Source organism: Quatrionicoccus australiensis, from assembly GCF_020510425.1.
Classification (GTDB): domain Bacteria; phylum Pseudomonadota; class Gammaproteobacteria; order Burkholderiales; family Rhodocyclaceae; genus Azonexus; species Azonexus australiensis_A.
This window is the reverse complement of the sequence record NZ_JAHBAH010000001.1, coordinates 2,448,135-2,562,665: the sequence shown is the minus strand read 5'-3', so window position 1 is coordinate 2,562,665 and position 114,531 is coordinate 2,448,135. Positions and strand designations below refer to the sequence as shown.

Annotated in this window: 106 protein-coding genes, 3 tRNA genes and 1 riboswitch (2 of these 110 running past the window's edge); of the genes, 40 read left to right on the top strand and 69 right to left on the bottom strand. The window is 61.7% G+C overall.

Translation table 11 applies throughout. From position 1 onward, the window contains the following. The 15 genes from KIG99_RS12335 to KIG99_RS12265 form a co-directional block, all read right to left on the bottom strand. Nucleotides 1-1,317 carry the 5' portion of a pilus assembly protein TadG-related protein gene (locus KIG99_RS12335; RefSeq protein ID WP_226460421.1) on the bottom strand. The gene continues 324 nt to the left of window position 1, outside the view, so 1,317 of the gene's 1,641 nt are visible here — the first part of the coding sequence; its start codon is at nucleotides 1,315-1,317; the stop codon falls past the left edge of the window. Between the two features lie 12 nt (nucleotides 1,318-1,329). Next, the gene (locus KIG99_RS12330) at nucleotides 1,330-1,623 is read right to left on the bottom strand and encodes a DUF3613 domain-containing protein (RefSeq protein WP_226460420.1); all 294 of its coding nucleotides are present in this window, start codon (nucleotides 1,621-1,623) and stop codon (nucleotides 1,330-1,332) included. Continuing rightward, nucleotides 1,613-2,266, bottom strand: coding sequence for an excisionase family DNA-binding protein (locus tag KIG99_RS12325; RefSeq protein WP_226460419.1), 654 nt, complete (start codon nucleotides 2,264-2,266; stop codon nucleotides 1,613-1,615). Before KIG99_RS12325 ends, KIG99_RS12330 begins: the two co-directional genes overlap by 11 nt. Before the next feature lie 71 nt (nucleotides 2,267-2,337). Further along, entirely contained in the window at nucleotides 2,338-3,117 is a 780-nt protein-coding gene (locus KIG99_RS12320) for a tetratricopeptide repeat protein (RefSeq protein WP_226460418.1), read from the bottom strand. After that, nucleotides 3,114-4,055, bottom strand: a complete 942-nt coding sequence (locus KIG99_RS12315; RefSeq protein WP_226460417.1) for a type II secretion system F family protein — start codon at nucleotides 4,053-4,055, stop codon at nucleotides 3,114-3,116. The genes KIG99_RS12320 and KIG99_RS12315 overlap by 4 nt, the downstream gene beginning before the upstream one ends. 12 nt (nucleotides 4,056-4,067) lie before the next feature. Beyond that, complete coding sequence (locus KIG99_RS12310) at nucleotides 4,068-4,988, bottom strand: type II secretion system F family protein (protein WP_226460416.1); 921 nt, start codon at nucleotides 4,986-4,988, stop codon at nucleotides 4,068-4,070. Further along, a complete protein-coding gene (locus tag KIG99_RS12305) occupies nucleotides 4,985-6,286 on the bottom strand; it encodes a CpaF family protein (protein ID WP_226460415.1) in 1,302 nt (433 codons plus the stop codon). Before KIG99_RS12305 ends, KIG99_RS12310 begins: the two co-directional genes overlap by 4 nt. Nucleotides 6,287-6,297: 11 nt before the next feature. Beyond that, complete coding sequence (locus KIG99_RS12300; RefSeq protein WP_226460414.1) at nucleotides 6,298-7,497, bottom strand: hypothetical protein; 1,200 nt, start codon at nucleotides 7,495-7,497, stop codon at nucleotides 6,298-6,300. Between the two features lie 21 nt (nucleotides 7,498-7,518). Further along, entirely contained in the window at nucleotides 7,519-8,844 is a 1,326-nt protein-coding gene (locus tag KIG99_RS12295; protein ID WP_226460413.1) for a type II and III secretion system protein family protein, read from the bottom strand. Nucleotides 8,845-8,909: 65 nt separating this feature from the next. Beyond that, on the bottom strand, nucleotides 8,910-9,848 hold the full coding sequence (gene cpaB, locus KIG99_RS12290) for a Flp pilus assembly protein CpaB (protein ID WP_226460412.1): 939 nt from the start codon (nucleotides 9,846-9,848) through the stop codon (nucleotides 8,910-8,912). A 36-nt stretch (nucleotides 9,849-9,884) separates the two neighbouring features. Beyond that, entirely contained in the window at nucleotides 9,885-10,322 is a 438-nt protein-coding gene (locus tag KIG99_RS12285) for a TadE/TadG family type IV pilus assembly protein (protein ID WP_226460411.1), read from the bottom strand. After that, nucleotides 10,315-10,854, bottom strand: coding sequence for a prepilin peptidase (locus KIG99_RS12280; RefSeq protein WP_226460410.1), 540 nt, complete (start codon nucleotides 10,852-10,854; stop codon nucleotides 10,315-10,317). Before KIG99_RS12280 ends, KIG99_RS12285 begins: the two co-directional genes overlap by 8 nt. Nucleotides 10,855-10,962: 108 nt before the next feature. Beyond that, complete coding sequence (locus tag KIG99_RS12275) at nucleotides 10,963-11,127, bottom strand: Flp family type IVb pilin (protein WP_226460409.1); 165 nt, start codon at nucleotides 11,125-11,127, stop codon at nucleotides 10,963-10,965. Nucleotides 11,128-11,208: 81 nt separating this feature from the next. Beyond that, on the bottom strand, nucleotides 11,209-11,574 hold the full coding sequence (locus KIG99_RS12270; protein WP_226460408.1) for a response regulator: 366 nt from the start codon (nucleotides 11,572-11,574) through the stop codon (nucleotides 11,209-11,211). Beyond that, nucleotides 11,571-13,619 (bottom strand): sensor histidine kinase, encoded by a 2,049-nt coding sequence (locus tag KIG99_RS12265; protein WP_226460407.1) that lies wholly within the window; start codon nucleotides 13,617-13,619, stop codon nucleotides 11,571-11,573. Before KIG99_RS12265 ends, KIG99_RS12270 begins: the two co-directional genes overlap by 4 nt. A gap of 764 nt (nucleotides 13,620-14,383) precedes the next feature. Between KIG99_RS12265 and KIG99_RS12260 the strand changes: the two genes are divergently transcribed. Next, complete coding sequence (locus tag KIG99_RS12260) at nucleotides 14,384-14,575, top strand: hypothetical protein (RefSeq protein WP_226460406.1); 192 nt, start codon at nucleotides 14,384-14,386, stop codon at nucleotides 14,573-14,575. Here the strand turns inward: KIG99_RS12260 and KIG99_RS12255 are convergent. Continuing rightward, nucleotides 14,568-14,783 carry a hypothetical protein gene (locus KIG99_RS12255; RefSeq protein ID WP_226460405.1) on the bottom strand — a complete coding sequence of 72 codons (216 nt, stop codon included), beginning with the start codon at nucleotides 14,781-14,783 and terminating at the stop codon, nucleotides 14,568-14,570. The two genes, KIG99_RS12260 and KIG99_RS12255, sit on opposite strands and share 8 nt — an antisense overlap. Nucleotides 14,784-14,937: 154 nt before the next feature. Here KIG99_RS12255 and KIG99_RS12250 point away from each other — a divergent pair, with 154 nt between their 5' ends. From KIG99_RS12250 to KIG99_RS12235, 4 genes are all read left to right on the top strand, one after another. Beyond that, nucleotides 14,938-15,156, top strand: a complete 219-nt coding sequence (locus tag KIG99_RS12250; RefSeq protein WP_226460404.1) for a hypothetical protein — start codon at nucleotides 14,938-14,940, stop codon at nucleotides 15,154-15,156. 137 nt (nucleotides 15,157-15,293) lie between these two features. Then, nucleotides 15,294-16,511 carry an HlyD family secretion protein gene (locus KIG99_RS12245; protein WP_226460403.1) on the top strand — a complete coding sequence of 406 codons (1,218 nt, stop codon included), beginning with the start codon at nucleotides 15,294-15,296 and terminating at the stop codon, nucleotides 16,509-16,511. A 24-nt stretch (nucleotides 16,512-16,535) separates the two neighbouring features. Further along, entirely contained in the window at nucleotides 16,536-18,701 is a 2,166-nt protein-coding gene (locus KIG99_RS12240) for a peptidase domain-containing ABC transporter (RefSeq protein WP_226460402.1), read from the top strand. Beyond that, nucleotides 18,698-20,161 carry a TolC family protein gene (locus KIG99_RS12235; RefSeq protein WP_226460401.1) on the top strand — a complete coding sequence of 488 codons (1,464 nt, stop codon included), beginning with the start codon at nucleotides 18,698-18,700 and terminating at the stop codon, nucleotides 20,159-20,161. Before KIG99_RS12240 ends, KIG99_RS12235 begins: the two co-directional genes overlap by 4 nt. On the opposite strand, the gene KIG99_RS12230 is transcribed toward KIG99_RS12235, so the two are convergent. Continuing rightward, the gene (locus KIG99_RS12230; RefSeq protein WP_226460400.1) at nucleotides 20,154-21,848 is read right to left on the bottom strand and encodes a two-component system response regulator; all 1,695 of its coding nucleotides are present in this window, start codon (nucleotides 21,846-21,848) and stop codon (nucleotides 20,154-20,156) included. The two genes, KIG99_RS12235 and KIG99_RS12230, sit on opposite strands and share 8 nt — an antisense overlap. A gap of 666 nt (nucleotides 21,849-22,514) precedes the next feature. Here KIG99_RS12230 and KIG99_RS12225 point away from each other — a divergent pair. Next, the gene (locus KIG99_RS12225) at nucleotides 22,515-31,454 is read left to right on the top strand and encodes a retention module-containing protein (RefSeq protein ID WP_226460399.1); all 8,940 of its coding nucleotides are present in this window, start codon (nucleotides 22,515-22,517) and stop codon (nucleotides 31,452-31,454) included. A gap of 33 nt (nucleotides 31,455-31,487) precedes the next feature. After that, complete coding sequence (locus KIG99_RS12220) at nucleotides 31,488-33,335, top strand: TolC family outer membrane protein (protein WP_226460398.1); 1,848 nt, start codon at nucleotides 31,488-31,490, stop codon at nucleotides 33,333-33,335. A 406-nt stretch (nucleotides 33,336-33,741) separates the two neighbouring features. Here KIG99_RS12220 and KIG99_RS12215 read toward each other — a convergent pair. After that, nucleotides 33,742-33,818, bottom strand: a tRNA-Arg gene (locus tag KIG99_RS12215). Between the two features lie 99 nt (nucleotides 33,819-33,917). Between KIG99_RS12215 and KIG99_RS12210 the strand changes: the two genes are divergently transcribed. Further along, nucleotides 33,918-34,787, top strand: coding sequence for an HDOD domain-containing protein (locus KIG99_RS12210; protein WP_226460397.1), 870 nt, complete (start codon nucleotides 33,918-33,920; stop codon nucleotides 34,785-34,787). Nucleotides 34,788-34,799: 12 nt separating this feature from the next. Here KIG99_RS12210 and KIG99_RS12205 read toward each other — a convergent pair whose 3' ends face one another. Next, a complete protein-coding gene (locus tag KIG99_RS12205; RefSeq protein WP_226460396.1) occupies nucleotides 34,800-35,300 on the bottom strand; it encodes a C40 family peptidase in 501 nt (166 codons plus the stop codon). Nucleotides 35,301-35,363: 63 nt separating this feature from the next. On the opposite strand from KIG99_RS12205, the gene KIG99_RS12200 reads away from it, so the two are divergent. Then, on the top strand, nucleotides 35,364-36,818 hold the full coding sequence (locus KIG99_RS12200; protein WP_226460395.1) for an NAD-dependent succinate-semialdehyde dehydrogenase: 1,455 nt from the start codon (nucleotides 35,364-35,366) through the stop codon (nucleotides 36,816-36,818). Continuing rightward, entirely contained in the window at nucleotides 36,815-37,486 is a 672-nt protein-coding gene (locus KIG99_RS12195; RefSeq protein ID WP_226460394.1) for a glycine-rich domain-containing protein, read from the top strand. Before KIG99_RS12200 ends, KIG99_RS12195 begins: the two co-directional genes overlap by 4 nt. Nucleotides 37,487-37,501: 15 nt before the next feature. On the opposite strand, the gene KIG99_RS12190 is transcribed toward KIG99_RS12195, so the two are convergent. The 11 genes from KIG99_RS12190 to glnL are packed head-to-tail and all read right to left on the bottom strand — an operon-like array spanning nucleotide 37,502 to nucleotide 50,245. Further along, complete coding sequence (locus tag KIG99_RS12190) at nucleotides 37,502-39,559, bottom strand: diguanylate cyclase (RefSeq protein WP_226460393.1); 2,058 nt, start codon at nucleotides 39,557-39,559, stop codon at nucleotides 37,502-37,504. Nucleotides 39,560-39,589: 30 nt separating this feature from the next. Further along, entirely contained in the window at nucleotides 39,590-39,736 is a 147-nt protein-coding gene (locus KIG99_RS12185; RefSeq protein WP_226460392.1) for a hypothetical protein, read from the bottom strand. Beyond that, nucleotides 39,736-41,670 (bottom strand): DUF4178 domain-containing protein, encoded by a 1,935-nt coding sequence (locus tag KIG99_RS12180; protein WP_226460391.1) that lies wholly within the window; start codon nucleotides 41,668-41,670, stop codon nucleotides 39,736-39,738. Before KIG99_RS12180 ends, KIG99_RS12185 begins: the two co-directional genes overlap by 1 nt. A gap of 10 nt (nucleotides 41,671-41,680) precedes the next feature. Continuing rightward, a complete protein-coding gene (locus tag KIG99_RS12175) occupies nucleotides 41,681-42,682 on the bottom strand; it encodes an SPFH domain-containing protein (RefSeq protein WP_226460390.1) in 1,002 nt (333 codons plus the stop codon). A gap of 17 nt (nucleotides 42,683-42,699) precedes the next feature. Next, on the bottom strand, nucleotides 42,700-43,101 hold the full coding sequence (locus KIG99_RS12170) for a DUF350 domain-containing protein (RefSeq protein WP_226460389.1): 402 nt from the start codon (nucleotides 43,099-43,101) through the stop codon (nucleotides 42,700-42,702). Between the two features lie 57 nt (nucleotides 43,102-43,158). Continuing rightward, complete coding sequence (locus KIG99_RS12165) at nucleotides 43,159-44,847, bottom strand: putative bifunctional diguanylate cyclase/phosphodiesterase (RefSeq protein WP_226460388.1); 1,689 nt, start codon at nucleotides 44,845-44,847, stop codon at nucleotides 43,159-43,161. Continuing rightward, nucleotides 44,828-46,141, bottom strand: a complete 1,314-nt coding sequence (locus KIG99_RS12160) for an HD-GYP domain-containing protein (protein WP_226460387.1) — start codon at nucleotides 46,139-46,141, stop codon at nucleotides 44,828-44,830. The genes KIG99_RS12165 and KIG99_RS12160 overlap by 20 nt, the downstream gene beginning before the upstream one ends. Nucleotides 46,142-46,164: 23 nt before the next feature. Next, on the bottom strand, nucleotides 46,165-46,881 hold the full coding sequence (locus tag KIG99_RS12155; RefSeq protein WP_226460386.1) for a type III pantothenate kinase: 717 nt from the start codon (nucleotides 46,879-46,881) through the stop codon (nucleotides 46,165-46,167). Next, complete coding sequence (locus tag KIG99_RS12150) at nucleotides 46,878-47,669, bottom strand: biotin--[acetyl-CoA-carboxylase] ligase (protein ID WP_226460385.1); 792 nt, start codon at nucleotides 47,667-47,669, stop codon at nucleotides 46,878-46,880. Before KIG99_RS12150 ends, KIG99_RS12155 begins: the two co-directional genes overlap by 4 nt. Nucleotides 47,670-47,714: 45 nt before the next feature. Further along, nucleotides 47,715-49,124 (bottom strand): nitrogen regulation protein NR(I), encoded by a 1,410-nt coding sequence (gene ntrC, locus KIG99_RS12145; RefSeq protein WP_226460384.1) that lies wholly within the window; start codon nucleotides 49,122-49,124, stop codon nucleotides 47,715-47,717. 59 nt (nucleotides 49,125-49,183) lie between these two features. Beyond that, nucleotides 49,184-50,245, bottom strand: a complete 1,062-nt coding sequence (gene glnL, locus KIG99_RS12140; RefSeq protein ID WP_404817880.1) for a nitrogen regulation protein NR(II) — start codon at nucleotides 50,243-50,245, stop codon at nucleotides 49,184-49,186. Between the two features lie 97 nt (nucleotides 50,246-50,342). On the opposite strand from glnL, the gene KIG99_RS12135 reads away from it, so the two are divergent. Beyond that, on the top strand, nucleotides 50,343-51,431 hold the full coding sequence (locus tag KIG99_RS12135) for an efflux RND transporter periplasmic adaptor subunit (RefSeq protein ID WP_226460382.1): 1,089 nt from the start codon (nucleotides 50,343-50,345) through the stop codon (nucleotides 51,429-51,431). Between the two features lie 4 nt (nucleotides 51,432-51,435). Then, entirely contained in the window at nucleotides 51,436-54,600 is a 3,165-nt protein-coding gene (locus KIG99_RS12130) for an efflux RND transporter permease subunit (protein ID WP_226460381.1), read from the top strand. A 60-nt stretch (nucleotides 54,601-54,660) separates the two neighbouring features. On the opposite strand, the gene KIG99_RS12125 is transcribed toward KIG99_RS12130, so the two are convergent. The 3 genes from KIG99_RS12125 to KIG99_RS12115 form a co-directional block, all read right to left on the bottom strand. Then, the gene (locus KIG99_RS12125) at nucleotides 54,661-55,122 is read right to left on the bottom strand and encodes a DUF4124 domain-containing protein (RefSeq protein WP_226460380.1); all 462 of its coding nucleotides are present in this window, start codon (nucleotides 55,120-55,122) and stop codon (nucleotides 54,661-54,663) included. Between the two features lie 112 nt (nucleotides 55,123-55,234). After that, a complete protein-coding gene (gene glnA / locus KIG99_RS12120; protein ID WP_226442198.1) occupies nucleotides 55,235-56,650 on the bottom strand; it encodes a type I glutamate--ammonia ligase in 1,416 nt (471 codons plus the stop codon). A 189-nt stretch (nucleotides 56,651-56,839) separates the two neighbouring features. After that, nucleotides 56,840-58,018: a cation diffusion facilitator family transporter gene (locus KIG99_RS12115; RefSeq protein WP_226460379.1), complete on the bottom strand. Its 1,179-nt coding sequence runs from the start codon at nucleotides 58,016-58,018 to the stop codon at nucleotides 56,840-56,842. 47 nt (nucleotides 58,019-58,065) lie between these two features. On the opposite strand from KIG99_RS12115, the gene KIG99_RS12110 reads away from it, so the two are divergent. After that, the gene (locus KIG99_RS12110) at nucleotides 58,066-58,518 is read left to right on the top strand and encodes a rhodanese-like domain-containing protein (protein WP_226460378.1); all 453 of its coding nucleotides are present in this window, start codon (nucleotides 58,066-58,068) and stop codon (nucleotides 58,516-58,518) included. Between the two features lie 4 nt (nucleotides 58,519-58,522). Here KIG99_RS12110 and KIG99_RS12105 read toward each other — a convergent pair whose 3' ends face one another. From KIG99_RS12105 to KIG99_RS12095, 3 genes are read right to left on the bottom strand one after another with little or no spacing between them, the layout of a single operon-like run. Next, the gene (locus KIG99_RS12105; protein WP_226460377.1) at nucleotides 58,523-59,278 is read right to left on the bottom strand and encodes a hypothetical protein; all 756 of its coding nucleotides are present in this window, start codon (nucleotides 59,276-59,278) and stop codon (nucleotides 58,523-58,525) included. After that, nucleotides 59,279-59,716: a hypothetical protein gene (locus KIG99_RS12100; protein WP_226460376.1), complete on the bottom strand. Its 438-nt coding sequence runs from the start codon at nucleotides 59,714-59,716 to the stop codon at nucleotides 59,279-59,281. It abuts the gene before it with no gap. 12 nt (nucleotides 59,717-59,728) lie between these two features. Next, entirely contained in the window at nucleotides 59,729-62,875 is a 3,147-nt protein-coding gene (locus tag KIG99_RS12095; RefSeq protein ID WP_226460375.1) for a CHAT domain-containing protein, read from the bottom strand. Nucleotides 62,876-62,929: 54 nt separating this feature from the next. Between KIG99_RS12095 and nadA the strand changes: the two genes are divergently transcribed. From nadA to clsB, 3 genes are read left to right on the top strand one after another with little or no spacing between them, the layout of a single operon-like run. Continuing rightward, a complete protein-coding gene (gene nadA, locus KIG99_RS12090; protein ID WP_226460374.1) occupies nucleotides 62,930-64,030 on the top strand; it encodes a quinolinate synthase NadA in 1,101 nt (366 codons plus the stop codon). A 4-nt stretch (nucleotides 64,031-64,034) separates the two neighbouring features. Then, nucleotides 64,035-64,793, top strand: coding sequence for an endonuclease/exonuclease/phosphatase family protein (locus KIG99_RS12085; protein ID WP_226460373.1), 759 nt, complete (start codon nucleotides 64,035-64,037; stop codon nucleotides 64,791-64,793). After that, entirely contained in the window at nucleotides 64,783-65,994 is a 1,212-nt protein-coding gene (gene clsB, locus KIG99_RS12080) for a cardiolipin synthase ClsB (protein ID WP_226460372.1), read from the top strand. Before KIG99_RS12085 ends, clsB begins: the two co-directional genes overlap by 11 nt. On the opposite strand, the gene gluQRS is transcribed toward clsB, so the two are convergent. Together gluQRS and KIG99_RS12070 are read right to left on the bottom strand one after the other, a co-directional pair. Beyond that, nucleotides 65,969-66,880: a tRNA glutamyl-Q(34) synthetase GluQRS gene (gluQRS, locus tag KIG99_RS12075; RefSeq protein ID WP_226460371.1), complete on the bottom strand. Its 912-nt coding sequence runs from the start codon at nucleotides 66,878-66,880 to the stop codon at nucleotides 65,969-65,971. The two genes, clsB and gluQRS, sit on opposite strands and share 26 nt — an antisense overlap. Further along, complete coding sequence (locus KIG99_RS12070) at nucleotides 66,873-67,589, bottom strand: 2'-5' RNA ligase family protein (protein WP_226460370.1); 717 nt, start codon at nucleotides 67,587-67,589, stop codon at nucleotides 66,873-66,875. The genes gluQRS and KIG99_RS12070 overlap by 8 nt, the downstream gene beginning before the upstream one ends. Before the next feature lie 142 nt (nucleotides 67,590-67,731). Between KIG99_RS12070 and KIG99_RS12065 the strand changes: the two genes are divergently transcribed. From KIG99_RS12065 to KIG99_RS12040, 6 genes are all read left to right on the top strand, one after another. Further along, nucleotides 67,732-67,807: transfer RNA gene (locus KIG99_RS12065), tRNA-Val, on the top strand. A 2-nt stretch (nucleotides 67,808-67,809) separates the two neighbouring features. Beyond that, a tRNA-Leu gene (locus KIG99_RS12060) sits at nucleotides 67,810-67,894 on the top strand. A 97-nt stretch (nucleotides 67,895-67,991) separates the two neighbouring features. After that, entirely contained in the window at nucleotides 67,992-68,309 is a 318-nt protein-coding gene (locus KIG99_RS12055; RefSeq protein WP_226460369.1) for a YggL 50S ribosome-binding family protein, read from the top strand. 164 nt (nucleotides 68,310-68,473) lie between these two features. Next, the gene (locus tag KIG99_RS12050; RefSeq protein WP_226460368.1) at nucleotides 68,474-68,719 is read left to right on the top strand and encodes a DUF2798 domain-containing protein; all 246 of its coding nucleotides are present in this window, start codon (nucleotides 68,474-68,476) and stop codon (nucleotides 68,717-68,719) included. 23 nt (nucleotides 68,720-68,742) lie between these two features. Then, the gene (locus KIG99_RS12045) at nucleotides 68,743-68,994 is read left to right on the top strand and encodes a hypothetical protein (protein ID WP_226460367.1); all 252 of its coding nucleotides are present in this window, start codon (nucleotides 68,743-68,745) and stop codon (nucleotides 68,992-68,994) included. 40 nt (nucleotides 68,995-69,034) lie between these two features. Further along, nucleotides 69,035-69,403 (top strand): hypothetical protein, encoded by a 369-nt coding sequence (locus KIG99_RS12040; protein WP_226460366.1) that lies wholly within the window; start codon nucleotides 69,035-69,037, stop codon nucleotides 69,401-69,403. Between the two features lie 160 nt (nucleotides 69,404-69,563). On the opposite strand, the gene KIG99_RS12035 is transcribed toward KIG99_RS12040, so the two are convergent. Beyond that, nucleotides 69,564-69,956, bottom strand: a complete 393-nt coding sequence (locus KIG99_RS12035) for a hemerythrin family protein (protein ID WP_226460365.1) — start codon at nucleotides 69,954-69,956, stop codon at nucleotides 69,564-69,566. A gap of 130 nt (nucleotides 69,957-70,086) precedes the next feature. Next, a complete protein-coding gene (locus tag KIG99_RS12030; protein ID WP_226460364.1) occupies nucleotides 70,087-70,845 on the bottom strand; it encodes a response regulator transcription factor in 759 nt (252 codons plus the stop codon). Here KIG99_RS12030 and KIG99_RS12025 point away from each other — a divergent pair. The 9 genes from KIG99_RS12025 to KIG99_RS11985 all read left to right on the top strand — a co-directional run bounded on the left by KIG99_RS12025 (nucleotide 70,816) and on the right by KIG99_RS11985 (nucleotide 79,290). Continuing rightward, nucleotides 70,816-71,214: a hypothetical protein gene (locus KIG99_RS12025; RefSeq protein WP_226460363.1), complete on the top strand. Its 399-nt coding sequence runs from the start codon at nucleotides 70,816-70,818 to the stop codon at nucleotides 71,212-71,214. The genes KIG99_RS12030 and KIG99_RS12025 overlap by 30 nt on opposite strands. Before the next feature lie 334 nt (nucleotides 71,215-71,548). Further along, complete coding sequence (gene mobA / locus KIG99_RS12020) at nucleotides 71,549-72,142, top strand: molybdenum cofactor guanylyltransferase MobA (protein ID WP_226460362.1); 594 nt, start codon at nucleotides 71,549-71,551, stop codon at nucleotides 72,140-72,142. 161 nt (nucleotides 72,143-72,303) lie between these two features. Beyond that, on the top strand, nucleotides 72,304-72,639 hold the full coding sequence (locus KIG99_RS12015; protein WP_226460361.1) for a hypothetical protein: 336 nt from the start codon (nucleotides 72,304-72,306) through the stop codon (nucleotides 72,637-72,639). Between the two features lie 259 nt (nucleotides 72,640-72,898). Continuing rightward, complete coding sequence (locus KIG99_RS12010) at nucleotides 72,899-73,300, top strand: response regulator transcription factor (RefSeq protein ID WP_226460360.1); 402 nt, start codon at nucleotides 72,899-72,901, stop codon at nucleotides 73,298-73,300. A 1-nt stretch (nucleotide 73,301) separates the two neighbouring features. Next, nucleotides 73,302-73,916: a chemotaxis protein CheC gene (locus KIG99_RS12005; protein WP_226460359.1), complete on the top strand. Its 615-nt coding sequence runs from the start codon at nucleotides 73,302-73,304 to the stop codon at nucleotides 73,914-73,916. Further along, a complete protein-coding gene (locus tag KIG99_RS12000) occupies nucleotides 73,916-74,899 on the top strand; it encodes a GGDEF domain-containing protein (RefSeq protein ID WP_226460358.1) in 984 nt (327 codons plus the stop codon). Before KIG99_RS12005 ends, KIG99_RS12000 begins: the two co-directional genes overlap by 1 nt. 168 nt (nucleotides 74,900-75,067) lie before the next feature. Further along, complete coding sequence (locus KIG99_RS11995; RefSeq protein WP_226460357.1) at nucleotides 75,068-77,152, top strand: methyl-accepting chemotaxis protein; 2,085 nt, start codon at nucleotides 75,068-75,070, stop codon at nucleotides 77,150-77,152. Nucleotides 77,153-77,215: 63 nt separating this feature from the next. Further along, nucleotides 77,216-78,682: a D-alanyl-D-alanine carboxypeptidase/D-alanyl-D-alanine endopeptidase gene (gene dacB, locus KIG99_RS11990; RefSeq protein ID WP_226460356.1), complete on the top strand. Its 1,467-nt coding sequence runs from the start codon at nucleotides 77,216-77,218 to the stop codon at nucleotides 78,680-78,682. Beyond that, entirely contained in the window at nucleotides 78,679-79,290 is a 612-nt protein-coding gene (locus tag KIG99_RS11985) for a YitT family protein (RefSeq protein WP_226460355.1), read from the top strand. The genes dacB and KIG99_RS11985 overlap by 4 nt, the downstream gene beginning before the upstream one ends. A 28-nt stretch (nucleotides 79,291-79,318) precedes the next feature. On the opposite strand, the gene KIG99_RS11980 is transcribed toward KIG99_RS11985, so the two are convergent. From KIG99_RS11980 to KIG99_RS11915, 14 genes are all read right to left on the bottom strand, one after another. Continuing rightward, the gene (locus KIG99_RS11980; RefSeq protein ID WP_226460354.1) at nucleotides 79,319-79,807 is read right to left on the bottom strand and encodes a GNAT family N-acetyltransferase; all 489 of its coding nucleotides are present in this window, start codon (nucleotides 79,805-79,807) and stop codon (nucleotides 79,319-79,321) included. After that, the gene (ubiD, locus tag KIG99_RS11975; protein WP_226460353.1) at nucleotides 79,804-81,279 is read right to left on the bottom strand and encodes a 4-hydroxy-3-polyprenylbenzoate decarboxylase; all 1,476 of its coding nucleotides are present in this window, start codon (nucleotides 81,277-81,279) and stop codon (nucleotides 79,804-79,806) included. Before ubiD ends, KIG99_RS11980 begins: the two co-directional genes overlap by 4 nt. Further along, entirely contained in the window at nucleotides 81,276-82,151 is an 876-nt protein-coding gene (ubiA, locus tag KIG99_RS11970) for a 4-hydroxybenzoate octaprenyltransferase (protein WP_226460352.1), read from the bottom strand. The genes ubiD and ubiA overlap by 4 nt, the downstream gene beginning before the upstream one ends. A gap of 36 nt (nucleotides 82,152-82,187) precedes the next feature. Continuing rightward, on the bottom strand, nucleotides 82,188-83,126 hold the full coding sequence (locus KIG99_RS11965) for a diguanylate cyclase (RefSeq protein ID WP_226460351.1): 939 nt from the start codon (nucleotides 83,124-83,126) through the stop codon (nucleotides 82,188-82,190). Between the two features lie 111 nt (nucleotides 83,127-83,237). Then, the gene (locus KIG99_RS11960) at nucleotides 83,238-84,662 is read right to left on the bottom strand and encodes a radical SAM protein (protein ID WP_226460350.1); all 1,425 of its coding nucleotides are present in this window, start codon (nucleotides 84,660-84,662) and stop codon (nucleotides 83,238-83,240) included. Continuing rightward, on the bottom strand, nucleotides 84,659-85,192 hold the full coding sequence (locus tag KIG99_RS11955) for a tetratricopeptide repeat protein (protein ID WP_226460349.1): 534 nt from the start codon (nucleotides 85,190-85,192) through the stop codon (nucleotides 84,659-84,661). The genes KIG99_RS11960 and KIG99_RS11955 overlap by 4 nt, the downstream gene beginning before the upstream one ends. Further along, entirely contained in the window at nucleotides 85,189-85,872 is a 684-nt protein-coding gene (locus KIG99_RS11950) for a tetratricopeptide repeat protein (RefSeq protein WP_226460348.1), read from the bottom strand. The genes KIG99_RS11955 and KIG99_RS11950 overlap by 4 nt, the downstream gene beginning before the upstream one ends. An 11-nt stretch (nucleotides 85,873-85,883) precedes the next feature. Continuing rightward, nucleotides 85,884-86,084, bottom strand: coding sequence for a hypothetical protein (locus KIG99_RS11945; RefSeq protein WP_226460347.1), 201 nt, complete (start codon nucleotides 86,082-86,084; stop codon nucleotides 85,884-85,886). A 14-nt stretch (nucleotides 86,085-86,098) separates the two neighbouring features. Continuing rightward, a complete protein-coding gene (locus KIG99_RS11940) occupies nucleotides 86,099-86,845 on the bottom strand; it encodes a prolipoprotein diacylglyceryl transferase (RefSeq protein WP_226460346.1) in 747 nt (248 codons plus the stop codon). After that, on the bottom strand, nucleotides 86,842-87,066 hold the full coding sequence (locus KIG99_RS11935; RefSeq protein ID WP_226460345.1) for a hypothetical protein: 225 nt from the start codon (nucleotides 87,064-87,066) through the stop codon (nucleotides 86,842-86,844). The genes KIG99_RS11940 and KIG99_RS11935 overlap by 4 nt, the downstream gene beginning before the upstream one ends. A 24-nt stretch (nucleotides 87,067-87,090) precedes the next feature. Next, nucleotides 87,091-88,971 (bottom strand): MFS transporter, encoded by a 1,881-nt coding sequence (locus KIG99_RS11930; protein WP_226460344.1) that lies wholly within the window; start codon nucleotides 88,969-88,971, stop codon nucleotides 87,091-87,093. Continuing rightward, a complete protein-coding gene (locus tag KIG99_RS11925) occupies nucleotides 88,968-90,200 on the bottom strand; it encodes an amidohydrolase family protein (protein WP_226460343.1) in 1,233 nt (410 codons plus the stop codon). Before KIG99_RS11925 ends, KIG99_RS11930 begins: the two co-directional genes overlap by 4 nt. Beyond that, the gene (aas, locus tag KIG99_RS11920) at nucleotides 90,200-92,341 is read right to left on the bottom strand and encodes a bifunctional acyl-ACP--phospholipid O-acyltransferase/long-chain-fatty-acid--ACP ligase (protein ID WP_226460342.1); all 2,142 of its coding nucleotides are present in this window, start codon (nucleotides 92,339-92,341) and stop codon (nucleotides 90,200-90,202) included. Before aas ends, KIG99_RS11925 begins: the two co-directional genes overlap by 1 nt. Further along, nucleotides 92,341-92,607 carry an ArsR/SmtB family transcription factor gene (locus KIG99_RS11915; RefSeq protein ID WP_226460341.1) on the bottom strand — a complete coding sequence of 89 codons (267 nt, stop codon included), beginning with the start codon at nucleotides 92,605-92,607 and terminating at the stop codon, nucleotides 92,341-92,343. Before KIG99_RS11915 ends, aas begins: the two co-directional genes overlap by 1 nt. Nucleotides 92,608-92,904: 297 nt before the next feature. Between KIG99_RS11915 and KIG99_RS11910 the strand changes: the two genes are divergently transcribed. After that, nucleotides 92,905-94,025 (top strand): IS3 family transposase gene (locus KIG99_RS11910; RefSeq protein WP_226458267.1). Its coding sequence is split into 2 segments (ribosomal slippage): nucleotides 92,905-93,157 and nucleotides 93,157-94,025, totalling 1,122 coding nucleotides; the frame shifts between segments, so codons are not numbered across the junction. 357 nt (nucleotides 94,026-94,382) lie between these two features. Here KIG99_RS11910 and KIG99_RS11905 read toward each other — a convergent pair. Both KIG99_RS11905 and KIG99_RS11900 read right to left on the bottom strand, forming a co-directional pair. Then, entirely contained in the window at nucleotides 94,383-95,177 is a 795-nt protein-coding gene (locus tag KIG99_RS11905) for a hypothetical protein (protein WP_226460340.1), read from the bottom strand. 102 nt (nucleotides 95,178-95,279) lie between these two features. After that, complete coding sequence (locus KIG99_RS11900) at nucleotides 95,280-95,951, bottom strand: hypothetical protein (RefSeq protein ID WP_226460339.1); 672 nt, start codon at nucleotides 95,949-95,951, stop codon at nucleotides 95,280-95,282. Between the two features lie 450 nt (nucleotides 95,952-96,401). Here KIG99_RS11900 and KIG99_RS11895 point away from each other — a divergent pair, with 450 nt between their 5' ends. Next, nucleotides 96,402-99,164 (top strand): HD domain-containing protein, encoded by a 2,763-nt coding sequence (locus KIG99_RS11895; protein WP_226460338.1) that lies wholly within the window; start codon nucleotides 96,402-96,404, stop codon nucleotides 99,162-99,164. A gap of 308 nt (nucleotides 99,165-99,472) precedes the next feature. Here KIG99_RS11895 and KIG99_RS11890 read toward each other — a convergent pair whose 3' ends face one another. Genes KIG99_RS11890 through KIG99_RS11870 form a run of 5 tightly spaced genes read right to left on the bottom strand, consistent with a single transcriptional unit; the run spans nucleotide 99,473 to nucleotide 102,869 of the window. Beyond that, nucleotides 99,473-101,014 (bottom strand): ATP-binding protein, encoded by a 1,542-nt coding sequence (locus KIG99_RS11890; protein ID WP_226460337.1) that lies wholly within the window; start codon nucleotides 101,012-101,014, stop codon nucleotides 99,473-99,475. Between the two features lie 35 nt (nucleotides 101,015-101,049). Next, a complete protein-coding gene (locus KIG99_RS11885) occupies nucleotides 101,050-101,562 on the bottom strand; it encodes a low molecular weight protein-tyrosine-phosphatase (RefSeq protein ID WP_226460336.1) in 513 nt (170 codons plus the stop codon). Nucleotides 101,563-101,579: 17 nt separating this feature from the next. Then, nucleotides 101,580-102,137: an HPP family protein gene (locus tag KIG99_RS11880; RefSeq protein ID WP_226460335.1), complete on the bottom strand. Its 558-nt coding sequence runs from the start codon at nucleotides 102,135-102,137 to the stop codon at nucleotides 101,580-101,582. A 3-nt stretch (nucleotides 102,138-102,140) separates the two neighbouring features. Further along, the gene (locus KIG99_RS11875; protein ID WP_226460334.1) at nucleotides 102,141-102,344 is read right to left on the bottom strand and encodes a hypothetical protein; all 204 of its coding nucleotides are present in this window, start codon (nucleotides 102,342-102,344) and stop codon (nucleotides 102,141-102,143) included. 3 nt (nucleotides 102,345-102,347) lie between these two features. Next, complete coding sequence (locus tag KIG99_RS11870) at nucleotides 102,348-102,869, bottom strand: RrF2 family transcriptional regulator (RefSeq protein WP_319002379.1); 522 nt, start codon at nucleotides 102,867-102,869, stop codon at nucleotides 102,348-102,350. Between the two features lie 62 nt (nucleotides 102,870-102,931). Here KIG99_RS11870 and ccoG point away from each other — a divergent pair, with 62 nt between their 5' ends. From ccoG to KIG99_RS11855, 3 genes are all read left to right on the top strand, one after another. Continuing rightward, nucleotides 102,932-104,338 (top strand): cytochrome c oxidase accessory protein CcoG, encoded by a 1,407-nt coding sequence (ccoG, locus tag KIG99_RS11865; RefSeq protein ID WP_226460333.1) that lies wholly within the window; start codon nucleotides 102,932-102,934, stop codon nucleotides 104,336-104,338. A 115-nt stretch (nucleotides 104,339-104,453) separates the two neighbouring features. Next, nucleotides 104,454-104,531: riboswitch (cyclic di-GMP riboswitch) on the top strand. A 96-nt stretch (nucleotides 104,532-104,627) separates the two neighbouring features. Further along, nucleotides 104,628-104,768 carry a hypothetical protein gene (locus tag KIG99_RS11860; protein ID WP_226460332.1) on the top strand — a complete coding sequence of 47 codons (141 nt, stop codon included), beginning with the start codon at nucleotides 104,628-104,630 and terminating at the stop codon, nucleotides 104,766-104,768. Between the two features lie 86 nt (nucleotides 104,769-104,854). Further along, nucleotides 104,855-105,745 (top strand): alpha/beta fold hydrolase, encoded by an 891-nt coding sequence (locus KIG99_RS11855; RefSeq protein ID WP_226460331.1) that lies wholly within the window; start codon nucleotides 104,855-104,857, stop codon nucleotides 105,743-105,745. A 133-nt stretch (nucleotides 105,746-105,878) separates the two neighbouring features. Here the strand turns inward: KIG99_RS11855 and KIG99_RS11850 are convergent, their stop codons facing one another. From KIG99_RS11850 to KIG99_RS11830, 5 genes are all read right to left on the bottom strand, one after another. Beyond that, a complete protein-coding gene (locus KIG99_RS11850) occupies nucleotides 105,879-106,559 on the bottom strand; it encodes a DUF799 domain-containing protein (RefSeq protein ID WP_226460330.1) in 681 nt (226 codons plus the stop codon). Beyond that, a complete protein-coding gene (locus KIG99_RS11845; RefSeq protein WP_226460329.1) occupies nucleotides 106,556-106,933 on the bottom strand; it encodes a DUF4810 domain-containing protein in 378 nt (125 codons plus the stop codon). Before KIG99_RS11845 ends, KIG99_RS11850 begins: the two co-directional genes overlap by 4 nt. Before the next feature lie 13 nt (nucleotides 106,934-106,946). Next, the gene (locus tag KIG99_RS11840; RefSeq protein WP_226460328.1) at nucleotides 106,947-107,624 is read right to left on the bottom strand and encodes a CsgG/HfaB family protein; all 678 of its coding nucleotides are present in this window, start codon (nucleotides 107,622-107,624) and stop codon (nucleotides 106,947-106,949) included. Between the two features lie 267 nt (nucleotides 107,625-107,891). Next, nucleotides 107,892-109,955, bottom strand: coding sequence for an ATP-dependent DNA helicase RecG (gene recG, locus KIG99_RS11835; protein ID WP_226460327.1), 2,064 nt, complete (start codon nucleotides 109,953-109,955; stop codon nucleotides 107,892-107,894). Beyond that, nucleotides 109,955-110,335 (bottom strand): RidA family protein, encoded by a 381-nt coding sequence (locus tag KIG99_RS11830; protein WP_226460326.1) that lies wholly within the window; start codon nucleotides 110,333-110,335, stop codon nucleotides 109,955-109,957. Before KIG99_RS11830 ends, recG begins: the two co-directional genes overlap by 1 nt. Nucleotides 110,336-110,387: 52 nt before the next feature. Between KIG99_RS11830 and KIG99_RS11825 the strand changes: the two genes are divergently transcribed. From KIG99_RS11825 to KIG99_RS11810, 4 genes are all read left to right on the top strand, one after another. Beyond that, on the top strand, nucleotides 110,388-110,714 hold the full coding sequence (locus tag KIG99_RS11825; protein ID WP_226460325.1) for a tetratricopeptide repeat protein: 327 nt from the start codon (nucleotides 110,388-110,390) through the stop codon (nucleotides 110,712-110,714). A gap of 107 nt (nucleotides 110,715-110,821) precedes the next feature. After that, nucleotides 110,822-111,259, top strand: a complete 438-nt coding sequence (locus KIG99_RS11820) for a hypothetical protein (RefSeq protein ID WP_226460324.1) — start codon at nucleotides 110,822-110,824, stop codon at nucleotides 111,257-111,259. Beyond that, on the top strand, nucleotides 111,260-111,799 hold the full coding sequence (locus tag KIG99_RS11815; RefSeq protein WP_226460323.1) for a hypothetical protein: 540 nt from the start codon (nucleotides 111,260-111,262) through the stop codon (nucleotides 111,797-111,799). 88 nt (nucleotides 111,800-111,887) lie between these two features. After that, nucleotides 111,888-112,232: a hypothetical protein gene (locus tag KIG99_RS11810; protein WP_226460322.1), complete on the top strand. Its 345-nt coding sequence runs from the start codon at nucleotides 111,888-111,890 to the stop codon at nucleotides 112,230-112,232. 10 nt (nucleotides 112,233-112,242) lie between these two features. On the opposite strand, the gene KIG99_RS11805 is transcribed toward KIG99_RS11810, so the two are convergent. The 3 genes in view from KIG99_RS11805 to KIG99_RS11795 are tightly spaced (at most 8 nt apart) and all read right to left on the bottom strand, a layout consistent with a single transcriptional unit that may run on beyond the window. Next, nucleotides 112,243-113,082 carry an SPOR domain-containing protein gene (locus tag KIG99_RS11805; protein WP_226460321.1) on the bottom strand — a complete coding sequence of 280 codons (840 nt, stop codon included), beginning with the start codon at nucleotides 113,080-113,082 and terminating at the stop codon, nucleotides 112,243-112,245. Nucleotides 113,083-113,090: 8 nt separating this feature from the next. Next, entirely contained in the window at nucleotides 113,091-113,609 is a 519-nt protein-coding gene (locus KIG99_RS11800) for a DUF2802 domain-containing protein (RefSeq protein WP_226460320.1), read from the bottom strand. A gap of 4 nt (nucleotides 113,610-113,613) precedes the next feature. Continuing rightward, a protein-coding gene (locus KIG99_RS11795) for an OmpP1/FadL family transporter (protein ID WP_226460319.1) crosses the window boundary here: on the bottom strand, nucleotides 113,614-114,531 show its 3' portion. 264 nt of this gene lie beyond the right edge of the window; the window shows 918 of its 1,182 coding nt (coding positions 265-1,182); its start codon lies beyond the right edge, outside the window; its stop codon occupies nucleotides 113,614-113,616.

Here is a 114,531-nt window from a genome sequence, read left to right as displayed (position 1 = left end):
CCGGGCATCAACGGTCACCAGACCCAGCACATTGAGAATGGTCGCCTTGCTCACCGTGGCCGCCGCACTGCGGTTGGTCATCGCATCGGCATTGACGTTACCGACATAGGCGCGCACCGCACTGGAAGCGACCCCGACATTGACGATGCTGTTATCTCTCGGGTAGCGGCAATCGATGCTCTTCAACCAGGCATCACCGGCCGCAACTTCGAGATAGAGAGGCAGATTGACCAAGCCGCCGAGCACCTCGCCAATAACCAGGTGCAGTTTCAAACGCCACTGCGAAGTGTGGGCCTGCGTTCGCCAGTGACCGTCGGCACCAATGCCGGGCGGACCAATCGCGATGCTGGGCGGCTCGATCATGGTCAGGGCAACATCGAGCTTCGCCAAGCCGCCAAGATCCAGACCGAGCGCAGGTATATTGATAAAGTTTTTCCCATTCGCCACCTGCGCGGCCAGGGTCACCAGCTGCAGCAAATTGATATTGGCCTCGGCAGCGCTGTTGCCCGGGGCCAACGAGGCATCGATCAGGTCGCCGAGCTTCAGCGAGAGATCACCACCGGACTTCAGCGCCAGCAAATTCAGCGTATCAATCACCGTCGCATCGACGGTCGCCAGATCGGTCTGCGTCAGCGCAGTGGCCGTTAGCTTGAGCAGATCGGCCAGGGTCAAATCGAGTGCCAGCAGCTTGTCGACCGTCCCGACCGATGCCTGCGCCTTGACCAGATCAAGCAGGCGCACGCTGGTCGTGGCCAGGCCACGAAATGAGGCAACACCGAGATTGAGCGAAGTGTGCAGCAGCTTGCCGAGCAGGCCATTCAGCAACACCGATTTTTGCGTATCAATATTGAGCAGGGCCGTACCGATCGACAGGCCGGCAATGTCGCTGCTCGCAGCGGTGGCCGTCGCACTGATCTCCCGACTGCCGAACATGAAAAAATAAGGCTGAGTGGTGGTCGCCGTGACCTGCACCGCATTCAGATCAGCAGCACCGCCCCCGGCAGTAAAAGCCTTGGCGCGGAAATCATAGGCGCCGACAACGCTGACCAGGCGGTTGTTGCGAGCCCCCGGCACGGCAAAGTTGTTGAGTGCCGCGCTATCAAGCGCCACCGCCGGTGCAGCGGAAATATCGTTGATCGCCGACAGGGCAGCCATGTCGGCCACGTTCTGCAGTTGCCGTTTGGTCTGGAACAAGCTGCCCAGATCAACCGCCAGGAGACCGGCTCCGATAATCAAGGCAAGGCCGCTGGCAGCCATGGTGCTGATCGCACCGCGCTGCCAGGAGCGCCCTACCGAACGCCGGGATTTGAAAAACATGAACGCAGACCGTCAGCGGGAACGCGGAGCGGACGGCTTGTTCGAACTGGAGGCACTATCCTTCGACTCCGGCTGGGGCTGGGAGAAGCCCTCCAGGTAACGCTGATAGGAACGGCTGGCGACATCGCCGCTCACGGGTTGCGCCTTGCCGGCAGCTGCGCCCGAGCGTTGCAACTCAAGCAGGGCGCTGGTTGCAGCCCCGATTTCCTGCACTTTTTCCTTGCCTTCATCAGCCGACAAGGCCCCGGAAAAAGCCACGCCGGCCGCAATGCAGAGGCCAGCCAGAATAGTGCTTTCAGGTTTCATTTTTCTGCCTATCGACAAGCAGCCGGTGCGCCAGACAAGCCTTGACATAGCCCTGCAACTGGTCGAACGAAACCGGCTTGGTAAATACAGTAATTTCCGAGGACAGGCCGCCCCTTTCCTCGATTTCTTCGGCCCCCATACCGGTCACGGCAACGATATTCAGACTGCGTAATACCGGATCGTTGCGCAGCAACTTGATGATTTCGAAACCATCGACGCCTGAAATCCGCAGATCCGTGATCAGCAAATCGGGGGGGCAGCGGCCAATCACCACCAACGCTTCGAAGACGCTACTCACAAAAGTCAGCTGGATAGGCATCTGCCAGGCGGCCATGGTCAAGCGGTAGAGCTTCAGCATGTCTTCGTCGTCCTCGAGGACCAGCACACTGAAATTCTCGCGCGCCGATTCAACGACCGGGGCCGGCGCGATATTGCCTTTGCCCATCCGCTCCTGGATCAGCTCCTTGACCGAACTCAAGGGCAGCCGCCGATGGCCGCCATCGGTCTTCCAGGCACGGAGAACGCCAGCCTCGACCCACAACTGCACGGTACGCAGCGAAACATGCAGCATGTCGGCCGCTTCGCGCGTGGTGCAATAGACCTCGGAGTCGTCAGGCTTGTTCGTGGTTTTTAATTTATTCATTTTCAGTCATCTCATTGGGCCAACCTTGATGAGCCCGGCACGGCTCAGGACGATCCTTTCACCGGCTTCGCTCATTCCCGCAGACTCGCGGCGGCACCCTCAACTCTATCAATTTTTTGCCCACTATCCGGCAACTTGACTGAATCCAGCACTTTTTTCTCGCGCCCATAGGCAAATTCACCAGCTTTGCGGGAAATTTCCTGGCGTTGCGCCTCTGGAAACTGATACCAGTTCATGATGCTCTGCGCCTTTTCGGGCTGCCCGATCACGCCATAGAGCAATGCCAAATTAGCCCCGATCCGAGCACTTTTCGGATCCAGCTCACTCGCCTTGTGGAGGCTAAGGCGCGCATCATCGAGTTGCCCGGCAAGCAACTGCGCATACCCCAGATCATTCAGAATGGCACCATTGGTTGGAGCCAACTGATTCGCTTTTGCCAAAGCAACCAAGGCTGAAGCCGTATCGCCCTGACGGCTGGCAATGATACCCAGCCCGTGATTGGCACCGGCTGACGGTGCCGTTTTCAGCATGTTTTGGTAAATCGCCCGGGCACGATCAAGATAGCCGACCTCGCGCAGGGCATCACCCCGCAACAAGGCAGCCCGAGCATCGCCAGGCCAGCGCAGGTCGAAGGCGTCGAGATGGGCGATGGAGGCAAAATAGAGCTTCTTTTCCTGCATGTTGCCGATCAATTGCAGATAAAACTCGGGATCGTTCTCGTTTTCCCCTTGCCGCGCCCCCCCCTCGGCTGCGATCTGACGGGTCGGGATCTCGGCCAGCAGAGTAGAGCTTGCTGTGCACAGGCCAAGCAGCAGAAAGAAATGCAACAGGAACGGTGTGGCAGTTTTCATGTCAGATTGCCCAAGGCCTTGAACAGCGAAAGAAAGCCGGGACCAGCTGTAATGATGATCAGGGCAGGCAGCAGGAAAATGACCATGACGACCACCATCTTGGTAGCCATCTTGCCGACGAATTCCTGCATCTCGAAACGCTTTTTCTCCGTCAGGCGCTGCGAGAACTGACGCAATGGCTCCTGTACGCCAGCCCCATAGCGATCGGTCTGGCAGATCAGGGCAACCAGTTCGCCGAGTTCATCGACATCGAACTGGCGCGCCATCTGCTGCAGGGCATCACTACGCGAACGGCCGCTGCGGATAGCCAGGTTGACCGCCCGGAACTCGCTGGCCAGCACCGGCAGGCCAAGGCGGCCATCTTCGGCAAAGAGCAGGATGGACTGTTCAAAATTGATCCCCACGCTGTGCATCATGCGCAAAAAATCGACGAATACAGGCAGCTCGTCTGCCAGTTGCTGGCTGCGCCGACGGGCAAGAAAAGCCAACACATACTTGGGTGCCAGATAGAGGATGATGCAGGCCGCCACCAGTTTCAACCAGCCATCCTCATTGCCGGCGAGCAGCACGTAACCGACAGCCAGGATGGCACCGGCCAGCGGCAAAGCCAGTCGCAACGTCTGAAAGAGAAGCAGCATTCGCATGCTGCGGAACCCCGCCCGGATCAGCAGGGTACGCTCCTCCGAGCTCTGCTCGGCCCCGCCGGCCCCCTCTCCACGACCAGAAATGAACAATGCGATCCGTTCGAACAGAGACACCTCTTCCACCTCTCGCTCGAATTCGCCAGGGAGAGCACCAAGCATCTGCTCGAGACGACTCATCTGGCGTTGGCGTCGGATTTCGCGCTGGGCACGCAAGAAATAGCCGTAGGCAATGCCACCGACCCCACACACAGCCAAGGCAACGCTTGCCGCGACCAACCAGGGAATCAGATGCATGTCAGGCGCCTCTCATTTCAGGCGTGCCATACGAAAGAGCAAAAACATGCCACTCACCTGCAAACCGGCAGCAACCAGCAACAACTGTCGCCCGGTATCGTCATGCCACATGCTGATCAGGTACTCCGGATTCGACGACAAGGTCAACAAACCAACGACCACCGGCAAGGCGCTGAGAATCCATGCACTGGCCCGGGTTTCCGCGGTCATTGCCAGCAACTCCTTGCGGCTGCGCAGGCGCTCGCGCATAGTCAGCGTAATACGCTCCAGAATGGCTTGGGCATTACCGCCATAGCGCACACCAAGATAAAAGACCGAGGCCATGAAGTTCAGCTCACGGATGGCGTAACTCTCCGCCACCTGACTCATCGCATCTTCGAGGGCCAGCCCGGCCTGGGTCCGCAACAGCACCTGGGAAACAATGCCCCGCAAGGGCTCCTGGCACTCCTCGCCGGCGTTGCGAAAAGCGAGCTCCAAGCTGCAACCGACACTCAATATCCGGGAAATCGCATCGAGAAAACCGGGCAACTGGGCCACCACCTGCTCACGAAAGCGTTCGCTGCGCCAATTGAAAAAAAGAACAACGAACAGCGGATAAGCGACAACAAAAAACAGCAAACCACGTCCCCAACCAAGCAGTAACAAGCCAAGGACAAGCAGCACCAGACCGGGCAAGGCAAGCAGGATAAAGAAGCGCTGATTTACGTCAAAACCGCTACGCAGCAGATAATTACCAAGCAATGGCGGCAACCAACTGCTATTGACAGGAGGCGGCACAAAGTCGTGTGCCGATTCGAGCCGGGCCAGCGCCGAGTTGAGACGCAACAGACCCCGGACATGACGCTGCTCGCCCTTGCCCCCCTGCAGCAGCAGTACTGCCGCACCGAGCATGCAGAGCACAGCCAGCCCGAGCAGGACGTTCAGTTGAGTCACAGGCCACCCAGCAGGAAAAGGGGATTACCGGTATAGCGTTTGAGCTTTGGCGTTTTGGGATGACAACCAGTATTGACCCAGCCTTCACGACCGTTATTGATGACCGGTTCATAACGGAACAATTCCTGCATGGCTACCACTTCATCCTGAACGCCGGTGAGCTCGCTGATTGAGATCACCCGCCGCGCGCCATTCGGTTGTCGGGCCAACTGGACGATCAGGTTGATGGCGCCGACAATCTGCCGGCGCAGGTTGAATTCGCCGCCCTGCCAGCCGCCGAAATGCAACAACATTTCCAGGCGGTGCAAGCACTCACGCGGTGAATTGGTGTGAATTGTGGACATCGAACCATCGTGGCCAGTATTCATTGCCTGCAGCATCTCAACGGCTTCACCACCGCGTACCTCGCCGACGATAATCCGGTCCGGCCGCATGCGCAGACTGTTGCGCAACAGGTCACGCGCGGTGACTTCAGCGACACCTTCCAGCCCACCCGGCCGCGACTCGAGGCGCACGACATGTTCATGCAGCAACTGCAGTTCGGCAGCATCCTCAATGGTAATGATGCGCTCGCCCTCGGGAATGAACTGGGCCAGCATGTTGAGAAAAGAGGTCTTGCCCGAACCGGTGCCGCCGCTGATCAGGATGTTGCATTTCATCTCGGCGGCGTGCGCAAGGAAATCCAGCATTTCCTGATTCAAGGTGCCGTAGGCCAGCATGTCGGAGGCCTGCAACGGATGGCTGCGGAACTTGCGGATCGAGACCACCGGACCATTCAGCGAGACCGGCGGAATGATCACGTTGAGCCGGCCGCCGTTGGGCAGGCGGGCATCGACCATCGGGCTGCCTTCGTCGACGCGTCGACCGAGCGGCGCAATCATGCGCTGAACGATGCGCATCAGGTGCTTGTTGTCGATGAAGCGGATCTTGCTACGCTGCAGCAGGCCGTTTCTTTCGATGAACACTTCCTTGTAGCCGTTGATCAGGATGTCGGCCACGCTGTCGTCGTTCATCAGTTCCTGCAGCGGGCCGAGGCCGGTCAGTTCGTCGGTCAGATCCTTGACGACGAGCTGGATGTCGGTCGCGTTGAGCGGCACCCGGTGGTTGGCGATAAAATCCTCGACCTCCTGGGCGACGAAACGCTGCACGACATTGAGCGACCAATTAACGAAATCTGCACCCAGTTCCTCGATGCGTTCGACCAACTTCTGGTGCATCACCCCCTTGATGTCCTGGAACTCGTCGGACTGGTGAAACTCGCTGTGCGGATCGGTACCGAGGGCGAAATCGAAATCCATGGCCAGCGTCCTTACTTGAGCAAGGGGGTAAACAGACGGCGCAGGAAGGAATCCGGCCCCGGAGCACTATCGCCCACCCCGGCCCCGGCAAGCCGCCCCTGGCTGCCGGCGATCCCGCGCAGTACCTCGAGATAGGGATCCTTCGGCGCCACTTCGAGCAGGGGCTTGCCGAGGTTGGCACAGGCGATCATCTTGTCGGTACGCTGCGGCAGGTTGTCCACGCAATGCAGTTGCAGGTTCTGGGCAATCTGCTCCGGCGTCATGTCGATGCGGGCGTCGTACTTGCCCGTCAATAGGCCGATGCGTTCGGTCTCAAAGCCGCGCTCGCGCAGGTTCTGCAACAACTGGCGCGCCGAAAACACCGAGGGCAAAGTCTGTTCGGAAACCAGCATGATGCGGTCCGAGATGCCCAAGGCGTACATCAACAGGTCCATGCCGGCAAAGCCGCCGAGATCGACGACGACGACCTTGAAATAGGACTTGAACAGGCTGAGCAGGGTCATCGCATCGACCGGCGAAATGTCGCGCAGGTCGGCCAGGTTGTGCGGCAGCGAAAGAATGGCCAATCCGCTCTTGTGGTGCGCGAAGGCGGTATTAAGCAGGGCATGGTCGAAACGGCGCAGGCTGCGCACGGCATCGCAGAAATTGAAGCCAACCTTGGTGTCGAGGTAAAGCGCCGCGTCGCCGGCCGGATAGCCAAAATCAAGGAGCAGGACGGGTTCGTCCGGCATCACCTCCTGTTTCAGCAGCAGGGCCAGATGCACCGCCGCTGTCGAGGTACCGACACCGGGCCTGGCACCAAGCAGTGTGATCATGTTGCCGGTTGACTGGGCCGGCAGGTTCGGCGACTGTTCCAGCACATGCTGCACCGAACGACGAATTTCGTCGCGCGGCGCCTGTAGTTCGACGAAATCGCGAGCCCCGGCACGCATTGCCTCGATGATCAACCCGTTGTCAGCACGCGAGGCGAAGCCAACGATCCACAGACGTGGATAGACGGATAACAGGTTGCCAGCCAACTCACTGGCCTTCTGAGTGTTATCGCCGGAAAACTCAACGAAAACAATGTTGGAACCCAGCGAACCGACCAACTGGGCCAGTACATCGGTATTCCAGTGCAACCAGACGGCGACCCCCAGGCTTTGCAGGGCTTCGTTAAGTTCTGCAAAACGAGTTTCCTGCTCAGTCACGACAATGAAACGGTGCTCCATGATCAGTCCGCCCCTGCTTTTTTATTTGGAAAAGCCGGTATACCGGGCATTCTCATCGTCATCGGACAACAATAAGGTGCCCCACAAACTCGGGTTGTAGTTCGCCTTCTCTTCGCCCGGCATCGGCCCGAGCACCGTCCCCTCGGCCAGCGGCCGGACCAGGCGCGGCGTAACAATGAACAACAGCTCCTTATCTTCCCGCGACAGGCTGATGCTCTTGAAAAATGCACCAAGTACGGGAATGTCGCCAAGTCCGGGAATCTTGTTCACGTTCTTCATCACGCTCTGGCTGACCAGACCGCCAATCACAAAGCTCTCGCCATTACCCAGTTCGATACTCGTACCCGCCCGACGCGTGGTCAGGCTGGGAAGGGTAACGCCGTTAATGGTGATGGCGTTCTCGAAATCAAGGTCGCTGACTTCCGGAGCGACAGTCAGCGCGATCCGGTTTTCAGCGAGCACGGTCGGCGACACCTCCAGACGAATGCCGTAGGGCTTGTACTGGATCGTCGTCTGGCCCAGCGCCTGCGGCACTGGCACCGGAAACTCGCCACCAGCCAGAAAGTCGGCAGTGCGGCCACTCTGGGCGACCAGGGTCGGCTGGGCCAGTGTGCGGACGAAGCCGTTGCCTTCCAGCATGCTAAGCACACCAAGCAAACTGTTCGAGGAATTGCCGACCACAAGATTCAGAGCCTGATTGATCGGCAGAGAAGCTTCCGACGAGATCACTCCATTGCTCAACTGCACCTTGGTCAGACTACTCGGCGCATAGGTACCAAAGGTGAAACCGGATTTGTTGGACAACAGACTCAGACCGGCCTTCTTCAGTATCTTGCGGCTGAACTCAACGACCCTGACATCGATCTGCACCTCGCCGCTGTACGGCAACGTTGTTTTATCGAGCAACACCCCCTTGGTATCACCCGCCGCATGCAACGCGACCAAGCGGGCGGCCTCAAGCTGGCGCATATCAGCCCCCCGGCCTTCGAGGATACTCAAATCTCCGGCTGCCTTCAGGCGGATCTCGCCCCCCGCATCGCTCGGCAAAGAACCAACCCCCTTGTTGATCTGCAGCCGGTAGCTTTGCGCGATCGGCATGCCCTTGAGCCAGACCAGCAGCGTCGTTTCACCCGGGCGGTTGCCCTGCAGCAGAACTTCCTGGGCGCTCAGCACACGGGCCTCAACAATATCACCACTGCCGACGGCCACACGCCGTACCGGCTTGGCCAGTTTCAGCAAATGCTGCCCTCCGGCGGCTATTTCGATGACCCCGCTGTCTTCGCCTGCACGCGTCATTGCGGGCCACACCAGGCTGACGCTTGCCAGCAGCAGGGCAGCCAAACGCAAGATCGACCGGAATCCGAGCTTGCATGCCAGGCAAGCGTTGCCTTGTTGCTTGCTAGCCGTTGTTTTCATTGCCGGGCCTCGCTTTGTTTCGCATTCAGGTACACCGTTTTTTCCTTCAGGCCGTGTAGCACGCTTACCGCGCTCCCCGAGGCAGCAACGCCCTTGCCGGCAGGGGAATTAGGCCCCACTCCCAGGCCCCGTTGACCAATTTTTCCTGTGCCCACAAGGTCACGCAAGGTCAATACGGGCGGCGCAACCTCCTTCGCCGCAGCGGAAATCTGAGCCGGAGAAGCGCTCGTAACAGCGACACCCTCTGGCGCTTTATCCGGCACGGCTTCCTGCGGCCGCAGGGCAAGCAGCAGCCGGCCACTCTCGGCCGCCAGGGCAAGTTTATCGACATCCCCCAGGCGCACAGCAAGCACAGCCGTTTTGGGGGTTTCCGTGTTGCTGCGCAACTGGCTACCACTGTCCTTGGTGGCAGCAGCATCCTTGCTGCCAAAAGCCAGTACGCGCAACTTCTCAAGAAGCAACCTGGACTGGGTATCAGGAATTTCCTCACTGTTACGCCGCAGGGTAACGAAGACATCAACCCGATCGCCAGGATTCAGGCGATTACCGACAGCGATCACGTCATCGACGCGTACCGCAACAGCCCGCTCACCTTCTTCAAGACGTTGCTGCATCGCACGGACATTCCCCTCAATCCGCTCTTGGAGCAGAGGTTCACCGACAGCAATATCGGAAGCCGTGAGTTTGCCGAGCACGGCCTTGATATCGCCATAACTCCCCGGCGGCCGCGACGGCAGCCCGGTCAGCTGTACCATTTCCGGGAGGATTGTCGTTCCGGCAGCAATGCGTACGGTGGCGACGACGACCGGCTGCAGGCGGGTTTCGGCCTCATGCTGTTCGGCAGTCATACGTTCGCTCAGCACCCAGGCATAGGCGGCAAGCGCCAAAGCCAGCAGGATCAGCACGCCGCCCAGAATTCTTTGAGTCTTGCCCACTTTCGCTTATCCCTCTATCAACGGCGGCAACGCCACTCAGTAAACCGCATCCAGCTGCACAGTCGCCTGGGCCGTCAGGCGGGCCGGCAGCGCAATGCCCAATCCAGGCAAAGCCGGCACGAGCGGATTATTCAAATAGTCATAAACCAGCAGCACCTTGACGCAAACAAACGACGTAGCCACGCATGGTGCCGAAGTGACCTGCGGCACTGGCGCGCGCCCCCCGAGCCAGGCGATCGCCGTTGCCGAGGTCGTTTTTGCCAGTGCCATACGTTCCGGCAAACCGCCGACGTCTCTCACCGCCGCCCGAGCCCCCTCGCTGGCTGCCTGAGTGAGCGAATGCTGAACAGCAAAGACCATCCCGTAGGCAACGATGCCATACATGACCATGAAAAAGAGCACGAACACCAGGGCGAACTCTATGGCTACCGCCCCACGCTGCGCCACCGCCGACGGACATCGCGACTCACGCACGCGCCATCTCCGGCCACCAGCTCAGCACCGCCTCGGCATCAAGCCAGCCCAGCACCAAGCCGATCACCACAACAGCCAAGCCAGCACCAAACGGAATACGAGCGCGCAGTCGGGAATCGATCTGCCGACCAGACATGTAGTCGCGGCAAACCGGCGACAACAGCAGGACGGCCAACATGCCGGCCAGCACTGAGCCATAAACGACCACCATGAACAACACCTTGAATCCGCCCAGCCAGCCAATGACCGAGATCAGCTTGACGTCGCCCGCCCCCATCCAGCCCGTGACATAAAAAGGCAGGAAGAGCACCAAGCCCAGCAGCCCGGCCAGTAGCGCGTCGGTCAGTACACAACCGAAAGGCATCAGACCAAAAGCCAACCAATGCATGGCACCAAGCAAGACACCGCAAAGCAGAAGCACATTGGGTAATCGCCGCCAGCGCCAATCCTCATACGCCAAACCACCAGCCCAAATGCCCAGTACCAGACTCACGATCACCGTTACTGTTCCCTCATTGCCGCCAGGTGCCATGTTGTTCTGGCGGGGCAAAGTCCTCAACAAACTCGCCCCTGCGCCCAAGTATCATTTTCATCACGTTTCTTCAGTCAAGACATGACCAAAAAACACGCATCGGCAGGTTTATGGCAACGCATCCTTGATGGCAATAAATACAGACTTGAGTTTCTCGCCAACGCCGGTTACCGAAAGAATGATCGCGACGGCGATCAACGCGGCGATCAGACCGTACTCAACCGCGGTAGCACCCTCTTCATCGGAAATGAATTTCTTGACTGCTTGCCACATCTTGCAACTCCTCGAAAAAGACTACAAAGGCAGAAAAATCAGCACCGGACACTAACATGCCATTATCAATTTTTCAACGATTCAATATTTATCAACTTCCCTGACCAACTGCATCGGGCTGAATGGTTTGACCAGATAGCAATCAGCCATAACCCGCCCCCCCTCTTCAATATCAGCCTTCTGTCCACGCGCGGTAACCATGATGACCCGTGTCTGCTGCGTTTTTGGATCAGACTTGATCGCCTGGCACACCTGATAGCCATCAATCCCACCCGGCAACATGACATCGAGAATAACCACCGCGGGGTGCAGAGCACGCACTTTGGCCAGGGCATCGAGACCACTTACCGCCTCATGCAGATCACAATCGAGGGGCTCCAGGGTCATCCGAATCAGCTTACGTAATTCACTCTGATCATCGACGATCAAAATCAAACGTCGACTCATGACACTCCCGCCTCGGCTGTCACCGACAGCGGCACCGGCAACCAGAGCACAACCTCGGTACCCTCGCCCAGCTGGCTGCTGACACTGACTTCGCCATTGAATATGTCCATGATTTCCTTGACCAAGGACATGCCCAGACCAGAGCCGGGAATCGCCCCCGATGCATCAGCCCGATAGAAACGGTCAAAAATGTGGCTGATCTGGTCAGGCGTCATCCCTAACCCCTGGTCGCGAATCGCCAGACCGACCTGCTCACCAGGCCCTGCCTGACGCCGGCTAACAGAAACCCGAACCTCGCCACCCCGCGGCGAATACTTGATGGCATTGCTCAGCACATTGGCCAGGCATTGCTGAAACTTTTCGCCATCGACAATGACCCGTGGCAGTTTTTTCGGCAAATCGAGTTCCAGGCGATGCGTCTCCGGCGGCACATACTGGCCGGCCAGCGCATTGAGCAGCAAGGGACTCAACTCCTGCTCCTGCATCTTGAAGGCCTTGCCGCCGCGCGCCTCAATGCGCGCCAGGTCGAGCAGTTCATTGACCAGGTTGATCAAGTTCTGGGTCTGCCGATGAATCGTTTGGATCAGGTCACGCTGCGTCGCCGCATCGAACTCCCGGGCCAGCAGCAATTCCGAGAAGCCGAAAATACTGGCCATTGGGGTCCGCAATTCGTGTGCAGCCGTAGACAGGAACTCACTCTTGATGCGGTCAACCTCGCTTTCCTGGGTGATATCCCGGAAATACATGACCTGACCATGCAAGCCCCCCATGTCATTGGGAATATTGCGAACCAGCGAGCGAATGACCAGTTTGGCCGGTTTTTGCAGGTTAAGCGTATATGCCCGCCCCTCCCGCATGCCGGCAAAAGCCGGCAATGGTTTAGCCGGGTCGCAGAGCTGGGCCATCCGCCGCTCAAGCAAGTGCAGACTCAGGCCAACCACTTCGGCCGGCGCGAACTGCGTCATCGCCAGGAAGGCTGGATTGACATAGGCCACTCGCCCATCCTTGTCGATCAGCACAAAGCCATCCGGACTTAATGAAAGAATGGCATTTCGCTCGCCATTACTACGAGTAAGCGCCATTTCGGTTGCCTTTTGCGCATCGAGATCGCTGAGCACACCGGCAACGATCAACACACCCTCAGCATCGAGCCCCGCACGGGCATGCAACGAAAACCAGCGCGACCGACCATCAATACAGAGCAGACGCAGCTCACATGCCAAGGTCGGCAAGCGCCCTTCTGCGGTATCGCGAAACAGGGTCATGATGCGCAGGCGATCATCGCCGTGAATAAAATCAGCCAGGCCACTGTTGAGCGACTCGCCAACCGGGAAACCGGTCAACTCGGTCCATGCCGGATTCAGGAAGATCAGGCGACCGCGGGCATCGCTACGAAAAATGATCTGCGTAACCCCCTCGATTACCGAGCGATATTCTTCCTTGCTGCGCAACAAGGCGGCTTCAACAGCCTTCCGCCGGGAAATATCGGACAGGGCACCAACCATGCGGACAGCCCCCCCCTCGGCGTTACGAATCGCTACGCCGCGCTCGAGCACCCAGAGATAGCTGCCATTCTTGCAGCGCAGACGGTGTTCACTGACAAAAAACTCGCTCTGCCCGGCCATGTGCTCCTTGAGACGATCCATGACCACCGCGAGATCTTCGGGATGAACGCGCTTCAACCACTCTTCGGCGTGCGCCACCAACTCGTCTTCCGCGTAACCGAGCAGGCTTTTCCAACGTGGCGAGTAGTAGGTGCGCCCGCCCTCCAGATACCAGTCCCAAATACCAATATCGCTTCCACGCAAGGCGAACTTTAGACGCTCCTCGCTCTCAGCCAAATGACCGCGCTCGATAGCCATCGATTCTGCCATTTGGTCAAAACGCATCCCCAGTCGTGCAATCGGGCCCCAGCCCCGCAAACCGGCCCGGCTATCCGGATTGCCCTCGCCAAAGCGCTGCAGCGCCAGCTCGATACGCGACAGGCGACGAACAGCCAGAAAGCAGACCAACAGGAAAAACAACAGGGCAGCAATAGTCGTCATGATCAAAAGATAAACAAGCCCCGGAAAACCCTCCTGACCCAAGTCAAGAAAAGAAGAAAAAACATCTTGCCTGGCGATCAGCAACGCATCCGCTCGAAACCAGCACGCAAGGACAGGCCCCGACCTGGCGCCGTCCAGCCCGACCGTCGATCACTCCCGACCGTCCCAGACACCGCCTAACGCACCAAGCATACCGTCCAACACCAACCGAAACGAGACACCTTGCCCCAGGAATACACCAGCAGCCCGGCATCAAAACCCACGACACAACAGGAAGCCGGCACCACTACCGGCCCGCCACGCCGGATGCAGTCATACAAAGTCCCCAGGCACAAGCACAGGCGACACCAAAAGCAGCCCAAGCGCGGCAGAAAGCTACAGGGAAGACACAAAAAACACAAGCAAAACCGCGCAAAAGTGAAACAAGAACAAAAATACAGTTAATTTGAAACAGTGTTTCGAAACACAAAAACCAAACAAACAAACACAACCAACTGAATAACAAGGAAAATTCTTACAACAACGAGGAACTTCCATTTTTCCACCCACAAAAATTACCGACAAATACATAGCAAAACGTTGCATTTGTGATTTTTTTGATTAATATGATCAACAATTCAGTAAAGACCAAGGGCATTACCTGATCTTGTGAGAAATACGGCTCGGGGAGGCCAGCCTCCCCGAGCCAAAGGAATTGCCCGGCAACGGGCAATAAGAAGCCACCAACCGGTGGCAATCGAATGACCTATCATGGAGTTTTAATCATGGCAATTCAAGAACTTAGCAAGTCTGAAGTCAGCGTTGTTTCCGGTGGCGCACTGGATCTGGGCGGTCTGCTCGGCTCCATCCTGAACCCGGTCCTGGGCTTGCTGACCCCGGTCCTGAACCTGGTTGGCGGCATCCTGACGACCGTGACCGGCCTGCTGGGTGGTCTGCTGGGCGGTCTGTTCAAGTAACAGCAGCCTGACAGCGGTGCGGCCCCTGAAACCCTTTCCGCATCGCTGTCCTTCCGAGCTTGCTGCAAACAAACCAAACAGAAAAACACATACCAAGACATTCATTACCAATAAAAAAACCGGCATCGCCCCCTTCTTCATTACAAACGATTGCACCTGCATGCCCCCCCGCCATCAGGAACTTATCGGCGCCAGCCAACATGCCCATCCAAGTTGCTCCAACAACAACTCCGCAGTCGTCCTTTTCACGTGAGTCGAGCTCCTGTTGCCAGGAAGCCCCCTCCGCGACCCAATGCCCGTCCAAAGGCATCACCCGCCGCTGACCGGCGGCATTTTTTTACCACTATGGAGTTATGTACATCATGGCTATTCAGACACTGAAGAAAACCGAAATTTCCGCTGTCGCCGGCGGCACCAGCCTCTCCCTTGAAGTCCTCGGCATCAGCCTGGGCCTTACCCTCGGCCTCGCCCTGGGCTCGCTCCTGACCCCGGTGGTTGGTTTGGTTGGCAGCCTGGTCAGCGGCGTCACCGGCCTGGCCGGCGACCTGTTAAGCAGTCTCAAACTCAGCATCAAACTCTAAGCAAGAGCCTGCGGCACGACCCGTCAAGACGTTCGTGCCGCTTTCCGGCGTAGCGCCGACTATTCCATCGTTGGCAAAGCATGGCAGAACAACCACTTTTTCGGCACGCTGCAATCAGCGCCCAGCAAACCAAGACCTTGGGCGACATTATTCTGATCCGCCCGCTCAGTTATCGAGTTCTCACGAGCATTGCCACAGGCTGCGCCTTGCTCGTCGTGATCTTTTTCACCTGGGGCAGTTATACCAAGCGCAGCACAGTGATCGGGCAATTGCTGCCGGACTCCGGCCTGGTCAAAGTCTACGTGCCGCAACTTGGCGTCGTCCTCGAAAAGCACGTCAGAGAGGGCCAGAGCGTCAGCGCCGGGCAGATTCTCTATGTCCTCTCCAGTGAACGGCAGAGCAGTACCCAGGGCTCGATCCAGGCCAATATCAGCCATCAGGTTGAGTCACGCCGCCTGTCGCTGCAGGAAGAAATGGAAAAGACACGACGCCTGCAACAGGATGAACGCGAATCCCTGCTCAAGCGCATCGAAGGCCTGGCTGCCGAAATGCAGAAGCTCGACAACCTGATCGACGGCCAGCGCAGCCGCGTGAAGCTCAGCGAAGACACGGTCGCCCGCTACCAGAGCCTGCTCGGCCAGGACTACATTTCGCGCGAACAGGTGCAGCAGAAGCAGGAAGAACTGCTCGACCAGCGCTCCCGGCTGCAAAGCATGGAGCGCGAGCAGATCGCCGTCGGCCGTGAAATGGCGACACGCCAGAAGGAAGTCTCCGGCCTGCAGTTCAAGCACCAGAACCAGTTGGCGCAGATCGACCGCGGCATTTCGACGGTCGACCAGGAGCTTACCGAAAGCGAAGGCAAGCGCCGCCTGGTCATCACTGCGCCAACCGAGGGCACGGCCACCGCCGTGATCGCCGAAGTCGGCCAGGCCGTCGATGGCAGTCGGCCGCTGGTCAGCATCGTACCGACCGGTGCCGTGCTGCAGGCCCAACTCTACGCGCCAAGCCGTGCCGTCGGCTTCATCCGGCCTGGCGATGCCGTGTTGCTGCGCTACCAGGCCTATCCCTACCAGAAATTCGGCCACGCCCGCGGCAAGGTCTTGTCGGTGGCCAAGACGGCGCTGCCGAGCAACGAAATTTCCGCCCTCGGCAATATCGGTGGCAATGGGAACGGCCAGAACAGCGAGCCGTTATACCGCATCAATGTCAGCCTCGACAGCCAGACCATCACGGCCTACGGCCAGCCGCAAGCCCTGCAGGCCGGCATGCTGCTCGACGCAGACGTGCTGCAGGACACCCGGCACCTCTACGAATGGGTGCTCGAACCGCTGCTCAGCCTGACCGGCAAGCTCTGAAACCTTTTCCCCGAAATCTATCCCATGTCTTTTCTTGAGCACCTGTCGTTCGGCCTGCGCCGCAAGCTGCCGCTGATCCTGCAGACCGAGGCCACCGAATGCGGCCTGGCCTGCCTGGCCATGGTTTCCGCCTACCACGGTTTTCGCACCGACCTGGCGACCATGCGCCGGCTGTTCCTGGTCTCGATCAAGGGCACGACGCTCGGCCACCTGATCCAGATGGCCAGCGCCCTGAACCTGGCGCCGCGCCCGGTCAAGCTGCTGCTCGAAGACCTGCCGCAGTTGCGCATGCCGTGCATCCTGCACTGGAACTTCAACCACTTCGTCGTACTCAAGGAGGTCAAGGGCAATATCGTGACCATCCACGACCCGGCCTACGGTCTGCGCAAGCTCTCGCTGGACGACGTGTCGAAGCAATTCACCGGCGTCGCCCTCGAACTGTGGCCCAACACCGGCTTCAAGAAGGCCACCTACAAGCAGCACATCAAGCTGCGCGAACTGATGGGCCATGTCACCGGCCTTTACCGCTCCTTCGGCCAGATCCTGCTGCTCGCCGCGGCGCTTGAGGTGTTCGCCCTGGTCAGCCCCTTCTTCCTGCAGTGGGTCATCGACAACGTCATCGTGTCCGCCGACCACGACCTGCTGACCACGCTGGCCGTCGGCTTCGGCCTGCTCATGCTGATGCAGCAGGGCGTCGGCACGCTGCGTTCGTGGGTCATCATGCACATGTCGACGACCCTCAACGTGCAGTGGCGGGCCAATGTATTCACGCACCTGGTGCGCCTGCCTGTCGAATACTTCGAGAAACGCCATCTCGGCGACGTCGTCTCGCGCTTCAGCGCCATCGACAATATCCAGAAGACGCTGACCACGACCTTCGTCGAAGGCATCCTCGACGGCGCCATGACCCTCGTCACGCTGCTCATGATGTTCCTCTACAGCCCGCCGCTGGCCTGGATCGCGGTCGGCGCCATGGTGCTCTACGCGATCGGCCGCTGGCTATGGTACCGACCGCTGCGCAATGCCACCGAAGAACAGATCGTGCACGCCGCCAAGCAACAGAGCCATTTTCTCGAGACGGTGCGCGGTGTGCGTAGTATCAAGCTGTTCCAGCGCCAGGACGAGCGCCGCTCGACCTGGCTGACCCTGCTCGTCGACCAGATCAATGCCGACCTGCGCAGCCAGAAACTGCAGATTCTCTACCGCCTGCTCAACGGCGTGCTGTTCGGCCTGGAACGTGTGCTGATCATCTGGCTGGGCGCCAAGCTGGTACTCGACGGCAATTTCACGGTTGGCGTCTTCATGGCCTTCAGCGCCTACAAAGACCAGTTCGACGGCCGGGTCAGCGCCCTCGTCGACAAGGTGGTCGAGGTCAAGATGCTGCAATTGCAGGGCGAACGCCTCGCCGACATCGTGCTGGCCGAACCGGAGGACACCAGCGCCAAGAGCTTTTCCGCCAGCGGCCAGGATCAGCCGCTCGAAGCCAGCATCGAAGTCGCCGGCCTGCGCTACCGCTATGCCGACCAGGAGCCCTGGGTGCTCGACGGCGTCGACATCAAGATCGCGGCCGGCGAGTCGGTCGCCATCATCGGCCCCTCGGGTTGCGGCAAGTCCACACTGATCAACGCCATGCTCGGCATCCGCAAGCCCAACGAGGGCGACGTGCTGATCGGCGGCATCAGCGTCAACCAGGTCGGCATCGAGATGCTGCGCAGCATGGTCGGCACGGTGATGCAGGACGACGTGCTGTTTGCCGGCTCGATTGCCGACAATATCTGCTTCTTCGACCACCAGACCGACCTCGCCCGGATCGAGGAGTGCGCCCGCCTGGCGGCCATTCACGAGGAAATCATGGCAACGCCGATGGGTTACAACACGCTCATCGGCGACATGGGCACCGCCCTCTCCGGCGGCCAGAAACAGCGCATCCTGCTGGCCCGTGCCTTGTACAAGCGACCACGCATCCTGTTCCTCGACGAAGCGACCAGCCACCTCGACATCGCCCGCGAAACCATGGTCAATAACGCGATCAAGAACCTCGCCATCACCCGCATCATCGTCGCCCACCGGCCGGAAACCATCGCCTCGGCCGACCGCGTCATCGTTCTCGACAACGGCAAGGTCGCCCGCGACATCACCCCGGGCAGCATCGACTTCAAGCAACTGGCGCACGCAGGCGGCTGGGCATGAGCGATTTCCGCTATCGCCGGGCTGGTCTGGCGATCATGCTGTCCGTCTGGCTCGGCCAGGCCGGGGCGGGCGGCATCGACCCCTTCCTGACCCACGGCAAGGTCGCCGGTTCGGTTGCCGGGAACATGCTCGATGCTGACGACGACAGCGATCCCTGCGTTTTCGGCCCGCCGGCCCAGCCGCTCGAACTGCCCGAAGCGGTTGAACGCGCCCTGTGCAACAACCCGCAGACCCGTGCCGCCTGGGCCGGCGCCAAGGTGCAGACGGCCCAGGTCGGGGTTGCCAAATCGGCCTATCTGCCGGCCGTGGCCGGCGTGCTGGCTTACAGCAAGCAGAAAAACGTCACCCGCTACGGCGAGGAGAGTCCGTATTCCGTCTTCAACAACCTTCCTGACAGCAAACCCAACCTGCGTAGCGGCAGCCTGAAAATGAGCCAGGTGCTGACCGACTTCGGCCTGCGCAGCGCCAACCTGGATCAGGCCATGGCCTTGCTGGATGCCGCCAATGCCAGCCACGATGCCGCGCTGCAAATTGCATTCGTCAACGCCGCCCAGGCCTACTTTGACACCCAGACCACGCAGGCCGTGCTGGAAGCCAGCCGCGAGGCAGAACACGCGGCACGCGAAAGCTTCAATGCAGCCGCGGCGAAGTACAAAGCCGGCATTGGCGCCCTCACCGACCAGTTGCAGGCTCAGGTCGCCTACTCGAAAGCCAGCCTGGAGCGAGTATCGGCCGAAGGCGAGTTGAAAAATGCTCAAGGCACATTAGCCACAGCCATGGGCCTTAGTGCCACCACCAATCTGGTGCTGCCGCGCCGACGTGAAGGCCTCCCTGACACTGCCTTTGTCAAACCTGCGGAGGATCTGATCGAAGAGGCAAAACAACATCACCCAACGCTGCTAGCAGCCCAAGCCGAAGTCAAAGCTGCTCGCGCCAAGATCGCCGCAACTCGGGCCGAAGGGCGGCCAACCGTGACACTGACCGCTGAATTAGGTCGCACCGAACAGGAAAATCAACCGCCAGCGGTCGGCTACGCCCCAACCGATATCAGCAACCGCAACAACAGTCTCGGCATACAGATGAATATCCCTTTATTCGAGGGATTTGGCCGAAATTACCGTACGCAGACGGCACAGGGACAGGCCGAGATCAAAGCCGCCGAACTCTCCCGCCTTGAACAGCAGATATCCTTGGAAGTATGGAAAAGCTATCAGTCGCTGCGTACCGAAAATGAAAACATGAAGGCTGCCGATGTCCTGGTCTCCAGCGCCCGCCAGTCCTTCCTGGTCGCCCAGGGGCGCTTCAAAGCCGGCGTTGGCAACATCCTCGAACTTCTCAGCGCACAAAGCGCCGTCGCAGGAGCCGAACAGCAGCGCATCAAATCAATATCCAACTGGCACACGGCACGCCTGAAACTGGCTGCCAATATCGGCAAACTCGGGCTTTGGGCAATCAGGTAACAAAGCGCAGGCGGTTACGGCCAGCCATTTTGGCTTCATACATTGCGCCATCGGCGCGCTTGATGATGGCCTCGACAGGCTCCGTCGCATCACCGCCAAACAAGGTCAGACCAATACTAGGAGTACTTTCACAAACATTTCCCCCAAGCTGGTACGGCTGATTCAGCACATCAAGAATCTTGTTACCCACCCGTTCGGCATCGTAGCGGGCCACCCTGCGCTCATCAGGCAACTCGGTCAGCATGACGATGAACTCGTCCCCTCCCAGTCTGGCGACGGTATCGGTCTCCCGCATGCAGGAACTCAGGCGGCGCCCTACTTCAATCAACAACATATCGCCAGATTCATGACCAAAGGTGTCGTTGATTTGCTTGAATCGATCCATGTCGATGAACATCAGCACACCACATTCCTTGTTCCGTCGATTCTGGATAATTGCCTGACGCAAGCGGTCGACCAATAGGCGCCGATTGGGCAGGCCGGTCAACGCGTCGTAGAGGGCCAGGCGCTTGTACTCCGCCTCGATCGCCTTGCGCTCGCTGATATCACGTAACGAGCCAACGGCACGCAACGGCTGCCCGGCATCCCCTCGCTCGACGACCCGTCCCCTCTCCGCCACCCAGACATAGTGTCCATCCACATGACGCATCCGGTGTTCACTGACAAAATCCATGCCTTCATCCAGGCAGGCAGCCATGCAGCCCATAACCGATGCCAAATCATCAGGATGAATCAACGACTGGATAAAGGAGACTGCATGCTCCAGGTTGCCCTCCGCCATCCCCAGGATGCGGGAAAACGAGGCATTGTGAGCAAGCAAATCGGATGAAACTTGCCAGTCCCAGATTCCCTCTCCGGTCGCATCCATAACAAAACGAAAACGCTCTTCACTTTTCTGGAGGGCAATCTCAACCTGCTTGCGGCGCTCGATGTTGCGGTAAGTTCCTGTGAGCCGGGCAAAATCCCCCTCTGCCGAGGTCATCACAGCCTTGCCGTAGAGATTGACCCAGACCCACTGCCCATCCGCGTTGAGCAATTGCACATCTGCATCAAAAGCCGGCAATCGCCCCGCCAGGTAAGCTGCTTTTGCCTCGTCAATAACGGTCATGCAGCCGGGATGGCAATAATCCTTCCATCGAACGGGATCGCCACTCGTCTGATTAGGCACCAGCCTGAGATGCTCACCCCAACGGGCATCAATACTCACCCGGCCGCTGCGCAAATCCCATTCCCAAAGCCCTTTATCGGCACTGGCCAGAGCCATTTCGAGTTGACGCTGCAAATGCACACGCTGCAGCAGGTTATCGATGCGCAACCGTACCAGCGTTGGCTTGAAAGGCTTGACGATGTACTCATCCGCGCCCAGTTCAAGAGCACAACGCTCACTGGCCAAGTCATCCATAGCAGTCAGGAAGATGACCGGTGTCGAAGCGAAATTCGGCAATTGCTTGAGACGCTTCAGCGTCTCGAAGCCGTCAATCTCCGGCATCAACAGGTCGAGGAGCACGAGATCAAAGGTTTTCCCGGCAAAAGCCTCAACCGCCCGGAGACCGGAATCAACCGTGACGATAGCGTAGTCGTCGCATAGCAAGACCTGCAACAACTGAAGAATGGCGGGCGTGTCATCAACCACCAAGATACTGGGGCGATCCGTTACGCCACCATGAATCACAAGCGCTTCAGCCATGCCGATAATCATCCAGTAGGTTGTCGGAAGCCCCCCCCTCAAACACATGCAGGGCAAACATCGGGGTACCCACGAAAGCGACGGCTGGCAGCCCCGCGAACACTCAAGTCGACATCCATCGTCTCCCGGCCATACAAGAATTGCAACGCACCAGAATGCCGACATCCTTGATTGTAACGCCACTATCAAATTGGATATCAATTTTTCGTAATTTCGCCACCACCAAAACAGAAGTCCGTACCGGGCATCGCACCACGGTGTTGGCAACTCAAATCCCGCCTTGAATCCAGACAATGGACGGCACGCCGACTTGGCCAAACACCAACGCCAAAGGCACTTCCCGGCCACTTCCCGCGCACATGACATGTCAACCAAGAGCGGCAAGGGCGGACAAAAGGAAGGGGCTCAAGGAAACCCCATCGCCTCCCACTTCCTTGCTTAACCAAAAAACCTCAACACTTCGCACGAAAAAATCACCGCACCCCGAGTCCAACCCAACAAAAAAAAGAATACTATTTGAATAAATTGAAACCCAGTGTTTCATTTTATTTGTACAATATGAAACACCTCTTGGCGACCTCGGCATATCAATACCTGTCACCAAGCAGCATCGCAAACCAGCTTTCTGGCATAGCCCGCATCAATAAGTGTGTCTGGAGTACGAACATGGCCCAAGCTCAAATCATCGCAAGAGTGACCTCCCTCAGTGGCGCGGCTTTCGCCCGCGACAGCGCCGGGAACACCCGCCGCCTCAAGACCGGCGACGTCATCCGCGAAGGCGAGACGGTCAGCGCGACCGACGGCTCGGAAGCCATGCTCAAGCTGGCCGACGGCCGCGACCTGGTCGTTCGACCGGGACTGCCGGCCAAGCTCGACGGCGAAGTAGCGGCGATGATCAAGCCGGATGCCACGGACAGCGCGCTCAGCGTGAACAAGAAGGGCTTCCAGAAAATCGCCAAGGCACTGAGCAGCGGCGGCAGTCTCGACACCCTGCTCGACGAGGATGCCCCGGCCGCAGGCGGCGTTGCCGGTACCGGCAACGAAGGCCACACCTTCATCGAACTATTGCGCATCGCCGAATCCGTGAGCGGGGCGAACGGCTATCAATTCGACGGCACGGGCAACCGGAGCGGCAACCTGGCCGGCAGCGGCGCCCCCATCCTGACCACGACCTTCGCGCTGACCGTCGATGCCCCCGACAACACCAAGGACACCACGCCGACCATCAGCGGCCGGACCGAACTGGTGCCGGGCAGCGTCATCACGCTGACCATCACCGACAGCGCCGGCCTGGTGCAGACGGTGAGCACCACGGTCAAGGGCGACGGCAGCTTCGCCGTCGATGTGCCCGCCCCGCTCGGCCAGGGCAACTATACGGTCGTCGCCAGCGGCGTCGATGCCGCCGGCAATACCGGCAGCGGCAGCGACAGCGGCTCGGTGGACAGCATCGCCCCGACCCTGACCGCGCAGCTCGACCCCGCCTCCGACAGCGGCACCAAGGGCGACGGCATCACCAACGACCAGACGCCGACCATCTCCGGCACCGGCGAGCCCGCTTCGAGCATCGTCGTCGTCATGCCCGGCACCGGCGAAACCCTGAGCACCACGGTCAAGGCCGACGGCACCTGGAGCGTCACGCCGAGCCAGAACATCCCGAACAACACCAGCGGCCAGGCCGACGTCACCGAGACCGACAGCGCCGGCAACGTCACGCATGCCAAGGTCGATCTCTCGATCGACGTCGCACCACCGCAAATCAGCGTGGACATCGACCTGATTGCCGGCGATGGCATCGTCAACAAGACCGAATCGGCAGCGGCTGCGATCCCGGTGACCGGCACCGTCAGCGGCGCCTACCAGGTCGGCGACCCGGTCAGCGTCCTGATCAACGGCAAGGAATTCACGACCACCGTGCAGGCCGGCGGCAAGTTCTCGGTCAACGTTTCCGGCGCCGACCTCACCGCCGACAGCGACCACATCATCGAAGTCGTGGTCACCACCAGCGACGCGGCCGGCAATATAGGCACTGCGCAGGCTGTCGAGAACTACACGGTCAACACGACGCCGCCGGCGATTGCGATCAGCCTCGACGCCAACGTCGCCGGCGACGGCATCGTCAACAAGGCCGAGTCGACGGCAGCCGCGATCCCCGTGACCGGCACCGTCAGCGGCCAGTTCAATGTCGGCGACACGGTCATCGTCACCGTCAACAACAAGCAATTCACGACCACCGTGCAAGCCGGCGGCAAGTTCTCGGTCGATGTTCCCGGTACCGACCTCGCCACCGACTCCGACCGTATCGTCGACGCCAAGGTGACGACGACCGACGCCGCCGGCAACACCGCCACCGCGCTCGACACCCAGAACTACACGGTCAACACCAATCCGCCGGCCATTTCCATCAGCCTCGACGCCAACGTCGCCGGCGACGGCATCGTCAACAAGGCCGAATCGACGGCGGCGGCGATTCCCGTGACCGGCACCGTCAGCGGCGCCTTCAATGTCGGCGACACGGTCACCGTGACCGTGAACGGCAAGAACTTCACCGGCTCCGTTCTCGCTGGCGGCAAGTTCTCGATCGATGTCCCGGGCGCCGACCTCGCCGCCGACCCCGACCGCATTGTCGATGCCAAGGTCAGCACCACCGACGCCGCCGGCAACACCGCCACAGCGCTCGACACGCAAAACTACACGGTCAACACCAATCCGCCGGCCATTTCCATCAGCCTCGACGCCAATGTTGCCGGCGACGGCATCGTCAACAAGGCCGAATCGACGGCGGCTGCGATTCCCGTCACCGGCACGGTGAGCGGCGCCTTCAATGTTGGCGACACGGTCACCGTGACCGTGAACGGCAAGAACTTCACCGGCTCCGTTCTCGCTGGCGGCAAGTTCTCGATCAACGTCCCCGGCGCCGACCTCGCTGCCGACCCCGACCGCATTGTCGATGCCAAGGTCAGCACCACCGACGCCGCCGGCAACACCGCGACCGCGCTCGACACCCAGAACTACACGGTCAACACCAATCCGCCGGCCATTTCCATCAGCCTCGACGCCAATGTTGCCGGTGACGGCATCGTCAACAAGACCGAATCGACGGCGGCCGCGATTCCCGTGACCGGCACCGTCAGCGGCGCCTTCAATGTCGGCGACACGGTCATCATCACCGTTAACAACAAGCAATTCACGACCACCGTGCAAGCCGGCGGCAAGTTCTCGGTCAATGTCCCGGGCGCAGACCTCGCCGCCGATCCCGACCGCATCGTCGATGCCAAGGTCAGCACCACCGACGCCGCCGGCAACACCGCGACCGCGCTCGACACCCAGAACTACACGGTCAACACCAATCCGCCGGCCATTTCCATCAGCCTCGATGCCAATGTTGCCGGCGACGGCATCGTCAACAAGGCCGAATCGACTGCCGCGGCGATTCCCGTGACTGGCACGGTGAGCGGCGCGTTCAATGTCGGCGACACGGTCACCGTGACCGTGAACGGCAAGAACTTCACCGGCTCCGTTCTCGCTGGCGGCAAGTTCTCGGTCAATGTCCCGGGCGCCGACCTCGCCGCCGACCCCGACCGCATCGTCGATGCCAAGGTCAGCACCACCGACGCCGCCGGCAACACCGCCACAGCGCTCGACACGCAAAACTACACGGTCAACACCAATCCGCCGGCCATTTCCATCAGCCTCGACGCCAACGTCGCCGGCGACGGCATCGTCAACAAGGCCGAATCGACGGCGGCCGCGATTCCCGTGACCGGCACCGTCAGCGGCGCCTTCAATGTTGGCGACACGGTCACCGTGACCGTGAACGGCAAGAACTTCACCGGCTCCGTTCTCGCCGGCGGCAGGTTCTCGATCAACGTGCCCGGCGCCGACCTCGCCGCCGACGGCGACCGCATCGTCGACGCCAAGGTGACGACGACCGACGCCGCCGGCAACACCGCGACCGCGCTCGACACCCAGAACTACACGGTCAACACCAATCCGCCGGCCATTTCCATCAGCCTCGACGCCAACGTTGCCGGCGACGGCATCGTCAATCTCGCCGAGTCCAGCGCCACCGCGATCCCGGTGACCGGCACGGTGAGCGGCGCCTTCAATGTCGGCGACACGGTCACCGTGACCGTCAACGGCAAGAACTTCACCGGCTCCGTTCTCGCCGGCGGCAAGTTCTCGATCGATGTCCCGGGCGCCGATCTCGCCGCCGACGGCGACCGCACCGTCGACGCCAAGGTGAGCACCACCGACGCCGCCGGCAATAGCGCCACCGCCTTCGACACCCAGGATTACCGTCTGGCGACCGACCTGCCGAAGGCGACCATCGCTCTCGACGCCAACTTCGCCGGCGACGGCATCATCAATCTCGCCGAATCCACCGCAGCCGCGATTGCCGTCACCGGCACCGTCGGCGGCGACGTCAAGCTCGGCGACAGCGTCGTCGTCAGCGTCAACGGCCACAACTACACGACCACCGTCATCCAGCGCAATGCGACGACGCTCGGCTTCAGCGTCAATGTCGCGGGCGCCGAACTCAAGGCCGATGCCGACCACACCATCGAGGCGCGCGTCACGACCAGCGACGGCGCCGGCAACCAGGTCAGCAACACCACCAGCCTGACCTACGCCGTCGACACCACACCGCCCAGCCCGACCATCGCACTCGATGCCAACTTCGCCGGCGACGGCATCATCAACCTCGCCGAATCCACCGCGACCGCGATTGCCGTCACCGGTACCGTCGGCGGCGATGCCAAGCTCGGCGACGCTGTTGTCGTCACGATCAATGGTCACGATTACGCAACCACTGTTATCCAGCGCAATGCGACGACACTCGGCTTCAACGTCGATGTGCCGGGTGCAGAACTCAAGGCCGACGCCGACCACACCATCGAAGCCCGCGTCACTTCGACCGACCAGGCCGGCAACAGCGCCACCGTCGACACCAGCCTGACCTACGCCGTCGATACCACGCCGCCCGTACCGACCATCGCGCTCGACGCCAATTTCGCCGGCGACGGCATCATCAATCTCGCCGAATCGACCGCGGCCGCGATTGCCGTCACCGGTACCGTCGGCGGCGATGCCAAGCTCGGCGATGCGGTCGTCGTCAGCATCAACGGCAAGGACTACACGACCAGCGTCATCCAGCGCAACGCGACCACCCTCGGCTTCAGCGTCGATGTGCCGGGGGCTGAACTCAAGGCCGATGCTGACCACACCATCGAGGCGAAGGTCACCGCCACCGACCAGGCCGGCAACAGCGCCACCGTCGACACCAGCCTGACCTACGCCGTCGATACCACGCCGCCCAGCCCGACCATCGCGCTCGATGCCAACTTCGCCAGCGACGGCATCATCAATCTCGCCGAATCCACCGCCGCAGCGATTGCCGTGACCGGCACCGTCGGCGGCGATGCCAAGCTCGGCGATGCGGTCGTCGTCACGATCAATGGCCACGATTACGCAACCACCGTCATCCAGCGCAACGCGACGACACTCGGCTTCAGCGTTGACGTCCCCGGCCATGAACTGGCGGTCGACACCGACCATACCATCGAGGCAAAAGTCACCGCCACCGACCAGGCCGGCAACAGCGCCACCGTAGACACCAGCTTGACCTACACCGTCGACACCACACCGCCCGTACCGACCATCGCGCTCGACGCCAACTTCGCCGGCGACGGCATCATCAACCTCGCCGAATCCACCGCCGCAGCGATTGCCGTGACCGGCACCGTCGGCGGCGATGCCAAGCTCGGCGACGCCGTTGTCGTCACGATCAATGGCCACGATTACGCAACCACCGTCATCCAGCGCAACGCGACGACGCTCGGCTTCAGTGTCAATGTGCCGGGCCAGGAACTAGTGGCCGATCCGGATCTGACCATCGTCGCCCAGGTCACCGCCACCGATCACGCCGGCAACAGCGCCACCGTCGATACCAGCCTGACCTACGCCCTCGACATCCTGCCGCCAAGTGCGACCATCGCGCTCGACGCCAATTTTGCCGGCGATGGCATCATCAATCTCGCCGAATCCACCGCGGCCGCGATTGCCGTCACCGGCACCGTCGGCGGCGACGTCAAGCTCGGCGACCCGGTCGTCGTCAGCATCAACGGCCACGATTACGCAACCACCGTCATCCAGCGCAACGCGACGACGCTCGGCTTCAGCGTTGATGTCCCGGGCAGTCAGCTCAGTGCCGATCCCGACCAGACCATCGAGGCCCGCGTCACAACCAGCGACAAGGCCGGCAACAGTGCCTCCGACCAAACCAGCCTGACCTACACCCTGGACCTGGCGCCGCCGCAGCCCTGGATCGCGCTCGACGCCAATTTCGCCGGCGACGGCATCATCAACCTCGCCGAATCGACCGCCGCCGCGATTGCCGTCACCGGCACCGTCGGCGGCGATGCCAAGCTCGGCGACCCGGTCGTTGTCAGCATCAACGGTCATGACTATCTGACCACGGTCATCCAGCGCAACGCGACGACGCTCGGCTTCAGCGTCGACGTCCCGGGCAAGGAACTCGCTGCCGACCCCGACCTGACCATCGAGGCCAAGGTCACCTCGACCGACAAGGCCGGCAATATCGCCAGCGTAGACACTAGTCTGACCTACACGCTCGACAACACGCCCCCGACCATCAACATCGACCCACTCGGCATTTCGGTGTCCGAGGAGGGCCTGCCTGGCGGCAACCAGGACACAGTTGGCTCACCCGACAGCACGAACGCCCGAAGCGCCAGCACTACGCTGACACTTGACGACAAAAGCGCCCACCTCAGCCTGCTCACGCCGCCGCAGAATCCATCTTTCACATCCGGTGGCAAACAGATTGACTGGATACTGGAAACCGGTGGTCACAAGCTGATTGGCTACATTGATACGCCGACAGGGCAACAGGAAGTGATCGTCGTAACGCTGGATGATCAGGGCAAGATCACCACGACACTTTCCAAACCGATTGATCACCCGGCGCCAGGTGAGGATGTCAGGGATTTGAATATTGACGTCCAGGCCACAGACAAGGCCGGCAACGTCAGCCAAGCCACGCTTAGCATCCACGTCGAAGACGACATGCCGAAAATCAGTTCGGTCCATGAAATAACCCCGCTCAGCGACAACGGAATCTACTTCACGCTCTCCGGTGAGAACACGCCAGCGAGTCACAATGTCGCGCCGGACGTCCATGCCTTCAGCAACAGCCTGCTTGGTCTGGTCGGCATTGATGCGCTGAATCTGATCGACTTGAGCGGCGACCAATACCAGGCGAGTGATGCCAACAACAACATCACCAAGCTGGTAATCGAATCCGGCTCGCTGCTCAGCATCAACCTGGGCGGCGACGAAGTCCTGACCTGGTCGCAGGAACTGGCCAGTGCATTGGGCCTCAAGGTCGAGTTGATCAGCGACTCCGGCCTGCTCGGCCTGGGCAGCCATTTCACGCTGACCATCACGTCCCTCGATCCGGCTCACCCGGTCATCGACAATCTGAGCATCAAGGAATTGCTGTCGACGCTGCGCGTCGAGGATGCCCTGCTCAATCTGAATGTCCTCGATGGCGCCACCATTACTGCTAGCGATGCCTACGGTGCGAGCAACACGGCCACCATCGGCACATTGGTTGACCTCAGCCTGCTCAACGGGAATGAGCCTGCAAATGTGATGGCTGGCACCGCCAGCGATGACACGATCACCGGCGATGACAAGAGCAACATCCTGCTGGGTAACGAAGGCAAGGACATTTTGGCCGGCATGGGCGGCAACGACGCGCTACACGGCGGCTCGGGCGATGACCGTCTTGATGGCGGCACCGGCAACGACCTGTTGATCGGCGGCGCGGGCAACGATGCGCTGCATGGTGGCGATGGCAACGATGTGTATTCGTGGAATCTGAACGACCGGGGTGTCGCCGGAAAACCCGCCATCGATACGATTGATGACTTCAGCAACGGGCGGGACATCCTGCGCATCACCGGCCTGCTGACAGGCAATGGCATTGACTCGTCCCTGCCCCACAAATTGCAGGACTACGTCTACATCGAAAAGACCGCGACCGGAGATGCCATCATCCACATCAGCAGCACGGGTGGCTTTGCCGCTGGCTACGATGCCAACAAGGAAGACCAGCGCATCATCCTGACCGGCTATGGCTCTCATCTGAGCGGCAATAGCGACAGCGACTTGCGGAGCATGCTCGACAACCATCAACTCATCGTCGGCAATGACACGCCGATCACGACTCCCGGTGGCAGCGACCAGGCACAAGGCTCACTCGGCAGCTTCGGCGCCGACGGCGGCCATGTCGAGAAGGTGACGGTGAATGGACATACCTATGGCTATGCTGATGCGGATAGCACGACCCACGTACTGACCATCCATACCGCCGCTGGCGAAACCATCGTCATCAACATGGACGATGGTACCTACCATTACACCGCCACCACGCCATTGACCAAGGGACATTACACCGCCGTCGACTACACCCTGGTTGATAACGATGGCGACACGGCGAGCAGCACCCTGCGCTTCATGGGCACGGCCGACCCGGTCAACGTCGCACCGGATACGAATATCGACACCAGCAACAACCTGCTCGGCATCATCGGCCTGGCAACGCTGAACCTGATCGACATCAGCACGCAGCAAGCGTTTACGGCATTCGATGCGAACGAAAACCTGAGCAAGGTGGAAATCAAATACAGCTCCTTCCTGACCCTGGGCACCGACCGTATTGCGGCATCGCAAGCACTGGCGCACGAACTCGGCCTCAGCATCAGCGTCGTCGATACGTACAGTTTCCTGGGTGCCGAGTCCGTACTGACCATCACCTCCGCCACCCCTGGCGGAACAATCAGCAACCTGGCGGTCAACGAGTTGCTGGGCACGGTTTATCTCGACCAGTCCTCACTGGTCGACCTCTCTGTCGGCAACAGCTACAGCATCACGGCAACCGACAGCCAGGGTCTGAGCCACACCAGCAATGACTTCACCCTGCTTGATCTCAACCTGCTCAATAACCCGGCCAGCCATACCGGCATTCAGGAAGGCAGTACCGGCAACGACACCCTGACCGGCACCGCCGGCAGCGACCGTCTCTACGGTTATGCCGGCAATGACATTCTGGCCGCTGGCGACGACAACGATCTGATCCGGGCCGGAGCCGGCAACGACCAGCTCAGCGGCGGCAACGGCACGGACATTCTGATTGGCAGCGCCGGCAACGACATCCTGATCGGTGATGCCGGCAGCGATATCTTCCGCTGGGAGTTCGCCGACCAAGGCAATGCCCAAGCCCCGGCGGTCGACATCATCGCCGACTTCGAAACCCGCGCCGGCGGTGATCTGCTTGACCTGCGCGACCTGCTGCAAAACGAATTCCACATGGGCAGCGACATCGGCAACCTGGACAACTACCTTCACTTCTCGACATCCGGGGGCAATACGATCATCGACATCAAACCGACTGGTGCCAGTGGCGCCGTGACCCAGGAAATCGTCCTCTACGGCGTCGATCTGTCGCATAACGGCGCCCTCAACTCGGATGCCCTAATCATCCAGAGTCTGTTGCAAAACGGCAAATTGCTGACCGACTGAACACGCCCCCCCATTACTCAGGATTGAACCCCCATGAAACAAAATGCCATTCTGCTTGCCCTGCTGACCTCCTTTCCCCTGCTTGCGGCAGCGGCCCCCGCTGGCGCCCCCACCACACTGAAAGAGGTTGCACAACAAGCCGTACTGAGCAGCCCGGAAGTCACCTCGAAATGGCACAACCTGAAAGCAGCTGAAGAAGAAATCGGCGTTGCGCGGGGCGGCTTTTTCCCACGCGTCGATCTGACGGCCGGCACCGGCCGTGAAAGTCTGAAGCAGCCTCCTGCCGACCAGAGCAACAACTACACGCGCAGCAATTACGGCCTCAGCCTGAACCAGATGCTGTTCGACGGTTTCGCCACCCACAGCGAGGTAAAGCGCCTCGACAAGGCCCGCCTGGTCCGCTACTACGAACTGCTGGATGCCTCCGAAGGCATCGCTCTCGAAGCGGCGCGCGCCTATCTCGACGTACTGCGCTACCGCTTCCTGGTCAACCTCGCCGAAGACAACTATGTCCAGCACAAGACAACCCATGAACAATTGATCCGGCGCACCCAGTCCGGTGTCGGCCGCCGCGTCGATCTCGAACAGGCGGGCAGCCGTCTGGCCCTGGCCGAAATCAACCTGGCCACGGAAACGGCCAACCTGCACGACGTGACGGCGCGCTACCAACGCCTGGTCAACAGCCAGCCGCCAGGTTCGGTCATCCCGCCAGCCCAGTTGAGCAACGGCTTGCCGGCCAGCCAGAAGGCAGCCCAGGAAACCTTGTACCAAAAGAATCCGACTCTGCTTGCCGCCATCGAAAACATCGAGGCCGCCCAGCACGACATGGAAGTCCGCCGCGCGGCCTATTCGCCGAAGCTCGATTTCCGCGCACGGACTGACCATATCAACAACTATCTCGGCGTTGACGGCAATCGGGTGCAGAACGTGGCCGAACTGGTCATCAACTGGAATTTGTTTAATGGTGGCTCGGATCGGGCTCGGGAAAAGCAATATGCGGAACGCAAGAACATTGCGCTCGACCTGCGCGAAAAGGCCTGCCGCGATACCCGCCAGACCCTGTCGATTGCCTACAACGATGTCCTGCGCCTGAAAGAACAATCAAACTACCTGGCGACCCAGGTCAGCCTGCTGGAAAAAACGCGCGATGCTTACCGCGATCAGTTCAACGTCGGCCAACGCACCCTGCTCGATCTGCTCGACACCGAGAACGAACTGCTCAGCGCGCGCCGCAATGCGGTGAACGCCGACACCGACCTCAGTCTTGCCTACCTGCGCACCTATGCCGGCATGGGCACGCTACTCGAGTATCTCGGGCTGCAAAAACTCGAGGTACGCAACCCTGAACCCCAGGAACTCGCAGCGACCGACAGCAGCCAGCTTTGCCCGAATGAACCGGTCGACTCGCAGGCTACCGACTATGCCGCACTCAATGCAAAAGCCTTGGCCAAACTCGAGGTACGACCCGCACCGCCATCCTTCCCGCCGGCCGCCGCCAGCCCGGAAAACGATGTCAAGCGTCAGGTCATGGGCTGGAATGCAGCCTGGGCAGCCAGAAACTATTCCGATTATGTCGGCTTCTACGCGCCCAGTTTCATTCCTGGCGGCGGCCTGAATCGCGAGGATTGGGCTCAGTTGCGCCGTAGCCGTATATCCAGCCGAGACAACATCAGTATCGACATCCAGGATCTGCAGGTCCGGCCGGATGGGAAAGACCGTGCCCGGGTCCAGTTCCGCCAGACCTATCACTCAAAACAGTTCAGCGATGTGACGCAGAAGACCCTGGAAATGATCATGGTCGGCAACAAATGGCTGATCAATCGTGAAGATTCGGTGCCCTGCATCGGTAACACCGTAGGCGGCTGCAAAGCGGGCAAATAGCCGCAGCGCGCCGCATTTGCAAGAGCAACCAGCCCTCCTGCAGACATGGCAGGAGGGCGATCAGAAATATCGACCGCTGCCATGGAAAAACGCTTTCCACCCATTCGTTACCTGCCACGCATGCGGCAGCAGACAGATGAAACCAGGGATGCAGTCTTGCGTTACCTGGCACTCATCGCCTTCGAAGTCACCTCAGGAAAACTCGACCCGGCCAGAGTTAACTGGCGATATATCCGCGCCAGCGAGCCCCAGCCTCACTGACACCGGCCCCCCACGGGAGATTGGAGCAGAGGACGCTCGGCCACATATACGGCGCAGATAGAAAGCCGACTGCGGGCAGCTTGCCGTATCGATTCCGTACAAAGCAAAAGAGCCATCCCTGAGGATGGCTCTTTTGCTTGAATCTTGGTGCGCCCGGAGAGATTCGAACCCCCGACCCCTGCCTTCGGAGGGCAGTACTCTATCCAGCTGAGCTACGGGCGCTTGGGAGGCGGAATTCTACCCGCTACAGAGACTTGCGTCCATGTTATCAAAACCAATAAGCTGACGGTCTGACTACAGACACCGCTGAAAAGTCGAACCATGCCCCAGGAAAAAAATTACGAGCTTTCCCATGACGATGTCCAGAAGGTCATGGCTACGGTCGACATCCCGGCTTGCCCGGTTTTCCTTACCGATGCCATGCAGGAAGCGCAAAGGGATGAACCGGACCTGAAGCGTCTGGCCGACATCATCACCAGCGATGCCGGCATGTCCGCCGCCGCGCTCAAACTGGCCAACTCGCCACTGTACGGCGCCAGCACGCGCATCTCCAGCGTCCGCAAGGCGGTCGAGCGTCTCGGCACCAAGAACATCGCCTGCGTCGTGGTCGCCGTCGCCCTGCGCACCAGCATGACCGGGCTACCGGCGGCCTGGCTGGAGCAGTTCTGGAAACGCACCACGCTGATGGCCGTGGTGTCCAGCCTGATCGCCCGCCGCCAGTACGGCATTTCGCCGGATGCCTCCTACACCTACGCACTGTTTCACGACGCCGCCATTCCGCTGATGATGAAGCGCTTCCCGAACTACGGCGAAGTACTGGAGAAATGCCGGCATGAAAACCTGTTGCTGGTCGAGGCCGAAAACAACTTTTTCCCCTGCACGCACCCGATCATCGGCTCATTGCTGGTGCGCAACTGGGGCCTGCCAGCAATTCTTGGCCAGGCCATCCGTTTCCATCACGAAGCCGATGCCTACGACGTCTCGGACAAAACCCTGCCCGGCGGTGCCCTGTCATTGATCGCCGTCACCCAGGTGGCCGAGCACCTGCTCGCGGAACTGCTCGACGACTGCGATCTGGAAGTTGGCGCAAACCTGTTTGCACGGGCACTCGATCACCTGGGCATTTCGGAAAGCGATCTGGACGACCTGCGCAACCGGGTCGCCGACGCCGTTGCCGAGAGCGCCAACTAACCCGCGCCGGACTCAGTCCAAAAAGCTGCGCGCCGCCTCGAAACGCTGCGCGTAGTAACGGTCGTTCAGACGGTCGATGCGGACCCGGCCATTGCTGGACGGCGCATGCACGAAACGCGCGTCGCCGACATAGATGCCGACATGCGAAAAGGGCTGGTTGCGGGTATTGAAGAAAACCAGGTCGCCGGGACGCAAATTGCCCGGTTCGAGCGGTCGACCACGCCGCGCGATGTCGGCGGCACTTCCCTGCACTTTCAGGCCGAGCGCCTGGGCGTAGATGTAGCTGACCATGCCGCTGCAATCGAGGCCGGCTTCCGGGTTCTTGCCGCCGAAACGATAACCGGTGTCGATCAGGCCAAGTGCATAGAAAGCCACCTCGTTGCCTTTCTCGCTGACCGGCAAAGGCGCATGCGTTATAGTTTCCGGCGTGCCGGCCGGACGCGGCGACGGGCTGCCGCAGGCCGTCAGCAAGGCAGAGATCAGCGTGGCAACCAGCAGGACGGAAAGACGCATGAAGTTGATGTACTTTCTTGAAACATTTCTCAACTTACAGTTTTTACAGGATTTTTCAAGGCCATGAAACTACAGAACGAGCAATTGCTGCGGTCGACCAACTTTATTGCCGGAAAATGGACGGGCGCCGATGACCAGGCGACCTTCGATGTACTCGATCCGGCCAGCGGTGCCGTGCTCGGCAGCGTGCCGCGCTGCGGCGCCGGCGAAACGCGGCGGGCGATTGATGCCGCCAATGCTGCCTGGCCGGCCTGGCGCGCCCTCACTGCCCGTCGTCGCGCCCAGTTGCTGCAGGCCTGGTGCAAGCTGATCATCGAACATGCCGACGATCTGGCGCAGATCGTCACCGCCGAAGGCGGCAAGCCGCTCGCCGAAGCCAAGGGCGAAGTGCTTTACGGCGCCTCCTTCGTCGAATGGTTCGCCGAAGAAGGCAAGCGCACTTACGGCGAAAGCATTCCCAGCCCGGCCGCCAGCAACCGCCTGCTCGTCGTCAAGCAGCCGATCGGCGTCTGTGCCGCGATCACCCCGTGGAACTTCCCGCTCGCAATGATCACGCGCAAGGTCGCACCGGCGCTCGCCGCCGGCTGCCCGGTCGTCGTCAAGCCGGCCGAGGCGACGCCGCTGACCGCCCTCGCCCTCGCCGTCCTGGCCGAACAGGCAGGCTTCCCGGCCGGCGTCTTCAACGTGGTGACCGGCAACCCGCAGGCAATCGGCGGCGAGCTGACCGCCAACCCGATCGTGCGCAAGCTCTCCTTCACCGGCTCGACCGGCGTCGGCCGCCTGCTCATGGCGCAGTGCGCCCCGACCGTCAAGAAGGTCTCGCTCGAACTCGGCGGCAACGCGCCCTTCATCGTCTTCAACGATGCCAACATCGACGCAGCGGTCGACCAGGCAATTACGGCCAAATATCGCAATACCGGCCAGACCTGCGTCTGCGCCAACCGCTTCCTCGTGCAGTCCGGCGTCTATGACGAATTCGCCGGCAAGTTTGCGGCCCGCGTCGCCCAGATGCAGGTCGGCCCCGGCACCACGCCGGGTGTCGTGCAGGGACCGCTGATCAACGCCGCCGGGCTGGCCAAGGTCGAGGCGCATGTCGCCGACGCCGTCGGCAAGGGCGCACGCGTCCTCTGCGGCGGCCGCCGCCACGCACTGGGCGGCAATTTCTACGAGCCAACCGTGCTCGCCGACATTACCAGCGCGATGCAGGTGGCGAAGGAGGAAACCTTCGGCCCGGTCGCCCCGCTCTTCCGCTTCGAAACGGAAGCCGAGGCGATTGCCATGGCCAACGACACCGAGTTTGGTCTCGCCGCCTATTTCTTCACGCGCGACGTGGCGCGCTGCTGGCGGGTCGGCGAAGCGCTCGAGTACGGCATGGTCGGCATCAACACCGGCCTGATCTCGAACGAGGTGGCGCCCTTCGGCGGCATCAAGCAATCGGGCATCGGCCGCGAAGGCTCGAAGTACGGGATCGAGGATTACCTCGAAGTGAAATATCTCTGCTTCGACATCAACGGATGATCAAGTTCGTCATCATCGCCGGCCTCGCCCTGCTCGCCGGTCTGCTCTGGCGCAACTGGGCGCGGCAACGGCAGGCCGGCTATATCGCGGCCTATCCCTACGCGCGCTTCCTGGACCGGCGGCTCGCGGCCCGTCGCCCGGAACTGACGGCGGAACAACGGGCCGAGGTCTTCGCTGCGCTAAGCGATTATTTCGTGCTCTGTCGCCGCGCCGGGCGGCGCATGGTGGCCATGCCCTCGCAGGCGGCAGACGATGCCTGGCACGAGTTCATCCTGTTTACCCGCCATTACGACAAGTTCTGCCGCACCGCCTTCGGCCGCTTCCTGCACCACACGCCGGCCGAGGCAATGCAATCGCCGACGCAGGCGAGCGAAGGCCTGCGCCGTGCGTGGCGGCTGGCATGCGCGCATGAGCAGATCGACCCGAAAAAGCCGCAACGCCTGCCCCGCCTGTTCGCGCTCGATGCAAAGCTGGGTCTTGCCGACGGCTTCGTCTATCGCCTCGACTGCCTGGCGGCCGGCCAGGCCGGTGCCGCTGGCGACAGCGCCTTCTGCGCCAGCCACATCGGTTGCGGCGGTGCCAGCGGCTGTGGCGGCGGTTGTTCGGGCGACAGCGGCAGTTCGGATAGCGGTGGAGACGGTGGCGGCGGGGGTTGCGGCGGCGACTGACGCCGGCCGGAAAAGCTATTGCGCTACGCCATCCCGTGTTGGCGGCGAATACACCACGACCCGGTTCCGCCCTTCATGCTTGGCGATATAGAGCGCCAGATCGGCCGCCTGGGTCAGTTCGTCAGGCATCTTGCCGTGCTCGGGATAGGCGGCGACACCAAGTGAAGTCGAGAAAGCGAGCGTGAAGTTGCCGAACTGGACACGAATGTCGGCAATCGTCGTACGCCAGCGCTCAGCCCGTTCGGCAGCCACCGAAAGAGGCATGCGCGGCATCAGGATGACAAACTCCTCGCCGCCGTAGCGGCACAAGACGTCTTCGTGACGGATATCGGCCTGCAGGCTGCGCGCCAGTTCGCGCAAGGCCTCGTCGCCGGCCTGGTGGCCATAGGTGTCATTGATCTGCTTGAAATGATCGAGATCGAGAATGACCAGGGCAAGCGGGTAACCCTCGCGCCGGGCGCGCCACAGTTCGCGCTCCAGCGTTTCGTCGAGGTAACGCCGGTTGAAACAGCCGGTCAGGCTGTCGCGGATGGCCTGCTCCTGCAAGGCAACCTGCAGTTGTTCGATTTCTTCGAGTTGCTTGCGCAGATATTCGTTGGCAATACGCAGCCTGTCCTCGGCAACCCGACGTTCGGAAATGTCGCGCGAAACGCCAAGCACTGTCGCCGGCCGGCCGTCGTGATCGAGCAGGAAGCTCGCAACCACCTCGGAAGAGACAATACTGCCGTCCTTGTGCGGCTGGTCGATCTCGTACAGCGCCGACATCGCGCTCTTGTCGCCCGCCGCGAGACGGGCCAGATGATCCTGCAGCAAGGCTTGGACAAGCTGCAGCGAAGCCGGCATCAGCGCCTCGTTCAGCGATTGGCGCAGCGCCTCCTCGGCCGTAAAGCCGCGCGCTTTCTCGACGGCCGGGCTGACGTAGGTGAAGCGCAGGCTGGCGACGTCGAGCATCCAGATCACATCCTTGCTCTGCTCGGCCAGGCGGCGATAACGCTCTTCGCTCTCGCCAAGCGCCTGCTCGGCCGCCTGGCGAATGCTGACTTCCTTGTGCAGGCGCCGGTTCAGGCGTGCGAAATAAAGGGCGAGCAAGGCCAGAAGCACGAAAATCGCCGCGGCGCCGGCCAGTACCGGCCACACCCAGGCCGGCATGCGGCGCGGCTCGCTCTCGTAGATCAGGCCGTCGAGCGAAAAATTGGCCGGCAGCATGCCCTGCTCGGCGTAGGTCTGGGCGATCTGCTGCCAGCGCGTTGCCGACATCTGGCCGATCTCGACCAGTTCGGGTTGCATCAGACGTTTCATTTCGGCCGCTTCAAAGAGCAGGTGGGCCTTGCTGTGGCGCGTCGAATAACGCTGCAGGATCAGGTCGGAAATTTCTTCCGGATGCGCCATGGCGTAATCCCAGCCGCGCAGTACGGCCGCGCGCAAGGCGCGAACCGCCTTGGGCGACTTCTGCAGACGCGCCTCGCTGGTGAACAGCGTATCGCCGTAGAAATTGATCCCGGCCGCAGTCGGCGAATAGGCCAGGTAGGGAAAATTGGCCTTGCGCAGCAGGAAGGGCTCGTCGGAGGAATAGCCGGAATAGGCCGCGACCTCGCCGCTGATCAGATCGTCCAGTTCGAAACGATGCGGCACCGCGACGTAGCGTTCGACGCCCTCGCGCTTGAGGTAGGCGAGCAGTTCGGCCTCGTGCGGCAGCAACATGATGCGTTGCTCGCTCAGTGCGTCGAGGCTCGGAATCTTGCGCCGGTTGACCAGCAGGACCAGCGGCGAATGCTGGACGATGACGGCGAGGGCGACCACCGGCTGCCCCTGGGCACGACGCAAGGCGAGTTCGGAAGCGGCGACGCCGTATTCGGCACGGCCGCTTACCACCTCGTCAACCGGATCGGCGCCGGCCGCCAGTTCGCGCAGGCTGACCTCGAAACCGGCGGCACGGAAATAGCCCTTCTCCAGCGCCGCGTAATAGCCGGCAAACTGGAACTGGTGCTTCCAGTTGAGCTGGATGCTGACCTTTTCCAGTGCGCTGGCAGGCGACAGGATCAGGCAAAGGACGAGAAAGGCAAAAAAACGCATGGGGAAAGATCGATCCGGCAGACAGCCGATTTACTTGTGATAGGTGCGACTGCTGCCGCGCGAGTTGCCGGAATTCGAGTCGGCGACATCATCGAACAGGTTCCAGCCCTGATTTTGCGCATGTGCGAAAAGGAGCAGCGCGAGCAGGCCGGCAACCAGGTTGAATTTGCGGAACATCAGTCGTCGTCTCCGGAATCATCGGCCGCTACCGGCGCGTGGTCGCTCTCGGCCCAGCGCCGCACTTCGAAGGCGGCGTGGCGCAGGCGCGTGAAGATCGGGAAGATGGCGAGGAAGATCAGCAACAGCACGAAATTCGACCAGCCGGCGCCGACGCTCATGACTTCCATCCGGTCATGCACCGGCACCGGCTTTTCCGGTGCCAGATCGGGGTCGACCGTCAGGTAATAGGTACCGGGCGGAATGTCGGGGAAGACCACTTCGTCCTGGCGATTGCCTTCCGACCAGCTTTCGCCGCCGTCGTTGCCGTAGTAATAGGCAAGCTCGCGGCTGGCCGGCCAGGCGTTGCCGCTGTTCTTGTCGACCAGGGTCAGGTTGAGGCCAATCCAATTGTTGTCGAGGCTGGTCGTGTTGCGCACCTTGAGCCGGCGCACCCGCGCATCGATCACGAATTCGCGGCTTTGCAGCTCGTCGACCGCAGGTGCGCCAAAGTCGAAGTCCTGGCGCAGCAGCAGCTTGCCGCCGCCAGCGAGCAGCATGAACAAGGCCTGCGCCACAACGGCAAGCACGGCCAGGCGCCAGAACAGCCGGCAGACGCGACGATGCGTTTCTTCCCAGGGATTGGGCTGATTGGCGAAGATGCCGATCGGTTCGGGCAAGGCATTCTTCAGGGCAAAGGCTGCAGCGATCTCGGCCGGTTCGACATAGACGCCCTGCGACCAGTTGAGATCGCTGTCGGTGCTTTCACGCGACAGCAGCAGCGGTGGCGCGACGTAATCGACCACCCGGTTGCACTCGCCGCGCCGCACCCGCCAGGTGAACTCGCCGGCGACCTGGATCACCTCGGCGCTCGGCGTCGTCGTGAAATGCCGGAAGCTCTGACCGTTCCAGCGCACATCGGTGAGTTCCATGGCGCCGCTGCCGGTCGGCGGGCTGGACAGCACGTCGGCAACATTCCAGTGGCCGTTGTACTCGGTCAACCAGCGATAAGTGCCATTTTCCCCGGCCAGCAGGTATTCGCGCCAGTCGTAGAAAATGCCTGCGCTGACGCACTGCTTGACGAGAAAACCGATCACTTCGACTGGTCGACCGTCCAGCTTGCCCTGGCTGCCGAGCGCCAGGCGCGGCACGTACTTTTCGTCGCGACTGCCCAGCGCCTTCGACAGGACCTGGTAATTGCGGTCGGCCGTATCGACCACCGCGCCACAGGCGACGCAGCCGACTGCGAGAATTTCCGGCGAACGCGCCGTCATCGGCGAGCCGCAACTCGGGCAGCGAAAAACCTGCGCGGCAACCGTCTTTTCGGGCGACCCCATGCCCTGGCGCAGGTTGCTCAGGCGCAGCGCAGCGAATTCGACGGCCTCGCCGATGAACATCAGGGGCGGCGTTTCGGAGTAATCAAGGGTGGCGAAATTGGCCCCGTTTCTGAGGTCGACCGCTGCGACCGGATAACCGGCGCCGACCTTGAACGGCAGCTCGCCCTGGCCGGCGATGCACTCGGCCTGGGCGATATTGCTGACCGTCCAGGTCTGGCTGGCGAGCACGAAGCGCTGACCGATTTTCAGGGCATCCAACGGCGGCAGCGCATCCGGCACAAACTGCGCAAAAGTGAGCACGTACTCGCCGCCAGCCTCCGACAGCCAGCCGGTGCGCATGTCGTCGAAGAGCAGATGCCATTCGTTCCAGATGCCCTGCTCGTACTTGATCTGGACGCGCCCGATCAGGGCAAAGTGCACGCCCTTGTAGCTGCCTTCCGTGCCCAGTTGCAGCGGCGAGCGGTCTTCGACCAACGCCGCCATCTTGCCGATGTCTTCCAGATTCTGGTCGTGCCGGACCAGCGTGCTGCTGCAATAAGCGCAGACCGCGAAGACCGACGACGCCGACTGAAAGACAACCGGCGCGCCGCAGGAAGGGCAGGATGCAGTAATGGCCACTAGGCAGCGGTCAACTCAGTTTTTTGAGCAATTCCGCTTTCTTGGCCTCGAACTCGGCCTGGCTGAGGATGCCTTTTTCGACCAGTCCGTGCAGTTTTTCCAGGGTCGCCACGACCTCGTCGGCCGACACGCTCGCCACCGCCGTCGGCTGCAGCGCGGCACCCATCGCCTGCCCGACCACCTGGCCGAAACCGACGCCGGCACCGAGACCGACGCCCATTGCCGCCAGGCCGCCCTCGTTTTTCGCCGCATCGGGAATGCTGTTGGCGACCTGGTACTGCGTGTAGCGCTGCATGTCGCCGATCATGTTCATGCCGATCTTCTGGTCGAGGATCTTCTGCAGTTCTTCCGGCAACGAGACGTTCTGCACGACCAGCGAGTCGAGCGCCAGGCCGTACTCGGCAAACATCGGCTGCGCCTTGGCGAACATCGCCTTGCCGAACTCGTCCTGGTTGGCGGCCATGTCGATGAAGGCAACGCCGGACTCGGCAAAGAGATCGGTCAGGCCGGCGACCAGCGTGTTGCGCAACTGGCCTTCAAGCTCGTCGCGGCCGTAGCTGTCACGGGTACCGGAAATCTTCTGGTAGAAGGTCTTGGCGTCCACCAGGTGCCAGGAATAGATGCCGAAGGCACGCATGCGGACAATGCCGAATTCCTTGTCGCGGATGGTGATCGGGTTCGGCGTGCCCCACTTCTGATCGAGCTGCTGCCGCGTCGAGAAGAAGTACAGATCGGACTTGAACGGGGATTCGAACAGCTTGTCCCAGTTCTTGAGATAGGTCAGGACGGGCAGCGTCTGCGTCGTCAGCTTGTACATGCCGGGCGCAAAGACGTCGGCAACCGTGCCTTCGTTGACGAAGAGCGCGAGTTGCGAGTCGCGCACGGTCAGGCTGGCGCCGTTCTGGATTTCCATTTCCGCCATCGGGAAACGCCAGGCCAGCGTACCGTCGGCATCCTCGGTCCACTGCAGGATGTCGATAAACTGCTTCTTGATGAAGTCCATCAGTGCCATCACTACCTCCTAAAGGGTCAGGCGATGCAGCCGGCGTTGAGAATGCCGACCGCGATCGAGAGTAATGCGAGGAAAATGCCCGAGGCCATGCGCCCCTGGGGAATGCTTTCATTGATGCGCGGCAACACAATGCGGGCGACGACGAAAACGAGCAGTTGCACGATGCCGGCGATGACACCCCAGCCGATCATCGCGTACAGGTTGTGGCTGACCGCGACCGACACGGCGAGCGGCAGTGCGAAGCCGATCACCGCACCACCCAGGCTGACGGCGGCGGCTTCGTTGCCGGCACGGATCAGTTGTAGCTCGTTATAAGGCGTGATCAGTACATAAAGCGCAAAAAACACGCCCAGGAGAACGATGCCCGTCGCAAAGAAACTGGCGAAGGCTGGCAAACCGCTGATGACCGGATCAAACATTGAATTCCCCTGAAGCAGAATGACAGCGAAGTATTGTCGCCGCAAGCCCGCCGCAACTCAAGCCGGACGTGCCTGATGCCAGGCGACGAAAGCATCCAGAGGCATCGGCTTCGCATACAGATAGCCCTGCATGCGGTTACAGCCAAGCTGGCGCAACTGTGCCGCCTGGACGTGATCCTCGACCCCCTCGGCGAGCGGCATCATGTCCAGATCCCAGGCCAGATCGATGATCGTCCGGACGATCCGCAGATGCTCCTCCGAAGTCGTCATCGCGACAACAAACGAGCGGTCGATCTTGATTTCGTTGAGCGGCAGATTGACCAGATAACTGAGTGACGAATAGCCGGTACCGAAATCGTCGAGTGCCAGGCGGATGCCCAGGGCCCGCAGACGACGCATGACCTCGAGGCAACGCTCCGGATCGCCGAGCATCGCCGACTCGGTCAGCTCGATGGTGAAGCGCTTGCCCGGCACCTGCCAGGTTGCCAGGCGCTGCGCGAACATTTCCGGCAAATCGGTATCGAGCAGATCGTCGGCCGTCAGGTTGATCGACAGCGGGATATCGATCCCCTTCGCCGACAGTTCGCTTGCCACATGCAGGGCATTGCGGATCAGCCAATCGGTAAACAGGTGGCGCCAGCCGTTTTCCTCGATCATCTCGATGATCTGCGGCGGCGGCACCCATTCGCCATTCGCCCGCTGCCAGCGCAACAACAACTCCGCCCCGGTACATTCCCCGGAAGGTGCGTCCACTTGCGGCTGCATGAATATCATCAGCGTCTCGTGATGCAAGGCCTGGCGCAGTTCTTCCGCCATTTCGCAACGATGCTGCCAATCCCGACGCATTTCAGGCTGGAACCAGCCAAAGGACTCACGCGTCGACTGCAACTCCCCACGCGCCAGGCGAGCCGCCTGCAGAATGGATTCCGCATCGGCAGCGTGCTCGGGCAGCATGGCCGCACCAATACTGGCTTCGAGGGGCATGCTGCGCCCGCTCAGCATGCCCAGCGGCTCGGCAAAGGCCTGCCCGATATGGGCGGCCACCAGCGTCGGCACTGCCATCGACTGGACACCGGGCAACAACAACAGCCACTCATCCTCGCGTCCCGAAAAAATCCGGTCTACCGGCCGCAACAACAAACGCAAACGCTCTGCCACGATACCGGGCAGACTTTGCAGATCACTGGCAGCCAGTTGTCCGAAGCGATTGCGGTTGGTCAGGACGAGGGAGAGCACGGCGACCGGTTCGGCACTCCCGGCCAATTCCCGCAGTGCGTGCAGGGCAGCCAGTTCGCCGGGCACGCCGGCCCGGGCCAGGCCAAGCTCTTCACCAAGTTCGACAGCGGCAATGACCGCAGCAAAAACACTGCGCCGCAGGATGGAGAAAAGATCGAGGTAGAGACGGTTGACCGATGCGGTCTCGCCGAACAGCGCATGTTCGCAAAACTCGACGACACGGAAGAAGAAACTCAGCGTGTCCGTCAGCGAAAATCCGCAGCCATGCAGCTTGTGCCAGGCCGACAGCCAGTCCTGCTGCCATTGCGGATCGCCCAGCGCGCTCGCCATGCGGGCAGAAATTGCGGCGAACTCGGCGAGTACGGGGTCATCGGCCTCCTCGGCAAGTGCCTGGTGGACAGCTGACTGCCAGAGCGGCGCGATCGCCGAAAACGAGGCGAGCGCCTCGTCGCTCAGCCCGAATTGCGCTGCTGCAAGTCCGGGACCGGGGTCAACCGAGATTATAGTCATGTGAGGCCAGTCCATACGCATCATGCGGCAGCGCCCGGGCAACCCTGCAAGCCTGGTGGGCAGGCTCATTGAGGTCGATGACCCGATAGCCGCGCACCTCCTGCTTGTCGGCATCGAGCATGATCAGCACGCGCGGTCGCGAGCGCCGCACCCGGTTTTGCTGGATGACGATACCGACCTCGCCACTACTCAGTTCGAGCAAGGTACCAATTGGATAAAGACCGACGCATTGCACGAACTGCTCCATCAGACCGGGACTGAACTGGTGGTCGCGCTGTTTGTAGAGTTCCTCAAGCGCCTCCTGGTGACCGAGTGCACTGCGATAAGGCTTGTTTTTCAGCATGGCACAGAACGAATCGACCAGGCCGGCCATTTCGGCTGCCAGACCAAGCTCGTCGAGCTTGAGCTGGCGCGGGTAGCCGCTGCCGTCCCAGCGCTCGTGGTGACGGGCGATCGTCAGCAGCACATTTTCGGGAATGTTGCCCTGGCTGCACAGCAGCTCCAGCGAACTGGCCACATGCGAATGGACCAATTCCTTTTCTTCCGGCGTCAGCGGCCCGGTCTTGGCGAGAATCTCGACCGGCACCTGGGTCTTGCCGATATCCTGCAGCATGCCGGCAATGCCGAGTTCAAGCAGCGGCAGTCCCCGCCAGCCGATGTGCGCACCGAGCATCAGCAAGTACACCGAAACATCCATGGCGTGGTCAAAACTGTACTGATCCATGCGCTTCAGACGCAGCAACCACATCAGCGCATCCGGGTTGCGGCGCAGGCTGCCCGACATGTCGCGCACCCCTTCGCGCACTGAACCCAGATCCATCGACCTTTCCAGGCTGACGGACTGGAAGCTGCGCTGCAACGCGTTCTGCAGATCGTCGAAGCGCGGCTCCATGTAAGAAAGCTCGCGGGCCAGCGCAATCGAGTGCTCGGAGTCATTCTGGCGCTGCAGAAAAGTCAGGAAACGCCGCCGCCGCTGCTGCCGCTTGTCGCTGTCGGCCTGCATCTCGAACAGCGGCGGCCGGCGCCGGACCGGCTGCCCGGGCTCGGCGACACCGCCACTGGCAGCCGGTGGACGCAAGGCGTAATCACGCCCGTAATCCTTGACCAGATGGAATTCGTTCAATGAGCGGCTACGGTCGACGTAGACAAAACGGCATTTTTGCTGAAACTGCTCGACCTGCTCCAGGCTGGAGATCACGAACCCCTGCAAGGCAAACGAAAACTCGGTCCACGCGCAATCCGGTTCGGCAACGAACATGCCGATCTTCAGGTCGGCTACCGCAACAATCTCCATGGGTGCTTCTTTCGATACTGGGGCTAGGATTCCGGGGCCAGGCGGAGCAGCCCCTCCAGTGGAAGATTGTGCGCCAGCAAATGGGGAATAACAAGGAAGCCACTTAGCACTTCGGCATGTCCACCGGACAGAATGCAGCAGGCATCACGCCCCGCCAGACGGGCAAAAGCGCGCTCGATGGCACCGACCTGCGCTTCGACACAACCCGTGACAATGGCATCGGCGGTGGCACGCGGATATGCCACATGCACGCCATCGGCAAAAGGCAGCGCGGCCGTGCCCTGAAACAGCGCCCGGCGCATGGTTTCCAGGCCGGGCAGGATCAGGCCGCCGAGAAAATTGCCGTCGGCATCCAGGCTGTCGATGGTGGTTGCAGTCCCCGCCATGACCACGAGACGCGGTGTCGAACCGAGCTGACGCGCACCGACCAGGGCGCACCAGCGGTCGACACCGAGCTGGGCCGGATTTATATAAAGATTTGTAATTCCGGCCTGATTTGCCCCTGCCTTTGCCTCACGCAGTACGTCCGACCATGGCGCCAGGACTTGGCGCAAGCTCTCGCCGACCACCGGACCGGCCACATTCGCCAGCATGACGCGCGCCGGCTGCGGCCAGCGCCGACAAAGCTCGCCAAGCTCCCCGATCCCGGCATGCGTCACGACGCCCTGGTCGCACCACGCATGCCCGTCGTGCGCGCCCCATTTGATGCGGCTATTGCCGCTGTCGATGCAGATGATCATGCGCGGCGCAGGCTGACATCACCGGAAAAGATGCGTTGCATGCCGCTCGCCGTCTCCAGCAGCAAGGCGCCGTCAGCATCGACACCGGCGCACCGTCCAAGAAGCGGCGCGCTGCCGTCATCAAGCAACTGAACCGCCGCATCCTGCCAGGCATGGCGCTGCTGCCATTCGTTTTTGCTGCTGGCGAAGCCGTCGACCGCAAAGGCATCCAGCACGCCGGCCAGCGCAGAAAGGACGGCAGCGAGAACCAGATGCCGTTCGGGCAAGGCGGCCATCGCCTGATCCAGCCCGGCCACCGGCTGCGGCAACTCAACCGTCGGCGCAGAAAGATTGATGCCGATGCCGATCACAGCCTGGATGCCGCGCCGGTCACTGGCCAGTTCGACAAGAATGCCGGCCAGCTTGGCATAGTCGTCGCCCTGGCGAAGCAGGACGTCATTCGGCCACTTCAGGCAGATGCCTTGCGCACCGAGACCTTCAAGGGCGCGCGCCAGCGCAACGCCAACCGCCAGCGACAAGCCGGCAAGCCGCGCCGGCGAACCGGAAAAGCGCCAGAGCAGGGAAAAGGTCAGGCTGGCTTCGGGCGCCGACAGCCATTGCCGGCCGCGCCGTCCCCGCCCGGCGGATTGCCGGTCGGCGACGATCACCGTACCGGCCGGCGCGCCAAGATCGGCCCGGCGCATCAGCTCGCTGCTGGTGGAATCACACTCTTCAAATGCATCGACATCAAAACGCCCGGCCAGCAAGCCAAGCCGAGATTTGAGCAGAACGGGATCGATCAGGGGCATGCGGCGAATTGTATGCCAGTTCGCCGCATGCCGAAAAAACCCGCTTTACTCGGCGACGTCCTTGCTGCCGTCGATGCCGAGTTCGGCAATCTTGCGGGTGATCGTGTTGCGACCGATGCCAAGCGCCTGCGCCGCCTCGATCCGGCGGCCGCCAGTATGCGCCAGCGCCCGCGCGATCAGGATGCGCTCGAAGGTCTGGGTCAGCACACCGTGCACATCGCCGAGACCACGCGCCAGCAGGCGGTCGACCTCGCCTTCGAGGGCACTTTCCCAATCGGTTGCCAGCATGGTCGGCACGGCATCGCGCAATTCGCCGGGCAAATCGCCGATTTCAACCTGTTGACCGGGCGCCATCACGGTCAGCCAGTGGCAGAGATTTTCCAGCTGCCGCACGTTACCCTGGAAGTCCAGACCGCTCAGATACTTGATCGCCGTATCCGACAGGCGCTTGGTTTCAACGCCGAGCTCGCGCGCACTCTTCTGCAGGAAGTGGCGGGTGAGCAGCGGAATGTCCTCGCGGCGTTCGCGCAGCGACGGCAGACGAATGCGGATGACGTTCAGGCGATGGAACAAGTCTTCGCGGAACAGGCCGTCCTTGACCCGCGTTTCGAGATTCTGGTGGGTCGCGGCGATGACCCGGACATTGGCCTTGATCGGCGAATGGCCGCCGACGCGATAGAAATGCCCGTCGGACAGGACGCGCAGCAGACGGGTCTGCAGCTCGGACGGCATGTCGCCGATTTCGTCGAGGAACAGCGTACCCGCTTCGGCCTGCTCGAAACGGCCGCGCCGTTGTGCCTGGGCGCCGGTGAAGGCGCCACGCTCGTGGCCGAACAGTTCGGACTCGAGCAGGTCCTTGGGAATCGCCGCGGTGTTGATCGCGATGAAAGGCTTGTCGGCACGCGGGCTGTGCCGGTGCAGGGCACGCGCCACCAGTTCCTTGCCGGAACCGGATTCGCCGGTGATCAGCACGGTCGCGTGCGACAGGGCGAGACGACCGATCGCGCGGAAGACTTCCTGCATGGCCGGTGCCTGACCGAGAATTTCCGGCACCAGGCCTTCTTCCTCAGCCGCACCGCTTTGGTGCATTGATTCGTCGATGGCGCGCCGGATCAGCTCGACCGCCTGATCAACGTCAAAGGGTTTCGGCAGGTATTCGAAGGCGCCGCCCTGGAAGGCTGCGACCGCACTTTCCAGATCGGAATAGGCGGTCATGATGATGACCGGCACCGACGGAAAACGGGTTTTCACTTCCTGCAGCAGTTCCAGCCCGGACTGGCCGGGCATGCGGATGTCGGACATCAGCACCTGCGGCGGCTCGATGCCCTGCTCCAGCTGCGAAATCGCCTCGCTGGCCGAGGCGTAACTCTTGAACGGAATGCCCTCGCGGGACAGGGTTTTTTCCAGGACCCAGCGAATGGAACGATCGTCGTCAACAATCCAGACCGGTTTCATGTTTGTTTGGCTCATCTTGTCATTGGTATGGGATACATCAAAGCAAGACTCAAGCCCGCTCAGGCCTGCTCGACCGGCAGACGCAGCGTGAACACCGTATTGCCTGGCCGACTGGAACAGTCGATGGTGCCGTGATGGTGCTGCACGAAATTCTGGGCAATGGTCAGCCCCAGACCGCTGCCGCCTTCGCGCCCGGAAACCAGCGGATAGAACATGCGCTCGCGGATATCGTCGGGAATACCCGGTCCGTTGTCGATGACCTTGATCTCCATGGCCAGGCGGTAGCGCTTCTTGACCAGCGTGATCTGGCGCAGCGAACGCGTGCGCAGGATGATCTCGCCTTCGCCGCCCATCGCCTGCGCCGCATTGCGGGCGATGTTGAGCACCGCCTGGATCAGTTGTTCGCGATCGCCGACCAGTTCCGGCAGGCTGGTATCGTAATCGCGCTGCATGTGCAGCGAACCGGGAAATTCGGCGGTCAGCAGGCTGCGTACCCGCTCCAGGATTTCGTGGATATTGACTGTCGTCGGCAGCATCGCCCGGTGTGGCGTGAGCAGGCGCTGCATCAGATCCTGCAGGCGGTCGGCTTCCTTGATGATGACCTGGGTGTATTCCTTGAGCGAGGGGTTGGCCAACTCGTGCTCGAGCAATTGCGCTGCGCCGCGGATACCGCCCAGCGGATTCTTGATTTCGTGCGCCAGGTTGCGGATCAGTTCGCGACTGGCCTGCTGCTGCTCGATCAGGCGCTCCTCGCGGGTTGCGGCCAGATGGTGCTCGATCGGCTGCAATTCGAGCAGCAGGCGCACGCCGGCCGCCAGTTCGGGGCGCAGCGGCGTCACCGTGCAGTTGATATGCAGGATTTCACCGTCACTGCGTTTCAGCTGGATATTCTGCCCGGTATAGCCCCAGTTGTTGTTCAGGCCGTTGTCGAGCGCCGACTGCAGCGTTGCCGAACAGGTGCAGACCGCATCCAGGGTCTTGCCGGCGACCGAGCGCGAACTGACGGCGAGCAGGTTTTCACCGGCCGGATTGATATAACGGATCAGCCGACCTTCATCGATCAGCAGCACCGCAGAAGCCAGCAGATCGAGGCCGGCGAACGAAGCGTAATTGGCGTCCATGGCCGTCATTGTAGCGAATGGCAGGGCCGCACAAGGATAACTTGCGTTAATGACCGAACGTTCATTATCATCGGCAATCCCCATCGAAGCCATGAAAATGCCCGCCTTGATCCGCCACCACCCATTGTTGCTTCTCGGCTGCAGCGCACTGCTCGCCGCCTGCAGCGCCGAAGCACCGCCGCCCCCGGCCGCCCGCTCCGTGCTGGTCCAGCCGGCCGTCAGCAGTGGCACCGGCAGCGGCATCTACACCGGCGAAATCCGCGCCCGCCACGAAATCGACCTCGCCTTCCGGGTGGGCGGCAAGCTCGCCGCCCGCCTGGTCGATGCCGGCGCCGAAATCAAGCCCGGCCAGCCGCTCGCCCGCCTCGATCCAGCCGACCTGCAACTGGCTGCCACCGCCGCGCGCGCCCAGTTGAGCGCCGCGGAAAGCGAAGCCACCACGGCCAGCGCCGAGCGCGAACGTTACGCCGGCCTGCTCGGCAAGAAATTCGTCAGCCAGGCTGCCTTCGATGCCAAGGACAACGCCCGCAACAGCGCCCAGGCCAGGCTCGAACAAGCGCGCGCCCAGAACCAGATCAGCAGCAACCAGAACAGCTACGGCACGCTGAGCAGCGAATTCCCGGCCGTCGTCACTGCCGTGCTCGCCGAAGCCGGCCAGGTGGTCAGCGCCGGCCAGGCCGTGCTGCGCATCGCCCGCCCGGAAGAAAAGGAAGTCGCGATCGCCATTCCGGAGAGCCGGCTGGCTGAAATCCGCGCCGCCAAATCCATAGCGGTCAACCTCTGGGCCGACCCGAAAATCACCCTGCGCGGCGAATTGCGCGAACTGTCACCGGCCGCCGATCCGCTGACCCGCACCTACGCCGCCCGCATCCGCATCGCCAACCCGCCACCGGAAGTGCGTCTCGGCATGACGGCGCGCGTCGCACTCGATGCGGCCAGCACGGAAAGCCTGCAGGTGCCGCTCGGCGCCGTCCTCGACCAGGGCCAGGGGCCGCTCGTCTGGGTCGTCGCCGACGGCAAGGCCGCGCCACGCCCGGTCAAAATCGTCCGTTTCCAGGAAGACGCTGCCGTGATCGGCGAAGGCCTCAAAGCCGGCGAGCTGGTGGTCATCGCCGGCGCCGGCAAGCTGGTCGCCGGCCAGGCGGTCACGCCGAAGACGGCCAATCCGCCCGAACGGCAGCGCTGATCCGATGAGCCATCGCTTCAACCTGTCCGACTGGACCCTGCACCACCGCACGCTGGTCGGTTACTTCCTGTTCGCCCTTGCGCTGATGGGCGTCTTTGCCTACGGCAAGCTGAGCCAGGCGGAAGACCCGCCGTTCACCTTCAAGCTGATGGTGATCCGCACCAACTGGCCGGGCGCCACGGCGCAGGAGGTCGAACTGCAACTGACCGACAAGATCGAGAAGAAGCTGCAGGAAACGCCCCACATCGACCGCGTTGCGAGTTTCTCGCGCCCCGGCGAGTCGACCGTGATGTTCTTCGCCAAGGACAGCATGCCGCCCGCGCTGGTGCCCGATGTCTATTACCAGGTCCGCAAGAAGATCGGCGACATCCGCCACACCCTGCCCGCCGGCATTCAGGGACCATTTTTCAACGATGAGTTCGGCGACGTTTTCGGCAATATTTACGCGTTGACCGGTGAGGGGCTCGACTACCCGCAACTGAAGGATATCGCCGAGCGCCTGCGCGACGAGCTGCTGCGCGTGCCCAATGTCGGCAAGGTGGAAATTTTCGGCATCCAGGACGAGAAGATCTACGTCGAGCTGTCGAATGCCAAGCTGGCAACGCTCGGCATCGACCTCAATACCATCACTGCCGCCCTCGGCCAGCAGAATGCGGTCGCCGGCAGCGGCTTCTTCGAGACGCCGGGCGAGCGCATCCAGATCCGTCCGGGCGGCGCCTTCGACAGCGTGCAGGCGGTGGCCGACACCCTGATCCGCTCCGGCAGCCGCAGCTTCCGCCTCGGCGACATCGCGAGCATCCGGCGCGGCACCATCGACCCGGCAGCGACGCAAGTGCGTTATGGCGGCAAGCGGGCGCTGGCCATTGGCGTCGCGATGGCCAAGGGCGGCGATGTCATTCTGCTCGGCAAGGCCTTGCAGGCACGCATTGCGCAAATCCAGGCGACGCTGCCGCTCGGCGTCGAAATCGGCGAGGCAGCCAGCCAGCCAGATGCGGTCAAGCGCTCGGTCGACGCCTTCGTCCAATCCCTCGCCGAAGCGGTGATCGTCGTCCTGCTCGTCACCTTCATCAGCCTCGGCATCCGCACCGGCATGGTCGTCGCGATTTCGATTCCGCTCGTCCTGGCCGCCACCTTCCTCGCCATGGACTTTTTCAATGTCGGCCTGCACAAGGTCTCGCTCGGCGCGCTGGTGCTCGCCCTCGGCCTGCTCGTCGACGATGCGATCATCGCCGTCGAAATGATGTGGGTGAAGATGGAACAGGGCTGGGAACGCACCCGCGCCGCCTCCTTCGCCTACACCAGCACGGCCGGCCCGATGCTGTCCGGCACGCTGGTCACGGTGGCCGGCTTCATCCCGATCGCCATCGCCAAGTCGGCGACCGGCGAATACGCCTTCGCCTTCTTCCAGATCAACGTCATCGCCCTGCTCATTTCCTGGCTGGCCGCAGTGATCGCGATTCCCTGGCTGGGCTACAAGCTGTTGCCCGACCCGCGTGCGCCACGCGCCCCCAGCCTGCTCGAACGTCGCCTGCCGCGCCTCGCTCACCGCCTCGCAAAACTGGGCATCGGCGGCCCGCCGCACGCCGAAGACCACGACGTCTATGGCACGCCCTTCTACAGCCATTTCCGCCGCCTCGTCGCCTGGTGCGTCGGGCATCGCTGGCTGGTCATCGGCATCACCATCGGCCTGTTCGCGCTGGCCATCGTCGGCATGGGCAAGGTGCAAAAACAGTTCTTCCCGAACTCGACCCGCCTCGAACTCAATGTCGAACTGCGCCTGCCCGAAGGCGCCTCGGTCGCCGCCACCGACGCCGAGGCAAAACGCCTCGAAGACTGGCTGGACAAGGACAAGACGGAGTTCGACCAGTTCGAGCACTACATCACCTATGTCGGCGCCGGCTCGCCGCGCTATTACCTCGGCCTCGACCAGCAGCTGCCGGCCAGCAACGTCAGCCAGTTCGTCATCCTGTCGCGCAGCGTCGAAGCCCGCGAAGCGCTGCGCGGTCGACTGATCCATTTGTTCGAAAATGACGGCTTCAATGCCCGCGGCAACATCAGCCGCATCGAGAACGGCCCGCCGGTCGGCTACCCGGTGCAATACCGGGTCAGCGGCGAAGACCTGCCGACCCTGCGCAAGATTGCCGGCCAGATCGCCGACGTCATGCGCCAGGAAGCGGAGTTGTCCAACATCAATTTCGACTGGAGCGAGCTTTCGAAGAGTATCGAGATCGAGATCGACCAGGACAAGGCCCGCCTGCTCGGCGTTTCCAGCCAGGATCTGGCGGCGCTGCTCAACATGTCGCTGAACGGCTACACGATCACCAGCTTCCGCGAAGGCGAAAAGAGCATCGATGTCGTGCTGCGCGGCGACCGCGCCGAACGCACCCACCTCGCCAGCCTGCCCGATCTTTCGGTCCCGACGCGCAGCGGCAGGAGCGTGCCGCTGGCCCAGATCGGCCGCCTCAAGTCCACGTTCGAGCCGGGCCTGGTCTGGCGGCGCGACCGCCTGCCGACCATCACCGTGCGCGGCAACCTGTACAGCAAGACACAGCCCGCCACCATCGTCGACCGCATCGCACCGCAGATCAATGCCATCCGCGGCACCCTGCCGGAAGGCTACGCCATCGCCACCGGCGGCTCGGTCGAGGAATCAGCCAAGGGTTCCACGTCGGTGATGGCCGGCATCCCGGTCTTCCTGCTGGTCGTGATCACCATCCTGATGATCCAGTTGCAGAGCGTCTCGCGCGTTGTCATGGTGCTGCTCACCGCGCCACTCGGCATCATCGGGATTGCGCTGTTCCTGCTCGTCTTCCGCCAGCCCTTCGGCTTCATGGCGCTGCTCGGCACCATCGCGCTGTTCGGCATGATCATGCGCAACTCGGTGATCCTGGTCGACCAGATCGAGCAGGACCTGGCGGCCGGCAAGGCGCGCCTGGAAGCCATCGTCGAATCGACGGTGCGCCGCTTCCGTCCGATCGTGCTGACCGCGGCCGCCGCTGTGCTGGCCATGGTGCCGCTGTCGCGCAACGACTTCTTCGGGCCGATGGCGGTCGCCATCATGGGTGGCCTGATCGTCGCCACCGCGCTGACCCTGCTCTTCCTGCCGGCGCTCTATGCGGCCTGGTATAAAGTCAGGATCCAGGATCCAGCCACTAGGATCGAGCAATAGACAGAGGGCGCCTTGGCGCCCTCAAATTTTCACTAACAGCTTGATCCTGATAGCTAACAGCTACTTGAGATTGCCCAGTTCCTTCTGGATCGCCTGGATGTTGCGCTCGTGCTGGCCAACGCTGTCGCGATAAGGCAGCAAACGCTCGCTCTTGTCGCCCAGGGTGCGCTCCTGCTCGGCCAGTTCGCGCTTCGCCTGCTCGAGATTGCGCTGTTCGGTCGCCAGTTCCTGCTCGAGAATGCGCTTGCGATCACCGTCGCGCGCCTTCTGCGTATCGTCCTGCACCTTGGGGAAACCTGCCGGTGTCGGCGTCGCCGCTGCACCGGCCGGCTTCGCACCGCCCCTGGGGGCCGGCACGACCGTCGCCGTTTCGGAATTGACCACAGCCTTGCAGTTCTTGTCGAGACGCGAATTCGAAATCACGGGACTGCCGCCATTGGCATCCGGACATTTGTAGATGGTCTGCGCGGCAACCGGCAAAGCCAGCGTCGCAACAAACAGGGCAAGTACGCTACGTGTCATTGTCATCAATCCTCGCAAGCCTTCAAGTGTACCGGACTTTAACGTCCGCTTCCCTGAAATGGTGGACAAAAAAAAGGCGGGAAATCCCGCCTTTTTTCAGGTACCCAGTCGCTTAGCAGCTGTAGTACAGGTCGAATTCCACCGGGTGGGTGGTCATGCGAACCTTGTTGACTTCGTCCATCTTCAGTTCGATGTAGGACTCGATCCATTCGTTGGAGAAGACACCGCCACGGGTCAGGAACTCATGGTCGGCAGCCAGGGAGGCCAGCGCTTCTTCGAGGGAAGCACAGACGGTCGGGATGGCTGCATCTTCTTCCGGCGGCAGGTCGTACAGGTTCTTGGAAGCCGGCTCGCCCGGGTGGATCTTGTTCTGGATACCATCCAGACCGGCCATCAGCAGCGCCGAGAAGCACAGGTACGGATTGGCGATCGGATCCGGGAAGCGGGTTTCGATACGACGAGCCTTGGTCGAGGCAACGTACGGAATGCGGATGGAAGCGGAACGGTTCTTGGCAGAGTAAGCCAGCTTGACCGGCGCTTCGTAGTGCGGAACCAGACGCTTGTAGGAGTTGGTGCCCGGATTGGTGATGGCGTTCAGGGCCTTGGCGTGCTTGATGATGCCGCCGATGTAGAACAGGGCGGTTTCAGACAGACCGGCATAGCCGTCACCGGCGAACAGGTTCTTGCCATCCTTCCAGATGGACTGGTGAACGTGCATGCCCGAACCGTTGTCGCCAACGATCGGCTTCGGCATGAAGGTGGCGGTCTTGCCGTACTGGTGAGCAACGTTGTGCACCACGTACTTCAGGATCTGGGTCTGGTCGGCACGCTTGACCAGGGTGTTGAACACGGTACCGATTTCGCACTGACCGGCAGTGGCGACTTCGTGGTGGTGAACTTCAACCGGGCAGCCGAGGGCTTCCAGGGTCAGGACCATGGCCGAACGGATGTCGTGCAGGCTGTCGACCGGGGGAACCGGGAAGTAGCCGCCCTTGACGGTCGGACGATGGCCGGTGGCGCCGTTGCCGTCGTTCTTCTCGCCCGAACCCCAAGCCGCTTCAGCGGAATGGATCTTCAGGGAGCAGCCGGACATGTCGACATTCCACTCGACGCCGTCGAAGATGAAGAATTCGGGTTCCGGACCGAAGTAGGCGGTGTCGCCAATGCCGGAGGACTTCAGGTAGGCTTCAGCGCGCTTGGCGATGGAGCGCGGGTCGCGGTCGTAACCACGGCCATCGGTCGGATCGATCACGTCACAGGTCAGGACGACGGTGGTTTCGTCGAAGAACGGGTCGATGTAAGCGGTGGACGGATCCGGGTTCAGTTGCATGTCGGAAGCTTGAATACCCTTCCAGCCAGCGATGGAGGAACCGTCGAAAGCGTGACCGTTTTCGAACTTGTCTTCGCTGAAGGCGGAAACCGGCACGGTGACGTGCTGTTCTTTGCCACGGGTATCGGTGAAGCGGAAATCAACGAACTTTGCGTCATTTTCCTTGATCAGCTTGATCACGTCTTGCGGGGTTGCCATAAACGTCAGTCTCCTAAGAAAACAAGTTGCCGGACGATCCGGCGACAATCAATAAATCGAATCGCGAGGGATTTAGCAGAAAACGTGCCAAAGGTCGTCGACCAAGTTTTGTATTTTGCCACAACGAGATGCCGGGTTTAAGCAAAGATTTAACGCACCAATGTCGTGCAAAAACACCAACGGAATGCACTATCTTGGTGCAAAAGCGCAATTCAACGAAATCCGCCGGATTTCCGGATGCGAACGCGCGAACCCGGCAAAGCGTAGCGCGACTTCCTGAACCGCCTTGCCATCGACAAAAAAGCTGTTGGCAAAAAACAACTCGACCTCGACCTGACCACCAAGATAATGCAACACCAGCTTCTCGGGCGTCGGCAAATCGGCCAGCACGGGAGCCAGTTCCTGCAACACCGTATCGCGCCCAGGCAGACGGGCGACGGCCACATCGCTGCCGGCATCATTCTCGGGATCGATGTGTACCAGTACATCAAGCACTTCGGGATGCGCATCCAATACCCTGACCCGGACCGATTCGGCAATCCGGTGCCCCTCGGAAACGCTGATCCGGGCATCAACCTGAACATGCGCATCAACCAGCGCCTGATGCGCCATGCGCCGCGTACGCAAGGCATGCAGGCCGAGCACGCCGGGCGTTGTCCGCAGCGTCTGGCGGATGGCGGCGACTTGCGCCTCGTCGAGACCGGTATCGATCAATTCCTTGAGCGCGCCCCAGGCCAGCACCGCCCCCATGCGCAGGATCATGAAGCCCATCAGCGCCGCCGCCAGCAGATCGAGGAAAGCCCAGCCAAGCAGGGCGCCACCGATACCAACCACGACGACCAGGGCCGACGCCGCATCGGCCCTGGTGTGCAGGGCATTGGCGATGAGCAACTGCGAGCGCTGCCGTTCGGCAACGCGAATCAGATAGTGGTAGAGCCCTTCCTTGGCCAGCACCGTAATGACGGCAATCCAGAATGCCCACATCTCGATGGGCGGCAAGGCTTCGACATGCTGCAGGCGCATGCCGGACTGCCACAGGATGCCACCACCGATCAGTGCCAGCGAGGCACCGAGGATCAGCGTCGCCGCCGTCTCGACCCGGGCGTGGCCATACGGATGTTCGCGATCAGCCGGCTGGGCGCTTTGCCGGCTGGCGTAAATCACCAGAAAATCGGAGAGCAGATCGGAAAAGGAATGCAGACCGTGCGCAACCAGGGATTGCGAATGCGCCAGCCAGCCGACCAACAGTTGCAGCACCGTCATCACCAGATTGACGACCACACTGATCCAGGTCGCGTGCTGCGCCTCGGCGGCCCGCTCGGCCATGCTTGCCGCCACCGGCGGCACGGGATGATCGCGGTCTGTCATGCCTCTACCTTATACTGTTAGGACCAACTTCAGGCAATCAAAAGACCATGGGAAAACTGACCGAGATCATCAACCTCGCCTGCGAGCGCGCCAAGGCGCTCGGCCTGCCCTACAAGGGCGCCCTGACCCCGGCCGAAGCGCACGACCTGCTCCGTCTCGCCCCCGGCGCCAGGCTGGTCGACGTCCGCACCCGGGCCGAATGGGACTGGGTCGGCCGCGTCCCCAACGCCGTCGAGATCGAGTGGAACCAGTATCCGGGCGGCGTGCGCAATCCGAACTTCCTGGCCGAACTGCAGCGCCAGGTCGACCGTGAAGCGCTGGTCATGTTCCTCTGCCGCAGCGGCGCCCGCTCCGACGGTGCGGCGCAGCTCGCCACCGAGCACGGCTACGGCGACTGTTACAACATCCTCGAAGGCTTCGAGGGCGACAAGGATGCCAGCGGCCATCGCAATACCGTCGGCGGCTGGCGCCATGCCGGTCTGCCCTGGGTACAGGGCTGAGCGGTCAGCCGCCCAGGCTCTTCAGACCGGTGTAAATCGACATTGCCGTCGTGCATAGCGCGACGGCTGCACTTCCCAGATCGCTCCAGCGGGTCAGCGACTCGGTCAGCACACCACTGCCCAGACCGCTGACACCGGCAGCCCGCAGGCGTTGAAGCGCATCCTGCCGCTTGTGGATGCGCTGCTCAAGCCAGTGATACAGCCAGAGACCGGTGATGAAACTGAGGCCGATGCTGGCGGCAAATTCGACGAACTCGCGGACTTCGACAGCATCCTGCGGCAGGAGCGGAACCTGATCGATCAGGGCGGTGATCGCACTCATGCCGAACACGGCGAGCAGCGCGACCAGAAAAGCCAGCAGGACGCCGGGTAGCAAGCTCAAACGACTGGCCCGGGCGAAGAAAAAGCCGAAGGGCAGCGGCAGCAGCAAGGCAAAGACCCGCAGGTAAAGCACCTTGGCATCGTAGACAAACACCAGCAACCAATGCCCGAGCAAAAGGAGCAGCAGCGGCAACAACAGGCAGACCAGCGCCGTCGGCAAGGCGCGCACAGGAGCGGCCGGCACGGCTTCGATGGCTGGCGCGCCAACGGCGTCGCCTGCCGCAACCACCGACTCGGCGGGCGCAGGCCGCGCCGCGAGCTGCGCCTCCAGATCGGCAATGCGCTCCAGCAGCGGTTTGACCAGGAAAAGATCGCGCCGGCAAACGGCGCAGACCAGTGCCTCGTCAGCGATTTCCGAAGCGCAGTACGGACACTTCATTTACTTGAGCACGTTGAGCGTCATGACGACCTGGCTGCTCCGCCCTTCGGTGTCCTGCACGATGATCTGGATCTGGTGTTCGCCGGGTGGCGTTTCGGCACCGGGCAGGTCGAGACCGTTTTCGCTCAGGCCGGTTTTGACCCGCGGCAGCAGGTCGACCGGTTTAGCCTTGAGATAGATCACCTTGGTGGCGGCCGGATCGATCTTGGCGCCGCCACGGGCTTCAAAGGCCACCTTCAGATCGAAGGGCGAACTGAGATTGGCCAGATCGGGCGTCAATACCTTGATCGCCGGCCCGCGCGTGATGCCGCGCGTCGCCAGCACACCGGCCCCGGCCGGCAACTTGGCCTCTTCGGCCTTGATCAGGGTCACGGCCTCGGCCGAAAGGGCAAACAGCAAACCAGCCAGGCCGGCACCCATCGTTTTCAATGTCGACATTTGCTACTCCTCTCAATCGCCCACCAGGACAAAGGGGGCCCAGAACAGCGGGTGAGCATAACTGAAAAGCGGCTTGCCCGTCTTGCCGTCCAGCTTGCCGGGGCCGTCCACCATGCCGAGCATCGCCTGGCGCAGCGCCTCGGTCTTGCCCAGCGCATGGTCAGCCGACTGCCGGCGGAACAGGTCGGTCATCAGGCCGCGCGCCGCCTCGGTTTCCACCGGCCAGTTGGAAACCAGCAGGGCGCGCGCTCCGGCATAGAAAAAGGCACGCCCGAGACCCGATACCGCTTCGCTGCCCGAGCCTTCGCCGGCCGCCGTATTGCAGGCTGAGAGCACGACCCAGTCGGCATTGAGCTTGAGCGAGAGGATTTCTTCCTGGGTGAGCAGGCCATCGCCGCTGCCGCCACTGACACCCGGTGCGCTCAGGGCGAGCGCCGGCTGGCTCAGGCCATTCAGTTCCCCGGGCACCAGGCCGTGCGTGGCAAACATGACGACCCGGCGGTTGGCCAGGTTGGCGGCAAAAACCGTTTTTTCGCTGGCGCTCTGATTGAGGAAAATATCGCGCGCCGGATCGGCGCCGAGCGCCTTGGCAATCTCGCGAATCTCCTCGGCGGTATCGGGCAGGCGCGGCAAAAGGGCCAGTTCGGCGGAGTCGACCGCCTGGGTACGAGGGACGTTACGCCGTTGCAACGGTAGGCCGCGCATCGCCACCTGCACGGTCGACGCCTTTTTTGTCGCCATTTTGTCGGCTTCGCTCGCCTGCTCCTCGCTGAAGTAAGGATCGCCGAAACCGATGAACGGAAGCCGGTCGGCCGCCCCCGGCGGCAAGCGGCGCAGGCTGGCCAGCGCCGTCACCGACGGCAGTTGCGCCACCGCTACCTGGCGCATCAGCCAGGGCACCTGGCGATAGCCGGCAAAGATCACCCCGCCCTTCGCCGGTTGCGGCGTCGGCGCAGTGATCAGCAGGGAGAGCGGCAACTGGCCCAGCTCGCCGTGCGGCACGGCGAGCAGCGTCGTCGCCCCGTGCAGCAACTCGGCGACCGGCCCGAACAAGTCCTGGTAAAGCTGATGCGCCAGCACCGTGTCAAAGGCCGGAATCTGCTCGACGGTCGGTGCCTCGGCATCGAGCGCCCGGCGCAGCCTGGCAACGGCGGCCGCCATCTTCGCCTGATCGGTCGGCAAGGCGGCAAAGCGGCTGCGCCCGTCGGCGGCGATGGCCCAGACCTGCGCGCCTTTCTGGCCGAAATACCAGGACAGCATCACTTCGCCCGGATGCAGCATTTTGCTCACTTCCAGCATGTTGACCGGTGGCGGATCGACCAGGCGGGCATATTCCGGGAAACGCTGGCTGATCTCCTTCTTGAGCCGGCTCCGCGTCTGTTTGAGACTCTCGATGTCGGCCCGGATCTTGGCCTGGATGGCGGGCAGTTGCTGTTCCGGCGAGGCCGACAACAACTGGCTGAGCAGATCGTTGAGGGAATTGCTGCGCCGTTGCGCGTCCTGTTCGTCACGCGCCAGCTGGGCGAGATCGGGGTCGCTGATCGAGGCGCGCGCCGCACTGCGGGTCAACGCCCGCTGCACCGAACTGCCACGCGCCAGGTCGGCCATCACGAAAGCCTCGTTGGCGGCATCGAAGCCATCCGGCAGGCTGGCCGTGCCCTGCATGTCGGCGAGCAGGCGGATGTAGCGTTCGAGAATGCCGATCAGGCGCTGCTGCCGGCGCAGGCTGCCGGTTTCCGCCTCGCTGTCGCTGCGCAGGCGCTCGACCAGCACCGGCAGGGCCTGACGGAAGGCCGCCAGCGCCGTCACCCGGTTGCCCTGATCAGCCAGCGCCATCGCGTAGAAAGCGCGAATTTCCGAGGTACGCAAGGCCTTTTCGCCCATCTGCTTGCGCGTCCGTTCCAGCATCTCGGACGCCATGCGCTCGGCCAGTTCGGGCTTGCCGCTGCGCAGATAGGCCTGGACCACGTCAAGATCACCGCGTGCCACCTGTGCCTCGAGTTCCGGGGTGTGCTCGGCCGCCTTCCTGATGCGTTCGTAAAACTGCAGCGCCTTGGCATCGTTGCCCAGCGCGACCTGCGCCGCCAGGTTGGCGCGCAAGGCGCCGAGGACAGCCAGCGAATGCGGCGCTGCACCGCTGGCCAGCACCGTCTCCAGCGCCGCCTCGGAGAGCTTGGCCGACTCGGCGTAACGTCCCTGCTCGGCGATGACACTGGCCAGCACGCGCAGACCGCGCGCCACATCGGGCGACGAGCGGCCGGCCCGCTTCAGCGTGTGTTCGATCGCCGACCGCGCCATCGCCTCGGCCTCGACCAGCTTGCCCTGATTGAGCAGTACTTGCGCCAGGCTGCGCTCCAGCCCCTCGGCCGACTGCTGCATTCCTTCCGGCGACGGCGCATCGCGACCAGCCGCCCGCAGCGCCGGCAAATCGGCCAAGGCCAGCTGGTTTTCCCGTTGGCTCTTGCGAAAAGCCGCTACGGCCTCGACCGTCTTGCCGGCCATGGCAAAATATTCGCCGCGCGCCTTCTCGTAGGAACTCAACCAGAAATGCGAACGGCTCGTCCAGCTCTTGCTGGGCCGGAGTGAGTTGAGCGTTGCCTCAAGTTTGTCGAGACTCTGCTTCGCCATCTCGAAATCGCCGATCTGCGACGCCATCCCCACCATCTGCCCATAGGCGCCAATCAGTTGCCCCTGATTGTTCTGCGGCACGTGCTTGAGCGCTTCCTCGGCATAGCGCTGCGCCGACAGGAAATTGCCGCCCAGGCGCTCGGCCTGGGCCAGGCCGCGCATGGCACGGGAAAACTCCGGATCACCGCTTTGCCCATGCTGGATGGCAAGCGTCAGATCATCTATCTGCTGCTGCACCTGGCCCAATTCCGCTGCCGCTTGGGCGCGCCGCCAGTAGAAGTCGAACAACTGCTTGCGATCCTCGCCTTGCGGCACCGGCGCTTCGGCCACGGCGCGCAACTTGCGCAGCAGATCGTCGTTTTGCCGGTAGTCGGCCAGCATCCGCGTGATGTCATTGATCGAGCGCGGCGGCGGCCGGATCGCCGCTTCATCGACGCCGGCCTCGCCCACCGGCTCCCCAGCCTGGACACCCAACCCGGCAGCCAGCAGCATGGCAGCGAAACAGCGATGATAGAATCTTTCCCCAAGCATGTTGCCTCTCCTAGGCGCCGTCGTTCTGGCAGCTTAACCTTCGAAAAGAATCCAATGCAAGCCGATCAGCCCCTCGTATTCGCCCCCTTCAACAACCTGTCCGATGAAGCCTGCCAGGAACGCATCCGCGTTGCCCGCGCCAAGCTCGGCAAGAAGGCGGTCATCCTCTGCCATCACTACCAGCGCGCCGACATCTACCAGCACGCCGACCTGACCGGCGACTCGCTGAAGCTGTCGCGCCTTGCCTCGCAGACCGATTCCGAATACGTGATTTTCTGCGGCGTGCATTTCATGGCCGAAGTCGCCGACATCATGACCGCACCGCACCAGACCGCCATCCTGCCCGACCTCGCGGCCGGCTGTTCGATGGCCGACATGGCCAACCTGGCCAAGGTCGAGCGCTGCTGGCGCGAGCTCAACGAAGTGTTGAATGCCGAAGAGGAAATCACCCCGGTCACCTACATCAACTCGGCAGCCGATCTCAAAGCCTTCTGCGGCGAACACGGCGGCATCGTCTGTACCTCGTCGAACGCCGGCACCATCGCCAAATGGGCCTTCGAACGCCGCCCCAAGGTGCTGTTCTTCCCCGACCAGCATCTCGGCCGGTGGACCGGCCACAACATGGGCATTCCGATGGACGAGATGGTCGTCTGGGATCCGGACCTCGAACTCGGCGGCCTGACCCCGGCCCAGATCAAGAAGGCGAAGATCCTGCTCTGGAAGGGCCACTGTTCGGTGCACCAGATGTTCCAGAAGGCGCACATCGACGCTTTCCGCGCCAAGTACCCGGAAGGCAAGGTGATCGCCCACCCGGAATGCAATTTCGAAGTCTGCGCCGCTTCCGATTACGTTGGTTCGACCGAATACATCGTCAAGATCATCAAGGAAGCGCCGGAAGGCACACGCTGGCTGGTCGGCACCGAACTCAACCTGGTCGACCGCCTGGCCAAGGAAGTGCTGCCGCAGAACAAGATCGTCCAGTTCATGGCAACCACCGTCTGCATGTGTTCGACCATGCAGCGCATCGATCCGCAGCACCTGGCCTGGATTCTGGAAAACCTGGTCGACGGCAAGGTGGTCAATGCGATCAAGGTGTCGGAGCACGAAACGGCGCTCGCCAAGCTCGCACTCGACCGCATGCTTGCGATTTCCTGAGCCGATGACCCAGCCCGCCCTGCACGTCGCCTCCTTCAACATCCACAAGGGCTTTTCCCAGTTCAACCGGCGGATGATGGTGCATGAGTTGCGCGAGCGCCTGCGCGACCTCAACCCCGACATCGTGTTTTTGCAGGAAGTGCAGGGCCTGCACCTCGGTCATGCCGAAAACCACGACAACTGGCCGGGCGAGCCGCAGCACGAATTCCTCGCCGAGGATGTCTGGTCGGACTGCGCCTACGGCCGCAACATGATTTACGACCACGGTCACCACGGCAACGCCATCCTGTCGCGCTTTCCCATCCTGCACTCGCACAACCAGGACGTCACCCACCTGCAGTTCGAGAAGCGCGGCCTGCTGCATTGCCGCATCGAACTGCCGAGCGGGCCGGCGGCGCATTGCGTCTGCGTGCACCTGTCGCTGTTCGGCTATTCGCGCCAGCGCCAGCTCACCGCCTTGGCCGATTATCTCGACAAGCGTTGCGAACCGAATGCGCCGCTGATCATTGCCGGTGACTTCAACGACTGGCGCAACCGGGCCGGCGACCATCTCGCGCAGCGTCTCGAATTGACCGAGATCTTCAGCAACAGCAAGGGCACGCCGGCACGCAGCTTTCCGGCGGCGCTGCCGATGTTCCGCCTCGACCGCATCTACGTCCGCGGCTTCAAGGTCGTGCGCACCGAGGTGCATCACGGCCACCCGTGGTCGAGCATTTCCGACCACGCCGCGCTGTCGGCCTCGCTGACCAGGCATGCCGACTGAATTCGTCCCGGGCAACCGCTTGCGGCTGCTCAACTCGGGTGCGGATTACTTCCCCGCCCTGCTTGCCGAGATCGAAGCAGCGCACAGCGAGATCTATCTCGAAAGCTACATCTTCGCCGACGACGAAGTCGGCCATGCCGTCGCCGCTGCACTGTGTCGCGCCGCCGAACGCGGCGTTCAGGTCAGCGTGACGGTCGACGGCTTCGGCGGGCGCAATTTCAGCACTGATTTCATGCCGCGCCTGGCCGCCGCAGGGGTGCGCGCCATGCTCTACCGCAAGGAAATCGGCCCCTTCCACTTCCGCCGCCATCGCTTGCGCCGCCTGCATCGCAAACTGGTCGTGATCGATGCGCGCATCGCCTTCGTCGGCGGCATCAACATCGTCGACGACAACAACGCGCCGGACGAGATGCGGCCGCGCTACGACTACGCGGTGCGTATCGAAGGGCCGGTTCTCGAGCAAGTGCACCATGCCGTGCGCCGCCTCTGGGAAATCGTCGCCTGGGTCAATCTCAAGCGCCGCCTGCGCCTCGCCGCGCCGCTCAACGCCTGCTGCACAGCGGCCGGGACGCAGGCGGCGACCTTCCTGATCCGCGACAACATCCGGCATCGCAACGACATCCTCAATGCCTACATCGCGGCGATCAACGACGCGCAGCACGAAATCCTGATCGCCAATGCCTATTTCCTGCCCGGGCTGCGCTTCGGGCGGGCACTGCAGGCAGCGGCGCGGCGCGGCGTCAAGGTCACCGTCCTGCTCCAGGGCAAGACCGACCACCCGCTGCTGCGCTTCGCGACGCAGGCGCTCTACGTGGCCGTGCTGGAAAGCAACATCCGCATCTTCGAGTACGAAAAGAGCTTCATGCATGCCAAGGTGGCGGTCATCGACGGCGAGTGGGCGACGGTCGGCTCCTCCAACATCGACCCGTTCAGCCTGCTGCTCGCCAAGGAAGCCAATCTCTTCGTGCGCGACGCCGGTTTTGCCAATGAATTGCGCGCCAGCCTGAACACCGCTCTCGCCGACGGCGCCCGCGAGGTGCTGGCCGACGGCTTTGCCCGCCAGCCCTTTCACTCCCGGCTGCTGCGCTGGCTGAGTTACGGCATGGTCCGCCTGCTGGTCGGCCTGACCGGCTACGGCCCGCGCCACTGGCGAGCCGACGAGGAAACGCCGGGCCTCAGCCCGGAGCCGCCGGAACAATAGACGGCGTGCGCGGCAAGGCCGCAAACGACCAATGGGCAAAAGCCCAGGCCCAGACTTCCGGCACGGATGCCCGCGCCAGCTCGGCCGGCACCGGCTGGCCGAGAAAACGCAGGGCGGCGCACAGGCTGGCCGCTGCAGTCGCGGAGTCGAGCGCCGGCGCCAGCGTCTGCTTCGACAATTTCTCTCCGGCCGCGTTGCTTGCCACCGGCAGATGCGCGTAAGCCGGCGTGGCAAAGCCGAGACAGCGCTGCAGCCAGATCTGGCGCGGCGTCGAGGCGAGCAGGTCGGCGCCGCGCACGATGTCGGAAATGCCCTGAAAATCGTCGTCGACCGTCACCGCCAACTGGTAGGCGAACAGGCCGTCAGCGCGGCGCAGCACGAAGTCGCCGACGTCGCGGGCAAGTTGCTGCTCCTGCCGGCCCTGTACCCGGTCGACGAAGGAAATCGCGGCATTTTCAACGCGCAGGCGCCAGGCCCGCGCCGCCCGTCCCGGCGCCAGGCCGGCGCGGCAGGTGCCGGAATAGAGCATGCCGCCGTCGGCCGCGGGACGCGTGGCCGAGTCGGCGATCTCCTTGCGCGAACAGGCGCAGGGATAGGCCAGGCCGGCCGTTTTCAGCTGTTCGAGCGCCGCCGCGTAGGCCTCGAGGCGGGTGCTCTGCCAGAGCACCGGACCGTCCCAGGCGAAGCCGAAAGCCTCAAGCGTGGCGAGAATGCTGTCGGCCGCGCCCGGCACGTTGCGCGTCGTATCGACATCCTCCATGCGCAGCAGCCAGGCACCGCCCTGCGTGCGCGCATCGAGATAGCTGCCGACGGCAGCCACCAGCGAGCCGAAATGCAGCGGCCCGGTCGGCGAAGGGGCGAAGCGCCCGCGGTAAACGCTATTCATCGACGCATTTTCCCGCAGCCAGACGCGCCGGCCAATGCTCGCCGAAAAATTCCCGCATCTGCCGGGCATCGCGCACCAGCAACTCGCCGCTGGCGAAATCGAACTCGGCGACCGTCGCCAGCGGCCCGCCGATCACGGCCGCGGCGTAGCTCATCAAGGCCAGGCGGCCGACGGTCAACGTGCAGGAAGGCTCGATTTTGCCCTGCGCCAGACGGTCGACCGTCGCGGCGAGCGGAAAAGCGCCGCGATAAAGACCGATGGTGATGTGCGGCGTGTAGGAGAAATCGGCCTCGCCGGCCGCCGAATCAAGGCTCCGACGCAAACTGGCAATACCGCCGGCCGGATCGCGCACCGCCAGGTAGGCGGCTGAGGCAAAACTGGCCGGCGCACCGATTTCAATGGCGAAGGCCGCTGGCCGTGCCCGGCGCAACGCCGCGACCTCGGCCGCCAGGCGGTCGACACCATAATCATCGGCAAAATCAGCCTCCGCCTTCGGGAAACCGCACAGATGCACGGTCAGGTGCGGCTGCCGGCCATAGCCGGGAAGCAGTTGGTCGGCCACCGGCGCACAGGCGGCAGCGACCCGCTGGCGCACCGCCGGCACATCGACATCAAGCGCCCACACCGCGTAACGCGTCCGGCCGCGCCGCCACTCGACAAAGTCGCGCGGCTCGCTGGGCTGCGTCAAAAGATCGGCGGATTCAGGCAAGACAAGGATCTCCGGAAGATAGCAGGCGCCGCAGGAGGCCACGACGCGGCCCGGCATTATCCCGCGCCGGAATAAATTTCGCCTGTTTAGTCAATAACCTTGACGAACACCCCGCATTACCGGCTATAATCCGCGCCCTTTCGCGTTCTTAGCTCAGTTGGTAGAGCGTCGCCCTTACAAGGCGAATGTCGGCGGTTCGACCCCGTCAGGACGCACCAGGGCTCTGGTGGTGAAATTGGTAGACACGCTATCTTGAGGGGGTAGTGCCGTAAGGTGTGCGAGTTCGAGTCTCGCCCAGAGCACCAAGTACAAGCAGTCGGAAGAAAGCCGAAACACTTGAATGAATCGAGGGTTTTGGCTTTTTTTTCGCCCATGTTGCAGCCCATCCGGAGCCACCCCGCCATGTCCAAGAACCACAACCACCGCCAGCGCAAGAAACTCCACCTCGGGGAATACAAGGAGCTGGGCTTCACCTTCTCCGTCGAATTCCACGCCGAACTCGACACCGCCGCGCATGATGCCCTGCTCGAAGCCTTCATCTGCGAAGTCATCGAAGCCCGCAAGCTGATGTGTGGCGGCAGCTTCTCCTGGGGCTTCGTCTGCCGCGACACGCGCTGCGACGCTTCGGACGAAGACCGCGTCGCCGTACGCGACTGGCTGGCCGCCCGCGCCGAAATCAAGTCGGCCGAAGTCAGCGAACTGGTCGACGCCTGGCAATAAGCGCCAGCGCAAGGCGCCGCAACAGGCCGGAAACCCCGACACGTTCGGGCTTCCGGTCTTTTTTTCGTCCACCGCACCCGGGCGCCGCACTTTGACGGCATCGCCCGACTCCTGCATATTTGCGGCTGGCGTTACGGTCCACCGCCAGATCACTACGGATTTTCATGTCACGACTCAAACCCAAGCATATCCAGCCGATCATCATGTCCGGCATCATGGCCGGTCTGATGACCGGATTTGTCACCTGGCTCAACCTCGGCCTGCCCGGGAATTTCCTTGCCCTGTGGGCACATGCCTTCATCGTCGCCTGGCCGATTGCCGCCTGTACGGCTTTTCTCGCCATTCCGGTGTCGGTGAAGCTGACCGGCAAGATTCTCGCGTGGCTCGGGGCCGACCACCGCCAGGCTTAATCCCTATTTTCAGGAGGCAAGCAATGACCACCCACTCCCCGACCAGCATCAGCCTTGCCGCAGCGGCAAAGAGTCTGGAAAGCGGCCTGATTTCGGAGCATGATGCAGAAGTGATGCTGGCCCGCGCCATCGAGCACGGCGAGTTGCACGCCAGCGTCAAGCGCTGGGCTACCGAACAATGGGAAGGCCGACAGTTGCCGGGCAACATCAATCGCCTGGAAACCTTCATCGAGCGCGCCGACCTGGCAGCCTGGGCAGCACTGGCGGGCAGGTGATCGGCAAGATCACCGCAGACCGACAATCAAGGAGACAAGCATGTCCGCAGATATCACCGATTCACCCAAAGCCGCATCAGCCGGCCCGTCCAAGCTGGTGACCATTCTCGCCGGCGGCGCCTTCGCACTGTCGCTGGCCAATACCGTGCTGCTGGTGCTGAATCCGACAGCAAGCAAGGTCGAGCAATTCAACGAGAGCCTGAAGAGCGATCTGGCCGACAGCATCGCTTCCGTGCATAAAAAAATCGACGGCCTGAAGAGCGCCGAGATCGAGTGGCAGAACGTGCTCAAGAAATCGAGCGAAAAGCCGGATGCGGTCTACAAGATCGTCAAGTCACCCGATGGCTTCCTGACCCTGACTGAAATCACGCCGGCCGCCGGTGAAGCACCCGAGGCTCCGGTCAAGTAAGCCGGCACCTTTTGCGGCATGTTCGCTGTGCGCGCCAGCGCACGGAAACAGGGGGCTGCATTCGCTAAGCTGACCTCTCCCAAGCCCATCCTTGGGAGCATCAGAATCCCCCTGTTAGCCCGGCCCAAAATGCCGGGCTTTTTTTGCCCGCCTGAACGAGTTACTTGGGTGACCAGTAGCGGACGCTGGGACGCGCCACGCGCGAGTCGCGCCACGCGGTCAACAACTGAAGCAGGCCGCTTCGGTCGAGAACCCCGCGACTGGCGGCCATCAGGAGATCCGTGAGCTGCTGCTCATAGCTGATGTACTCTTCCTGATGCTCGGCGAGCAACAGCGGATTGGTTTGCCGCAGACGATCCTCTTCCGCGGAAAAGTAAGCGCGGGCATAAATCGCCAGGTCATTGAGAAGAATGTGAAATTTCTCGCTGGACGACGCAGTATTGTCATCCGCAAGCTCGGCCGCCCGCTCACAGAGCGCCAGCAGCTTTTTATGCTGAACATCCAGGTCGGCATTTTCGCTGTTGAACGCCAGCCCGGAAAAACCGCCCTTCACGCCAGCACCCCGGTTTTCCGGCCGCTACGGCAATTACGCTCCTGCGCAACGCCGCGACGGCGCTCAAGGGAAAGGCGGTCCAGGCTCATTGCGCACGCTCGATAAAGTCGAATGTTGAATTCACAATTCGTTAACCACCCATGCTCGGCAGATAACGGGCCATCAGTTCACGCCGGTTGAGCACCCCGAGTTTGGAAAATATCCGGGAGATATGCGTGCGCACCGTCCAGAAAGAAATATCAAGATCGCTGGCGATCTGCTTGTCGTTCACGCCGCGGATCAGGGCTTCGCAAATTTCGCTTTCGCGCGACGAAAGACCGTGCTGCTGCCAGAACGCCATGTCCGGAATGGCCGCGCGCGAAACCTCCGGCTCGCTGCCGGGGCGCCCCTGGGTAATTCTTTGCAGGCGCCAGACCAGCTCTTCTTCGGCAAACGGCTTGGCGAGAAAATCGTCGGCACCTATGCGCAAGGCTTCGACACGTCGGGCCACATCATCAAAACCGGAAATCACCAGGATGGGCATCAACGAACGCGGCGGCGGCAACTGGCGAATGTGGCGGACCAGGGACAAACCGCTGCTCATGCCTTTGAGCAGGATATCGATGATCGCCAACTGGTATTCGCCGCGTTGCAAGCGGGCGACGCCCTCCTCCATCGAAATGCAGCGATCGACCGTCAGTCCCTGCAAGGCGCAAACCTCCTCCAGATGCTCGGCCTGGCAGTTTTCATCCTCGACCAGCAGAACCCGCCCCGGCTGCAAGGACTTGTAGCGCGAGTTAGCCGCCTCGAGAATGAAATGCCGGATCAGGTCATCATCGTCGCGCAGCACGACCTCGGTTGCGCCAGCCTGGAAGGCCTCATGCGCCAGCTCAAGGTCACGATCCTGCATCACGTAGGCAATCGGCATCGTCGCCCGCTTGGGCTGAAGCCGTGCCTGTTCGATCAGACGCATGCCATCCTCGGCATCCCCCAGATCATTCGCGACGATCATCAAAATGAAGGGGTGCGGACCATCAAGGTGCAATCTGGCCTCCTCTGCGTCATGACAGAGAATCGCCTGCAAGCCGGACTCACTGGCCAGACTGCACAGCAGGCCGCAAAAACTGCGGGAAGGATCGATACAAAGGATGGAATTCACGAGGGACTCGGCATCGACGCAGCAACCGGCACCGCATTAAAAAACGGCAAATCCGGCGCCAGGGCGATCAGCATGATGAAATATTTTTTTCTATTTTTTTATAGGCTGACAAAATCATAACAGCCGTCATAAGTCGCGCTATCGCTAATCTTAGTGAGAAGGGCAGAAACAAATGCCGGACAAGGATTTCGCGAGAATCGACGAATCGATTTCGCGGTCCGCAAGGAAACAGCTTGCGCCTGCTCCAGCCGCGTCAAGCGCGCAAACAGCAAAGGCAAAAAGAACCAGAGGCAACCGATTTCAGGATGCAAAAAACAAAGCACCCCGGCGCAACACCAGGAAACCGGACACGTACAATGCCAGCCATGACGAACCAGCAAACCGGGCAGCCCAAAATCCTTGCTGACAGACCGGCAAGACAATGGCCCCAACTCACTTGCACCGGCCACGAGCAATGATCAGCATGAAAGAGAAAATTACCGGTGTTGTCCTTGCAGGCGGCCTCGGACGGCGCATGGGCGGCATCGACAAAGGCTTGCAGGAGTTGCTCGGCAGACCGATGGTGGACTGGGTCATCGAGCGCCTGGCACCGCAGGTGGACGAACTCCTGATCAATGCCAACCAGAATACCGAGCGCTATGCCGACTTCGGTCACCCCGTCGTTGCCGACCGGATTCCCGACTTTGCCGGCCCCCTCGCCGGACTGCATGCCGCCCTGTCGGCAGCGACACATCCGTTGGTCGCCACGGCCCCCTGCGACTCGCCATTTCTGCCGAGCGATCTGGTTTTCCGCCTGCAGCAAGCGTTGACCGCCGGCCAGGCCGAGCTGGCAGTGGCCCGCACCTTCGACCAGCCGCATCCGGTTTTCTGCCTTTGCCGGCGTGAACTGCTGCCGCACCTGACCGCCTATCTCGCCAACGGCGAGCGCAAGTTCGAGCGCTGGTATTCGACACTGAAGGTCGTCGAGGTGCCTTTCGACGACGTTGCGGCCGCCTTCGAAAACATCAATACGCGTGAAGAGCTTTCCCGCTTCGACATCACCACCTGAGGACGCGAGTCCGACAAAGCCACGCGCCGAAGCAGATCGGTTGTTGCAAACCCGACGCAGCTCGCATCGACCAAGCAACTGATTTAAAAGTCTTTCGCGCTTGGCGCGTGTCTTGCGTGCAAACAGGGTCATCTTGCAACCTGGCAGCACGGATCCCGAGCATGAGAAAACCGACCCTTTATCAAAGCCTGAAAGCAAAACGCCGCAGCCAGTCGCTGGTCATCGGCGTCACCTGGTATACTGAGGAAACCTGGGCTCAGGTCAAAGCCACGGCAACCGATCCCGAATGCTTCGAGGATTCCTTTGCCAAATGGAAAGCCATCGCCGTCGCCGCCCGCCGCAACTTCCAGCGCTCCGGCGTTCTTGCCCTGGAATGCCAGATCGTTCCGGAAGAATTCAGCGCCTGGTGTACAGCCAACAGTCAGGAAAACAACTCGACTGCGCGTGCCGAGTTCGTCTCCGAGAAACTGAGCGCAGCCCACGCCCCCCAGGCTTGAGCCGCCCGGCGAACAAACGGATACCTCTTGTCGCAAACCGTTACTTGAGTTGCCATCCGTCTGGCCGTATCTTGCATCCATGCGCTGAACCCCAACAGCCTAGGTGGCCACCTCCCCCTGAGGCCACCGCCCGAAAGCCCCGCCCCCCCTGCGGGGCTTTCGCCTTTTCGGCCACCAAAAAACGCACTTCCCGGCGGTCGACCGCTGGCCGGCAAGGGAAATCGCCGGATGGCAAAATTTACATTTCCCGGTAATAAACATGGCCAATATTGATCATAATTACGGGATGGAAAACAAACCTTCTCCTCTGCTGCTGATCGTCGATGACAGTCGCATGTCGCGCATGCTGATCCGCGCCATCGTTGCCGACAGCCGCCCCGAGTGGCGCATCAGCGAAGCGATCAGCGGCGACGAGGCACTCCTCGCCATCGAGAAGGAATGCCCCGATTTCGTCAGCATGGATGTCAACATGCCGGGCATCAGCGGCCTGGAGGCTGCCGGACGCATCCGCATGCGCCACCCGGAAACACGTATCGCACTGTGCACGGCCAACATCCAGGAAAGCACGCGCGAAGCCGCGGCGCGCGCTGGCGTCCATTTCGTCGCCAAGCCGATTACCGCGCAGTCGGTGGCCGATGCCATCGCCTTTTTCGAGGCTTGACGTGCGCCCGCTGAACGAACTGCAGCTCGACGCACTGGGTGAAATCTTCAACATCGGCGTCGGACGCGCCGCATCCAGCCTCAGCCAGATCGTCAACGACGAGGTCTTGCTGACTGCGCCAGCCGTTTCACTGGTACATCGTGACCAGGCCACCCAGATTCTGCTTGGCGCGGAACTCGACCAGTTCAGCACGGTCAGCCAGACCTTTTCCGGCCCTTTCGATGCGCAGGCCATGCTCGTATTCCCGGAAAGCAACGCGCTGGAGATCGTCCGCCTGATGGTCGGCCCGCACATGAGCATCGAGGAGCTCTCGGAGTTCGAGCAGGAAGCGATGTGCGAAATCGGCAACATCATCCTCAATGCCTGCATGAGTTCGCTGGCCGACATTTTCCACATCAGTTTCGACAGCACGCTGCCGCTGCATCGCTTCGGCAATACCGAAAACCTGCCGATTCTCGACGGCAGCGACGAACAGATGGTGTTGTTGCTGCAGGTCGATATGGTGATCAGCCAGCAACGCATCCAGGGCCATATCCTGTTCTTGCTCAGCGTCGCCTCGATGAGCAGCTTGCTTGCCTGTCTTGACCGCTATCTGAATGAGCAGGGACTGGCCTGATGTCTGAGCAGTTGGGCATTGGCAGCCTGCACACGGTGCTCGACACCCTGGAAGTCGGCATCGTCATTCTCGATACCCATGCCTGTGTGCTGCACAGCAACCGCTGGCTGGCCCGGCGCAGCGGCCTGACGGCAGAAATGCTGGCCGGACGGCCGTTTGTCGAGACGTTCCCGGCGGCACAGGGGAGCCGTCTCGAACAGGCGATCGAGCACGCCATCCGCGACCGTCTCCCCTCTCTCCTGTCGCCCGCCCTGCACGGCGCCCTGCTGCCTTTGTTCCAGACGCCGCAGGATCGCGACCGGGAACGCCGCATGCAGCAGATGATCCACGTCATGCCGCTGCGTGATGCCGATCCGAAGGCGGCCTGCCTGATCCAGATCAGCGACATGACCGCCAACATCTCGCGCGAACGCCTGCTGCGGCAACAAACCGAAACCCTGCGCCGGACAACGACCCAGGATGCATTGACCGGCGTCGCCAACCGGCGCCAGTTCGACGAAACCCTGGCCGCAGACTTTCTCAAGGCGCAACGCAATCGGCAGCCGCTCGGCCTGATGATCATCGACATCGACCATTTCAGCGCCTACAACAGCCACTATGGGCGTGACCAGGGCGATGCGCGCCTGACCGAACTGGCCGGCTTGCTCAAGGATGCAGTACGCCCCGGCCTCGATCTGCTGGCGCGCTATGGTGGTGAAGAATTTGCGCTGATCCTGCCCGAACTGAGCGAAGCCGAGATCAGCCACCTCGCAGAAACGCTGCGCCTGCGGGTAGCTACACAGGCGATTGCCAATGCCGCATCGAAGATTGCCCCGCACCTGACCGTCAGCATCGGCTGTGCCGTCATGCAGCCGGATGGTGAAACCGACATCCACACCCTGCTCTCTTCGGCCGATGTTGCGCTCTATCAGGCGAAGCATGACGGACGCAACCGCGCCATCTACTTCTCGCCGGACGACGGCAGCTTCAAACGCTGCGACTAAGTCCGGACAGCAAGACCTTTTCCAGCGACCAAAAATCGTTTGGGGCGCAATACCTATAACTAAAGTAATAGCAAAACCAATTACACTATTCCTTTAGCAAAACGCAGCCCCGTATCGGATTAGCGATCCTTGTCGCGGTGTTCCAGCGGAACAACACAAAAGAAAAAGATGAAAAACAACCAACCGGTCACCCAGCGCGAAATTGCCTTCCCCCCGAATACCTATCTCGTCTCACGTACCGATCTCAAAGGCTGCATCAGCTATGCCAACGACGCCTTTGTCGCAATCAGCGGCTTTACGCGCGAAGAACTGATCGGCCAGAACCATAATCTGGTTCGCCACCCGGACATGCCGGAGGCCGCCTTCCGCGACCTGTGGGCGACCGTGAAGTCCGGCCTGCCCTGGCGTGGCCTGGTCAAGAACCGCTGCAAGAACGGCGACTATTACTGGGTGGAAGCCTTTGTCGTCCCGCTCAAGAAAGACGGCCAGGTCACCGGCTACATGTCGGTCCGCACCCCGGCCCGCCGCGACAAGCGCGCCGCTGCCGAAGCCGCCTATGCCGCCGCGGGTCAGAAGGGAAGTCTGCCGACCACGGGCAAACCGACCATTTCACTGCGCGCCCGCCTGTGGGCGGCAATCGCCGTCATTCTGGCCCTGATGACCGTGATCGGCATACTGGGAATCAAGGGCGTTGCCGAAACCAACGGTCAACTCGACCGCATGTACCGCGAAAAACTGTTGCCGTCGAACACGATCAACCAGATGCTCGCCCTCCTTTCCGACAACCGCGCGCAAGTCATGCTCGCCCTGCAGCACGATCCGCTCAATCCCAACTCGAAACTGCATGACCACCCGCTCGACCGGCACATCGAAACAACGCTGAAAAATCGCGAGGCGATCAACAACCTTCTCGACAACATCAAAAAGCTGCCCTTGTCGGAGCATGAGAAAGAACTGCTGGCCAAGTTCAGCGAAGCCCGCGAGCGCTTCTCGAAAGAGGGCGTCAATATCGCCCGCGGCCTGCTGGCCGAGGGCAAGTACACGCAAACCAACGAGCTGCTTTTGCTCAAGATCAACCCGCTGTACGGCGAAATGCAGAAGGCTGGAGAGGCCTTGATCAACGAACTCGCCCATTCCGCCGAAGCGAATTTCGCCGAGGCCGAAGCACGCTATCAAAGCGTACGCAATGTCACCATCGGCAGCCTCGCCTTTGCCCTGCTCCTCGCACTGATCGGCGGCGCCATGCTGGTGGCGGCGATCATCCGGCCCATTCACAAGGCCGTCAGCTATTTCGGAAGCATCGCCGAGGGCAAGCTGACCGACGACATCGAGATCGACGGGCGCGATGAAACCGGGCTGCTGATGTGCAACCTGGCGACCATGCAGGGCACCCTGAAAGCCATGCTCGACGAAATCAGCAGCGCTTCGCACGCCATCGAAAATCGCTGCCAGCAACTCGAAATACAAATGGCCATGGTGGCAGAGCAATCATTGCAGCAGCAATCCAGTGTCGAGGGTGTCGCCGCTGCGACCGAAGAATTCAGTCAGTCGGTGCAGGAAGTCGCCAACAATGCGCAGGAAGCCGCCTCGGCTGCCCGCGAGTCGCAAGCTCAGGTCAGCGACAGCAACGTCAACATCAACCAGAGCATGGCCGCGACCAACCGGGTCGTCGAAGCGGTGCATGCATCGAACAGCACCATCGACCAGCTCAACCACTCGATCAAGAAAATCGGCGATATCACCCGCGTCATCGCCGAGATCGCCAGCCAGACCAACCTGCTTGCCCTGAATGCGGCGATCGAGGCAGCCCGCGCCGGCGAGCAGGGGCGCGGTTTTGCCGTCGTCGCCGACGAAGTGCGCAAGCTCGCCGAACGGACGACCAGTTCAACCGCCGACATCAGCGTCACGGTCAACGAGATCCAGGCCGTCACCTCACAGGCGGTGGCCAGCATGGAACTGGCCGCACAGGAAGTCGAAACCGGCATCGGCATGTTGCGCCAGAGCGTGGCCGGCCTGGAAGGCATCACGCATTCGTCCAGCCATGTTTCGGAAATGGCCGGCCAGATCTCCGATGCCGCCCGCCAACAAGGGGTCGCCAGCGAAGAAGTGGCAAGCAGCATGCAGCAGATCACCGACCTCATCGAGCAAAATACCGAGTCAGCCCAGGCGGCCAAGATTGCGGCGGATGAATTGCAGCGGACGGCTCAACAGCTGGACACCCTGATTGCCGGCTTCGAGCTTTACCGCAACTGAGCCAAGCCACATAGAATGACGGGAGGCTGCGGCCTCCCCTTTTTTCTACGCCCCGACAAACCGATGCTCAAAAAACTATTCCTCGGCGCCCTTCTCGGCGGACTCAGCCTGGCGGCCCTCGCCGACGGCCTGCCGCCCACCGTGCTCAAAGCGCTGAAGGCGGCGCAGATTCCGGCGACCAGTGTTGCCGTCGTCGTCCAGCCGGTGGACAGCAATACTGCGCTGGTCGCCCATAACGCCAGCCAGGCGATGAACCCGGCTTCGGTCATGAAGCTGGTCACCACCTACGCCGCGCTCGACCTGCTCGGCCCGGCTTATGTGTGGAAGACGACGGCCTGGATCGATGTCCAACCGGTCGACGGCGTTTTGAACGGCAATTTGTACCTCAAGGGCAGCGGCGACCCGCGCTTCGCGATCGAACACCTGAGCGGTTTACTGCGCCAGTTGCGCGTGCGCGGCATCCGCCACATTGCCGGCGACGTGGTGCTCGACCGGACGGTTTTCAACGTCCCGAGCATCGACCCCGGCGCCTTCGACGACAAGCCGATGCGGCCCTACAACGTCGGCCCGGACGGCCTGCTGATCAATTTCCGCGCCCTGCGCTTCACGCTGCTGCCCGACAACGGTCGACCGCGCCTGCTGCTCGAAACCCCGGCCGCCGGCCTGCGCGTGGACAACCAGTTGAAGGCCGACGGCAATGCCTGCAGCAGCAACTGGAAGGACCTGATCAACGTCCGCCTGATCCCGGAAAACGATGGCAACCGCCTCGAGTTCACCGGCAGCTACAGCGCGCTGTGCGGCGAGAAGACGCTCAACCTGTCGCCCCTGCCGGCCGACACCCAGGCGGGCGGCCTGATCCGCAGCCTGTGGCAGGAACTGGGCGGCACGCTGGCTGGCCAGGTGCGTGGCGGCAACGTCGCGATCGGCAGCCGCCTGCTCGCGACGCACGAATCGGCGCCGCTCGCCGATGCCGTGCGCGACATCAACAAGTACAGCAACAATGTCATGGCGCGCCAGGTCTTCCTGACCCTGGGCAACGACGCCCCGAAGGAAGCCCCCGTGGGGGGAACCGGACCGGCGACTGCAGAACGCGCCCGCCAGCGCATCACCGACTGGCTGAACGGGCGCAACCTGCGTTTTCCTGAGCTGGCACTGGAAAACGGCTCCGGCCTGTCACGCCTGGAGCGGATCAGCGCCGGCAGCCTGAATCGCCTGTTGCAGGATGCCTGGAAGAATCCGGTGATGCCCGAGCTGATTTCCAGCCTGCCCATTGTCGGCATCGACGGCACCATGAAGAAGCGCCTCAACGGCTCGCAGGCGACCGGCCGCGCCCACATCAAGACAGGCACGCTGGACGGCGTCAAGACAGCCGCCGGCTATGCGCTTGATGGCGAGGGACGCCGCCACGCCGTGACTTTCCTGATCAACCATCCGCGCGCCCAGGCCGGCGCGGCGGCGATCGACGCCCTGCTCGTCTGGGTTGCCGAACGGCGAGCCGGCGAGAAGAACATCGTGCTGGAGAAGGAATGAGCCAGAACCCGCCGGTCGTCCGCCACACGTTGTTCGAGGATGCGCAGGCGCTGCTCGTCGCGCCGCTCTTCGTCGCCTTCGCGATCCTGCTTTTCCGGCATGCAGGACTGCTCACCGGCGGCACGGTCGGCATCGCCTTCCTGTTGCATTACGTCGGCGACTGGCCGATCGGGCCGCTGCTTTTCGCCATCAACCTGCCCTTCTACTACCTCGGCGTGCGCGCACTGGGCTGGACCTTCACGCTGAAGACCTTCATCGCGGTCAGCCTGCTTGCCGTCTATACCGAAGTGCTGCCCGGCCTGATCACGCTGGGCGAAGTGAACCGGGTGTTTGCCGCGGTGATGGCCGGCTTCATGGCCGGCGTCGGCCTGCTCATGCTGATCCGCCACAAGGCCAGCCTGGGTGGCATCGGCATCCTCGCCATCCACCTCCAGAACAGTCGTGGCTGGCGCGCCGGCAAGCTGCAGATGGCGGCCGACCTGAGCATTCTCGCGGCGGCCTTTTTCGTGCGCGACCCAACCAGCATCGCACTCTCGATTCTCGGCGCCGTCGCCCTCAACCTGGTCATCGCGGTCAACCACAAGGCCGGCCGCTACATGGGGATTTAGGCGTTTTTCCGGCGTCGACCGGTGGACCTCAGTCGGCGAGGTATTTCTGCAGGAACAGCGCGTGCCCGGCCGCCGGGTCGAGCACGTAAGGCGCGAAACCGGCCTGCTCGTAGCTGCGCATGGCGCGCGTGTTGTTCGACAGCACTTCCAGCGTCAGCTTGCAGCAGCCGAGTTCGCGGGCGCGCGCTTCGGCCCAGGCAAGCAGCGCCTGACCGACGCCGCGGCCACGCACGTCGCGGTGCACCACGATGTCGTGCACATTGAGCAGGGGCCGCGCCGCGAAGGTCGAGAAGCCGGCGAAACAATCGATCAAGCCGACCGCCTTGCCGTCCAGCCAGGCCAGCGCCCCGTGGAAACCCGGCACCTCGCGCATGGTCGCCACCAGGTTGAGCTTGGCGTAGTCGGACAAGCCGTCACCGCCGCCCATCGGGTCCTGCGCGTAATGATCGAGCAGTTCCAGCCAGATTTCCGCCTGCGCCAGATCGGACAGGTCGAGAGGAAGCACCGTGAGACTCATAAACCAAGCTCCTGCCACATCGCATCGACCTTCTTCTTGACGCCGTCGTCCATGACGATCGGCCGCCCCCATTCGCGCGTCGTTTCGCCCGGCCACTTGTTGGTCGCATCCAGCCCCATCTTGGAGCCGAGACCGGCGACCGGCGACGCGAAGTCGAGATAGTCGATCGGCGTGTTGTCGACCAGCGTCGTGTCGCGCGTCGCATCCATGCGCGTCGTCATCGCCCAGATCACTTCCTTCCAGTCGCGGATGTCGATGTCGTCATCCACCACGATAATGGTCTTGGTGTACATGAACTGGCGCAGGAAGGACCAGATGCCGAACATGATGCGCTTGGCGTGGCCGGGATACTGTTTCTTGATGCTGACGATGGCCATGCGGTACGAGCAGCCTTCGGGCGGCAGGTAGAAATCGACGATTTCCGGATACTGCTTCTGCAGCAGCGGCACGAACACCTCGTTGAGCGCGACGCCGAGGATGGCCGGCTCGTCCGGCGGCTTGCCGGTATAGGTGCTGTGATAGATCGGCTTTTTGCGCATCGTGATGCGGTCGACCGTAAAAACCGGGAATTCGGCCTGCTCGTTGTAATAACCGGTGTGGTCGCCGTACGGCCCTTCGAGTGCCGTCTCGCCGGGATGGATCACGCCTTCCAGCACGATTTCGGCCGAAGCCGGCACTTGCAGGGCGGAACCGATGCACTTGATCAGCTCGGTCTTGCCGCCGCGCAGCAGGCCGGCGAACTGGTATTCGGAGAGCGAATCCGGCACCGGCGTCACGGCGCCGAGGATGGTCGCCGGATCGCAGCCGAGCACGACGGCAACCGGGAACGGCTGGCCGGGATTGGCCAGTTGGTGCTCGCGGAAATCGAGCGCGCCGCCGCGATGCGCCAGCCAGCGCATGATCACCTTGTTCGGGCCGAGCACCTGCTGGCGGTAGATGCCGAGATTCTGCCGGTTCTTGTGCGGCCCCTTGGTGACGACCAGGCCCCAGGTGATCAGCGGCGCGATGTCGCCCGGCCAGCAATGCTGGATCGGCAGGCGCGCCAGATCGACATCCTTGCCTTCCCAGACGATTTCCTGGCACGGCGCGCTCGACACCGTTTTCGGCGCCATGTTCAAGACCTGCTTGAGAATCGGCAGCTTGTCCCAGGCATCCTTGAGGCCCTTCGGCGGTTCCGGTTCCTTGAGGTAAGCGAGCAGCTTGCCGACTTCGCGCAAGGCCTGCACCGACTCCTCGCCCATGCCGAGCGCGACGCGCTTGGGCGTGCCGAACAGGTTGGCGAGGACCGGGATGTCGTGCCGGGTCGTACCGCTCACCGGCTGCTCGAAGAGGATGGCCGGCCCCTCGGCGCGCAGCACGCGGTCGCAGATTTCGGTCATTTCGAGGCGCGTATCGACGTCGACCGCGACGCGCTTGAGTTCGCCGGTCTTTTCCAGTTGCGACATGAAGTCGCGCAAGTCATGGTATTTCATCGGATCAGGTAATCCACCACGATGCCGACGAAGATCGCCGCACCGACATAGTTGTTGTGCAGGAAGGCCTTGAAGCAGGGCATGCGCTCGCGGCCGCGGATCCAGGTGTAATGCACGCCCATGATGCCGGCGGCAACGCCCAGGCTGAGGTAGAACGGCCAGCCCAGCGCATTGCTCCAGCCGATCCAGCCGATGATGGCGAGCGTCATCACATAGCAGAACATCACCGCGGCAACGTCGAAGCGCCCGAAGGTGATCGCCGAGGTCTTGATGCCGATTTTCAGGTCGTCGTCACGGTCGACCATGGCGTATTCGGTATCGTAGGCCACCGCCCAGAAGACATTGGCGAGCAGCAGCCACCAGGCTTCGGCCGGCACCATGTCGAGATGCGCCGCGTAGGCCATCGGGATGCCGAAGCCGAAGGCGATGCCGAGATAGGCCTGCGGAATGGCGAAGAAGCGCTTGGTGAAGGGATAGCTCGCCGCGAGAAACACCGCCGGCAGCGACAACCAGATGAGCAGGCTGTTTTCCAGCACCAGAACCAGCGCGAAAGCGAGCAGGCAGAGGAAGACAAAAAGCAGCAGCGCCTCTTGCGTCGTCACCCGGCCGGCGGTCAGCGGCCGTTCCTTGGTGCGCTCGACATGCTTGTCGAAATCGCGGTCGGCGTAGTCGTTGATGACACAGCCGGCGGAACGCATCAGCACAGTACCGAGCACGAAGACGACGCCTATGGTCCATTCCGGCCGGCCCTGCGCCGACAGCCAGAGCGCCCACAGCGTCGGCCAAAGCAGGAGCAGGATGCCGATCGGCTTGTCGAGCCGCATCAGCTTTTCGTAGAGATCGAGTTTTTCTTTGAAGGCGAGCCAGTTCATCCGGCGATTTTACCCCGTCTGGCGCAGTCGACCGTATCAGGCGGCTTCGCAGCGATTGCGGCCGGCTTCCTTGGCCTTGTACAGCAACGTATCGGCCAGGCGGAACAGGCTACCGACCACACCACTGGCCGGGTGGGCGCAGACGCAACCGAGCGACACCGTGACGACGCCCCAGTCGGCATTCTTCTCGTGCGTCAGTTGCAAGGCTGCCACCGCCTCGACAATCGCCAGGCCGACGCCGACATGCACGCCGGGCGCCGAGTCCGGGATCACCACGCAGAACTCTTCGCCGCCATAGCGCGCGACAAAGGCGCCCGGCGCCACCTTGTCATCGTTGGCCTGCTGCACCGTATGAGCCAGGCAGTTGGCAACCGAGCGCAGGCAGTCGTCACCGGCGAGATGACCATAGTGGTCGTTGTATTTCTTGAAATTATCGACGTCGATCATCATCAGGCTGAACGCCTTGCCGCTGGCGACAGCCATTTCCCAGAGCTGGTCGATCTGCATGTCCATCGCGCGCCGGTTGAGCAGACCGGTCAGGCCGTCGCGGTTAGCCTGGTTCTGCAAGCGGGTATTGGCCTGGGCCAGACGCGAGCGCATCGCGGCAATGCGCGACATCGCCTTCATCTTGGCCTGCAGCACGTTTTCCGGTGCCATCTTGGAAATGAAATCGTCGCCGCCGGCCTCGATGGCCGTCACCAGATTGGTCGGCGTGTCGGTGGCCGTAACGAAAATGATCGGCGTCCAAGCCCAGAGTTCGTTGCCTTCCAGCGCGCGAATCCGGGTCGTTGCCTCAAAACCGTTCATGCCCGGCATTTCGATATCCATCAGGATCAGATCGAAAGGCGTCTGCTGGAAATGGGCAATCGCGCTCGGCCCGTCGATGGCATGCACCACCTCATGCCCGAAAGACTCGAGGCGCGCCGTCGTCACCATCGCCATGGCCCTTGAATCGTCCACCAGCAGAATCTTCATTGCTTCGTCGTCGCCTCAAAAAACCACATCAATCCATGACCAAGGGCGTAATTCATGACGAAGCATACAGAGAGGCAGCAAAGATGGATATAGGGTGGCGTGCGCCGGATCTCAGCGCCGGCGCTCGGTGGCAGCAGCGATTTCGGCCTGGATTTCGCGCGTTTTGACCGCCCGCTCGCCGCGGTAGAACAGGTTGTAGGCCTCGAAGGGAATCAGCTTGCCATCGGGTTGGGCAAAGTGCACGCAGGATTTTTTCAGTGCCCGCAGGTCGAGATTGGCGGCATCCATGAATTGCACGATCAGCACGCGAAAGACGTTTTCGTAGCCAAGATCGGGCGCTGCGATGGTCGGCAGACAGCAAAGCAGCGCCGACAGGCAGTTGGCCTGCGAAACCGGCGAATGATTGGTCGAGAACAGTTTGAACACGGCTTCCTTCATCGCCGGATCGCGCTCGAAAACAATGGTATTGCGCGGCCCGGCCAACAACGCTTCAGGACCGAGGTGACGGGTCAGCGGCAACACCTCGCCGGCCAGCTTGACGGCGTAGCCCATGGCCAGCGTATCCGGATTGCAGGGCACCGGCACGATGTCGTCGAGCGTGAAAATCCCCGACTGTTCGGCCACGCGGCGACGCACTTCGCTGATCGTCAGGCGATGCCGGGCGGCCTCGAAATCAAGGTTACGGCCGGCATCCGACACCGGCTGCAAGGTCACGCCGCGTACGCAGCGGTATTTCAGGCCGTGCTGGATGACTTCGCCGATCTGCTGGTCGTTGACGCCGCGCTTGACGGTCATCACCAGCGTCGTCGAGATGCCGTGCGCTTCGAGGTTGGCAAGCGCTCGCTCATGGATGGCAGCAAGGTCGGCACCGCGCATCTGCTGCAGCACGTCGTCGTGCAACGAATCGAACTGTAGGTAGATCTCGATGCCCGGCTTGTAAGTCGCCAGTTGCGCGACGAACTCCGGCTCGCGCGCGATGCGCAGGCCGTTGGTATTGATCATCAGGTGGCGGATCGGACGCGCCTTGGCGGCGTCGAGTATCGCGAAGAAATCCGGATGCAGCGTCGGTTCACCGCCGGAGAGCTGGACCACGTCGGGCTCGGTCTCGTTGGCGACGATGGCGTCGAACATCGCCTCGACCTCGGCCAGCGTGCGGTGATTCTGCTTCTCCGGCCCCGATTCGGCGTAGCACACCGGGCAGCGCAGGTTGCAGTGTTCAGTGATCTCGACCACCGACAGGCAGGAATGCTGCATGTGGTCCGGGCACAGGCCGCAATCGTAAGGGCAGCCATGCACCATACGCGTGTTGAACTGGTCGGGCATTTCCGGCGCCTTGACGTAGACCTCACGACCGAGCCGGTAATACTCGGCATCGTCGGCGATCAGCACACGTTCGGTGCCATGCGCCGGGCACCATTTGTCGAGGAAAACCTCATTGTCCTTGATGACGATCTTGGCCTCGACCTGGCGCAGGCAGGTCGTGCATACCGAGGCCGTGGTGTCGTAGAAAAGCCAGGGGCGGTTCTTGCGGCTCATTGTTTTTCCTTCGCCGGCTGGCGGCTTTTCCATTCTTCGGCCTGACGCTTCGCTTCGGCCTGGGCCTCCGGCGTCAGTTGCTTCTGATAAAGGTTGATCTGGTAGGCGTTGCCAGCCGCGTAAGCCCATTTCAGCGCCGCCGGGTAATCCGGTGTGCCGTTGCGGTTGTCACCAAGGAGTGTTGCCAGGGCGCCGAGCGCCTGCCGGTTGCCGGCTTCGGCGGCGCGCAGATACCAGTAGGCGGCCCGCTCGCGATCGCTCGTCCGGTAATGGCTGGCGAGCGCCATTTGCGCGTCGGCATTGCCGGCTTCGGCAGCATCCAGCCAGTGACGCAGGCTTTCCGCCTCGTTGCGGCCGACGCCGCCGCTGCCATAACGGAAACTGTTCGCCAGGCGCAGTTCGGCCTTGCGGTCGCCAGCCACGGTGGCCGGATAATCGACCGCCACCGTCTGGTTGGCGGGCAAAGGCGTCTGGCGCACGCTGATACAACCGGCAAGCGGCAGGAGCAGCAAAAGAAGCAGAGCTTTCATCGCTGCCACCCCGCAGCTTCAGCTCGGGCGCGAGCGACTTCGGACGGCTTGAGCATTTTCTCCTGGCGCGCGATGTCGACCGTTGAGCCAGCCAGCACATACCATTTCAAGGCGGCCAGCGGCCCCGACTCGCCGCCACTGCCGCGTTCGGCCATCTGACCGAGACGCTGGCAGGCCAGCCGGCTGCGTGGCGCCGCCTGCACATACAGTGCCCGCGCCGCGGCCGGATCAGCCGGGAGAACACCGGGCCGCCCCTTTTCCAGAAGATCGGCGAGCCAGAGCTGATTGCCCGAATTCTTTGCCGCCGCCTGCTGGAACCAGCTCAGCGCCTGCGCCGGGTCGGCCGCCAGGCCTTCGTTGCCGTTCAGGTAGAGATCACCGAGCGCAAACTGCGCATCGGCATTGCCGGCCGTCGCCGCCTTGCGCAACCACGATACCGCCTTGGCCGGATCGCGCGGCAAGCCCGAAGTGCCGTAGCGATAGCTCAAGCCGACCTGGTATTGCGCGACCGGATCGCCCTGCTCGGCGGCGGGCAGAAACTGCTTCGCGGCCCGCTCATCGGTCGGCGGCGCCAGCGTGATCGTCGCGCAGCCGAGGCCGACAATGCCGGCCAGACCGACGGCCAGCACCAGGCGGCGGGCAACCAGGCCGCGCCGACTGATGACTTCATCCTGATGCATGCAAACTCCGTTCATTCCTTGTCCTTCAGTTCAGGCTCGTTTTCGTTCGGCGGCCGAAACACGATCCTGATGATCCAGATGCCGAGTGCGGCAAAACCGATGCCGATCAGCGCCCACGGGCTGAAACCCGCGCTGATTGCACACAGGCCGCCGCTGGTAATCATCCAGGCACCGAGCAGCAGAATCAGCGCCTTCGCAAACAAATTCCCCATTTTCCTCTCCCTGTTCAAACCACGACCGGCGTCCCGGTCCGATATTGTCGCCACAGCGCCGGCAGATAAGCGAGCAGCGCCAGCAGACAAACCCATTGAATCCCCGACCAACCGAGCGGATAGGCAAAAGGCACCGGTTTCAGGCTGTCGACCGCCAGGCGCCACAACAGATAGGCAACCAGCAGCAACTTGAAGAGCAGGCCCGGCCGGTCGGCAAGCCGCGGCTGCAAACGCTGCAGGACGAACCACAGGCCGCCGGCAAAAAGAATTTCATAGAGCTGCGTCGGATGGCGCGGGATGCCGTCGCCGAAATCGATCGCCCAGGGCAGATCGCTCGGATTGCCGAAAGTACCGTCAGCCAGCCCGGCCAGGAAACAGCCGATGCGGCCGATGATCAGGCCGAGCAGGATCGGAAACACGAAGGCGTCACCGGTCGACCGGCGTACGCCGGCCATTTTCTTGGCGATCTCGACGCCGATCAGACCGCCGAGCAGGCCGCCGACCATCGACTGGCCGCCCAGCCAGACGGTCGGCGTATTCCAGTATTGCGCCAGCAGGTGCGGCATCTCGATCCAGAAAACCGCCTTGTTGCCGAAGGCCGCGCCGAAGATGCAGCCGGCGGCGACCGCGAACTCCGGCCCGTGCAGCACGCTGGCGGCAGCGTCGCGCCGGCGCAGGTAGCGATAGAAAGCGGTGCCGACGCCGAGCGCCAGCATCTCGAAAAAGCCGTGCACCAGCGCCGCATATTCAACGGGAATCATGGCTGCGGCGGTTCCTCCGGCGTGGCCGGCTTGCCTTGCAGGCTGCGGATCGCGAGATAGAAAAACAGCGCGCCGAGCACGACCGAGGCGATGCCGATCACGGCAATCATGCCGTAGGACGTCGATTCGATCCCGATCGCGCTGCAGAACAGGCCGCCGGCGATCATTGTCACACCGAGCGCGAGCAGGAAGACCTTGAACAAAACACTAATGACTTGCATGTCATCTCCTTGAAAATCGCTCGTTCAGGCCTGTGCACCGCACAGCGCGGCAACCTGCTGGCGCAGCGCTTCCGGCGTCGCTTGGTCGGCCGGCACGGGCGCGCCGACGTTCAGTCCAATACGCGAGAACAGGCCGCGCCGGAACGGCTTCTGCATCGCCTTGCCGTCGATGCGCGAGAAGAAACTGCCCCACAGGCCGGACAGCGCCATCGGCACGACCGGCACCGGGTTGGCGTCGAGAATGCGCGTGATGCCGGGCCGGAAGGCTTGCAACTCGCCGTCCGGGCTGAGGCCGCCTTCCGGGAAGATGGCGACCAGCTCGCCGTTGGCCAATGCGGTCGACACCTCGGCGAAGGCCTTTTCCATCAGCGCCGGGTCTTCCTTGGCCGGTGCGATGGGAATCGCGCCGCTGTGCCGGAAGACGTAATTGAGCAGCGGGATGCGGAAGATGCGGTGATCCATCACGAAGCGCACCGGGCGCGGCGCCGCCCCCATGACGACCAGCGAATCGACAAAGCTGACGTGATTGCAGACGAGCAGCGCCGCGCCCTCCTCCGGAATGTGCTGCGTGCCTGCGCTGCGCAGCCGGTAGGCGGCCTTGATCAGCAGCCAGGCGACGAAGCGGATCAGGAATTCCGGCACCAGGCGGTAGATGTAGAGCGCGACCAGCGCATTGAGCGCCGCCGCACCGGCAAACAGCGCCGGAATCGACAGGCCGGCACCGAGCAGCGCGCCGGCCCCAAGCGCGCCGACCACCATGAACAGCGCGTTGAGGATGTTGTTGGCGGCGATGATGCGGGCACGGTGGCCGGCGGCGCTGCGCAACTGCACCAGCGCATAGAGCGGCACGATGAAGAAGCCGCCGAAGACGCCGAGCATGACCAGATCGAACAGCACGCGCCAGACGGCCGGCAGGCTGAGCAGCGCGAGAAGTTCGTGCGGCGTCGTACCGGTCAACCCGCTCGGCGAGGCAAAAAACAGGTCGAGGCCGAACAGGGTCAGGCCGATCGAGCCGAAGGGCACCAGACCGATCTCGACATGCTTGCCGGACAGGCGCTCGCAGAGCATCGAGCCCATGCCGATGCCGACCGTGAAGGTCGCGAGCAGCAGCGTCACCGCCGACTCGCCGCCGCCCAGCACGTTCTTGGCATAGGCCGGGAACTGCGCGAGAAAGAGCGCGCCGTACAGCCAGAACCAGGAGATGCCGAGAATCGACAGGAAGACCGTGCGGTTCTGCCGGGCAAAGGCAATGTTGCGCCAGGTTTCCGACAGCGGATTGAGGTTGACCGTCAGCCCCGGCTCGGGCGCCGGCGCACTCGGAATGCCGCGGCTGCTCAGGTAGCCGGCGGCAGCGACAACGAAGCCGCCGAGCGCGATCCAGGCCGGATGCTCGACCGAACCGGCGAGCAGGCCGCCAGCCAGCGTGCCGATCAGGATGGCGACGAAAGTCCCGGCCTCGATCAGCGCATTGCCGCCGACCAGTTCGTCGTTATGCAGATGCTGCGGCAGGATCGCGTACTTGACCGGCCCGAACAGCGTCGAGTGGCAGCCGAGCAGGAACAGCGCGCCCATCAGCACCGGCAGACTGTGCAGGAAGAAGCCGGCCGCCGCAACGCCCATGATCACCATCTCGAGCACCTTGACCAGGCGCGCCAGCAAGGCCTTGTCGTACTTGTCGGCCAACTGGCCGGCGGTCGCCGAAAACAGGAAGAAAGGCAGGATGAAGATGCCGGCCGCCAGGTTGGCGAGCAGCTCGACCTTGAGCGTCGTCCATTGCGCCGCCTGGAAAGTCAGCAGCACGACCAGCGCGTTCTTGAACAGGTTGTCGTTGAAGGCCCCGAGAAATTGGGTGACGAAGAAGGGTGCGAAGCGCTTCTCCTTGAGAAGTCCGAATTGTCCGCTCATGCTTGGCTCGCAGCGAAAAGGCGGCGGGTCGCGAAGACCGCCGGAGAAAAGGAATGACCTTGCCAACGCAGCAGGCGTTTGAGGGCAAAGTCGAAGAACAGCGGATTGTGCTGGCGCAGGATGTCGAGATCATGAACGGCCGCCCTGGGCAGCAGCCCGGCGCGGGCCAGCGCCGCCGGTGAGGTCAGCGGCACGACGCCGGGCAGCGGGTAGTCGGAACCGTGCAGCAGGCGCTCGTGCAGGTCGCTGCGTTCGAGCAGGGTCCGGATGATCGCCGGCTGGCGGTTACGCTGGCTGATCGCCGAGATGTCGCCATACAGCAGCTCCCTGGCGCGCGGCTCGGCCATCAGTTTGAGGAAGAGATCGAAACTGCGGCGAACCTTGCCATCGTCGTCGACATCGTCACCGAGCGAGGCGCAGTGCGCGACCACCACCCTGACCCCGGCGTCGAGCGCCCGGCGCAGGCGCAGCGGATTGCCCAGAGCTTGCGTGTTGCTGCCCTCGACCGCCTTTTCCTCGCCGCAATGCACGATCAGCGGCGTGCCGCGGCGGGCAAGCACGCGATAGAACGCATCGCAGCGCGCATCGGCCGGATCCATGCCCATCGCCGCCGGCAGCCATTTGACGGCACGGGCGCCGCCGGAAATGGCCGCTTCCAGACGGTCGACCGCATCGGCGCGATAAGGATGCAGCGACGCCACCCATTCGAAACGCGCCGGGAAATCCCTGGCCAGTTGCGCCGCCCAGGCATTCGGCACGTAGAAGGCCGAATGCTCGGGATGCGCGTCGCCCCGCCCGTCGTGAAAACGCTCGAAGGCAAACAACATGACCTTGAAGCCGGCCGGCATCGCGTCGCACAGGTTGAGCAGGCGGGCGACGTAGGCCTGATCGACCTTGCCCGGCGCATCGTGGGCGCAGCCGGCATTCATGTAAAACAGGCGCTGCGCGTAATGCAGCGGATGCAGCGGTGAAGCCAGTTGCGGCCCGATCTCGATACCGCTGCCGCCATCGCCCAGCCCGGCTAGATGCACATGGCAATCCCATAGCTGCGCCGGATCAATGCCGTCCCAGATCTGCTTGAGCCAGGGACTGTCGTTCAGGACCGCCGGAATGGCAACGCGGCATTTGTTCACCAGCACCGGCTTGGCGCTGCTCCAGCCGGCCGCCGACAAGGCAGCCGCCCCGCCGAGCAAGGCGACGAAACGACGGCGGGAAGCATTTGCGAGCATCAGGCGGTCTCCGCCATTTTCTTCAGGCTCACGTAATCCACCTTGCCGGTGCCGAGCAGCGGCAGCGCATCGACGCGCACGATCTTGCGCGGCACGGCCAGTTCCGGCATACCCAGTGTGCGGGCGCTCGCCGCCAGTTGCTCGCGACCCAGCGCCGGGTCGGTGGTGAACAGCACCAGCGCTTCGCCCTTGCCCGGATCGGGCTGGCTCGACGCGCCATGTTGCGCGTTGGGCGAGGCGGCAACCGCCAGTTTCTCGACCACTTCCAGGCTGACCATCTCGCCGGCAATCTTGGCGAAGCGTTTGACGCGGCCGACGATCTTCACGAAGCCCTCTTCGTCGATATCGACGATGTCGCCGGTTTCGTACCAGCCGGCGCCGAGGTCGGAGGTCGGCGGCTGCAGCACGCCGGGCTGGTCGCCCTTGAGGTAGCCGGCCATCACGTTCGGACCGCGCACATGCAGCATGCCGCCCTGCTCAATACCGGGCACCGGCACCAGCTGGTGCTCGATACCGGGCAGCAGGTTGCCGACGGTGCCGGTTTTGTAGGCCATCGGCGTGTTGACCGCCAGGACCGGCGCGGTTTCGGTGGCGCCGTAGCCTTCAAAAATGCGCAGGCCGAATTTCTCGAACCACAGGTCGCGCACGGCAGTCGACAGCTTTTCGGCGCCGGCAACGACGTAGCGCAGGCGATAGAAATCGTAGGGATTGGCGAACTTGGCGTAATTGCCGAGGAAGGTCGAGGTACCGAACAGCACGGTGCAGCCGCGGTCGTAGGCAAGTTCGGGAATCACGCGGTAATGCAGCGGCGACGGGTAGAGGAAGAGACTGGCGCCGTTCAGCACCGGCAGCAGCGCGCCGGCGGTCAGGCCAAAGGAATGGAAGATGGGCAGCGCGTTGAGGAACTTGTCGTATACCGAGAAATCGATCACCGAACGGATCTGCGCGACATTGGCAAGGATCGCCCGGTGCGGCAGCACGACGCCCTTGGGCTTGCCCTCGGAACCCGACGTGAACAACACCACCGCGGCATCCTCGGGCGCCGCCGGCAATTCGTAGGCGCGCGGGAAGTGGACCGCCCAGAGCACCAGCCACAGCTTGTCGGCGAGGCTGATCCTTTCGCGGATGTCCTCGAGGTAATGCAGTTGCACGCCAGTCAGCGCCGCCAGTTTGCCGGCCAGCTTGGCCTGCTCGACGAAGGCGCGCGAGGTGACGATGTTGCGGATCTCGGCGGCGTCGCAGGCGGTCTGCATGGCATCGACGCCGGCCGTGTAATTGAGCATCGCGGGAATGCGCCGGCGCGCCGTCAGGCCGAAGATCAGGCCCAGCGTCGGCACGACATTGGGCAGCAGCAGGCCGACCTTCTCACCCGGCGCCGTGAAGCGCTCGACCTGGCGGCCGAGGATCAGCGCCATCTTGAACAGGTCCTTGTACGAATACTCGACCTGCTTGATGTCCTCGAGCAGGCGGCGGCCATGCCCGAAAATCGCGGCGGCATCGCACAGCGCCGAGTACAACGTCTGCGCCGGGCGCGAGATGAAGACCATTTCCTGCATCAGGCGGCGCATCGCCTCGCCCGCCTTGCGCCGGCGCAGCTTGGCGGTCGACGCCTCGGGCATGGGGAAAACGCGCTCGGACAGCACGGTCAGACGGATTTTCGGAAACAGCGCGCGCGGATGCTTGCCGGACAGGCGCGAGAAATAGCTGCGCGCCGTGCCTTCGAGACGCACCGGCACGACCGTGGCGCCGGTTTTGGCGGCAACGAAGGCGGGGCCGTCGTACACCTTCATCAGGCTGCCGGTCAGCGTAATCCGCCCTTCCGGAAAGATCACCACCGGGCGACCGGTTTCGATCAGGCGGATGACCTTCTTCATTGCCATCGGGCTGGCCGGATCGACCGTCAGGTAATCGACCTGCGACAGCAGCAGACGGAAATACCAGCGATTGGCAATCGCGGTATTGATCACGAAAACCGGGTCGACCGGCAGGAACAGGCCGATCAGCAGGCCGTCGAGAAAGGACTCGTGATTGGCGACGATGAGCAGGCGCTCATGCGCGAAATCGGCGCCCCGGACATCAATCTCGAGACGAAACAGCAGGCGGGCCAGGCCGCGCAACAGCGGCCGCAGAAGAGTGCGCATCAGGTATTTTCCTTGAGGTAGTCGAGCACGTTGCCCAGCGTGTTTTCGAGGGCGTCGCGATTGATCCAGAACCAGACTTCCTTGCCGATCTTCTCGGAAGCCAGCACCCCGGATTCGTGCAGGATTTTCAGGTGGTGCGAGACGGTCGACCGCGCCAGCGTCGACACTTCGGCGATCTGCCCGACATTGAGCCGCTCGCCCGGCTCGAACAAAAGCAGCATGCGCTGCCGGTGTTCGTCGCCGAGCGCGACAAAAATGCGGGACATGTCTTGCCACTCGGGGGGAATGGCACGGGTATAGTCATTTCTCATGTCGATAATCTTAGTTATATCGACATGTACTCGTCAAGCATTTTATTTGCGAAAGGATTCTCGTCCGCAGCTTAAGTTGAGACTTTCGCAGCTTAGGGCGAGATAGCAAACCGTTGTGCCACAATGGTTTCAAAGGCTTCATCAAGCCCAAGAGCGGCAGACGCTAGTGATTTCGTGGTTTTGACGACGTCCCCCCGGAATTGAGTAGCGCCTGACTTTAGAGTCCAATTCACCACGACAAGGAGATTGGACATGAAGAAGCGATTCACCGAAGAACAGATCATTGGCTTCCTGCGGGAAGCAGAAGCAGGAATGCCGATAGCGGAGTTGTGCCGCAAGCACGCCTTCTCAGAGGCAAGCTACTACCTCTGGCGCAGCAAGTTTGGCGGAATGAGCGTGTCGGACGCTAAGCGGCTCAAGGAGCTCGAAACGGAAAACACGCGCTTGAAGAAGCTGTTGGCCGAAACGATGCTGGAAAACGAGATCGCTAAGGAAGCTCTGCGAAAAAAGTGGTGAGCGCACCGTCACGACGTGATCTGGTGCGCTACCTGATCGACGAGGGGCTCAGCGAGCGAAAGTCATTGCGGTTCGTTGGCATGAGTCCGAGTTCATTCCGTTACCAGCCGGCGGCGGATCGCAATGCTGCTTTGAAGGAGCAGATCGTCACGCTCGCCCAACGTCATCGGCGCTACGGTGCCGGGATGATCTACTTGAAGCTGCGGCAGGCCGGCCTGGTGGTGAATCACAAGCGGGTGGATCGGCTCTACGCCGAGGCCGGTCTGCAAGTGAGAAGGCGAAAGCGGAAGAAGATTCCGGTGTCGGATCGTCACCCACTAGAGCGCCCTTCGGCCGCCAATCAGGTCTGGTCAATGGATTTCGTGTTCGACCGGACGGCGGAAGGGCGAGTCATCAAAAGCCTGACCGTTGTCGACGATGCGACGCATGAAGCGGTCGCGATTGTTCCGGAACGCGCAATCGGCGGCATGCAACTCACCCGAACGCTCGATCAGTTGGCCAAGACGCGAGGCTTGCCCAAGGCCATTCGGACGGATAACGGCAAGGAGTTCTGTAGTCGGGCCATGCTGACCTGGGCGCATGCCCGTGGCGTCCAACTCTTTCTCATTGAGCCAGGCAAGCCGAATCAGAACGCCTATATCGAATCGTTCAATGGGCGTTTCCGGGATGAATGCCTGAATGAGCACTGGTTCACCAGCCTGCGCCATGCCCAGGTCGTCATCGAAGGCTGGCGCCGCGAGTACAACGAGGAGCGACCGAAAAAATCCCTGGGCGGTTTGACGCCCGCAGCCTATGCAAAATCACTCACCCAGAAATCAGGTAAATTACCCCCGGACTCTAAAGCCCTCTGCTACTGAAAACGGGGGGACGTCGTAGCAAAAGCTCCTTGATAGAAAGCTTGACAGTTCTGGTGGTCGATTGGCACAGGCGTCTCTCGCTAATGTCTGTTACAACAAACGGCAGATCGTTTGACATTATCTACCGTAGGGAAGAATTTCGGCCAAAGCCAACCTTCGGCCTCTGGCCTGAACAGGCGGTTATTTGTCAGTTACCTGCCGCTCGGTCTCTGAAGGCGGCGAATCGCCGCTCTCGTTATCTACGAGGAACGGCACCCGCCCCAGATCGGAAGTTGTCAAATAGCGAAAGAGGACGCGCAGCGGCGTCCCATAAAGGCCGTTAGCAGCAGCAAATTTTGGCGTGCCGTATCACAATGACTATCGGGTAATCGCGATACTACTATTTGGGCACTCTAAACTGCACTTTGAGTTGGCGACATATTCCCGCATCCACTCCAGCTTTGGCCGAATTTTGCTCTCCCAAGGGTAAGAAAGAATTTGCTCATCGATAGTATTGGCGACGGAATTTATAAGCCCTTCATGGGTAAACTCTTGATTTCCTATTTGCATTCTAAAATCCATTTCGAGAATGTAGAATGGATTTAGATGGTATGCATTATTCTGCTGTTGTATTAGTTCCGGGATATAAAAGCGTTTAGGTAGAAACCGAATGTTTGGGTTGGCTTCTGAAAAGGCTTCCCGATGCGCTCTATCTGAAAAACCCTTGGCGCGTTCTCCGAGCGGATCAGCCAGTAAGATTCTTGGAGTAACCGCTTTCTTTGATTCAAGAACATACGCTTCTTCAACAGCTGGGCCGAAGAAGCTCAGATCATCGTGATAGGCATCGTCAAATGATACTCCACCTCTCACGAGATACCCGTCATTGAGTAGACGGATAGTGGTGATGGTCGTATTGAATAGTGCGGCCTGAATCAGCAACTCCTCAGCCTCGGCGCTCTCGTCGACACCCTCTCGAAATCCATGAAATATGTATGCACAATCGGAGAAACTATAGACTTTGCGGTAGTACGCAGCCTCCTCTCTGTCCCTTGATTGACAATCACGAATAGATTCGTGGAATGCTCTATGCACCCTGTATTTCGATTCAAAATCTTGGTTGTCTCTTGTTCCTAGAATATCTAGGAATGCGACCACTACTTTCTTATAGCCCATAATATTTCTCAATGTTTCGATGGGTCTAACATGGAGTTGAGGCTCATACGCTGTCTTTCGCACACACGCCTCGAACCCTGGACTGGAACACAGCGTGGCAACCTAGAATGCATTGAATAAAGTCATGGCAACCTTCGCAATTTCGGCGACTGACGATGCGTAAACGAGACAGACTAGTAGAGTCGAGAGTTCCATATATGCAAACACCGGAAACGAAGTAGCTTTTGGCTGCTTGAAAACGAGAAGTCGTTTCAGGCCATTTCGGGGGAGCGTGTAAATCAGCTCTTCGAAATGTAGCTGTCTAAATGATCGAATTAGTGCAATAGGAACCGCGACAAGAAAACCCCCTACCATGATTGCTTGCACTAAAGGATCAGTGCTTTTGTGCAGCGATGGAAGGACTTCGTTGGATAAAACTGTTGCCGCGGAGACCAGACCAACTTGTGAAAACATGGCGACCCCCAGAATGGTAATGCCCCAAGAACCTAGGAAGATGGCGATGCGCACACTACGCTTACGAAATTTTGGACTTAACCGGCTATACGAACGTTGTGTTTCGATGACGATTACTAAGAAGATCGCAGTGAGCGCAACTAGCGGCCAGTCAACGTAAGGACTCCCTGTTTTCGTGACAAAGAAAGCACCGACGACAGCAACAATGCGAGAAAAATACTTCCACGAAACACGTTGGTCTTCAGAGAGTGACGACCAACAGGGTTCTGTGATTCCTTGGCATTTGCGCATTCCTGTTCCAATATTGACTGGTTGATGCATCCATTATGCTTTCGGGATCGCCCATTGAGCAAGGAATGAGCTCGTTTGGGTCCGTATAACTCCAATAACGCAGATGCCAGTAAGCCGGCTGGGATGTCGGCTATCTGGACAAATACTCCAGGTCCGGTTGTGGCCGAGAAGCGGAAGCTGGTCACTCATCTATTCATTCGACGAAGTCTGCGATGTTTCGGCCCATGACAGAGTAGCTAGACAAACCGAAGCTCTAGTTAAGTTGCGGGGAATCGGGAAAATCCGAATTTAACGTGCGAAAGCGCGATGAACCGAGTTTGCGAGACTCAACTGCACATGTGGGAGTGCTAGGGGCTTCTGTCTCAACTTAGGTCGAGATAGATATCGGCCCGGAAGAGCGGGGCTTCTGGAACTGTGCGTTGACCGGCAAATTCGGGAGAATAGGAGAAATAGGAATCAAACGAGGAAGTAACCGTGCTAGTGAGAGATCCCATCGAAGAACTAAAAAGTACGAGAGTCTTTTCACATCTCTCCTCGCAAAGCCCAGAATACGCGGATCGCGCCGCTCAATTTGTAGAGATAATCGCGCCTATCCTCGCAACAACTATCCAGCACTTTCCTTTGTATACCCGCCATGATGCGCACCATGGATTCCAGGTAGTCCGGCGTCTGGAAAACGTACTCCTGAAGGACTGCCTAGAGATAGGATCGAGCAAGTCACTTGGGGCACCTGAGTTGTTTCTCCTAATCGCCGCAGCCTATGCGCATGACCTGGGCATGACAGTATTTCCAGGCGAGGAACCAGCGCTCAGAACGACGTTGGACCTTCCGGAGCATGGGTGGGAAACCAGTGTTCCGCTGACAGACTACCTGCGTCGCGAACATTCCAAGCGGGGGGGCGCATACATCCACCAAAATGCCCTGGCAATGGGAGTCCCTGAAAATCTGGTCGCCCCCCTGGACTGGATAATGAAGTCGCATAACCTGAGCGTTTCGGAGTTGGAAGCGAATCTGCGGAAGCCGTTCGCTGCGGATGGTCGTGTCCTCGATGTTCGGCAGCTTGCGGCCATTCTGTGCAGCGCGGACGCCATCGAATTCAGCGATACGCGCGTTCTGGATGGTGTGGTCGATCTGGCTCGACAGACCGCTGGCGATGCGGCAGCGATCTCTTTCCGGGAGAACAGAAAGCACGATTGCATCCGTGACAGCTTGGCGGTGACCGATGACGGTCAGGTAGTTGTAAGCGGGACGTTCGACGACGGCGACGTGCTTGCGCTCGCGCATCGCACGTTTGATGATATGGAAGGATGGATCCGTGGCTACTGCGACATCGATCGACAGTCGAAAATCCCCCGGCTGAAGATTCGGCCTGAGCCGTTCGTGCGGAGGTTGGATTTGCCGGGTGCAACGTTCGAGCGCTTGGGCGTAAGGATGAGCAAGCGGGCGGTTATCGACTTGATCGCGTCGAACGCGGTCTGGAAGAGATCGACGGGCGCGCCGATTCGCGAGTTGGTTCAGAACGCGGTGGAGGCATGCCGATTCCGAATGCACCATTCCAGTCCCGCTGATGATTATCAGCCGCAGGTCAGGATTGAGTTTGATCGTGCGAGGCACACGGTTACAGTAACGGACAACGGTTGCGGAATGTCGCTCCGAACCATCCTGAACCACTTTCTAAGCGTAGCAAGCAGTAGGGCCAAGGAGCCCGCCTACGCATCAAAATCGTATGCTCCGATCGCGCGCTTCGGTACAGGTTTCTGGTCGGTCTTTACTGTCGCGACTAAGGCGGACATCCGGTCTCTGGCTTTCGAAGCAGGGAACGACAAAGGCATCGGACTTCAGTTCGAAGTCTCCCTCGACGAGCTCAAGGACTACACGGTGTTCCGAGACTGCCCGATGAGCCCAGGGACGTCTGTGACCCTATCCCTGATTGAAGATATCGTCGTCGACGATGTATTTGAGCAGTGTCGCAATCTTCTGGTGCGTGCGGCTGTGCCCATCGATTTGGTCCTTGACGGGGTTGTGGAAGAGATCCCGGAGATTGTTCCGGACGTGACTCCTACGCAGCTTCTGGGGGCCAAGATGTCCGCAATGGAGGCAGATGGCCTACATACGTTCCAATGGCGCGGAGAGCGGCCGGGCGTCGAGGTCGCCATAGGACTGGTCTACCGTCTGGAAGAACAGAAAGTCACGTTTCGCCTGAATGAACACACCTCGGTCATATCGAGACTCGATCGTACGTCGGGAATATATACCACGGCAGTCTGCGGTTTTTTTGCACCGTTGAGACCATCCACTATATGTCTCGATCTATGGCGAGTCGGCACTGCTGTCGCGAATATTCAGTCGCCTCAGGGAATCGAGTACTCACTCGATCGGGGCCAGGTGCTTGAGTCGGAGCAAAGCATAAAAATGGGTCGGGCGATTACCCAATGCATACATGATGGCTATCGGGCGTTCTTGCAGGAGCGCGGCGCCTACAATCCAGAGTCGATCTACCGCCTCACAGTGGAGTCCGAGCTTAGTGGGGGCAATGTCTTCGATCAGTACACCGGTCATGAGCTTTCCGTGGCAGCCGAGGACTATCCGGATTTGTTGTGTTTTCGGCTCTATGAGGTCGCCCCCTCTCGAAAATTTCAGCAAGCAACGATCCACCATCTGGATTGGCCAGGCCTGCGTAAGCTGTCAGGAACCTGCGTCGTAGCTCAAACGAGGTTGAGCTTTCCGGCGCCCGATGGGGAATTTCGTGGCCTCTATCCGGAGCAATTAACGGAGTTAGCGTACATCGCGGCTGCGATTATTAAGCATTGTGAAGGATCGCCTGAGCCCCTGTATCTACTTGAAGCAAATCGACGTGCTTCTATGCTTTTCGATGCGGACCCGACAGGTACGGTTCAGACGGTGGCATTGACTCTTGGGCCGGGTGCCAGCAATGCTCATCTGCTTATGCAGAGATGGCGTCTGCAAAACTTGACTTTGAATCCAGACGAGCACCAGATCATTGCAGAGGTGCAAGGACGATGGACAGGCGCTTTGTATTCGCGCGATTTCGAGAATCCTCTTGGCACTCCGTATGCGTTCCTTGGTCGTCATCGAGTGGTCATAAAGACGGGTTCGAAGCTGCATGAACACTGCAGCGCGCTGGCTGAGCAGAAGCGCTTGATCAAGCTGGCCGATTTGATAGATGACCTTCAGCTACATTCGCAAGGGTTCGATCCTGAAGCGGTACGCGCGTTGATCTGAAGTAGCTCTTCAGCGAATCGTGACGTGAAGCCATCGCCGACGAAAGTGCTGACGTTCCCTCTGAAAATACCAATGGCCGATCTGTCACCAATACAGGCCAGTGGAATTTTTCAGCCGATCTCGGAGTGGCTAGACAAACCGAGGCTCGAGTTGAGCTGCGGAAGATCGGAAAAATCCCAACTTAACGTGCGAAAGCGCGATGAGCTAAGTTTGCGAGACCGAACGACACACGAGGGAATGCAAGGAGCTTCTGTCTCAACTTAAGCTGCGGACGAGAAGGATTGAACGCGCCGCCAGGGCGCCGGTGGCTAGCCGGCGTCCGGGGAGGAAGGCGGCACTGCGCTGGTGAGCGGTAGCCAGACGCGGAAGCGGCTGCCCTGCCCCGGCGCGCTGTGCACGTCGATCCGGCCACCGTGCTTGCTGACGATTTCGTAGGCCTGCGACAGGCCGAGCCCGGCGCCCTTGCCGACCGGCCGGGTCGTGTAGAAGGGCTCGAAAATGTGCTCCTGCATGGCCGGGCTCATGCCGCTACCGTCGTCGCAGACCTCGACCCACACCCCGGCATCGGCGCAGCCGCTGCGCACGGTGATCGTGCCGCGCCCCTCGATCGCATGCGCCGCATTGAGCAACAGGTTCATCAGTACCTGGTCGATCTGCGCCGCATTGCACGGCACCGCCGGCAAATCGCCCAGCTCGCGGACGATCTCGGCCTTGTGTCCGAGTTCGTGCCCGAGCACGTTGAGCGTTGCCTCGATCCCGGCATTGAGATCGGCCTGCTGCCAGGCCGCGGCATCGACATGCGAGAAATTCTTCAGATCGCCGACGATCTTGCTCACCCGGCGCAAGCCAGCCTGCGATTCGCGCAGCAACTCGGCCAGGTCTTCCCTGAGAAAATCGAAATCGGCGGCGACGAAATCGGCTTCGCCGGCCTGCCCGGCACGACAGCGTTCGAGCAGGCCTATCATCTGCTCGCTGTATTTTTGCAGCGTGCCCAGATTGGATGTAACGAAGCCGACTGGGTTGTTGATTTCATGTGCCACCCCGGCCGCCAGCTGGCCGATGCCCGCCATCTTTTCCGACTGCAACAACTGACTCTGGGTGTCCTGCAGCTCCTGGATCTTGCCGCTCAATTCGGACCAGCGCCGGCGCAGCAATTCGAGCAACAGCCAGCCGGCCACGGCAATCAGCACGAAAGCCGCAGCGTGCAGCAGGCGCGCTTCGCCGACCGCCGCCTGCACGGCGGCCTCGATCGGCGTATTGCGTTGCGACACGCTGATCCCGCCGCGAATGTCGCCGACCTTGTAGCCTTGCTTGCGATGACACTGCAGGCAACTTTCCTGCACGGCAAGCGGTGCCATGTAGCGCAACATCTCGCCATCAGGGCCGTGTTCGACGCCTGACACTTCCTTGACGCCGCGCTCGAAGGCCTGCAGCGCCAGGTACTCCCAGGCATCCGCTTCGTTTTCGGGCCGGATCGGGCGCAGGCTGGTCAGCCGGAAGACGGCGCCGGAGGCCGACTCGGCCATCTCGGCGATGAGCCGGGTCATGTAGGCGGGATTGACCATGGTCAGCTCGATACCATCGGTCGTCGTCACGTCGCGGAAGGGCACATCGAGATAGGGATTGGGTTGCGTCCGTTCCGTCACCGGCACGTAGATGCCGCCGTGACTGGCGTTCCAGTTGCGGGTCAGCAGCACCATGCGGAACATGTTGCGGGCCCCCTCGATGGCGATTGCCGTCGTCTGCCGGCGGATCTGCGTCGCCTGCGAGGACAGCGAGAAAACGACTGCAGCCGCCCAGGCAGCGAGCAACAGCAGCCACCAGCGCCGATCGCGGACAAGGGGCGGCATGCTGCGCTGCGCGACTGGAACGACATGGGCTTCCATTACCTGACCTCGGGTTGGCAACTTTCCGACGCCATCATAGCCATTTCCAGGCTGGCGACGACACCTTTTGCCGCATCCTCTACCAGGTCGAGGACATGCTCGAAACTGCCGCCCAGCGTGGTACAGGGATCGAGGATCTCCTCTTCGGCAAAGGTCGTCGCGTAGTCCATGAACAGGCGGATCTTGTCCTGTTGCACCTCGCTCGCCATGCGCCGCAGGCTGGCCAGGTTGTTGCGATCCATGGCCAGGATCAGGTCGAAATCGTCGAAATCCTGCCAGCCGATTTTGCGCGCCCGCGCCCGCGACAGGTCGTAGCCGCGCGCCCAGGCGAGCTGCCGGGCACGCACGTCGCAGGCCTCGCCCGTCCGGTGGGCGTGCGTGCCCGCCGAGGCAACCTCGACCCGGTCGCCCAGACCATGATCGCGCAACAGGCTGCGCAAAACGACCTCGGCGGCCGGCGAGCGGTAAACATTGCCCATGCAGACGCACAGAATACGATAAGGTCTTTGCATCGGCGCCGGAGCCTCGGTTAGAACCATATTTCGGGATAACGCCGGGAAGTCGGCAAATTATTGATCAGCAGCGCCACCAGCAGCAGGATCAGGGGGCCAAGCGTGCCCGGCACCAGCACGTACCAGTAGCCGAGACGGTGAATTTCCGGCGAGCCGACCACGGCGATCAGCGCCGTCGCACCGCCTGGCGGATGCAGGGTCCGCGTCGCGTGCATCAGCGCCAGGGCACTCGCCACCGCCACGGCGGGCGCCAGCAGCGGCAAGGCGTGGAGCAGTTGCCAGCAACTGACGCCAACCAGCGCCGAGAGCAGATGCCCGCCAATCAAATTGCGCGGCTGGGCGAGCGGACTGCGCACGGCGCCGTAAACCAGCACCGCCGAGGCACCGAAGGAGCCGATCATCAGGATCAGGTCGTAGCCGGCGAACAGCAGTTGTGCCAGCCAGGCGAGCAGGCCGATGCCAAGCAGGGCGCCGAGCCAGGACCAGAAGATTTCCTCGTTGCTGACCCGCGGCGGGCTACCCCGCGTCGTACCGCGCATCTTGCGCCAATAGCCGCGCCAGCTTCGCTCGAGCACGCCTCAGTCCTCGCCCGGATCGGGCATGGCTGCCGTCAGGCGAGCCACGGCATGACGCCAGGCCAGATGGTAGACGGTGCGAAAATCCTCGGTGCTGATGTCGATATAGCCCGACACGTGCGCCAGGGCATCGAGGATGTCTTCGTCCGACAGCTCGAGTTCGAGCGCAGTCGCCACGCTGCGGCGGTTCTCTGCCGGGTCGCTCATGCCTCAGCCCCCCGCCGTCAGCGCGGCAGCCGGTGCCCGGCCGGCTGGCACCAGGCCGAGCGGATCGCGCAGCAGATCGGCCAGGGTATAGCTATCGAGGACCAGGAACATGGCGCTGAGCGCCTCGTTGAGGATGCGTTTCAGGCCGCAGGCGCCCTGGATGCGGCAACTGGCGTCGCTGCCCAGACATTCGGCCAGCATGAAGTCGGTCTCCGTCTGGCGCAGCACCTCGCCAAGCACGATCGCGTCCGGCGAGCGGGCCAGCCGCATGCCGCCGCCCTTGCCGCGCACGGTTTCGAGATAGCCGTAACGGCCGAGCTGGTGCACGACCTTCATCAGGTGGTTTTCCGAAATCGCGTGGCCGGCGGCGATCTCGCTGATCGTCGCCAGGCGGTCGGGATCGGCACCGAGATACATCAGGACACGCAGGCTGTAGTCGGAAAAATTGCTCAGGCGCATGACAATGCTTAAGGTGTATTTGAAATATTGCTTATAGCAGCCGGGCTTGCTAAAATCAAGATTCATTTTATTTACACCTTATCGGCCCCACCGGGCCTGGGCCGCGCTCCGGCGGGCCGGAAGGCAGCATGAGCACTCGTTCCACCCCGCGCAAAGTGATCGCCATCAAGCCGGTTGGCGGCGCCGAAGGCAAGGTTTATCCACGCTCGGTGAGCGGCCCTTATACCAGTTGGCGCTGGATTTTCGTCTGGCTGACCCAGGTCGTTTTCTACGGCCTGTGCTGGCTGCCCTGGCATGGTCGCCAGGCGGTGCTGTTCGATATCGACACGCGCAAGTTCTATTTCTTCGACCTGGTACTCTGGCCACAGGACACAATCTACCTGGTCCTGCTGATGATCCTCGGTGCCTTCGCGCTCTTCCTGTTCACCGCCGTAGCCGGGCGCCTGTGGTGTGGCTATAGCTGCCCGCAGACGGTCTATACCTCGATCTTCCTCTGGTTCGAGAAGATCATCGAAGGCGAGCGGCCGCAACGCATCAAGCTCGACGCCGCCCCCTGGTCGCACCGCAAGCTGGCGCTGAAGACGGCCAAGCACGCCGTCTGGCTGATTTTTTCATTGTGGACCGGCATCACCTTCGTCGGCTATTTCATGCCAATCCGCGAATTGATCGCCGATCTGCTCGCCTTCGCCCCCGGCCCCTGGGCCGCCTTCTGGGTGGTGTTCTACGCCTTCGCGACCTACGGCAACGCCGGTTTCCTGCGCGACCAGATGTGCCGCCAGATCTGCCCCTACGCCCGCTTCCAGTTCGTGATGTTCGACCCGGACACGCTGATCATCGCCTACGACACGGCGCGCGGCGAATCGCGCGGCGCCCGTGCCAAGGGCAGCGACCCGCAGGCTCTCGGCCTTGGCGACTGCATCGATTGCGGTATCTGCGTCCAGGTCTGCCCGACCGGCATCGACATCCGCAACGGCCTGCAGAACGAGTGCATCGGTTGCGCCGCCTGCATCGACGCCTGCGACCAGGTAATGGACAAGATGAATTACCCGCGCGGCCTGATCCGCTACTCGACCGAGAACGCGGTCAGCATGCGCTATACGCCGACCGAGATCCTGCGCCGCGCCGTGCGGCCGCGCGTCATTTTCTACAGCGCCATCCTCGTCCTGCTCACCGCCGCGACAGCCTGGTCGCTGGCGTCACGCATTCCGCTCAAGGTCAATGTACTCAAGGATCGCAGCGTGCTGTCGCGCGAGGCCGACGACGGCTCGATCGAAAACGCCTACCGCCTGCAGATCATGAATACCGGCGACCAGACACGCAGCTTCCGGATCAGCGTCGCCGGCATCGACGGCATCCGCCTGACGAGCAGCGAACGGCTGACCATTGCCGGCGGCGAAATCGGCATCCAGACGGCGATTGTCACGGCGGCACCCGGCGCCAGCCAGGCCGGTGCGACAGCGATCAACTTCACGATTGCCGACGAAAACGATCCGCAGGTCAGCGTTGTCGAACATTCCAAATTCTGGATGCCGTAGCGGTCGACCGGCAAAACCGCGCAAAAACGAAACCGGTTTGGCTTGGGGCAAATTAATTTGATAAATTCGAATAATACTCGTTGACTATTCGAATTTATCAAATTAGTATTAAAACCGTGATCGATGGCAAACCTGCGGTGACGCAGGGACGCAAAGCTTCCGATCTGGCTTGCCAGACAGCGGGGTTGCAAAATCAGCCAGAGGTCTCGGCCATCCGCCGAGAATGCACGTTCGTAACAGCGTGCGCCTCGCAGGTGGTCTTTCCGGATCAGACAGCAAAGGAAAGATCATGAAATTTCTCCCTGAACTCATCGTCCGAGTCGCCACCATCGTACTCGTCCTCGAATTCGTGCCGGCCTACGACAGCGTGATCAGCAGCCTGTTCAGCCAGGTGGCGGACGGCCTGAGCGTCGTCGAGCGGAGCATCTAAGGCGCCAGCGGCTGCTAGAATCGGCAACTGAAAAATGGCTGCCACCAGCGGTCGACCGTCCGAAATTGCCAAAAACCGACCCGCCCATGCGTATCTCCCGTTCCGAATACCTCGACCTGCCCGATGTCCGCCTGCATATCCGCCGCTGGGGCAACCCGCAGGCGCCCATGCTTTTCCTGCTGCACGGCTGGATGGACGTCTCCGCCTCCTTCCAGTTCGTCGTCGACGAACTGGCGCGCGACTGGAATATCGTCGCCCCCGACTGGCGCGGCTTCGGCAATTCGCAATGGCTGAACCGGCCGTATTTCTTCGCCGAACACCTCGGCGATCTTGAGGCCATCCTCGACCGTTACGCGCCGGATGGCCAGGTGCGTCTGGCCGGGCACAGCATGGGCGGCATCCTCGCCTGCCTGTATGCCGGCATCCGGCCGGAACGCGTTGAAAAGCTGATCACCCTCGAAGGTTTCGGCATCGCGCCGACTACGCCGGACATGGCGCCGGAGCGTTACGGCCAGTGGCTGGGCGCACTGCGCCAACCGCCACGCATGCACGCCTATGCCGACCGCGCCGCTTTCGCGCGCCGCCTGCTGGCCAGCGACCGCTTCCTGACGCCGGAGCGCGCCAGCTACCTGGCGCGTCACCTAGCCCGCATCGGCAACGGCGAGACCAAGAGCGGCCAGCGCAGGCACGGCATCATCTGGAACGGCGACGCCTGGCACAAGGCACCCGCCCCCTATCTGTTCCGCCTTGAGGAATCGATGGCGATCTGGAAACAGATCACCTGCCCGGTGCTCTGGGTGGCCGGCCGCCAGTCCTGGGTGGTGCGCGACTTCGCCGCCCGACCCGGCGACTGGGAAGCGCGCCAGGCCTGTTTCGCCAAGGTCGAAGAAGCCTGGATCGACGAGGCCGACCACATGCTGCATCACGACCAGCCGGCCGAAGTGGCGCGTCTGATCGAGACTTGGTTTACGACTTGAGCAGTTCTTCGCGCGCTATCTCGACCGAGTCGGCATAGCGCCAACAACGAACAACTGACGTACGCTGAAGCTAATTATCGGAATAGTCAAAAGGGGCGTCCAATACCTGAGCGCCCCTCCTGAGCGCCAACACTTACTGCGCAGGCACACCTTCCTTGAGATACATCGGCGAACGCGGCCCGAACAGGATGCCGCCGGGACGGCCTGCGCTCAATAGACGAGCGCTGGTTTGACCCGCAATCTGGTGCCCCTTGCTGCTAACCGTTTCCATGATCTGACGAACAGCCGCCTTGATCAACAAGCCAATCAGCCCGCCGCTGTTACCATCGCCCTCCGCGCTCGAGGCAGTGGCGGACCCAGCCCAAAGCAGGCGGCCCGTTCGCAAATCAACCAGCTTTGCTTCTGCCGTGACACGGGTTTCACTGGAAATAACCATGTACGCAGTGCCGTACTGTTTGACATTGATATAGAGCGCGGCGTCAGCACCGAATATTTCGCGCAACTTCGGTCCCGGAACCTGATGAATGTCTGGCGGAGTAGTCAGGCCATTCTGTTTGAAAGTCTCATCAACCAAAGCCACCGGAAACACGTAGTAACCCGACTCGGCCAGTGGCGCCGTTGCCTGGGACATCATGCTGTGGGTTGCGGTTATGTCAGGCGAGTTGTTAACCGGGGGCAAAACAAGGATGGATGCCGGCCGGGCTTCCTTGAACGCCGTATAGTCGTAGGGCGCACGCGTAGCACACCCCCCCAAGAGCATCGAGGCAGCAAGCACCATGAAAAAATACTGCGAAAAGCTTCGTTTGGCGTTCATTTTGGCGCCTTGTCGTTTTGATTTTTCTTCAGCAGGAAATCAACATAGACCGAGCTTTCCGGGAACTGCTGGCGCTCGGCCTGCAGATTCTGCTCGAACATGTCGGTGCGCCCGGTCTGCCCATACATCAGACCGAGGTGCGCCTGTAGCCCGGGCGGGACAGGCTTTCCTGTTGCCTTGGCTTCTTCGCGAACCCTTTCGAGACTTTGGATGACTTCTTCCGGCCCCTTGTCACCCTTGAAGTAGGCGTACTGTTGACTAGTGAAATCCCCCCAGTAATAGAGAGGCTGCGGGCGTGTTACGCAGCCCGACAGCATCACCACTACCGCGCTTGCAACAAGGGTGGAACTCAGCCCTGAGCGATTGTGCATCATCGTCATCCGCACCTTAGTTGGACGGACGCCAGGCACCGGCTTCGATACCATTCACCAAGCCATCGACGGCCTGACGGATGGCCAGATCGAGCACCTTGCCGTTAAGCGTGGAGTCATAGCTGGCCGTACCGCCAAAGCCAACAACTTCACGATTGGACAATGAGTATTCGCCTGCGCCTGCCGTTGAATAAACCACTTCCGAGGTCTCGACATCAACCACGTTCAAGGCCACCTTGGCATACGCGATTTGCTGCTTGCCGCGCCCCAGGATACCGAACAACTGGTGATCACCAACCTCCTTGCGGCCAAACTCGGTGACGTCGCCAGTAATCACATAACGTGCCCCCTTAAGCGCTTGCTGCTTCTTGCTGATAGCCGCTTCCTGCTTGATTTCGCTCATGTTCTCGCGATCCAGGACAGAGAAACGATTTGTTTGCTGCAGATGCGAAACCAGGACAGTCTTGGCCTGACTACCGAGGCGATCCACACCGTCCGAGAAGACACCGCGCATGAAGCTGGAACGGTTATCAAACTTGCCTACGGAAATCGGCTGGCGCACACCCACATACGGACGGGCGGCGGCAACGGTCTGCTGCGGAACGATTGTGCGGGAGTCTTCCGTCGCACAACCAGCAAGCATGGCCATCAATGCAGCACAACAAAGGCCGAGCAGTTTTTTGTTTTCAATCACGCTATTTCTCCTGTTTTTTCAGACTTCCTCGAAGCCGAACATATTACCCGAACATACAAAATCGACATGTAAATTCAACCAAGAAGCTCTCCATGAGACGATCTTGGCCAAATCAACACTTTACGAAAATGCTTTGTGAGCAGCCAGACTGCCGATCGGCCAAGCGCATCCCGATATCTTCCGCCGCAATGAATGGATGACGATCTGCAAGCCGCTCACCTGCCTCGTTCCCGGGGTTACAAGAGAACCGTCTGATCGAGACCTGGTTTAGGACTTGAGCAGTTCCTCGCGCGCCCCAAGCCAGCGCTTGAGGTGGCGCTCGGCGAGATCGGCGTGCTGGGTCAGCATTTCCTCGGCGACTTCGCGCGCCATCTCGACCAGGTCGGCATCCATTTCCAGATCGGCGTAGCGCAGCAGCGGCACACCGCTCTGGCGGGCACCGACGAACTCGCCGGGACCGCGGATCTGCAGGTCCTGGCGGGCGATCTCGAAGCCGTCGGTATTCTCGAAAATGATTTTCAGGCGCTGCCGCGCGATTTCGCCGAGCGGCCCGGCGTAGATCAGCACGCAGCTCGATTCGTACTGGCCGCGCCCGACCCGGCCGCGCAGCTGGTGCAGCTGCGACAGGCCGAAGCGTTCGGCGTGCTCGATCACCATCAGGCTGGCATTGGGCACATCGACGCCGACCTCGATCACCGTCGTTGCCACCAGTACATCGATGTCGCCGGCCGCGAAGGCGCTCATCACGGCCTGCTTCTCGTCGGCCTTGAGGCGACCGTGCACCAGGCCAACGGTCAACGCCGGCAAATCGGCCGAAAGCGTTTCGTAGGTTTCCTGCGCCGTCTGCAATTGCAGGGCTTCCGATTCCTCGATCAGCGGGCAGACCCAGTAGGCCTGGCGGCCCTCTTCGACCAGCTTCTGCACGAAGCCGACCACGTCCTGACGCCGATTGTCGGCGACCAGACGCGTCTTGATCGGCGTCCGGCCGGGCGGCAGTTCGTCGAGCACAGTGACGTCGAGATCGGCGTAATAACTCATCGCCAGCGTGCGCGGGATGGGCGTCGCCGACATCATCAGCTGGTGCGGATTCGCGCCCTTCTTGCGTAGCGCCAGGCGCTGCGCGACGCCGAAACGGTGCTGTTCGTCGACGATGGCCAGACCCAGTTTGGCGAAATCGACGCCATCCTGGATCAGGGCATGCGTGCCGACCACCAGTTGCGCATCGGCCGCCGTTGCCGCCAGCTGTTCGCGTTTGGCTTTCGACTTGAGGCTGCCCGACAGCCAGGCGACCTTGATGCCGAGCGGTTCCAGCCAATCCTTGAGCTTGAGGTAATGCTGCTCGGCGAGGATTTCGGTCGGCGCCATGAAGGCCGCCTGCCAGCCGGCCGAGATCGCCTGGCAGGCGGCGAGCGCCGCGACGATGGTTTTGCCGGCGCCGACGTCACCTTGGAGCAGACGCTGCATCGGGTAGGGCTGCGCGAGGTCGCCGGCGATTTCGGCCATCGCCCGCAACTGCGCACCGGTCAGGCCGAAGGGCAGGCTGTCGACCAGGCGGGCGCCGAGATCGTCCTGCGCCACCAGCACCGGCGCGCCCTGCTCGCGGCGGGCGAGGTAGGCGCGGCGCAAGGACATCTGCTGGGCGAGCACCTCGTCGAACTTGACCCGGCGCCAGGCCGGGTGATTGCGCGCATGCAGGGTGTCGAGATCGGTACCCGGCGGCGGCCGGTGCAAAAAACGCAGGCTGCGCGCCAGGGCCGGCAGCTTCAGGCGCTGGCGCAATTCGTCGGGTAAGGTGTCGGACAGGTCACCGACCTGCAGCGCCTTGCCGATCAGTTTCTGCAGCGCCGAATTGGCAACGCCAGCGGTCGACGGGTAAACCGGGGTCATTTCGTCGGGCAGCGGCTCGTCGTCGCGCACCTTGTGAAAACGGGGGTGCACCATCTCGGCGCCGAAGAAGCCGCCGCGCACCTCGCCAAAGGCGCGCACTTTCGCCCCGACCGCGAGCGCCGCCTGCTGGCTCGGGTAGAAGCTGAAGAAGCGCATGACCAACTCGCCACTATCGTCCACGGCATGCACGACCATCTGCCGGCGCGGCCGGTACTGCACCTCGCAACTGCTGACCACCACCTCAACCAGCACCGCTTCGCCCCAGGGCGCGTGCGCCACCGGCGTGATGCGCGTTTCGTCCTCGTAGCGCAGCGGCAGGTGCACCAGCAAATCGGCCTCGCTGTGGAGGCCGATCTTGGCGAGTTTCTTGAGCAGCGCTTCCGGCGCCCGGATCGCTGGCGAATCGGGCGGCACGGCAGGGGCCGCAGCCCCGGATTCCGGCATCAGCCGATGACCATCACCGCGTCGGCCTCGACCAGCGCAGCGCGCGGCAGTTCCTTGACGCCGACCGCGGCACGCGCCGGGAACGGCTCCTTGAAGTACTTGGCCATGGTTTCGTTGACCTTGGCGAAATTGGCCAGGTCGGTCAGGAAGACGTTGAGCTTGACGACATCGCCGAGCGAGCCGCCGGCCGCTTCGGCTACCGCCTTGAGATTCTCGAAGACGCGAACGATTTGCGCGTCGATACCGTCTACCATCTGCATGGAAGCCGGATCGAGGCCGATCTGCCCCGACAGGTACACGGTGTCGCCGACGCGCACGGCTTGCGAGTAGGTGCCGATGGCGGCCGGTGCGTTCGGGGTGGCGATGATGGTCTTGGCCATGTCTGCTTCCTGTCCTCAAAATTCAAAAACGCTATTTTAGACCTGACCCGCCATGAACCCACGTATCGAATCCCTGGAAAAAATGCTCGACGGCCCGCGCGACGGCGCCCTGCTCCGCTTTTCGCTGGGCAACGAATACCTCAAGGCTGGCGATCCGGCCGCCGCTGGAAAATGCTTCCAGGCCGCAGTCGACCGTGATCCGAACTATTCAGCCGCCTGGAAGGCACTCGGCAAGGCGCTCAATGAAGCCGGCGATGCGGCCGGCGCAGTCGCAGCCTATGAGCAGGGCATCGCCGTTGCCGAGGCGCGCGGCGATATTCAGGCGGCAAAGGAAATGACCGTGTTCGTTAAACGAATCCACTCATTAAAAAATTCATAGATGCTCTTGCTGCAAGGAAAAGCAAGGGTTTCCTGAGCCAGATCAAGTCAATTGGCATCAATTGCGCTACGCTCCGCCCTCGATCAATAAAACGCCGAGGGAGAAACATGAAGTCTTTTCTGAAACTGGCCGCCATGATGGCCATCGTCGCTTCGCTGACCACTGGCTGCGCCGTCAATCGTGCAACCGGCAGCGTCGAACCGGGCACCAACCTGGCCGCGCTGAAAACCATGTACGTCAAGAAACCGCAGGGCGATGACGGCGGCACCGGCGACCTGATCGCCGACAAACTGCGCAGCAAGGGTGTGACGGTTTCCAGCGGCACCGATGCCAACCCCAAGAATGTCGATGCAGTTGTCACCTACACCGACAAATGGATGTGGGACATCACCATGTACATGCTCGAACTGACCATCGTCATGCGCGACCCGGAAAGCAACTTCCCGAAAGCCAAGGGCAATTCGTACCACACCTCGCTGACACGCCTGTCGCCGAAGGAAATGGTCAATGAAGTGATCGACAACATCTACAAGGGAGCCAAGTAAATGCGCCGCTCAATATCCCGCGGTCTTTTGCTGCTGGCTGCCGCAGTGACAATTGCACTGACCGGCTGCTCCTCACCAGCCAACCGCTCCGCAATGACCCCGCAAGACCTGACGCTCGCCAAGCATCACCCGTACAGCCTCAAGGTTCAGACGGGCGGCGGTTCCGAAACAGGGGCCATGGACAGCGCCAATATTGCTGACGCTGACCTCAAGGCAGCCATCGAGGATGCGGTCACGCAAAGCAAACTGTTCAAGAGCATCGTGCAGGGTGCCGGTGGCGACTACGAGCTGAGCGTCAGTGTTACCTCACTGGCAAAGCCGGTCTTCGGCGCCACGTTCACCGTCGAGATGGAAACTGCCTGGTCACTGCAGCGCACATCGGATCGCAACATCGTCATGCGCAAGGCAATCCAGTCATCAGGGACAGCCACCATGGGCGACGCCTTCGTTGCGGTTACCCGACTACGCCTGGCGGTAGAAAATGCCGCCCGCGAAAACATAAAGCTGGGCCTGAAGGAAATTGCCGAACTGAAACTTTAATATTTCGTTACAAAAAGGCCCGGCCACGCAGTAGGCCGGGCCGCTGGCAGCCGCGTTATGTACTTACAACAACACCGGACCTGCCGCAATGACCCTTACCCGCACCATCGCCCGCCTGACCCTTGCCGCCGCACTGCTCGGCAGCCTGGGCGCCTGCACCGTCGCACCGGTGTATCCGGTAGGCTATCGGACGGCACCGGTCTATGTCGAAAGCTATCCGGCATATCGCAGTGCCCCACCTACCGTCTATTACCAGTACGAACAGGGATACAGGGGCAATTATCGGCAAGACTATTATCGTGATGATCGCCGCTATGACGATCGCCATTACGATAACCGCCGACCAAGCCACTCGCCGCTGGAAGAAGCCGCGCGCGTCCATCGCGATGTCCGGCGCAGCCTTGGCCTGCCGCGTCTGCCCGGCATGCCCTGAGCGATAAAGTTTAGTGCTTGCCAGCCCGGGGAGGGACGAGCACGGTTTCGACGCCCAGTTCCTTGAGTTTTGCCTGAGCCAGTTCCGCCTCCTGCCGGGTACGGAAGGGGCCAACCTGAACCCGGGTCTCAAGTGTCGAAGGTACACCGCTCAGGGTCAGCTTGGCGTGCAACTCCTCGGCCCGTTGCGGACTGGCAAAAACGCCAGCCTGGAGCAGGAAGCCTGAAAAAAGACGGGCAGCACCACTCGGCGCTTCGACCGGCATCTGGCGCGTCTCGACAATCCGGGCCGTTGGTTTGGGATTGGGCGCCAGCGTCGCGGGCGCTTGCACCGGAGCAAGCGGAACCTGACTCGGCGCAGCGGTTGATTCCGGAACCGGACGTAGCGGCTTTTGCACGGACGGAACAGGCGTTGGCGCTGGCACACTGGCCGGCGGCTTCGCGGCTCCAGCGGTCGACGGCTGCGCAGGCCGGTTTTCCTGCACGGGCGCCGGCTTGGGAACATCGGGTTTGGCGACTTCCGGCTTGGCAGCCTCGACAACGGCCGGCGGGACGGCAACTTGCGGAGGCGGCGGCGCTTCTGCAACCACCGCTGCCGGCGCGGGCGGCTCCGGCAATTCGGTGCTGGTGGTTACCGGCTGCGAGAGCGGCTTCTTCGGGGCGACCGGGACCGGGCTGGTAAACACCGGTTCATCCGGCTCTTCCTGCGGGGTCGAAAGATAATCGAAGAAGGCCAGCACGCCGAGCAGCAGCGCCACCATGACGCCGGCCACGGCCAGGCGCTGGATCAGCTTGTTGCGCAACTCGCCGGCGCTGTCTTCGCTTTCCGAATTTTCAGGCTTGTCTGTCATTGCCTACCTCACCGTTCCTGACTCTTGGCCAGCGCCACAACCAGTTCGGCCTCGGCACGGGCAATACCGCAGCGGTCGGCGATCATCGCCGGCTCGTAGCCAGCGGCCGCCATCTGCATCGCATCACCGTAAATCGGCGAAACCGACTGGGTTGCACGCAAATGTGCCAGTTCGTTCAACATGTCTTCCCGCAGCGCTGCCAGTTCGCCACGAATCGAGTCGAGCTCTTCACGCAGTTGGGCAACTTCCTGTTCCAACCCCTGCTGCAAGACCGTATCGGCAAGACGGGCGGGAGCGGCCTGCCATGGCTCGGGGGCAGAAGCAGGAGGAGGGATTTCCGCTTCCTCTTCCGCGAAAGGCGCTGCCGGCGTTACCGCCACGCTTGCCTTCCCGACCTTCTGCCCGGCCGCGGCTCGCAGGTGGCGCATGCGCAGCAGGACAAAAACCATGTACAGCGCAACCAGGGCGATCAGCACGATGACTGCTTCTCGCATCCCCAGCGTCACGCCGCCCATCTCCAGCGACAACGAATCAGAACCCTACCGAATACTGGGCACCGACAACATGGCCGCTGGCATCGTAACGACCAACCAGCAACCCCTGGTTGATACTCGGATCCTTCACGTGCAGATAGGAGTAGCCAACATCAATCTTGCCATGAGCGCCGGCATTCCACTGCGCGCCGAGCGACAGCCAGAGACGGCTGTTATCCGGCACGCGGGCCGAACGATCGGCATCTCGAACCGGCGTCTTGTCATAGGCGATACCGAACTTGAGCTTGGTCGTGTCGTTCAGCAGGTAAGCAGCGCCCCAGGCCAGGCGCCAGGCGTTCTTGTAGTTGAAGGTTTCGCTGGTGGCCAGGACGCCAGTATTCCGGTTATAGACATCAAGCGACTTCAACGAACTCCAGCGCGTATAGGACACATCGCCCATCGCTTCCCAGCGGTCGGAAACCTGCTGCCAGACGGAAAGGATGAAGGTATCCGGCAGTTTGATGTCAGCCCGCACCGGAGTCGTCACACCGGCTGTCGTCGCATCGCCTTCCAGCGTGTATTTGATCGCCGAACGGTAGGAGGCACCGACCCGCATGGCTGGCGAGAGGGTAAACAACGCACCGGCATTCCAGCCCCAGGCAGAATCATCACCCTTGAGGCGGGAAGTGGCCGGCCCCGGGATAGCCGAGGAGAGCTCGGCATTGATCGTCTGATAATTCAGGCCAAAACCCAGCGAAACCTTGTCACTAACGCGATAGGCCACCGATGGGTTGTAATTGACAGTCTTGATTTCCGACTTAAGCGACTCGAAGCGACCGATCCAGTTATCCTTGTACTCGGTCGACAGGCCGAAAGGCGCCGAAATGCCAAAGCCCAGCGTCCAGTCCGGTGCGACTTGCCAGGACAGATAGCCATTCGGTACCGCCGCCCAGCTGCCGGCATCGCCGCCATCACC

Coding starts and splice junctions, on each gene's coding strand:
- KIG99_RS12330 (WP_226460420.1), bottom strand. CDS start 1,623: ATGAAACCTGAAAGCACTATTCTGGCTGGCCTCTGCATTGCGGCCGGC.
- KIG99_RS12325 (WP_226460419.1), bottom strand. CDS start 2,266: ATGAATAAATTAAAAACCACGAACAAGCCTGACGACTCCGAGGTCTAT.
- KIG99_RS12320 (WP_226460418.1), bottom strand. CDS start 3,117: ATGAAAACTGCCACACCGTTCCTGTTGCATTTCTTTCTGCTGCTTGGC.
- KIG99_RS12315 (WP_226460417.1), bottom strand. CDS start 4,055: ATGCATCTGATTCCCTGGTTGGTCGCGGCAAGCGTTGCCTTGGCTGTG.
- KIG99_RS12305 (WP_226460415.1), bottom strand. CDS start 6,286: ATGGATTTCGATTTCGCCCTCGGTACCGATCCGCACAGCGAGTTTCAC.
- KIG99_RS12300 (WP_226460414.1), bottom strand. CDS start 7,497: ATGGAGCACCGTTTCATTGTCGTGACTGAGCAGGAAACTCGTTTTGCA.
- KIG99_RS12280 (WP_226460410.1), bottom strand. CDS start 10,854: ATGGCACCTGGCGGCAATGAGGGAACAGTAACGGTGATCGTGAGTCTG.
- KIG99_RS12275 (WP_226460409.1), bottom strand. CDS start 11,127: ATGTGGCAAGCAGTCAAGAAATTCATTTCCGATGAAGAGGGTGCTACC.
- KIG99_RS12270 (WP_226460408.1), bottom strand. CDS start 11,574: ATGAGTCGACGTTTGATTTTGATCGTCGATGATCAGAGTGAATTACGT.
- KIG99_RS12265 (WP_226460407.1), bottom strand. CDS start 13,619: ATGACGACTATTGCTGCCCTGTTGTTTTTCCTGTTGGTCTGCTTTCTG.
- KIG99_RS12260 (WP_226460406.1), top strand. CDS start 14,384: ATGGCAATTCAAGAACTTAGCAAGTCTGAAGTCAGCGTTGTTTCCGGT.
- KIG99_RS12255 (WP_226460405.1), bottom strand. CDS start 14,783: ATGGGCATGTTGGCTGGCGCCGATAAGTTCCTGATGGCGGGGGGGCAT.
- KIG99_RS12250 (WP_226460404.1), top strand. CDS start 14,938: ATGGCTATTCAGACACTGAAGAAAACCGAAATTTCCGCTGTCGCCGGC.
- KIG99_RS12240 (WP_226460402.1), top strand. CDS start 16,536: ATGTCTTTTCTTGAGCACCTGTCGTTCGGCCTGCGCCGCAAGCTGCCG.
- KIG99_RS12235 (WP_226460401.1), top strand. CDS start 18,698: ATGAGCGATTTCCGCTATCGCCGGGCTGGTCTGGCGATCATGCTGTCC.
- KIG99_RS12230 (WP_226460400.1), bottom strand. CDS start 21,848: ATGGCTGAAGCGCTTGTGATTCATGGTGGCGTAACGGATCGCCCCAGT.
- KIG99_RS12225 (WP_226460399.1), top strand. CDS start 22,515: ATGGCCCAAGCTCAAATCATCGCAAGAGTGACCTCCCTCAGTGGCGCG.
- KIG99_RS12220 (WP_226460398.1), top strand. CDS start 31,488: ATGAAACAAAATGCCATTCTGCTTGCCCTGCTGACCTCCTTTCCCCTG.
- KIG99_RS12210 (WP_226460397.1), top strand. CDS start 33,918: ATGCCCCAGGAAAAAAATTACGAGCTTTCCCATGACGATGTCCAGAAG.
- KIG99_RS12205 (WP_226460396.1), bottom strand. CDS start 35,300: ATGCGTCTTTCCGTCCTGCTGGTTGCCACGCTGATCTCTGCCTTGCTG.
- KIG99_RS12200 (WP_226460395.1), top strand. CDS start 35,364: ATGAAACTACAGAACGAGCAATTGCTGCGGTCGACCAACTTTATTGCC.
- KIG99_RS12195 (WP_226460394.1), top strand. CDS start 36,815: ATGATCAAGTTCGTCATCATCGCCGGCCTCGCCCTGCTCGCCGGTCTG.
- KIG99_RS12190 (WP_226460393.1), bottom strand. CDS start 39,559: ATGCGTTTTTTTGCCTTTCTCGTCCTTTGCCTGATCCTGTCGCCTGCC.
- KIG99_RS12185 (WP_226460392.1), bottom strand. CDS start 39,736: ATGTTCCGCAAATTCAACCTGGTTGCCGGCCTGCTCGCGCTGCTCCTT.
- KIG99_RS12175 (WP_226460390.1), bottom strand. CDS start 42,682: ATGGCACTGATGGACTTCATCAAGAAGCAGTTTATCGACATCCTGCAG.
- KIG99_RS12170 (WP_226460389.1), bottom strand. CDS start 43,101: ATGTTTGATCCGGTCATCAGCGGTTTGCCAGCCTTCGCCAGTTTCTTT.
- KIG99_RS12165 (WP_226460388.1), bottom strand. CDS start 44,847: ATGACTATAATCTCGGTTGACCCCGGTCCCGGACTTGCAGCAGCGCAA.
- KIG99_RS12160 (WP_226460387.1), bottom strand. CDS start 46,141: ATGGAGATTGTTGCGGTAGCCGACCTGAAGATCGGCATGTTCGTTGCC.
- KIG99_RS12155 (WP_226460386.1), bottom strand. CDS start 46,881: ATGATCATCTGCATCGACAGCGGCAATAGCCGCATCAAATGGGGCGCG.
- KIG99_RS12150 (WP_226460385.1), bottom strand. CDS start 47,669: ATGCCCCTGATCGATCCCGTTCTGCTCAAATCTCGGCTTGGCTTGCTG.
- ntrC (WP_226460384.1), bottom strand. CDS start 49,124: ATGAAACCGGTCTGGATTGTTGACGACGATCGTTCCATTCGCTGGGTC.
- glnL (WP_404817880.1), bottom strand. CDS start 50,245: ATGGACGCCAATTACGCTTCGTTCGCCGGCCTCGATCTGCTGGCTTCT.
- KIG99_RS12135 (WP_226460382.1), top strand. CDS start 50,343: ATGCCCGCCTTGATCCGCCACCACCCATTGTTGCTTCTCGGCTGCAGC.
- KIG99_RS12130 (WP_226460381.1), top strand. CDS start 51,436: ATGAGCCATCGCTTCAACCTGTCCGACTGGACCCTGCACCACCGCACG.
- KIG99_RS12125 (WP_226460380.1), bottom strand. CDS start 55,122: ATGACACGTAGCGTACTTGCCCTGTTTGTTGCGACGCTGGCTTTGCCG.
- glnA (WP_226442198.1), bottom strand. CDS start 56,650: ATGGCAACCCCGCAAGACGTGATCAAGCTGATCAAGGAAAATGACGCA.
- KIG99_RS12115 (WP_226460379.1), bottom strand. CDS start 58,018: ATGACAGACCGCGATCATCCCGTGCCGCCGGTGGCGGCAAGCATGGCC.
- KIG99_RS12110 (WP_226460378.1), top strand. CDS start 58,066: ATGGGAAAACTGACCGAGATCATCAACCTCGCCTGCGAGCGCGCCAAG.
- KIG99_RS12105 (WP_226460377.1), bottom strand. CDS start 59,278: ATGAAGTGTCCGTACTGCGCTTCGGAAATCGCTGACGAGGCACTGGTC.
- KIG99_RS12100 (WP_226460376.1), bottom strand. CDS start 59,716: ATGTCGACATTGAAAACGATGGGTGCCGGCCTGGCTGGTTTGCTGTTT.
- KIG99_RS12095 (WP_226460375.1), bottom strand. CDS start 62,875: ATGCTTGGGGAAAGATTCTATCATCGCTGTTTCGCTGCCATGCTGCTG.
- nadA (WP_226460374.1), top strand. CDS start 62,930: ATGCAAGCCGATCAGCCCCTCGTATTCGCCCCCTTCAACAACCTGTCC.
- KIG99_RS12085 (WP_226460373.1), top strand. CDS start 64,035: ATGACCCAGCCCGCCCTGCACGTCGCCTCCTTCAACATCCACAAGGGC.
- clsB (WP_226460372.1), top strand. CDS start 64,783: ATGCCGACTGAATTCGTCCCGGGCAACCGCTTGCGGCTGCTCAACTCG.
- gluQRS (WP_226460371.1), bottom strand. CDS start 66,880: ATGAATAGCGTTTACCGCGGGCGCTTCGCCCCTTCGCCGACCGGGCCG.
- KIG99_RS12055 (WP_226460369.1), top strand. CDS start 67,992: ATGTCCAAGAACCACAACCACCGCCAGCGCAAGAAACTCCACCTCGGG.
- KIG99_RS12050 (WP_226460368.1), top strand. CDS start 68,474: ATGTCACGACTCAAACCCAAGCATATCCAGCCGATCATCATGTCCGGC.
- KIG99_RS12045 (WP_226460367.1), top strand. CDS start 68,743: ATGACCACCCACTCCCCGACCAGCATCAGCCTTGCCGCAGCGGCAAAG.
- KIG99_RS12040 (WP_226460366.1), top strand. CDS start 69,035: ATGTCCGCAGATATCACCGATTCACCCAAAGCCGCATCAGCCGGCCCG.
- KIG99_RS12025 (WP_226460363.1), top strand. CDS start 70,816: ATGCGCCAGCTCAAGGTCACGATCCTGCATCACGTAGGCAATCGGCAT.
- KIG99_RS12030 (WP_226460364.1), bottom strand. CDS start 70,845: ATGCAGGATCGTGACCTTGAGCTGGCGCATGAGGCCTTCCAGGCTGGC.
- mobA (WP_226460362.1), top strand. CDS start 71,549: ATGATCAGCATGAAAGAGAAAATTACCGGTGTTGTCCTTGCAGGCGGC.
- KIG99_RS12015 (WP_226460361.1), top strand. CDS start 72,304: ATGAGAAAACCGACCCTTTATCAAAGCCTGAAAGCAAAACGCCGCAGC.
- KIG99_RS12010 (WP_226460360.1), top strand. CDS start 72,899: ATGGCCAATATTGATCATAATTACGGGATGGAAAACAAACCTTCTCCT.
- KIG99_RS12000 (WP_226460358.1), top strand. CDS start 73,916: ATGTCTGAGCAGTTGGGCATTGGCAGCCTGCACACGGTGCTCGACACC.
- KIG99_RS11995 (WP_226460357.1), top strand. CDS start 75,068: ATGAAAAACAACCAACCGGTCACCCAGCGCGAAATTGCCTTCCCCCCG.
- dacB (WP_226460356.1), top strand. CDS start 77,216: ATGCTCAAAAAACTATTCCTCGGCGCCCTTCTCGGCGGACTCAGCCTG.
- KIG99_RS11985 (WP_226460355.1), top strand. CDS start 78,679: ATGAGCCAGAACCCGCCGGTCGTCCGCCACACGTTGTTCGAGGATGCG.
- KIG99_RS11980 (WP_226460354.1), bottom strand. CDS start 79,807: ATGAGTCTCACGGTGCTTCCTCTCGACCTGTCCGATCTGGCGCAGGCG.
- ubiD (WP_226460353.1), bottom strand. CDS start 81,279: ATGAAATACCATGACTTGCGCGACTTCATGTCGCAACTGGAAAAGACC.
- ubiA (WP_226460352.1), bottom strand. CDS start 82,151: ATGAACTGGCTCGCCTTCAAAGAAAAACTCGATCTCTACGAAAAGCTG.
- KIG99_RS11965 (WP_226460351.1), bottom strand. CDS start 83,126: ATGAAGATTCTGCTGGTGGACGATTCAAGGGCCATGGCGATGGTGACG.
- KIG99_RS11960 (WP_226460350.1), bottom strand. CDS start 84,662: ATGAGCCGCAAGAACCGCCCCTGGCTTTTCTACGACACCACGGCCTCG.
- KIG99_RS11955 (WP_226460349.1), bottom strand. CDS start 85,192: ATGAAAGCTCTGCTTCTTTTGCTGCTCCTGCCGCTTGCCGGTTGTATC.
- KIG99_RS11950 (WP_226460348.1), bottom strand. CDS start 85,872: ATGCATCAGGATGAAGTCATCAGTCGGCGCGGCCTGGTTGCCCGCCGC.
- KIG99_RS11945 (WP_226460347.1), bottom strand. CDS start 86,084: ATGGGGAATTTGTTTGCGAAGGCGCTGATTCTGCTGCTCGGTGCCTGG.
- KIG99_RS11940 (WP_226460346.1), bottom strand. CDS start 86,845: ATGATTCCCGTTGAATATGCGGCGCTGGTGCACGGCTTTTTCGAGATG.
- KIG99_RS11935 (WP_226460345.1), bottom strand. CDS start 87,066: ATGCAAGTCATTAGTGTTTTGTTCAAGGTCTTCCTGCTCGCGCTCGGT.
- KIG99_RS11930 (WP_226460344.1), bottom strand. CDS start 88,971: ATGAGCGGACAATTCGGACTTCTCAAGGAGAAGCGCTTCGCACCCTTC.
- KIG99_RS11925 (WP_226460343.1), bottom strand. CDS start 90,200: ATGCTCGCAAATGCTTCCCGCCGTCGTTTCGTCGCCTTGCTCGGCGGG.
- aas (WP_226460342.1), bottom strand. CDS start 92,341: ATGCGCACTCTTCTGCGGCCGCTGTTGCGCGGCCTGGCCCGCCTGCTG.
- KIG99_RS11915 (WP_226460341.1), bottom strand. CDS start 92,607: ATGTCCCGCATTTTTGTCGCGCTCGGCGACGAACACCGGCAGCGCATG.
- KIG99_RS11905 (WP_226460340.1), bottom strand. CDS start 95,177: ATGGGCTATAAGAAAGTAGTGGTCGCATTCCTAGATATTCTAGGAACA.
- KIG99_RS11900 (WP_226460339.1), bottom strand. CDS start 95,951: ATGCATCAACCAGTCAATATTGGAACAGGAATGCGCAAATGCCAAGGA.
- KIG99_RS11890 (WP_226460337.1), bottom strand. CDS start 101,014: ATGCCGCCCCTTGTCCGCGATCGGCGCTGGTGGCTGCTGTTGCTCGCT.
- KIG99_RS11885 (WP_226460336.1), bottom strand. CDS start 101,562: ATGCAAAGACCTTATCGTATTCTGTGCGTCTGCATGGGCAATGTTTAC.
- KIG99_RS11875 (WP_226460334.1), bottom strand. CDS start 102,344: ATGAGCGACCCGGCAGAGAACCGCCGCAGCGTGGCGACTGCGCTCGAA.
- KIG99_RS11870 (WP_319002379.1), bottom strand. CDS start 102,869: ATGAATCTTGATTTTAGCAAGCCCGGCTGCTATAAGCAATATTTCAAA.
- ccoG (WP_226460333.1), top strand. CDS start 102,932: ATGAGCACTCGTTCCACCCCGCGCAAAGTGATCGCCATCAAGCCGGTT.
- KIG99_RS11860 (WP_226460332.1), top strand. CDS start 104,628: ATGAAATTTCTCCCTGAACTCATCGTCCGAGTCGCCACCATCGTACTC.
- KIG99_RS11855 (WP_226460331.1), top strand. CDS start 104,855: ATGCGTATCTCCCGTTCCGAATACCTCGACCTGCCCGATGTCCGCCTG.
- KIG99_RS11850 (WP_226460330.1), bottom strand. CDS start 106,559: ATGAACGCCAAACGAAGCTTTTCGCAGTATTTTTTCATGGTGCTTGCT.
- KIG99_RS11845 (WP_226460329.1), bottom strand. CDS start 106,933: ATGATGCACAATCGCTCAGGGCTGAGTTCCACCCTTGTTGCAAGCGCG.
- recG (WP_226460327.1), bottom strand. CDS start 109,955: ATGCCGGAATCCGGGGCTGCGGCCCCTGCCGTGCCGCCCGATTCGCCA.
- KIG99_RS11830 (WP_226460326.1), bottom strand. CDS start 110,335: ATGGCCAAGACCATCATCGCCACCCCGAACGCACCGGCCGCCATCGGC.
- KIG99_RS11825 (WP_226460325.1), top strand. CDS start 110,388: ATGAACCCACGTATCGAATCCCTGGAAAAAATGCTCGACGGCCCGCGC.
- KIG99_RS11820 (WP_226460324.1), top strand. CDS start 110,822: ATGAAGTCTTTTCTGAAACTGGCCGCCATGATGGCCATCGTCGCTTCG.
- KIG99_RS11815 (WP_226460323.1), top strand. CDS start 111,260: ATGCGCCGCTCAATATCCCGCGGTCTTTTGCTGCTGGCTGCCGCAGTG.
- KIG99_RS11810 (WP_226460322.1), top strand. CDS start 111,888: ATGACCCTTACCCGCACCATCGCCCGCCTGACCCTTGCCGCCGCACTG.
- KIG99_RS11805 (WP_226460321.1), bottom strand. CDS start 113,082: ATGACAGACAAGCCTGAAAATTCGGAAAGCGAAGACAGCGCCGGCGAG.